The sequence below is a fragment of the Streptomyces sp. NPDC003697 genome (assembly GCF_053587115.1).
The window spans coordinates 56,421-144,132 of sequence record NZ_JBSFNN010000005.1; the positions used below are offsets into that span (position 1 = coordinate 56,421).

Genomic DNA, 87,712 nt, shown 5'->3' on the forward strand with positions numbered 1-87,712 from the left:
GTGAGGACCTGCTGGAGCTGATCCGCGACGCCGGCTTCCGCCCGGTGGAGCGCAACACCCGCTACGAGGTCATCCGGGAGTACGACGGCCCGGACCCGCTGCGCCGCGAGTCGCCGCAGCCGATGCGGGTCTGACACCGGCGGTGGTGGCCGTGCCGGACGGGTGCCCGCCCGGCACGGCCACCGCCGCCGGCGCCCGAGGACGCCTGCACCGCCGCCCCCTTCGTCCCCGACGGGGCGGACCTGGCCGCGCTGCGCGAGGCCGCCGCCGGATGCCGCGGCTGCCCGCTGCACCGGGACGCCAGGCAGACCGTGTCCGGGGCGGGCGCGGACGGGGGTACGCCCCTCGGGGGTAGTGCGTGATCATCGAAGCGCGTCCCGTGACACGGAGCAGTTTCGTCTCAAGCAACGGGTCCGGCCACGCACCGGCCACTCCGTCCAGGAGGTGGGACCAAAGGGCCGGCGGACAGGACAACGGCAGCTCCACAGCCATCCCCACGCCTCATGGCGTGACAGGCCTCGCTCCCTGCCCCGGCATACACGGCTTAAATGAGCCGCAACGACCTGGGCCACGATCTAAAATGCGAACACGATGACGATCAAGGGAATCTGATCGACGACGGGGGCGCAGGGGATGGGTTACACGATCCCGGGTTGGCTGGACGAGATACTCGACTGCATCGGCGTCAACTTTCCGAATGTGGACGAGGACGACTACCGCGAGATGGCGACGTCCATGCGGGAGTTCGCCGAGAACTTCGAGGGCAAGAGCGGGGACGCCCACCAAGCGGTGACCCGAATTCTGTCCTCCTCGCAGGGCTGGGCCGTCGACGCGATGGAGAAGCACTGGTCGCACGTGAAGGCAGGGCACCTCGACAAGATCCCAGAGCTGGCCCGGCTGTTCGCGGAGGCGTGCGACGTGGTCGCGGACATCATTTACGGGATGAAGGTCAAGGCCGAGGTCGAACTCGCCGCCATGGCTGCTTCGGTGGGCATCTCCCTTGGCCTGGCTGCCTTCACCGGGGGCCTGTCCGCCCTGCTCGGCGCGGCCGAAATCACTGCGATGCGGCAAGCGGTGAAGCGCATTGTCGACGAGGCCGCGGACCGGGTCGTGGACGAGCTCATCAGTCGGGTGACCGAGCCGGTCAACGCCAAGTTGGAGAAGATGGTCGAGGACGCCGTTCTCGATCTGGCCGACGGTGCGTTCTCCCTGCCCCCGGAGCCGAACGCAGGCGGCGACGGCGGCGGCTCGGGTAAGCACGCCCACGGCGGCGGCATGCAGCTGGCCTCGGCCGACGGCGGGAGCCTGCTGCTCGCCTCCGCCGGGGGCAGCCGGGGCGGGGGCGGCGCCGACCTGCACATCGACCATGTGGAGTTCGAAGCCGGCGCCGGGAAGGTCGCCCGGCACGGCAGCGACCTGCACACCGCCGTCACCGACCCGCTGGAGCGGGCCAAGGGCCACTTCGGCCGCACCAAGGGCAAGGATGCCTTCACCCGGCCTTTCGAGTCCATGCTGGAGGGTGCTCTCAGGGGCTCGGAAAAAGCCGTCAACAAGGTCGTCAAGCACCTTTCGGAGACCGTCCCGGAGCGCGTGAAGGCCACCTCCCGCCTGCACAGGGGAAACGACATCGACGCCGGTCGACGGGCCAACAGCGTGCGGGTCGCATCCAGCAAGCCAGGAGGCGGGACGGGTCACCACGGCGCCCCCGCGTCCGGCCGCAATCCGGACACCGGCCTGAAGATCGACTCGTCAAAACTGTCCCAGCAGGCCAGGGAGCTGAACAACAGGCCGCTGTGCGGTGACCCGATCGACATGTCCAGCGGGCAGATGGTCCTTGCCCAGACCGATGCCGACTTGCCGGGCATCCTGCCCCTGATCCTGCGCCGTACCCATCTCTCCGGTTACGACGCGGGCCGCTTCTTCGGCCCGTCCTGGGCCTCGACCCTTGATGAACGCCTGGAGGAGAACCACGAACTGGGCGGCATCTGGTGGTACCGCGAGGACGGCTCCGTCCTCGTCTACCCACGCCGTCCCGACCTTCCCGGCGACCGCGTGGAACCCGCCGAGGGCATCCCCCTCCCCCTCACTTACGTCACCTGCGGGACGACGTACGTCCTGACCGTCCAGGACCACTACACCGGTCTGACCCGGCACTTCGAGCCTTCTTTCACCGGCGATGGGCTGTGGTGGCTGTCGAGCGTCGAGGATCGCCACGGCAACACGATCACTGTCGAACGCACCGGGAACGACACGCCCACCGCGGTCACGCACAGCGGTGGTTACCGCCTCCGCATCGACTCCGACACCGAGCAAGGCCGTGTGTCCGCCCTGCATCTCCTCACCGACGACGGCCCCGTCCGCCTGCGCACCTACCGCTACGACGGCGTCGGCGACCTCACCGAAACCCGCAACGCCGTCGACGCGCCCCTGCACCTCACCTATGACACGGCCCACCGCATCACACGCTGGCGCGACTCCAACGAGACGGCCTTCACCTACGTCTACGACGGCCAGAACCGTGTGACGGCCACCTACGGCAGCAGCGGTTTCCTCAACTCCCGCATCACGTACGCGGGGCCCGACCAGGACGGCACCACCACCGCGACGTACACAGACTCCGTCGGCCATGCGACCACCTACCGGTCCAACCGGCGCGGCCAGGTGGTTTCCGTCACCGACCCGCTCGGTCACACCACACTCCAACAGTGGGACAGATTCGACAGACTGCTGTCCCGCACCGACCCCCTCGGCCGCGCCACGCGACGGGAGTGGGACGAACACGGTGACTTGGTCGAGGTCACCGGGCCGGACGGATCCCGCACAGTCGTCCGCTACAACGCGATGCACCTGCCGGTGGAACTGACAGGGCCGGATGGTGGGGTTTTCCGCCAGGAGTTCGACCACCGTGGGAATCGCACCGCCGTGACCACTCCGGACGGAGGGGTCATTCGGTACACCTATCACCCCACGGGGGCAGTCGCCACCGTCACCGACCCGTTGAACGCCACCACCACGGTGGAGACCGACCCTGCCGGACTTCCGACGGCGATCAGCGACCCGCTGGGCGCGAGGAGCAGTTGCCGCCGGGACGCCTTCGGCCGCCCGGTCACCCTGACGAACCCGCTCGGAGCGACGACCTCGCAGGTGTGGGATCCGGAGGGCAACCTCCTCAGCCGAACCGGCCCCGACGGCAGCATGGAGTCGTGGGCGTGGGACGGTGAGGGGAACTGCGTCAGCCACACCGACGCCAACCACGGCACCACGACGCTCGAGTACGGTCCCTTCAGCCTACTGACCGCGCGTACGACCCCCGACGGCGTCACCTATCGCTTCGCTCACGATACGGAGCTGCGCCTCAGCCAGGTCACTGATCCGCAGGGGCTGAACTGGACCTATGTGTATGACGCAGCCGGTCGTCTGGTGTCGGAGACCGACTTCGACGGACGCACCACCGCGCACGCCTACGACGCAGCCGGACAGCCGGCCACCCGCACGACTCCCTCCGGCGACGTGATCAGCTACGTCTTTGACGAGGCCGGTCGTCTGGCGGGCAAGACAGCAGGAGTCGACCGGTTCCAGTACCGCTACGACCCAACGGGTCGTCTCACCTTCGCGACCGGTCCCGGCGGGCAGTTGGAGCTGCGATACGACGACGCGGGGCGTCTGCTGACGCAGAACGTCGACGGCCACATCCTGCGGTTCGACTACGACGCCGCCGGACGGCGGATCTCACGGACCACGCCGGACAACGTCGTCACCTCCCTGGAGTGGGACCCGGTGGGTAACCGCCGCGGGCTGACCATCAACGGAACCCACACGATCGCCTTCACCCACGACCGGTTGGGCCGCGAGAACGAACGGCGCATCGGTGAGCACGTCCGGCTGGCTTCGGCCTGGGACCCCGCGGGACGGCTGCAGCAACTGACGCTCACCGCTCAGGCAGGCCCCACCGCAGGCCGCGAACTGCGGTCGCGTGCCTACAGCTATCGCGGCGACGGCTTCCTGACCACCGTCCACGAGCAGATCAGCAACCACACGACCCACTACACGCTCGACCCTCTCGGACGTCCGCTTGCCGCTACCGGCCCCGCCGGACGAGAGCAGTACGGCTACGACCGGGCCGGCAACCAGACATCCGCCGCGTGGCCGGACCGAGCCGGTGACCCGGACGCTCGCGGGGAGCGCCGGTACTCCGGCACACGCCTGGTGAGGGCAGGAAACACGAGCTACCGCTACGACGCCGCCGGACGACTGATCGAACGTACGAAGAAGCGGTTGTCCCGGAAGGCCGACGTCTGGCGCTACACCTGGGATGCCGAAGGACGTCTGACCTCGTGCACGACGCCCGACGGCGCTGTCTGGCGCTATCGGTACGACCCCCTCGGTCGACGCAACGCCAAGTACCGCCTGGGCGAGGACGGAACGAGCGTCACTGAGGAAGCGCGCTTCACCTGGGACGGGACCCGTCTCGCCGAGCAGACGGACACCCGCTCCGGCGTCACGCTCACCTGGGAATACGAGGGGCACCGCCCGTTGGCGCAGTACGAGCGCAAGCCGGTCTCCCAGGAGGAGTGCGACTCCCGCTTCTTCGCCATTGTCACCGACCTGATCGGCACACCCACCGAACTGGTGAGCGAAGACGGTGACATCGTCTGGCACACCCGGACCTCCGCATGGGGCACCACGGCAGTCAACGCTGACGCCACCACTTACACACCGCTGCGCTACCCGGGCCAGTACGCCGATCCGGAGACAGGTCTCCACTCCAGCTATTTCCGCCACTACGACCCCGAGACAGCACGCTTCATCAGTCCGGACCCGCTTGGCCTGGCGCCCGCCCCCAATCCGGTGGCGTACGTGCCCAACGCGCAGACGTGGCTGGACCCTCTGGGACTTACGGCGGAAGAGAACCTGGAATGGCTCGACCCCGCGGACGTCAACTTCTCGCAGCGGACGGTCTCACCGAACGACTACGTCGAGAAGATGCGCAACGGCGAATGGGACTGGACCCGACCGGGGACGGCGCTGAGGGTGATGGAGGTGGACGGGCAGTTGGTGACGTACGACAACCGCCGCCTGGACGCGGCCCGGGAGGTCGGTACTCCTGTCGCCGTGGTCAGAGTCAATCCCGATGACCCGCACCCGGACTCGACGACCGGCATGACGTGGCGGGAGAAGTTCGAACAACGCATGACCGACAGGCGCAACAGAAACGAGCGCGGAGAGCGCGTGCCTCCCACTGGCTTGACGGAACGGCCCCAACACGTGAGAAATCCCCGCAGAAGAAAGTGCAAGAAATCATGACGGTGATCGAGCGACTCTGGCAGGAATACGAACTGCCTGCCGTGGACGGGCTGTATTTCGCAGATGGCAGGGCGTATGAGGTGTCGGTCTCCCCGGCGGAGCCCGCACTGCGCATCGAGAAGCCCATGGACGTCGGTCAGCTGCTGTCGGAAGAGCCGGAGCTCGTCGCTCGGGTCGACGGATTGAGCACCCATGAACTGGCCGACGGCGACGTCCTGTGGGCGGGGGAAGGCTCTTACGGCTCGGACGGATTCTTCGGCCGCGTTCATTCCGACCGGAGCCTCGTGTGGGCGGTCTTCCTGGAGGAGGTGGATCCGTTCACCACCATCGAAGTGTCAGGTCGGAAAGCGACCTTCACGTCGACGTCCGGGGTGACCGTGGCCGTCGACATCGACGATCCGTCGGGAACCAGGGCCGCGTAGATCGTGGCGACTGGTGGCGGTGCCGGCGTCGGCAGAGGAGGACACGACCGATCGTGTAATGGATACGATGGCTTCATGCCCCTTACCTTCACGCTTGACCCCGCCGTGGACCCCGCCCTGCGCGACGGACTGCTCGACCTGTGGACCGACGCCTCCAACGCCGGTGGGGCCGTGGGCTTCGTGCCGCCGGTGGCGCGGGACACCGTCCGCCCCGAACTGGTGCGCCACTTCGCGGCGATGGCCGAGGGGCGCGCGCGGTTGCTCGTCGGCCGTGACGAGGAGGGGCGCGTCGCCGCGGCGGCCTTCCTCACCTTGAACAGCCACCGGCTGATGACCCACTGGCTGTGGCTGTACACGGTGATGGTGCACCCGCGGTACCAGGGCAAGGGGCACGGCCGCGACCTGCTGGCCGCCGCGGCGGACGCGGCCCGCGGCTTCGACGGCATAGAGGCGATACGGCTCACCTGCCGCGGGGGCCTCGGTCTGGAGCGGTTCTACGGCTCCTGCGGCTACAAGGAGGTCGGTCGCGTGCCCGGTGCGATCCGGGTCGCCCCGGGCGACGACCGGGACGACGTGATCATGCTGCTGCCGCTGACCTGAGGGTTTGCTCCCATTTGGCACCCCCCTGCGGGCACCGTCGACGGGCGTGCTTCACTGGACGGTGACCTTCGCATTCCCCCGGTGTTCCCGGCGCCGCCCGGACCGGGGAACCCCATGGACCGGAAGAGTGGATTGAGATGCTCCGCTACACACTGATGCGCCTCGGGATCTTCGCGGGCTGCCTCGTGGTCGTCTGGGGCCTCGTCCACTCCGGCCTCGCCCCGCGCGGGCTCGGCGCCTCCAACGGCCTGTGGGTCGTGCTGCTCGCCCTGGTCGTGTCCGCGCCGATCAGCTTCGTCGTGCTGCGCAAGGAGCGGGACCGGGCGTCGGTGCAGGTCGCCCGGCGAGTGGACCGGATGAAGGCCAACATCGAGGCCAACCGCTCCCAGGAGGACGGCGCGGACGAGACGCGGGTGCAGGGCCAGGCCTCGTAACGGGCCGCCGCGCAGGCGTCCCAGGCATCACAGGCGTGTGGCGCCCCGGTATCCGAGATCCTCGGATACCGGGGCGCTCTTTGTTGTGGGGGCAAAAGGCGTGTCCATGCCTGCCAAAGAAAGGCTTTGAGGTTCTCAAAGCTCAGGTGTTAAGGTCTCCCTCATGAAGCTGGCAGCCGCGTCCCCCACGCCCCGGAGCGTGATGCTCGTGGCGCGCCTGCATGTGGACCTCTGCCGGTGCGTGTCCGCGAGCTGTCGTCCCTGACGTTCGCCCCCCGTCGTCCACCTCAGCCCCCGCACGCGTTTCCAACGGAGCATGTCCGTGTCCACGAACACGAAGTCCTTCAAGGTGCCCTTCTGGGCCCAGATACTCGCCGGTCTCGTCCTGGGCGTCCTGCTCGGCTGGCTGGCCCGCAGCCAGGACCTGCCCTGGCTGGTCACCACGCTGGAGAAGATCGGCGGCACCTTCGTCGGGCTGCTGAAGCTCGCCGTCGCCCCGCTCGTCTTCTTCGCCATCCTGGTCTCGATCACCAACCTGCGGAAGGTCAACAACGCGGCCCGCCTGGCCTCCCGGACCCTCCTCTGGTTCATGATCACGTCGCTGATCGCGGTCACCATCGGCCTCGCCATCGGCCTGGTCACCAACCCCGGCGCCGGCACCGGCCTGACCCCGAAGGACGGCGCGAAGCCCGAACACACGGGTTCCTGGCTCGACTTCCTCACCGGCATCGTGCCCACCGACGTCATCACGCCGTTCACCGAACTGAACGTCCTGCAGATCGTCTTCATGGCCGCCGTCGCCGGCATCGCCGCCCTCCAGCTCGGCGAGAAGGCCCAGCCCGTCCTCACCCTCAGCGAGTCCGTCCTCGAACTCCTCCAGAAGGCGCTGTGGTGGGTCATCCGCCTCGCCCCGCTGGGTACCGTCGGCCTCATCGGCAACGCCATCGCCACCTACGGCTGGAACCTGATCGGCAAGTACGCGACCTTCACCGCCGACATCTACGTCGGCTGCCTGATCGTCCTGTTCGGCGTCTACCCGACGCTGCTCGCCACCGTCGCCAGGCTGAACCCGCTGCGCTTCTTCCGGGGCGCCTGGCCCGCCATCCAGCTGGCGTTCGTCTCCCGCTCCTCCGTCGGCACCATGCCGCTGACCCAGAAGGTCACCGAGCGCCTCGGCGTCCCGCGGGAGTACGCGTCGTTCGCCGTGCCGTTCGGCGCGACCACCAAGATGGACGGCTGCGCCGCCATCTACCCGGCGATCGCCGCGATCTTCGTCGCCCAGATCTTCGACATCCAGCTGAGCGTCGGCGACTACCTGCTGATCGCGTTCGTGTCGGTGGTCGGTTCCGCCGCCACGGCCGGCCTCACCGGCGCGACGGTCATGCTGACCCTCACCCTGTCCACCCTGGGCCTGCCCATGGAGGGCGTCGGCCTGCTCCTGGCCATCGACCCGATCCTGGACATGATGCGCACGGCGACGAACGTCGCGGGGCAAGTCGTAAGCCCGTTGATCGTGGCGTCGCGGGAGAAGATCCTCGACCGCGAGAAGTACGACAGCGTCGAGTCGGCGCCCATCACCGCGGACGAACCCCGGGCAGTGGCTGCCGCCGCCTGATCGCCGGCCCGACAGGCCGGGTGACGCCCCGCGCCGCCGCGAGCCCGGGGCGGGCAGCCAGCCGGTGACGGCCGCGCGGCCTCAGGGAGCGCGCCGCGGACCGTACGCTGATCCGCATGGGTGCCGTGAAGACCAAGCGGATGCCGCGTGCGGTCCGCGAACAGCAGATGCTGGACGCAGCCGTGCGGACCTTCGGGCAGCGGGGCTACCGGGCCGCTTCGATGGACGAGATCGCCGAGCTGGCCGGCGTGTCCAAGCCGCTGGTCTACCTCTACCTCAACAGCAAGGAAGACCTCTTCACGGCCTGCATCCGGCGCGAGGCCGCCGCGCTCACCGCGGCGGTCCGCGCTGGGGTGCGTCCGGAACTGCCCGCCGACCGGCGGCTCTGGGACGGACTGTGCGCGTTCTTCGCGCACACCGCCCGGCACCCGGACGGCTGGACGATCCTGCACCTGCAGGCCCGCACCCACGGCGAGCCCTTCGCGGCCGAGGTCGGCGCGATGCGCGAGGAGATCGTCACGTTCGTCACCCGGCTGATCGCCGTCGCCGCGGGGGACGGGCGTGCCCGCTGCTCGGAGGGTCACCGGGATGCGGAGCTGCCCGAGCGGGACGCGGCCGGGCTCGCCGAGGCGCTCGTCGGCGCCGCGGAGTCCCTCGCCGCCTGGGCCAACGCCACGCCGGGCGTCACGGCCCGTCAGGCGGCCGCGACCCTGATGAACTTCGCCTGGGCGGGCCTGGGCAACCTCATGGAGGGCCGCCCCTGGACCCCTCCGGCGGGGTCCGGGGCGGAGGGCTGATCGCTGCCCGCGGTGGCGGGGAAGTGGGCCGTCACGACGTGCGGGACGTGCCGCCGGAGCGCCGCCGTGCCGCCGGAGCGCCGCAGTGCCGCCGTGCACCGTTCCGCGCGCACCAGGCACGTGTCCGTTGCGCGCCCACCCGGCGTGAGTCCGGGTCAGCCCCGCAGTGGGCGTACCCCGCCGGTCAGGTGAACGCGTTCGCCCCTGCCGTCGCGCAGGGCGAAGCGGCCGGTGGCGTCCGCCGCGTAGGTCACCGTGCCCGGAAGCAGGACGGGTGCCCTGAACTCCGCGCGGACCCGGGCGGCGGGCGGAGTGCCGTACGCGGCCAGGCAGCGGGCCACGGTCCACATGCCGTGGGCGACGGCCCGCGGGAAGCCGAACAGGCGGGCGGTGAGCGGGGAGAGGTGGATCGGGTTGCGGTCCCCTGACGCGGCACCGTAGCGCCGCCCGACGTCTCCGGCGAGCCGCCACTCGGCGACGGCGGGCAGCGGCGGCTCCCCACTGTCCCGGTGCTCCTCGCGGCCCGGGCGGTCCGCGCCGTCCCGGTGCTCCGCGGGGTTCCGGCGGTCTGTGCCTCCCCGGTGCCCGTCGCTCTCCGGGCGGTCCCTCCGCTCCCGGCCCTCCCCGTCGGCGCCGTGCGCGGAGTCGTCCGTGCGGTGGCGGGCGAGGTACGTGCTCGTCGACTCCCAGACGACCTCCCCGCCGTCCCGTACCTCCGTCACGACGGTCGCCTCGGTGCCGCGCCGGTGGGGTGCCAGTCCGGCGACGTGCACGGCCAGTTCGTAGGCGCCCGCCGCGGCCAGGGGTGTGTGGCGGGTGATGTCGATCGACGTGTGGACCAGGCCCAGCAGCGGCAGTGGAAAGTCGCCGCCGCTCATCAGGCGCATGGCCGCCGGGAAGCCCAGCACGTGCGGGTACGTGATCGGCAGGGTCTCCTCCCCGGTCGCGAAACCGCAGGTCCGCTCGTACGCGGCCAGCCGCGCGAGGTCCACTCGGGCGGCGGGCAGGACGAGCCGGGTGCGCGGGAAGGGCGCGTCGGGTCGGGGCCGCTTGAAGGGGGAGCGCAGGGCGCCCCGGGCCAGGAGGGGCGCCAGGGCGGGCGAGCGGGTCAGGACGACGGTGGGGGAATCGTTCGACACGGTCATGGCTGGGTCCTGTCGTTCGGATCAGGCCGGCTGTCGGGTGCCTTTCGGCCGGCCCGAGCGGGGACTGGTGCGTGCGGCTGCGAGGCGGAGCAGGGCGCCGGCGCGACGCGTCGGCGGCCGAGGACGACGCGGCGGGTGTGCGTGCCGGACCCCGCGCCGCCGGAGTGGTGCGGGCGACCCGGCCTCTGGGCCTTGTCGCCGAACTCCCGTCTGCCCTGCGACGACGCGAGTTCGACGACAGGGCCCAGGGTCTTTCGTTCGGATCGGGCCGGATCAGGGAGCGTGCCAGGGCCCGCGAGCCCGGCGTGATCCAACCGAGAGGCTCCTAAGCCCCGAGCAGGCTCTGGCCGCAGACGCGCACGACCTGCCCGTTGACCGCGCCGGAGGCCGGGTGGGCGAGCCAGGCGGTGGTCTCGGCGACGTCGACGGGCAGGCCGCCCTGGGCGAGGGAGTTCATCCGGCGGCCCGCCTCGCGGATGAACAGCGGGACGGCGGCGGTCATCCTGGTCTCGACGAACCCCGGCGCGACCGCGTTGACGGTCACCCCGTGCTCGGCCAGCGCGCGCGGCGCGAGGGAGCGCACCAGGCCGACGACGCCCGCCTTGCTCGCGCCGTAGTTGGTCTGCCCGGCGTTGCCCGCGATGCCGGCGATGGACGCGGTGGCCACGATCCGGCCGCCGGGGCGCAGCGTGCCCGTGCCCAGCAGTGCGTCGGTGGTGCGCAGCACGCTCGCCAGGTTGACCTCCAGCACCGGACTCCAGCGCTCGGCGGGCATGTTGACCAGCCGGCGGTCCCGGGTGACGCCGGCGTTGTGGATGAGGACGTCGAGGCCGTCCGGCAGGGCGGCGGCGATCCGCGCGCCCGCGTCGGCGGCCGTGATGTCGAGGGTGAGGGCGGTGCCCCCGAGCCGCTCGGCGACCTTGCGGGCGTCCGCTTCGGCCGCCGGGACGTCCAGCACGACGACCCGCGCGCCGTCCCGTGCCAGGGTCTCGGCGACCGCCTCCCCGATGCCGCGCGCGGCGCCGGTGACCAGGGCGGTGCGTCCGGCCAGCGGGCGGTCCCAGTCGCCGGGGGCGGTGACCTCGTGGGCGCCGACGTGGACGACCTGCCCGCTGACGTAGGCGGACCTGGGGGAGAGCAGGAAGCGGAGGGTGGACTCGGCGGCGGAGGCGTCGGTGAGCCGGACGAGGTTCACGGTCCTGCCCCGTCCGATCTCCTTGCCGAGCGAGCGGACGAAGCCCTCCAGGGCCTGCTGGGCCGCCGACTGGTGGTGGTCGTCGGGGTCGAGCGGGGCGCCCAGCACGACCACGCGGCCGCTCGCCGCCACGGACCGCACGACGGGGTGCAGTGCGGCGTGCACCCCGGCGAGTGCGGCGACGTCCCGGACGCCGGTGGCGTCGAGGACCACGGCGGCGGTCCCGCCGCCCGCCGTGCCCGCGCCCTTCGCGCCGTCCGTCGTGCCCGCGCCGTCCGTCGTGCCCGCGCCGCCCGTTGTGCCCGCGCCGCCCGTTGTGCCCGCGCCGCCCGTCGCTTCCGCGCCGTCCGAATCGCTCGCGGTGAGGCCCGTGCGGGCCAGGACGGAGGCGAGGTCCAGGCCGGACGTGCCGGCCGTCAGGTGCAGCAGCCCGCCGTCGAGGCGGGGGTGCGCGGGTGACCAGCGCCTGAGCGGCGCGGGCTGCGGCAGCCCCAGACGGCGGGTCAGGAAGCGGCCGGGCGCGGTGCCGGCGAAGCGGAGATAGCGGTCGGCCATGTCCCATCTCTCCTGGGGTGCACAATGGTTACTCTAGAGTAAGGTTACCGGAGGTAATCCTATGTCACGGGTGAGGAGCAGGTCGAGATGAGTCCTCTTGAGCCCCCGCGGGCCCGCCGGGTCGCGGTCGTCGGCGGTGCGCGCGTCCCGTTCGCCCGCTCCGACGGCCCCTACGCGACCGCGTCCAACCAGGAGATGCTCACCGCGGCCCTGAACGGACTCGTCGAGCGGTACGGCCTCCAGGAGCCGGGCGCGGTGGGCGAGTTCGTCGCCGGCGCCGTCCTCAAGCACAGCCGCGACTTCAACCTCGCGCGCGAGACGGTGCTCGGCTCCGAACTGGACCCGCGCACGCCCGCCTACGACATCCAGCAGGCCTGCGGCACCGGCCTGCAGGCCGTCGTCACCGCCGCCAACAAGATCGCCCTCGGCCAGACCGAGTCCGCGGTCGCCGGTGGCGCGGACACCGCGAGCGACGCGCCGCTGGGCGTGAACGACGCCCTGCGCCGCATCCTGCTCGACGCCCGGCGGGCCAGGTCGCTCGGCGGCCGCCTGCGGGCGCTGGCGAAGGTCCGTCCGGCCCACCTCGTACCCGACATCCCGCGCAACGCCGAGCCGCGCACGGGGCTGTCGATGGGCGAGCACGCCGCCGTCACCGCCCGCGCCTGGGGCATCACCCGCGAGGCGCAGGACGAACTGGCCGCCGCCAGCCACCAGCGGCTCGCGGCGGCGTACGAACGGGGCTTCTTCCAGGACCTGGTGGTGCCGTTCCGGGGTCTGGCCCGCGACCAGAACCTGCGTCCGGGGTCGACCGTGGAGAAACTGGCCGCGCTGAAGCCGGTGTTCGGCCTCGACGGGCCCGAGCCGACGATGACGGCGGGCAACTCGACGCCCCTGACGGACGGCGCGGCGACCGTCCTGCTGGCGTCCGAGGAGTGGGCGGCCGAGCGCGGTCTGCAGCCGCTCGCGTACCTGACGGCGTGTGAGACGGCGGCCGTGGACTTCGTGCACGGCGACGTGGCCGGCGGCGAGGACGGGCTGCTGATGGCACCGGCGTACGCCGTTCCGCGCATGCTGGAGCGCGCCGGACTGGGCCTGGACGAATTCGACCTCGTCGAGGTCCACGAGGCGTTCGCCTCCCAGGTGCTGGCGACGCTGGCGGCGTGGGAGAAGCGGGGTCTGGCCCCCGTGGACCGCGCCCGGCTGAACGTCGCGGGGTCCTCGCTGGCGACCGGCCACCCCTTCGCCGCGACCGGCGCCCGGATCGTGGCGACCCTGGCCAAGCTGCTGGCCGAGCGCGAGGGCCCGGGGCGCGGACTGATCTCCGTGTGCGCGGCGGGCGGACAGGGAGTGACGGCGATCCTCGAACGGGCCTGAGGGTTGACGAGGCGGCAGGGCAGCCCGGCGGCACCGCCGACACCCGGGAATCCACCCCGCCCGGCCGCGCCGGCCGGGCGCTCGCCCCGCCCGGTCGTGCGCCCGGACGTCCGCCCCGTGCCCCTGCCGGCGCCCGTCCCGCCCGTTGCCCGGCGTCGATCCGCCCCGCTGCCCGCCCCGTCCCGCGCCGGCCGGCGTCCGAAGACTGCACAGGCCCGGCGCCGGACCATCCCGGTACCCTCCCCGAACCCGCACGACCTCCCCACGGACGCGTCGTACCATCGCGGTTCTGACCGGCGGTAACACCCCGAGGCGCGCGATCGCCGGTGAACGTCCCGGCATGCCCGGCACGTATCCCTTGCAGCAGAGCAGCGCGTAGCTGCGGTCCTCAGGAGCTGCCATGCCCATCTCGTACTCGTCCATGCCCTCGTCGGCCTCCGTGCCCGAGTCCGCGGCGGAGCTCGACTACGACCCCGACGTCCGGCCGGCGCTCGTCCAGCCGCAGACGCAGCGGCTGGACGGCGAGGTGCGGGAGGCGTACGTGCCGGCGCTGGTGCCGCCGGTCACGCACGGCTCGCTCGCCGACCTGCCGTTCGAGAACGCGGGCGCTGAGCCCGACCGCCCGGTCTTCAGCCGCCGGGACGGGGAGGGCGGCTGGACGGACGTGACGGCGGCTCAGTTCGCCCACCAGGTGCTCTCCGTGGCCAAGGGCCTGATCTCCGAGGGCCTGATGCCGGGCGACCGGATCGCCGTGATGGCCCGCACCATGTACGAGTGGACGCTCCTCGACTTCGCCGCGTGGGCCGCCGGCCTGGTCACCGTCCCCGTCTATCCGACCTCCTCCGTCTTCCAGACCCGCACGATCCTCCAGGACTGCGGCGCCGTGCTCCTGGTGACGGAGACGACCGCGCAGGCGGCGGCGCTGGACCCCGAGCGCAACCGCCTGCTGGACCTGCGTCACGTCTGGGTGATCGAACAGGGCCACGTCGACCGCCTCGCGGAGATCGGCGAGACGCTTCCCGACCAGGAGGTCAGCGTGCGCCGGGGCGTCCTCGGCCCCGACAGCCTCGCCACGCTGATCTACACCTCGGGCACGACCGGCCGTCCGAAGGGCTGCGCCCTGACGCACGGCAACTTCCTCGCCGAGGTCGACAACGCGGTCGAGCTCCTGCACCCGGTCTTCCGGTCCCGCGCGAAGGACGAGGCGGCCACGCTGCTCTTCCTCCCCCTCTCGCACGTCTTCGGCCGCATGGTGGCCGTCGCGTGCGTCCGCGCGGGAGTGCGGCTGGGCCACGCGCCGAGCCTGCGGCCGGAGGACCTGCTCGCGGACCTGGCGAGCTTCCGGCCGACATTCCTGCTGGCCATCCCGTACATGCTGGAGAAGATCTACAACAACGCGCGCGCCGCGGCCGAGCGCAACGGCCGGGCGGCGGCCTTCGACCGCGCGGCCGGGGTCGCCCGCCGCTACGGCGAGGCGCTCGAAGCCCGCCAACTGGGCACGGGGCCGGGCCCGGGGGCCACCCTGAAGGCGGCGCGCGCCCTGTACGACCCGCTGCTCTACCGCCGGATCCGCAACGCGCTCGGCGGCCACCTGCGCCACGTCATCTGCGGCGGCTCACCGCTGGGCCGCAGCCTCGCCGCGTTCTACGCGGGCACGGGCATCGACATCTACGAGGGCTACGGCCTGACGGAGACCACGGGCGCGGCGACGGTGACCCCGCCGGCCAGGCCCCGCCTGGGCACGGTGGGCTGGCCGCTGCCCGGCACACGGGTGCGCATCGCCGCGGACGGCGAGGTCCTGCTCGCCGGCGGGCAGGTCTTCCGCGGCTACTGGGACCCGAACGCCGGCGGGGTGCTCCCGGCCACCTACGACGGCTGGTTCCCCACGGGCGACATCGGCCGGCTGGACGACCAGGGCTATCTGACGATCACCGGGCGCAAGAAGGAGATCATCATCACCGCGGGCGGCAAGAACGTGGCGCCGGCCCCGCTGGAGGACCACCTGCGCTCCCACCCCCTGATCTCGCAGTGCCTGGTCCTGGGCGACGGCCGCCCCTACATCTCCGCGCTGATCACCCTCGACCCCGACGGCCTCACCCACTGGCGCCAGATGAACGGCAAGCACCCGGTGCCGCCGGAGCTCGTCGCGGACGACCCCGAGCTGAGGGCGGTCCTGCAGCGCGCGATCGACGAGGCCAACACGATGGTCTCCCGTCCCGAGTCCATCCGCCGCTTCACCGTCCTGCCCGTGGACTTCACGGAGGAGGCGGGCCACCTGACCCCGTCGATGAAACTCCGGCGCAGCGTGATCATGCGGGACTTCGCGCGGCAGGTGGAGGAGCTGTACATGCGGTAGGGAGACTCCGTTGGTCCGCCTGGCGGCACCTGCGGCGCAGATCACGAGCGCGCGTGCCGTCCCGTGCTTCCATCGCGCCAGGAGGCATATCAGATGGCTGACGACCAACAGCAGGATCCCCCTTCCCCGCCGGCCGCGTCGCGACGTCGTGTGCTGGCCACGGCCGCCCTGGCACCCGTGCTCGCCGGGGCGTCGGCCGGCACCGCCCGCGCCGTGCCGGCCGGACCGCGCCGCCGCGCCCCCGTCCCGCCGGTGCGGACCGGGCCGGCGGACTGGACCGACGTCGGCCGGGCCCTAGGCGCGCCGGGCGGCATGGTGCGGTTCATGTACCACACGGGCCTTCCGCGCCGCGACCTCACGGTGCACTCGCGCGGCGTCCGGATCCACCCCGCGCTCGCGCTGGGCACGCACGTGTCCTTCGTGCGCTACGCCGACCACAGCACGCTCATGATGGGCGACGCCGTGGTCACCGAGCACGAACTGCAGCGCTTCGTCGACGCACTGCAGGAGCACGGGATCGAGCAGACCGCGCTGCACAAGCACCTGCTTCACCACGAGCCGGACCTCTGGTGGGTGCACCTGCACGCCCACAGCCACGACCCGGTCATCGTCGCCCGCGGGCTGCGCGCGGCGTTCGGGCGCACCGGCACCCCGCTGACCGGGCCCCCCGCTCGCGCGTTCCGCACCGACCTGGACACGGCGGCGATCGACGCCGCGCTGGGTGCCCGGGGCACCGCCGACGAGGACGTCCACAAGGTCACCTTCGTGCGCCGGGAGACGATCGTCGACGGCCGGCTGGCCCTGCCGCCGGGGCTGGGCTCCACCACGGCGCTGAACTTCCAGCCGCTCGGCGCCGGCCGGGCTGCGGTCAGCGGCGACCTGGTGCTGATCGCGTCGGAGACCCAGCCCGCGCTGCGGGCCCTGCGGCGCGGCGGGATCGAACTCGTCGAACTGCACCACCACAACCTGACCGACGAACCACGCCTGTTCTTCGTCCACCTGTGGGCCGTCGGTGACGCCGTGAAGATCGCCCGGCGCCTGCGGGGCGCGGTGGAGACCACCAACGTCGTACCCATCCTGGGAGGAGCAGGCTGATGACCGGTGACAGGGAGACACTCACCTGCCCGTTCGACCACAGCGAGGCCCTGGACTTTGATCCCGCGCTCGCGGACCTGATGGACCGCGGCTCCGTCAGCCGGATCCGGCTTCCCTACGGGGCGGCCGACGCCTGGCTGGTCACCGGCTTCGACTCGGTCAAGCGCGTGACCACCGACCAGCGGCTGAGCCGGGCGGGCATCATCGGCCGGGACTACCCGCGGATGACACCGGAGCCGATCGTCTCGCCCGAGTCGATCAACGTGATGGACCCACCGCACAGCAGCCGTGTCCGCCACCTGGCCTCACAGGCCTTCACCCAGCAGCAGGCCGACCGCATGCGGCACCGGATCGTCCGGCTCGCGGACTCCTTGCTGGACGGGATGGAGCAGGCGGGCCCGCCGGCGGACCTGGTCCAGCACCTGTCCAACCCGCTTCCCCAGCACACGATCCTGGACCTCCTCGGCATCGAGCGGGAGGAGTGGCCCCGGATGCAGGAGTCCGTGCACCAGTTGCTCGTCGTCGGCCCGGACAGCAAGGAGGCCGCCGCGAACGCCAAGGCCGACCTGACGGCCTACTTCGCCAAACTCGTCGGACAGCGCCGCGACTCACCCGGCGAGGACCTGATCAGCGCGATGGCCGCGGCGCGGGACGGCGAGGACCAGCTCGACGACAGGGAACTGGCCGTCATGGCGCTGACGCTGGCCCTCAGCGGCCAGGACACGGCCACCTGCGAGATCAGCGACATCGTGTATCTGCTCCTGACGCGCCCCGAGTTGGCGGACCACCTCAGGAGCCGGCCCGGGACCCTGACCGACGTCCTGCACGAGATGCTCCGCTACATCCCGTTCCGCAAGGGCGTCGGCATCCCCCGGGTGGCGTTGGAGGACCTGGAGCTGGACGGTGTGCGGATCCGGGCGGGCGACTTCGTCCACGTCTCCTACCTCACGGCCAACCGTGATCCGGAGCGCTACCCGGACCCGCACGTCATCGACCCCGGCCGGCCCAACCGCCCGCACATGACGTTCGGCTGGGGCGGACACCGGTGCATCGCGGTCGCCCTGGCCATGGCGGAGCTCGAAGTGGCCGTCGGGCGGCTCCTGGAGCGGTTCCCCGGGCTGCGGCTCGCGGTTCCGCCGGAGGAGGTGCGGTGGGACACGGAGACGATCCGCCGGTTCCCGCTGGAGCTGCCGGTGACCTGGTAGGAAGGCCTGCCCCGGTGAGCCGGGTCATGCCGGCGGGGTGGGGGCGGCGGCCGGGGGCCTGCGGGCGGTCAGGAACGCCTGCGGGGCCGACTCCCCGGCCGCCGGGTCCCGCTCGCGGACCGTCCGCGACAGCAGGCCGAATCCGGCCGCTTCGAGCAGCCCGGCCATCTCGTCCGGGCGGCGGCGGTGGAAGTCCAGGGACACCGGGTGGCCGAACGGGCGGTCCAGGTGGAGGGGGGCGTCACCGGCCTGGAAGGCGACGAGGAGGTGGCCGCCGGGGGCCAGGACGCGGAAGAGCTCCGCGAAGAGACCGGGCAGCCGCTCCAGGGGCGTGTGGATGACCGAGTACCAGGCGACCGCGCCCGCCAGAGCGCCGTCCGGCATGTCCAGCATGGGCATCGCGCCCTGCTGGAAGCGGATGCCGGGGTGCAGCCGGCGGGCCAGCTCCACCATCCGCTCCGACAGGTCGACGCCGAAGACGGGCAGGCCGAGCCCGTCCAGGTGGGCCGTGATCCGCCCGGGGCCGCAGCCGAGGTCGGCCACCGGACCGTCGGGCGCCCCGCGTGCGACGAGTTCCGCGAACGCCGTCAGCAGCGCCCGGTCCAGTGGCCGCGCGGCCAGATGGTCACCGAAGTGGTCGTCGTAGTCCTCGGCCACGGTGTCGTAGAACAGCCGGGTCCGGGTCAGGAAGTCGTCGCCGTCGGTCACGGTGTCGTTCATGGTCGCGGACCTTATCGGCGATCACCGACAACGGGGCCGCACGCGGTGCGCCGGGGGGACTGTTCCCGCCACTTGGGCCGTTCGGGACGCCGCGTCCCCCGTTCGGCCCCATCGGTCACCGGGCGCGCGGAGGCGCCGCCCGGGGAGGATCGGCCGGGAATTCACCGGAAGGCGGCGCGATCGGGTGAGGCGGCGCGATCGGGTGAGCCGGCGCGAAGTCGGCGGGCGGTGGAAAGGCACCGGGCGGCACCGGGAAAGGCAGGAGCCCCGCCGCCGGAAGGCGCGGGGCTCCTTGGGTACTGCAATCAGATTCGGTTACTGCGCGCGAACGCTCAGACCGGGGTGACGTTCTCCGCCTGCGGGCCCTTGGGGCCCTGGGTGACGTCGAAGGACACCTGCTGGTTCTCTTCGAGAGAGCGGAAACCGCTGGCGTTGATCGCGGAGTAGTGAACGAAGACGTCGGGGCCGCCGCCTTCCTGGGCGATGAAACCAAAGCCCTTTTCGGCGTTGAACCACTTCACGGTTCCGGTAGCCATAAGCCCTCCTTGGGCTCAAAGGGTCGCCCTGCTCCAGAGCCCTGCAAGTGTGAAAACGATATCGCCGCACAACTGCATACGTCTGAAAACGACCAGAGCCCGCGGTTACATGCTCCGCAGGCTCTGTACTGCAAGGGAAACCAAAACTGCAACTTGCGGCGAGCCTAGCATGAGCGCAGCCAAAAGCAAGAGAGGTCAAGATCACGTCACTCGGATGTTTGAAACCGTCGGCCAGGGGGTGGCGCTCGGTGGCCGGGTGCGGGGCCGGTGCGTGGGGCAGGGGCCCGAGGGGGCGGAGACGGGGGCACGTTGGGCAGGGTCTAGCCTCACGCCGTGGACAATTCTCGCATCCGGCCGCGCGTCGGCCACATCCAGTTCCTGAACTGCCTGCCCCTGTACTGGGGGCTCGCGAGAACCGGCACGCTCCTCGACTTCGAGCTCACGAAGGACACCCCGGAGAAGCTCAGCGAGAAGCTGGTGCAGGGAGATCTCGACATCGGGCCGATCACCCTCGTCGAGTTCCTCAAGCACACGGACGAGCTGGTCGCCTTCCCCGACATCGCCGTCGGCTGCGACGGGCCGGTCATGTCCTGTGTGATCGTCTCGCAGGTGCCGCTCGACCGGCTGGACGGCGCCCGCGTCGCCCTCGGGTCGACCTCCCGCACGTCCGTGCGCCTGGCCCAGCTGCTGCTGGCCGAGCGGTACGGCGTGGCGCCCGACTACTACACCTGCCCGCCCGACCTGAGCCTGATGATGCAGGAGGCGGAGGCCGCGGTGCTCATCGGCGACGCCGCCCTGCGCGCGAACCTGCTCGACGGGCCGCGCTACGGCCTGGAGGTCCACGACCTGGGTGAGCTGTGGAAGGAGTGGACGGGGCTGCCGTTCGTCTTCGCGGTCTGGGCGGCGCGCCGCGACTACCTCGAGCGGGAGCCGGCCATCACCCGCACCGTGCACGAGGCGTTCCTGGCCTCCCGCAACCTCTCCCTGGAGGAGGTCTCCAAGGTCGCCGAGCAGGCGGCCCGTTGGGAGGCCTTCGACGAGCAGGTGCTGGAACGGTACTTCACCACCCTCGACTTCCGGTTCGGCGAGCCGCAGTTGCGGGCCGTCGCCGAGTTCGCCCGACGGGTCGGACCGACGACCGGCTTCCCGGCGGACGTGAAGGTGGACCTGCTCCAGCCCTGAGCGCACCACGGACCACGGTGGAGGGGCTGCCCGGGGCACGCTTCGCCGAGCGGCTCGCGCGGCCTGGCGTCTGCCCCTCCGAGCCGCTGGCGTAGGCTGGTTCGGTCCGTCCACAACCCTTGACGAAAGGGACGCCGGTGACCGAGAAGGCCGACCTCCAGTCCGTCCTCGACCGTGCCGCCGCGGGCGGGCGGATCACCCCGGAGGAGGCGCTCGGCCTGTACCGGGACGCCCCGCTGCACGCCCTGGGCGCCGCCGCCGACGCGGTGCGCCGCCGCCGGTACGCGGGCACCGAGCACATCGCCACGTACATCATCGAGCGCAACATCAACTACACGAACGTGTGCGTCACGGCGTGCAGGTTCTGCGCCTTCTACGCGGCCCCGAAGGACACGGAGAAGGGCTGGACGCGCGACCTGGACGACATCCTGCGCCGCTGCGCCGAGACCGTCGAGCTCGGCGGGACGCAGATCATGTTCCAGGGCGGCCACCACCCCGACTACGGCGTCGAGTACTACGAGAAGCACTTCCGCGCGATCAAGGAGGCGTTCCCGGAGCTGGTCATCCACAGCCTGGGGGCGTCCGAGGTCGAGCACATGGCGCGGATCTCCGGCGTGAGCGTGGAGGAGGCCATCACCCGGATCCACGAGGCCGGCCTCGACTCCTTCGCCGGCGCCGGCGCCGAACTGCTGCCCGAGCGGCCGCGCAAGGCCATCGCCCCGCTGAAGGAGTCCGGCGAGCGCTGGCTGGAGATCATGGAGACCGCGCACCGGCTGGGCGTGGAGTCCACCTCCACCATGCTGATGGGCACCGGCGAGACCAACGCCGAGCGCATCGAGCACCTGCGGATGATCCGGGACGTGCAGGACCGCACGGGCGGCTTCCGCGCCTTCATCCCCTACACCTACCAGCCGGAGAACAACCACCTGAAGGGCCGCACGCAGGCCACCCTCTTCGAGTACCTGCGGATGATCGCCATCGCGCGGCTGTTCCTCGACAACGTGGCGCACATCCAGGGCTCGTGGCTGACCACCGGCAAGGACGTCGGCCAGCTGACCCTGCACTACGGCGCCGACGACCTCGGCTCGATCATGCTCGAGGAGAACGTCGTCTCCTCCGCCGGCGCCCGGCACCGCTCCAACCGCATGGAGATCATCGACCTGATCCGCACGGCGGGCCGGGTCCCGGCGCAGCGTTCCACGACGTACGAGCACCTCGTCGTGCACGACGACCCGGCGAACGACCCGGTCGACGACCGCGTGATGTCGCACATCTCCTCCACGGCGATCACCGGCGGGACGGCGCACCCGGAGCTGAAGCTCCTCACCTCCAACTGACCGGCCCGTGCTGACGATCCACACGGCGGAGGCGGTCCGGCGCGCCTGGGACGCGGCCGAACTGCCGGGCGGGGCCGTCGCCGTCGAGGGGTCCCGGGTGGCCGCCGTGGGCAGCCTCGACGAGCTGGAACGGCGGTTCCCGGACGCCCGCGTACGGCGCTGGCCCGGCGTCCTCGGGCCCGGCCGCGTCCACGAGGGACCCCTGCCGGACGCGCCCAGTCCGCGTGAGCGGGTGCACGCGGTGCTGAAGCTCGGTGCCACGGCCGTCCTTGCGGAGCACCTGAGCGGGCCGGGGCTGCGGGCCGCGGCCGAACGCAACGACGTCGCCGTCCTGCCGGGTCCGCGCCCGGCGGCCGTGGTCGAGGGCGGGCGCGCCGACCTGGCCGTCCTGGACGGCACCGGCGCCTGCGTGGCCACCGTCTGCGCGGGGCGCCTGGTGCACCGGCGGCGCTGAGCCCGGTCGGGCCGGGCCCGCCCGGCGCCTCCCGCCGGGCGTCGCGGACCCGGCGGGAACGGCGAGGCAGGCATCGCGGGCCCGGCGGGGAAGGGCGAGGCAGGCATCGCGGGCCGGCGGGAGCGGCCGGGCGGCGCCGCGTGCGCTCAGCCCGCGAACGCCTGGCCGAAGGCGCCCGCGGCCTGGTCCACGCCGCTGCAGTCCGTCGCCGCGTCGTCCCGCGCGGCATCGCCCCGCTCGCACCGCTGGTCCCGGAACGTGGACCACATCGACACCCAGGCGATGTCCTTCCGTTCGGCGAAGGAGCGCACCTCGGCCGCGTCGGCGGGCGTGAAGGTCTCGCCCGGGACGTCGTTGACGCCGATCATCGAGGTGAGCGCCATGCCCCGCCAGGCGTCCGCGTCCGACAGCCCGAAGACCCGCTTCAGTTGGGTGTGCGCGGCGCCGGCGGCGGTGATCGCGTACTCGCCCATGTCGCCGTTGTAGGACTCGCCGTAGTTCATGGTCATGAGGTTCACGGTGGAGACCCGGACGGCGTGGGTGTTCGCGGACTCCAGCAGGGCCAGGCCGGAGGGCATCACCGGGAGGGTGAAGGTGACCTGGAGACCGGGGCGTTCCCGCTGCAGCGCGGCGATCGCCCGCGAGCGCAGGGCGACTGAGGCGGCGTCGGTCAGCTCCTCGCCCTCGATGTCGAAGTCCGCCTGGTCCGAGCCCGCCGCGTCCAGTGCCGCGCCGTAAGCCTCCGCCAGTTCGGCGACGCTGCCGCAGGCCGCCGCGAGCTCCGTGCCCGAGGCCCCGCCGAAGGAGACCCGCACGGTGGCGCCCGCCTGCTTCAGCCGCGCGATCCTTGCCCTCACCGCCGGGTCGCCGATCGCCTGGGTGCCTTCCCACGTCGGGGCGCAGCCGCCGCCCGCGATCACGAAGGCGAGGTTGTACGTGGCAGGGGAGCCCGCGGTGTCGTGGGCGGACGCGGTCATGGCGCTGACGTAGGGGGCGTAGGCGGTGCCCGACGCCGTCGGCGACGGCGAGGACGGCGCCGAGGGGCCGGCCCGTCCCGGCGCGCGGGCCGCGTCCGAGGTGCCGCCGGAGTTCGCGGAGCACCCCGTCACGCCCAGGGCGATCAGGCAGACGAGCCCGGCCGCCGGCTTCGGGAAACCCCTCATCGCGCACGCACCCGCTTTCGTGAGACCCGTCTCGGACCGGGACCAGGACCGCACCCGGGAACGGGAGGGACCTTCGGAGTGGGAATCTCCCACACGGGGCCCGGTCCGCGACCGGACAGCCGGCACACGGGCAGTACGTGGGCGACAAGGGGGCGGGTTCGGTCAAAAGGCTGCACGGGACGGGGGTTCGGCGCTCCCGTCCGGACCCTTTGCGCGTCGGGGGCGTGCTGGGCCCCTTCGGCGGGGGGACGGATTTCCGGGTTCCGCAACGGCCGGTCGCGGCTCGGGCCGGCGTTCCGGTGCGCCCCGTCCGCGCCGCCGTGTCCGCCCCTGACACAATGGGCCGGTGACCCGCGCATCCCTGGAGAAGCAGCCGCACGAAGTCGCCTCGATGTTCGACGGCGTGGCGGAACGGTACGACCTGACCAACGACGTGCTGTCCCTGGGGCAGGACCGGCGCTGGCGCAAGGAGGTCGCGAGGGCCGTCGACGCCCGGCCCGCGCAGAAGGTCCTCGACCTCGCCGCCGGAACGGCCACCTCCTCGCTGCCCTTCACCCGCGCCGGCGCGTACGTCGTCCCCTGCGACTTCTCGCTCGGCATGCTCCAGGTCGGCAAGCGCCGCAACGCCTGGCTGCCCTTCACGGCGGGCGACGCGACCAGGCTGCCGTTCAAGGACGACACCTTCGACGCCGTCACCATCTCCTTCGGGCTGCGCAACGTGCAGGCCACGGACACGGCCCTGCGGGAGATGCACCGGGTGACCAAGCCGGGCGGCCGGGTGGTCATCTGCGAGTTCTCGCACCCGACATGGACGCCGTTCCGCACCGTCTACACCGAGTACCTGATGCGCGCGCTGCCGCCGGTGGCGCGGACGGTGTCGTCCAACCCCGACGCCTACGTCTACCTCGCGGAGTCCATCCGCGCCTGGCCCGACCAGCCGGCGCTGGCCGAGCGCCTGCGCGGGGCAGGCTGGTCGAAGGTGGCCTGGCGGAACCTGTCCGGCGGCATCGTGGCCCTGCACCGGGGCTTCAAGGAGAGCTGAGCCGCCCCCGCAACCGCCTGCCGGCCGTGCGGTGCACCGCCGTCCCGGCCCACGGCTGAGTCGGCGCACCCCCGTCCCACGCGCCCAAGAGGTCCTCGCGGCCGCCCTCCGGGCCGGCCCCGGCGTCCTCGGGGCCGGGACGGCTCAGCGGACGACGGCCAGTGGATCGTCCGGCTCGCCGGCCTCGCGGCGGATCCCGCCGTGAGGCGGACGCGGTACACGCGGCTCGCGCACACCCGCGCCACCGCCGCCCTCGCCCTCGCCGTGGTCGAACCAGACCGTGACCACGGCACCGCGCGGCACCTCCGCGCCCGGCAGCGGGTACTGCCGTACGACGTGGTCCACGACGGTGTGCGGGAAGTCGGGCCGGTCGGGCGCGGCCAGCAGTACGCCGCGCGCCGCGGCCGTCTCGCGCGCGTCCACGGCCATCAGGCCGACCAGACGCGGCACGCGGACGTCAGGAGTCCTGGGTGCCATGTACACAGACGTCACCCCCCAGCGGTACCGACAGGGTAACTCCGGCCGCGTACGGGCCGGAAGCATTCTGTGTCTTTCTGTGACAGTCGGCTACCCGCCGTCACAGGTCGAGCCGGTAGCAGTGCCCCTTCCGCTGCGAGGTGGGCGTCACGAACGTCTCGGCGAGTCGCATGCCCAGGCGCTCGGTGACGGCGATCGACCTGGCGTTGCGGGAGTCGACCATCGCCACCACGTGCGGTACGCCCGCCGCCCGCAGCCGTTCGAGCGTCATGTGCGCGGCCGCGGTGACGTAGCCCCGGCCCCAGTACGACCGGCCGAGCCGCCAGCCGATCTCCGTCTCGCCCCGGGGACCCCACTCGTGCGGCCACGGCTGGGCGCCGGTGAACCCGATGACCCGGTCCGCCTCGTCGAGCACCGTCCACAGGCAGAAGCCGCGCTCGGCGTCGTGCCGGCGCTGGCGGGCGGTGAGCTCCTCGTAGACGGACAGTTCCGCGGACCGGCCGCCCTGGAACTCCATGACCTCCGGGTCGTCGAAGGTGCGGTGCCAGGCGACGGCGTCCTCGTCGGTGGGGACGCGGAGCCGTACGACGGGGAGAGCTCGGTTCACGGGGGCAGCCCTTCAGCCGGGTGATCAATTGTGCTGCATAGACTGCCCATGTCCAGTGCCCGTCGGCACGCAGATTTCGAACCTGGGGAGATCCCGCCGTGACCGAGCCCCTCTCCGACAACAGCGCCGATGTGATCGTCGTGGGCGCGGGGCCAGCCGGCTCCACCACCGCGTACCACCTGGCCCGGGCCGGACTCGACGTACTCCTGCTGGAGAAGACCGAGTTCCCGCGGGAAAAGGTCTGCGGGGACGGACTCACCCCGCGCGCCGTCAAGCAGCTCGTGGCCATGGGCATCGACGTCTCGGAGGAGGCCGGCTGGCTGCGCAACAAGGGGCTGCGCATCATCGGCGGCGGCGTCCGCCTGCAGCTGGACTGGCCGGATCTGGCCTCCTTCCCCGACTACGGACTCGTGCGCAAGCGCGACGACTTCGACGAGCAGCTCGCCCGGCAGGCGCAGAAGGCCGGCGCGCGCCTGTACGAGCGCTGCAACGTCTCCGGCCCGATCGTCGACGACCGCACCGGCCGCATCACCGGTGTCACCGCCCGGCTCGGCGAGGAGAAGCGGGAGGTCGCCTTCCATGCGCCGCTCGTCGTCGCCGCCGACGGCAACTCCACCCGGCTCTCGCTGGCGATGGGCCTGCACCGCCGGGAGGACCGCCCGATGGGCGTCGCCGTGCGGACGTACTTCACCAGCCCGCGGCACGACGACGACTACCTGGAGTCCTGGCTGGAGTTGTGGGACCGGCGCGGCCCGCAGGACCGGCTGCTGCCCGGCTACGGCTGGATCTTCGGCATGGGCGACGGCACCTCCAACGTCGGCCTCGGCGTGCTCAACACCTCCGACTCCTTCAAGGAGTTGGACTGGCGCGAGGTCCTGAAGGCCTGGTGCGCGTCGATGCCGGAGGACTGGGGCTACACCCCGGAGAACATGACCGGCCCGATCCGCGGCGCCGCGCTGCCCATGGCCTTCAACCGCCAGCCGCACTACACGAAGGGCCTGCTGCTCGTCGGCGACGCGGGCGGCCTGGTGAACCCCTTCAACGGCGAGGGCATCGCCTACGCCATGGAGTCCGGCCAGATCGCCGCGGACGTCATCGTCCAGGCGCATGCCCGTTCGACGCCGGGCCAGCGCGAACTCGCCCTGCAGCGCTACCCGCGGGTCCTGAAGGACACCTACGGCGGCTACTACACGCTGGGCCGCGCCTTCGTGAAGCTCATCGGCAACCCGAAGGTCATGCAGATCGCCGCCCAGCGCGGTCTGACCCACCCGCTGCTGATGAAGTTCACCCTCAAGCTCCTCGCGAACCTCACCGACCCGACCGGCGGTGACGCGATGGACCGCATCATCAACGGACTGAGCAGGGTGGCGCCGAAGGCGTGAGCGAGCGGGCCCGCCGGGACGCGAAGGCGTGATCGGCGGGCCCGCCGGGACGTGCGAAGGGGCGCCCGCCTGCCGGGCGCCCCTTCACCGTTCCGCAGGCCCGCCGCCGGCGCCCGCGCCTTCTGCTCCCATGTCCGGTCCTACGGCGACGTGAGCCTCGCCGGGGACACCGCCCGGTCGGCCGTGGAGAACGCGCGCGTCGCCGGTGCGGCCGATCCGTACGACCACCAGCGCGGCACCCGCGGGCCGGATCAGCCCGCGCCCGTGGATCCTGCCGGGCGCACCTCGGCGGTCCCCGCTCCGGGGCGAGGAGGAGGAGCCGCGGCCCCTGGGCATGCCGGAGGGGCCGCAGTCCCCGAGCGACTGCGGCCCCTCACCCCGTACGGCTGACGCGTGGACGTCCTCAGAGCACCCGCACCGCGCCGGTGGGCGGGTCGTACGACAGCGGCCTCTCCACGACACCGGTGGAGGAGTTCTGCGCGCCGACGAACATGCCGTCACCCACGTACACCGCGACGTGGTAGGCGCTGCCCGCGCCGCCCCAGTAGAGGATGTCGCCCGGCTGCAGGTTGGACAGCGACACCTGGGTGCCGGCCGTCGACTGGTCCTGCGACACGCGCGGCAGGTTGACGCCGATCTGCTTGAACGCGGTCTGCACCAGGCCCGAGCAGTCGTAGGCGGACGGGCCGGTGGCGCCGGAGACATAGGCCTTGCCGACCTGCGCCTTGACGAAGCTGACGATCGAGGCGGCCGAGCCGGTCGCCGCGGAGGTGGTGGTGGAGCCGGAGGAGGCGCTCACCGCGGCGGCCAGCGTGGTCCGCTCGGTGCTGCGCGAGGCGCGCTCGGCGGCGGCCTTGCGGGCGGCGGCCTCGGCGGCCTTCCGCTTCGCCTCGGCCTTCTTCTTCGCCTCGGCGAGGTCCGCCTTGGCCTGCTTCGCGGCCTGCGCGGCGGCCGCGTCGCGCTCGGCCCGCAGCTCGTAGTTGGCGGCGGTCTGCTGGGTGGCGTCCGCCGACTCGGCGACCTGAGCGGCCAGGTCGGTCGTCAGGACGGGCATTTCGATGGTCTGCGTCACCGGCTCGGCGGCACTCGCCGACGAGGCCGACGCGCCGGCGACTGCCATGGTGCTGAGAACACCACTGGCAACTCCGGCCCGCATCGCGATCTTCGACGCGTTACGGCGGGGCTTCCGGTGGCTGCGTATGTGAGCGGTGTGGGACATGGGAACAACCGGTACCAGGGGCTCCTTCATATCTACAAGGAACGTGGAGTGCGCCACATTTACTCAATCGGCAGCGCGAAACCCGGTGCCGTTGTTCTTTATTGACGCCTTAACGGACATTGCGGACGTCGATGATCATGCCTTTGATCATGGTGTTTCGCTGTTACGCCCGAATTGCCCCGCGCCTACCACTGGTTGGGGTCGTTGGCCAAGCCCGGTTCTCAGACAGCTCTCATCAGTGTGACGGATGTCACGCAAAGGCGGCCAGGGGAAGGCGTCTGCGTGCGGTCGGACAGGAGTGGTGTGCCGTCGGGTCCGGCGAGTCGTCGGGCTCGCAGGGATCCTGACGGAGAATCAGCGGTTTGGGCGGCCTTCTGGCTCTCTGTGATCTTTTGTGTCGAACGAGGCGGATGTGACCGATGTGGCCACCGTGAGCTCATGTGGCCGATGGGGCGCATGGAAGTCCCGTGGTTCGCCAGGTGGCGTCGACGACCTCTTCGGGCTCTGTCCGCTCCCCCGTCGTCTTTCTTCTCTTTGCCGCCCTCGCCCTCCCTACTCCCGAACCTTCGCGGCCCCTGCCCCGCCTCGGTGCCCTCCGTGGCCGCCGGCCCGCGGTGACCGGAGGCGGCCGGGAGGGCGCATCCGGGCGCTGACCCCGGCTTGTGAAAGGGGGAGCGTGTCCACTTCGCGGGTCGCTGGTCCCCCTGATGTGTGAAAAGTGGTCCCATACCAAGGGGTTGACTCTGTCCGCCACTTTGCGCCGAGCTGCGGGGGTCTGATAAAGCGCACCCCCTCCGACCAGGCACGACGAGAGCGAATGTGACCGCTGGTGACCGCTCGGGTGCTTCGCGTACGAAGATCACTGCTCATCCGACTTCATGATCGTTCGTCAGGTGGTGGAGATCACAAAGATCGTGGAATACCCCGTGTCGCAGATCACAGACCCGCAGGCATAAGATGCGTGTCAGTTGGGCTTGTGACCTGCTTCACATGTTCCCGATCTTCGCGGGATCAGCGGGGCTCTGGGACGGGGGAGGAGGGGGCTGGCCCGGCGGACCTCCCCCAAGGTCTTGGCTCCGTTCGACCAGGGGGACCCCAAGCAGTCAGTGCCGACTGAGAGGAGCGAGGAGCGGTGAACGCGTATGCGCCCATCCTCGTACTGGGAGCCCTCGGGGCAGGCTTTGCGATCTTCTCCGTGGTCATGGCCACGCTGATCGGTCCGAAGCGGTACAACCGCGCCAAGCTCGAGGCCTACGAGTGCGGCATCGAGCCGACCCCCACACCGGCCGGTGGCGGGCGTTTCCCCATCAAGTACTACCTGACGGCGATGCTCTTCATCGTCTTCGACATCGAGATCGTCTTCCTCTACCCCTGGGCCGTCACCTTCGACGCCCTGGGTGTCTTCGGGCTCGTGGAGATGCTGCTCTTCGTGCTCACCGTCTTCGTCGCGTACGCGTACGTATGGCGGCGCGGCGGCCTGGAATGGGACTGAGGGGCTTGTAAACGACATGGGACTCGAAGAAAAGCTGCCGAGCGGTTTCCTGCTGACCACCGTCGAGCAGGCCGCGGGCTGGGTGCGCAAGGCGTCCGTCTTCCCGGCCACGTTCGGCCTCGCCTGCTGTGCCATCGAGATGATGACCACCGGGGCCGGCCGCTACGACCTGGCGCGCTTCGGCATGGAGGTGTTCCGCGGCTCGCCGCGCCAGGCGGACCTGATGATCGTCGCCGGCCGGGTCAGCCAGAAGATGGCGCCCGTCCTGCGCCAGGTCTACGACCAGATGCCCAACCCGAAATGGGTGATCTCCATGGGCGTCTGCGCCTCCTCGGGCGGCATGTTCAACAACTACGCGATCGTCCAGGGCGTCGACCACATCGTCCCGGTCGACATCTACCTGCCCGGCTGCCCGCCCCGCCCGGAGATGCTGATGGACGCGATCCTCAAGCTCCATCAGAAGATCCAGAGCTCCAAGCTCGGCGTGAACGCTCGGGAGGCGGCCCGCGAGGCGGAGGAGGCGGCGCTCAAGGCCCTGCCCACGATCGAGATGAAGGGGCTGCTGCGGTGAGCGACGCGCACGGCGACGGCACGAACGGTGCGAACGGGCCCGCGAACGGGGTGAACCCCGAGAAGGACCTCTCCGCCGAGAACCTCCCCGGCCGGCGCGGCCGGGGAGGCGAGGAGATCCGCGTCCAGCGCGGCATGTTCGGCGCCAACAACGGCGGGGACACCTCCGGCTACGGGGGCCTGGTCCGCTCGGTCCGGCTCCCGGGACCGGCGAGCCGCCCCTACGGCGGCTGGTTCGACGAGGTCGCCGACGAGCTCGAGGGCGCCCTGGAGGAACAGGGCCTGCTGCCCGGCAACGCGATCGAGAAGACGGTCGTCGACCGCGGCGAACTCACCTTCCACGTCGAACGCGAGCACCTGGTCCGCGTCGCCCGTACCCTGCGCGACGACCCTGCCCTGCGCTTCGAGCTGTGCACCGGCGTCAGCGGCGTCCACTACCCGCACGACAAGGGCCGCGAGCTGCACGCCGTGTACCACCTGCGCTCGATCACCCACAACCGGCTGGTCCGCCTCGAAGTCAGCGCCCCCGACAGCGAGCCGCACATCCCGTCGCTGGTCTCCGTCTATCCGACGAACGACTGGCACGAGCGGGAGACCTACGACTTCTTCGGGATCGTCTTCGACGGTCACCCGGCCCTGACGCGGATCATGATGCCGGACGACTGGCAGGGCCATCCGCAGCGCAAGGACTACCCCCTCGGCGGCATCCCCGTCGAGTACAAGGGCGCCCAGATCCCGGCTCCGGACCAGCGGAGGTCGTACTCGTGAGCACTCCCAACCCGTCGCCCGGCCACCACCCCTCAACGAGTCCCTCCGGGACCACCTCCTCGATGGCATCCGCCCGCCCCTCGCCCGACCCCCACTCCCCGACGGGTGCCCCCGGGGCGCAGAGTTCCGCCCGGGAGACGACGGAGGGCACCGTCTACACCGTCACCGGCGGCGACTGGGACGAGGTCGTCCAGTCCGCGGCCCGCGCCGACGACGAGCGCATCGTCGTCAACATGGGCCCGCAGCACCCGTCCACGCACGGGGTGCTCCGCCTGATCCTGGAGATCGAGGGCGAGACCGTCACCGAGGCCCGCTGCGGCATCGGATACCTGCACACCGGCATCGAGAAGAACCTCGAGTTCCGCACGTGGACGCAGGGCACCACCTTCGTGACGCGCATGGACTACCTGACGTCCTTCTTCAACGAGACCGCCTACTGCCTCGCCGTCGAGAGGCTCCTCGGCATCGACGACCAGATCACCGAGCGGGCCAAGATCATCCGGGTGCTCCTGATGGAGCTGAACCGGCTGTCGTCCCACCTGGTCTGCATCGCCACCGGCGGCATGGAGCTGGGCGCCACCACGATCATGATCTACGGCTTCCGCGATCGTGAAATGATTCTCGACCTCTACGAACTGATCACGGGCCTGCGGATGAACCACGCGTACATCCGGCCCGGCGGACTCGCGCAGGACCTGCCGCCCGGCGCGGTGGACCAGATCCGCGAGTTCGTGAAGAAGATGAAGAAGAACCTCCCGGAGTACGACAAGCTCGCCACCGGGAACCCCGTCTTCAAGGCCCGTATGCAGGACATCGGCTACCTCGACCTGGCCGGCTGCATGGCCCTCGGCGCCACCGGCCCCATCCTGCGCGCCACCGGCCTGCCGCACGACCTGCGCAAGACCCAGCCGTACTGCGACTACGAGACGTACGACTTCGACGTCCCGACCGCCGACAGCTGCGACGCCTACGGCCGCTTCCTGATCCGCCTGGAGGAGATGCGCCAGTCGCTCGGGATCGTCGAGCAGTGCCTGGACCGGCTCCAGCCCGGCCCGGTCATGGTCGCCGACAAGAAGATCGCCTGGCCCGCCCAGCTCGCCCTGGGACCCGACGGCCTCGGCAACTCCCTCGACCACATCAAGAAGATCATGGGCACCTCCATGGAGGCCCTGATCCACCACTTCAAGCTGGTCACCGAGGGCTTCCGTGTCCCGCCGGGACAGGCCTACGCGGCGGTCGAGTCGCCCAAGGGCGAACTCGGCGTGCACGCCGTGTCCGACGGCGGCACCCGCCCCTACCGGGTCCACTTCCGCGACCCGTCCTTCACCAACCTGCAGGCCATGGCGGCGATGTGCGAGGGCGGCCAGGTCGCCGACGTGATCGTCGCCGTGGCGTCCATCGACCCCGTGATGGGAGGCGTCGACCGGTGACCACCAGTTCCTCGGAGCGGGGCGTCAGCCTGGGCATGCCCGAACTGCCCGCGCCCGACTACCCGGACGACGTCCGGACCCGGCTGGAGGCCGACGCGCGGGAGATCATCGCCCGCTACCCGGACTCACGGTCCGCGCTGCTGCCCCTGCTGCACCTGGTGCAGTCGGAGGAGGGGCACGTCACGCGCACCGGCATGCGGTTCTGCGCGGAGGTGCTCGGCCTGACCACGGCCGAGGTCACCGCCGTCGCCACCTTCTACACCATGTACCGGCGCCGGCCCTCCGGCGACTACCAGGTGGGCGTGTGCACCAACACCCTGTGCGCGGTGATGGGCGGCGACGCGATCTTCGAGAGCCTCCAGGAGCACCTCGGCGTAGGCAACGGCGGGACCACCGACGACGGCAAGGTCACCCTGGAGCACATCGAGTGCAACGCGGCCTGCGACTACGCGCCGGTCGTGATGGTCAACTGGGAGTTCTTCGACAACCAGACCCCGGCGAGCGCCAAGCGCCTCGTCGACGACCTCCGGGCGGGACGGCCCGTGTCGCCCACGCGCGGCGCGCCCCTGTGCACCTTCAAGGAGACCGCCCGGATCCTGGCCGGCTTCCCCGACGAGCGTGAGGGGGCGACGGAGGCCGGCGGCAGCGCCGGACCCGCCTCGCTGGTGGGCCTGCGGCTGGCCAGGGGAGAGGCCGCGCCCGCGCGCGTGGTCCACCCGCGCGACGGCGGACCGCACGACGAGCCCCACGGCGCCGTGCACCAGCCGTCGCCCGCCGAACACCTGAGCTCGCACGACGCGCCGCAGGACACGTCGGCCTCCGACCCCGCCCACCCGTCGCCCACGACCCGTGACGGAGGGACCCCGCCCGGCCCCTCCGGCGCCGAGGCGCCTACCGCAGAGGAGGGGGAGTGATGACGTTGGCGACCGAGGACGGAGGCACCACCCGCCCCGGCAAGTTCGAGGGCGGCGCGGAGAACAGCCCGGAGAAGCTGCTCGCACCCGTGCTGTCCGCCTTCTGGGACGAGGACGGGTCCTGGACGCTGGACGTGTACCGACGGCACGAGGGCTACGAGGGGCTGCGCAAGGCGCTCACGATGTCCCCGGACGAGGTCATCGCGTACGTCAAGGAATCCGGGCTGCGCGGACGCGGCGGCGCCGGCTTCCCCACCGGCATGAAGTGGCAGTTCATCCCCCAGGGGGACGGCAAGCCGCACTACCTCGTCGTCAACGCCGACGAGTCGGAGCCGGGGACCTGCAAGGACATCCCGCTGCTGTTCGCGAACCCGCACAGCCTCATCGAGGGCATCGTCATCGCCTGCTACGCCATCAGGTCGTCGCACGCCTTCATCTATCTGCGCGGTGAGGTCGTGCCCGTGCTGCGGCGGCTGCACTCGGCCGTCAGCGAGGCCTACGCGGCGGGCTACCTCGGCAAGAACGTCCTCGGCAGCGGACTCGACCTCGACCTGACCGTGCACGCGGGCGCCGGAGCGTACATCTGCGGCGAGGAGACCGCGCTGCTCGACTCGCTCGAGGGCCGCCGCGGCCAGCCGCGGCTGCGTCCCCCCTTCCCCGCCGTCGCGGGCCTGTACGCGTGCCCGACCGTGGTGAACAACGTCGAGTCGATCGCGTCGGTCCCCGCCATCCTGCACCACGGCAAGGACTGGTTCAGGTCCATGGGCAGCGAGAAGTCCCCGGGCTTCACGCTGTACTCGCTCAGCGGCCACGTCGCCAACCCCGGCCAGTACGAGGCCCCGCTCGGCATCACGCTGCGCCAGCTGCTCGACATGAGCGGCGGCATGCGCCCGGGCCATAGGCTGAAGTTCTGGACCCCGGGCGGCTCCTCGACGCCGATGTTCACCGAGGAGCACCTCGACGTCCCGCTCGACTACGAAGGGGTCGGGGCCGCCGGCTCGATGCTCGGCACCAAGGCCCTGCAGTGCTTCGACGAGACGACCTGCGTGGTGCGGGCGGTGACCCGCTGGACCGAGTTCTACGCCCACGAGTCCTGCGGCAAGTGCACCCCGTGCCGCGAGGGGACGTACTGGCTGGTGCAGCTGCTGCGGGACATCGAGGCCGGCAAGGGCGACCTGTCCGACCTCGACAAGCTGGGCGACATCGCCGACAACATCAACGGCAAGTCCTTCTGCGCCCTCGGCGACGGCGCCGCCTCGCCGATCTTCTCCTCGCTGAAGTACTTCCGCGAGGAGTACGAGCAGCACATCACGGGCCGGGGCTGCCCCTTCGACCCGGCCAGGTCGACGGCCTGGGCAGACCGCACGGAGGTGAACGCATGACCGTGACCACCAGCGCCCCCTCCGGAGGGGGCGGGGCGGCCGTCCCGCCGGAGGACCTCGTCACGCTGACGATCGACGGCGCCGAGATCAGCGTGCCCAAGGGCACCCTGGTCATCCGCGCCGCCGAGCAACTCGGCATCGAGATCCCCCGGTTCTGCGACCACCCCCTGCTCGACCCGGCCGGCGCGTGCCGCCAGTGCATCGTCGAGGTGGAGGGCCAGCGCAAGCCCATGGCGTCCTGCACCATCACGTGCACGGACGGGATGGTCGTGAAGACCCAGCTCACCTCCGCGGTCGCCGAGAAGGCGCAGCACGGCGTGATGGAGCTGCTGCTCATCAACCACCCGCTGGACTGCCCGGTCTGCGACAAGGGCGGCGAGTGCCCGCTGCAGAACCAGGCCATGTCGCACGGCAACGCCGAGTCCCGCTTCGAGGGCCGCAAGCGGACCTACGAGAAGCCCGTCCCGATCTCCACACAGGTGCTGCTCGACCGCGAGCGGTGCGTGCTGTGCGCCCGCTGCACCCGGTTCTCCAACCAGGTCGCGGGCGACCCGATGATCGAGCTGATCGAGCGCGGCGCGCTCCAGCAGGTCGGCACCGGTGAGGGCGACCCGTTCGAGTCGTACTTCTCCGGCAACACCATCCAGATCTGCCCGGTCGGCGCCCTCACCTCGGCGGCGTACCGGTTCCGCTCCCGCCCCTTCGACCTGGTCTCCTCGCCGTCGGTGTGCGAGCACTGCTCCGGCGGCTGCGCCACCCGCACCGACCACCGGCGCGGGAAGGTCATGCGGCGGCTCGCCGCGAACGACCCCGAGGTCAACGAGGAGTGGATCTGCGACAAGGGACGCTTCGCGTTCCGGTACGCGCAGACCAGGGACCGGCTCAGGACGCCCCTGCTGCGCAACCCCGAGGGGGAGCTGGTGCCGGCCTCCTGGCCCGAGGCGCTGCAGATCGCCGCCCAGGGCCTGCTGGCGTCGCGGGGCCGCACCGGCGTCCTCACCGGCGGCCGTCTGACCGTCGAGGACGCCTACGCCTACAGCAAGTTCGCGCGCGTGGCGCTCGACACCAACGACATCGACTTCCGCGCCCGCGTGCACTCCACCGAGGAGGCCGACTTCCTGGCCGCCATGGTCGCCGGCCGCGGACGCGACGTCGACGGCACGGGCGTGACCTACACCTCGCTGGAGAAGGCACCGGCCGTCCTGCTCGTCGGATTCGAGTCCGAGGAGGAGGCCCCCGGCGTCTTCCTGCGCCTGCGCAAGGCCTGGCGCAAGCACGGACAGCAGGTCTTCGCACTGGCCACGCACGCCACGCGCGGCCTCGGCAAGGCGGGCGGCACGCTGCTGCCGGCCGCGCCGGGCACCGAGACCGAGTGGCTCGACGCGCTCGCCGGCGGGGCAGGCCTGGCCGAGGACGGCGCGAAGGCCGCCGGGGCGCTGCGCGCCGAGGGCGCCGTCATCGTCGTCGGGGAGCGGCTGGCCGGCGTGGCCGGCGGCCTCACCGCCGCCGTGCGGGCCGCCGCCGCGACCGGCGCCCGCCTGGTGTGGATCCCGCGCCGGGCCGGTGAGCGCGGCGCCGTCGAGGCGGGCGCGCTGCCGTCGCTGCTGCCCGGCGGCCGTCCGGCCACCGACCCGCGGGCGCGGGAGGAGGTCGCCGCCCTGTGGGGCGTCGCCACGCTGCCGCACCGCTACGGCCGGGACACCGGCCGGATCGTCGAGGCCGCCGCGCAGGGCGACCTCCAGGCACTGCTCGTCGCGGGCGTGGAGATCGCCGACCTGCCCGACCCGGCCCGGGCGCGGGCCGCGCTCGCCGAGGTCGGCTTCCTGGTGTCGCTGGAGCTGCGGCCCAGCGAGGTCACCGAGCACGCCGACGTGGTGCTGCCGGTGGCCGCCGTCGCCGAGAAGGCCGGCGCCTTCCTCAACTGGGAGGGCCGGGTCCGCTTCTTCGAGGCGGCGCTCAAGCCCGACCAGATGACCCACCGCCCGGCCCCGTCCGACGCCCGCGTGCTGCAGATGCTCGCCGACGCGATGGACGTCCACCTGGGACTGCCGGACCTGCGCACCGCCCACGCCGAGCTGGACCGGCTCGGCACCTGGACCGGGCCGCGCGCCTCCGACCCGGTCGAGACGGGGCGTCCGCTGCCCCGGCCCGCCGCGGGTGAGGCGGTGCTCGCGGGGCACCGGCTGCTGCTCGACCTCGGCGTCCTGCAGCAGGGCGACGAGGCGCTCGCCGGGACCCGGCACGCCGCCCGTGCCCGCGTCTCGGCCGCCACGGCCGCCGAGGCGGGCGTCAAGGACGGCGACATCCTCGCCGTGACCGGCCCCGCCGGAGCCGCCGAACTCCCGCTGGAGATCACCGACATGCCCGACCGGGTGGTCTGGCTGCCGCTGAACTCCACCGGCACCGGCGTCGCCTCCGACACCGGGGCGCAGCCCGGCTCCCTCGTCCGCATCGGCCCGGCGACGCTCGCCGGCGAGGCCCCCAAGGAGGTGGAGGCATGAGCCCGTACCTCGCCGCTGAAGACCTCTCGATGTTCGGCACCGATCCCTGGTGGCTGGTCGTCGTCAAGGCGGTCTTCTGCTTCGCGTTCCTGATGGTGACCGTACTGTTCTCCATCGTCTGGGAGCGCAAGGTCGTCGCCTGGATGCAGCTGCGCATCGGCCCGAACCGGCACGGCCCCTGGGGCATGCTCCAGTCGCTCGCCGACGGCGTGAAGCTGATGCTCAAGGAAGACCTCGTCGTCAAGCGCGCCGACAAGGTGGTGTACGTCCTCGCGCCGATCGTCGCGGCCATCCCCGCCTTCATGGCGATCGCGGTGATCCCGTTCGGTCCCGCGGACAACGAGGTGTCGATCTTCGGCCACCGCACCGCGATGCAGCTGACCGACCTGCCGATCGCGATGCTCTACATCCTCGCGGTCGCCTCGGTCGGCATCTACGGCATCGTCCTCGCGGGCTGGAGCTCCGGCTCCACCTACCCGCTGCTGGGCGGCCTGCGCTCGTGCGCGCAGATGATCTCCTACGAGATCGCGATGGGCGCCGCGTTCGCCTCCGTGTTCCTCTACTCGGGGTCGATGTCGACGTCGACGATCGTCGAACAGCAGCATGACCGCTGGTTCATCCTGCTGCTGCCGGTCTCCTTCATCCTCTACGTCGTGACCATGGTCGGCGAGACCAACCGCGCCCCGTTCGACATGCCGGAGTCCGAGGGCGACCTGGTCGGCGGCTTCAACACCGAGTACTCGTCGATCAAGTTCGCGATGTTCATGCTCGCCGAGTACGTGAACATGGTGACGGTCTCGGCCGTGTCGACCACGCTCTTCCTGGGCGGCTGGCGGGCCCCGTGGCCGGTCAGCACTTTCTGGGAGGGCGCGAACCACGGCTGGTGGCCGCTGCTCTGGTTCGTCGTCAAGGTCCAGCTGCTGCTGTTCTTCTTCATCTGGCTGCGCGGCACGCTCCCGCGGGTCCGCTACGACCAGTTGATGAAGCTCGGCTGGAAGGTCCTCATCCCGGTCTCCGTGACCTGGCTGATGCTCGTCGCCACCGTGCGCACCCTCAGGAACGAGCGCTACGACTTCGCCGACATCGCGCTCTACGTCGGCGGCGGTGTCCTGGCCCTCCTGCTGCTGTCCTTCGTCGCCGACCTGTTCCGCGAGAAGGCGAAGGCGGCCGAGGGGCCTGCCGCCGAACCGGCCGCCTTCGACCCGATGGCCGGCGGCTTCCCCGTGCCGCCGCTGCCGGGGCAGGAACTGCCGCCGGTACCGCGGCGCCGCGCGCGGTGGGGAGAACGCGAGCTGATTTCCAGTGGCGGACCGGACACTGACAGTGACGGATCTCTGGAGGGAAAGGAGGCGTCCGATGGCTGAGGAGCCCCAGGAGGCCGGGCGGACGAAGCCCGGCTTCCAGAACCCCGTGGCCGGCTTCGGCGTGACCTTCAAGGCCATGTTCAGGAAGCGGCTGACCGAGCAGTACCCGGAGCAGAAGAAGACCACCGCTCCGCGCTTCCACGGACGGCATCAGCTCAACCGCCATCCGGACGGCCTGGAGAAGTGCGTCGGCTGCGAGCTGTGCGCCTGGGCCTGCCCCGCCGACGCCATCTACGTGGAGGGCGCGGACAACACCGACGAGGAGCGCTACTCGCCCGGTGAGCGGTACGGCCGCGTCTACCAGATCAACTACGCCCGCTGCATCCTGTGCGGCCTGTGCATCGAGGCGTGCCCCACGCGCGCGCTGACGATGACCAACGAGTTCGAGCTGGCCGACTCCAGCCGCGCCGACCTGATCTACACCAAGGAGCAGCTGCTCGCCGGTCTCGACGAGGCCATGGTGGACACGCCGCACGCCCTCTACCCGGGCATGGACGAGCAGGACTACTACCGGGGCCTGGTGACGGAGGCCGCGCCCGGCACGGTGCGCCAGGTCGCCGTCTCCAAGGGCGAGGTGCCGCAGGAGGCGTCGTCCACCTTCGGCACGGACGAGCCGGCCTCCGAGAAGGTGATCGGCCGATGACCGCGCAGCTCGCCGCCTACTCCACCTCCACCGGAGAGGCCTTCCAGTTCTGGGTGCTCGGCACGATCGCGGTGATCGGCGCCCTGTGCACCGTGTTCATGAAGAGGGCCGTGCACAGCGCGCTGTGCCTGGCCGGCACCATGATCGTCCTGGCGGTGTTCTACCTCGCCAACGGAGCCTACTTCCTGGGCGTCGTGCAGATCGTCGTCTACACCGGCGCGATCATGATGCTGTTCCTGTTCGTGGTGATGCTCGTGGGCGTCACCGCCGCGGACTCCCTGAAGGAGACCATCAAGGGCCAGCGCTGGCTCGCCCTGCTGTGCGGGACCGGCTTCGGCGTCCTGCTGATCGCGGGCATCGTCAACGCCTCCCTGAAGGACTTCAACGGCATCGGCCGGGCCAACGCGAATGGCAACGTGGAGGGCCTGGCGTCCCTCCTCTTCACCAAGTACGTCTTCGCCTTCGAGATCACCGGCGCCCTGCTGATCACAGCCGCCGTCGGCGCCATGGTGCTCACGCACCGCGAGCGCACCGAGCGGGCCATGACCCAGCGGGAACTGTCCGAACGACGCGTGCGCGAGGGGACGTACGTGCCCCCGCTGCCGGCGCCCGGTGTCTACGCCCGGCACAACGCGGTGGACATCGCCGGCCTGCTGCCCGACGGCACCCCGTCCGAGCTCACGGTCAGCAAGACCCTGCGCGAGCGGGGCCAGGTCCGTGACGTCTCCACGGAGGCCCTGAACGACCTGCGGGCCATGGAGCAGCGGGCCGAGGACCGGCTGGAGCGGAAGGCGATCGACCCTCCGCACTTCAAGCGGGCCGAGGAGGCGTCGAAGTGAACCCCGTCAACTACCTGTATCTCGCCGCCCTGTTGTTCACGATCGGCGCCACCGGCGTGCTGATCCGGCGCAACGCCATCGTGATCTTCATGTGCATCGAGCTGATGCTGAACGCCTGCAACCTCGCGTTCGTCGCCTTCTCCCGGATGCACGGCAACCTCGACGGCCAGATCATCGCCTTCTTCACGATGGTCGTCGCCGCCGCGGAGGTCGTGGTGGGCCTCGCGATCATCGTGTCGCTGTTCCGTTCCCGCCACTCGGCCTCGGTCGACGACGCCAGCCTGATGAAGCTGTAAGGGGTCGGAAGAATCGTGGAGAACCTGATCGCGCTGCTCATCGCGGCGCCCCTGCTCGGAGCGGCCGTCCTCCTGGTCGGCGGCCGGCGCCTGGACGCCGTCGGCCACTGGCTCGGCACCCTGCTGTCGGCCGCCTCGTTCGTCATCGGCCTGGTGCTCTTCGCGGACCTGCTCGGCAGGAACGCCGAGGACCGCACGCTGATCCAGCACCTGTACACCTGGATCCCGGTCGAGAGCTTCCAGGCGGACGTCGCCTTCCGGCTCGACCAGCTGTCGATGACGTTCGTGCTGCTGATCACCGGCGTCGGCTCCCTGATCCACCTGTACTCGGTCGGGTACATGGAGCACGACGAGCGGCGCCGCCGCTTCTTCGGCTATCTGAACCTGTTCCTCGCGGCGATGCTGCTGCTCGTCCTCGCCGACAACTACCTGCTGCTGTACGTCGGCTGGGAGGGCGTCGGCCTCGCCTCCTACCTGCTGATCGGCTTCTGGCAGCACAAGCCCAGCGCGGCGACCGCGGCGAAGAAGGCCTTCCTGGTCAACCGGGTCGGCGACATGGGCCTGTCGATCGCCATCATGCTGATGTTCACCACGTTCGGGACGTTCGCCTTCGGGCCGGTCCTCGACGGTGCCGCCGACACCTCGGAGGGCCGGCTCACCGCGATCGGCCTGATGCTGCTGCTCGCCGCGTGCGGCAAGTCCGCCCAGGTGCCCCTGCAGTCCTGGCTCGGGGACGCGATGGAGGGCCCGACCCCGGTCTCCGCCCTCATCCACGCCGCGACCATGGTGACCGCGGGCGTCTACCTGATCGTCCGCTCCGCGGCCGTCTTCAACGGTGCCCCCGATGCGCAACTCGTCGTCACCGTCGTCGGCGCCGTCACGCTCCTGTTCGGTGCGATCGTCGGTTGCGCGAAGGACGACATCAAGAAGGCGCTGGCCGGCTCGACCATGTCGCAGATCGGCTACATGGTGCTGGCCGCCGGCCTCGGCCCCATCGGCTACGTCTTCGCCATCATGCACCTGGTCACGCACGGCTTCTTCAAGGCCGGGCTGTTCCTCGGCGCCGGTTCGGTCATGCACGGCATGAACGACGAGGTCGACATGCGCCGCTACGGCGGCCTGCGCAAGTACATGCCGCTGACGTTCGTCACGTTCGGCCTCGGCTACCTCGCCATCATCGGCTTCCCCGGCCTGTCCGGCTTCTTCTCCAAGGACCGGATCATCGAGGCCGCCTTCGCCAAGGGCGGCACCGAGGGCTGGATCCTCGGCGGCGCGGCCCTGCTGGGCGCGGCCATCACCGCGTACTACATGACGCGCGTGATGCTGATGACGTTCTTCGGCGAGGAGCGCTGGCGCGACCGGCCGACCCCGTCCCCGGCCGAGCCGGACGCGGAACCGGCGGCCGAGGAGCGCGGCGCCCACGCGGAGCCGCACCCGCACGAGTCGCCCCGGGTCATGACGATCCCGATGATCGTGCTGGCCGTCGGATCGGTCTTCGGCGGCGCGTTCTTCTCCCTCGGCGACCGCTTCCTGCACTGGCTGGAGCCGGTCACCGGGCACGAGGAGGGCCACCCGCCCGTCAGCGCGCTGACGGTGACCCTGGCCACCATGGTGTGCCTGGTCGTCGGCGTCGCCGTCGCCTACGCCCAGTACGGCCGCAAGCCGGTTCCGGCGGTCGCGCCGCGCGGGTCCCTGCTCACCCGGGCCGCCCGGCGCGACCTGCTCCAGGACGACTTCAACCACGTCGTCCTGGTCCGCGGCGGCGAGCACCTGACGCGCTCGCTGGTGTACCTCGACCACAGCCTGGTCGACGGCGTGGTCAACGGCACGGCGGCCTCGTTCGGCGGGCTGTCCGGGCGGATGCGCCGGCTGCAGAACGGCTTCGTGCGCTCCTACGCGGTCTCGATGTTCGGCGGCGCGGCACTCCTGGCGGCCGCGACCCTGCTGATGAGGGCGGTCTGATACCGATGTCCTTTCCTCTGCTGACAGCGACGGCGGTGCTCCCGGCCGTGGGAGCGATCGCCACGGCCGCCGTGCCGGCCGCGCGCCGCACCGCCGCCAAGTGGCTGGCGCTGCTCTTCTCGCTCGGCACGCTGGCGCTGGCCGCCACCGTCCTGGTCCGCTTCGACCCGGGCGGCGCCCGGTACCAGCTCACCGAGTCGCACTCCTGGATCCCGTCCTTCGGGGTCCGCTACGAGCTGGGCGTGGACGGCATCGCGGTGGCGCTGATCGCGCTGACCGCCCTGCTGATCCCGTTCGTGATCCTCGCCGGCTGGCACGACGCCGACCCCCTGGAGACGGGGAGCCGCCGCTGGCGGCCCACGCAGGGCTTCTTCGCCCTGATCCTCGCCGTCGAGGCGATGGTGGTCATCTCCTTCGAGGCCACCGACGTCTTCCTCTTCTACATCTTCTTCGAAGCCATGCTGATCCCGATGTACTTCCTCATCGGCGGCTTCGGCGACCGTGCCCACCCGCACGGCGAGGAGGCGGCGTCGGCGCAGCGCAGTTACGCGGCGGTGAAGTTCCTCCTCTACAACCTGGTCGGCGGCCTGATCATGCTGGCCGCGGTGATCGGCCTGTACGTGGTCGCCGGGAGCTTCTCGCTCCAGGAGATCGCCCAGGCCCGCGCGAGCGGCTCGCTGGACATGGCGACGAGCACCGAACGCTGGCTGTTCCTCGGCTTCTTCTTCGCCTTCGCGGTGAAGGCGCCGCTGTGGCCGCTGCACACCTGGCTGCCCAACGCCATGCAGGAGTCCACCGCACCGGTCGCCGTCCTCATCACGGCGGTCGTCGACAAGGTGGGCACCTTCGCGATGCTCCGCTTCTGCCTCCAGCTGTTCCCGGGGGCGAGCAGGTGGGCGACGCCCGTCATCCTCGTCCTGGCGCTGATCAGCATCATCTACGGCGCCCTGCTCGCGGTGGGCCAGCGGGACATCAAGCGGCTGGTGGCGTACGCGTCGATCTCGCACTTCGGTTTCATCATCATGGGCATCTTCGCGATGACCAGCCAGGGCCAGTCCGGGGCGACGCTCTACATGGTCAACCACGGCATCTCGACGGCCGCGCTGATGCTGGTCGCCGGATTCCTGATCTCCCGGCGCGGCTCCCGGCTCATCGCCGACTACGGGGGTGTGCAGAAGGTCGCCCCGGTGCTCGCCGGCACCTTCCTGATCGGCGGCCTGGCGACGCTGTCCCTGCCGGGACTGGCGCCGTTCGTCAGTGAGTTCCTGGTCCTGGTCGGCACGTTCACGCGCTACCCGGTCATCGGAGTGATCGCCACCTTCGGCATCGTCCTCGCCGCGCTGTACACCCTCGTCCTCTACCAGCGGACGATGACCGGCCCGGTGAAGGCGGAGGTCTCCGCGATGCCGGACCTGCGAGCGCGGGAGCTGGTGGTCGTCGCCCCGCTGATCGTGCTGCTGATCTTCCTGGGCGTCTACCCGAAGCCCGTCACGGACATCGTCAACCCCGCGGTCAGGCAGACCATGTCCGACGTACACCAGACCGACCCCAAGCCCGAGGTGGAGGCGGCCAAGTGAGCGCAGCAGCCGTCCACAGCCTGTGGACAACCGCGGCCGACCCGATCTCGAAGATCGACGCGCCGAAGATCGAATACGGGCAGCTCTCGCCCACCCTGATCGTCGTGGGCGCGGCGATCGTCGGGGTGCTGGTCGAGGCGTTCGTCCCGCGCAAATCCCGCTACTACGCCCAGATGTTCGTGTCCGTCGTCGCGCTCGTCGCCGCGTTCGCCGCGGTGATCGCGCTCGCGGCCGACGGATACGGCACGACCAGGGCGCACATCGCGGCCATGGGCGCGATCGCGGTCGACGGACCGGCCCTGTTCCTGCAGGGCACGATCCTGCTGGCCGCGCTGGCCGGCCTGTTCACCTTCGCCGAGCGGCGCCTGGACCCCGCCGCGCACGGCAGCCGCGCCGACTCGTTCGCGGCGCAGGCCGCCTCCGTACCGGGCAGCGACAGCGAGAAGGCCGCGGTGAAGGCCGGGTTCACCACCACCGAGGTGTTCCCGCTCCTGCTGTTCGCCGTCTCCGGCATGCTGGTCTTCCCCTCGGCCGACGACCTGCTGACGCTGTTCGTGGCGCTGGAGGTCTTCTCGCTGCCGCTGTACCTGCTGTGCGCCCTGGCCCGCCGCAAGCGGCTCATGTCGCAGGAGGCCGCGGTCAAGTACTTCCTGCTCGGCGCCTTCGCCTCCGCCTTCACCCTGTTCGGCATCGCGCTGCTGTACGGCTACGCCGGCTCGGTGTCGTACGCGACGATCGCCCAGGTCGTCGACGGCAACGTCCCGAGCGTCGACCCGGCGCTGGCGAACACCATGGGCAACGACGCGCTGCTGCTCATCGGCGCCGCCCTGATCGTGATGGGCCTGCTGTTCAAGGTGGGCGCCGTGCCGTTCCACATGTGGACGCCGGACGTCTACCAGGGCGCGCCGACGCCGGTCACCGGGTTCATGGCGGCGGCGACCAAGGTGGCGGCCTTCGGCGCGCTGCTGCGGCTGCTGTACGTCGTGCTGCCGGGGATGCGCTGGGACTGGCGGCCGGTCATGTGGGGCGTCGCCATCGTCACCATGCTGGTCGGTGCGATCGTCGCGATCACGCAGACCGACATCAAGCGTCTGCTGGCCTACTCCTCGATCGCGCACGCGGGCTTCATCCTCGCGGGCGTCATCGCGACCTCGCGGGACGGCGTCTCCTCCGTCCTGTTCTACCTGGCCGCGTACTCCTTCGTGACCATCGGCGCCTTCGCCGTGGTGACCCTGGTGCGCGACGCGGGCGGCGAGGCCACGCACCTGTCCAAGTGGGCCGGCCTGGGTCGCCGATCGCCGCTGGTCGCGGCCGTGTTCGCGGTGTTCCTGCTGGCCTTCGCGGGCATTCCGCTGACCTCCGGCTTCGCCGGGAAGTTCGCCGTGTTCAAGGCGGCGGCGGAGGGCGGCGCGGTCCCGCTGGTCGTGATCGGTGTGATCTCGTCGGCGATCGCGGCGTTCTTCTACATCCGGGTGATCGTGCTGATGTTCTTCAGCGAGCCTCGGCCGGAGGGCCCGACGGTGGCCGTGCCGTCGCCGCTGACGATGACCGCGATCGGCCTCGGCGTCGTGGTCACGCTGGTGCTCGGTGTGGCACCGCAGTACTTCCTGGACCTGGCGAATCAGGCGGGCGTCTTCGTCCGCTGAGGCACGCCGTCCCGTCCGCTGCCGCTGCCCGGCACCTCCGTCAGGGGTGCCGGGCAGCGGCGTGTGTGCGGCAGGTCCGTCGGGGGTGCCGGGCAGCGGCGTGTGCATGGCGGCCTCGGCCCGGGCCGCGGGTGGCGGCGCGTGCGGGCGTACCGGCCGCCTGTGGACAACGGCGGACCCTGTCGGTCCGGACCCCTATCGTGGAGGCAATGGTCGAGGGTCGACGTACGGGGGACGAGACGATGGGCGGGACAGAGGGTGTCACCGACATGCCAGTGACGGAGAGCGAGGCGCTGGCCACGCTGCACCGGGTCTTCGGCTACGAGAGCTTCCGAAGTGAGCAGGAAGCGGTCATCGAGCATGTGGTCACGGGCGGCGACGCCGTCGTCCTCATGCCCACCGGCGGCGGCAAGTCGCTGTGCTACCAGATCCCGGCCCTGGTCAGACCCGGCACGGGCGTGGTCGTCTCGCCGCTCATCGCGCTCATGCAGGACCAGGTGGACGCGCTGCGGGCGCTCGGCGTGCGCGCCGGCTTCGTCAACTCCACCCAGGACTTCGACGAGCGGCGTGTGATGGAGGCGGAGTTCCTGGCCGGCGAGCTGGACCTGCTCTACCTGGCTCCCGAGCGGCTGCGCCTGGACGCCACGCTCGACCTGCTCTCGCGCGGCAAGATCTCCGTCTTCGCGATCGACGAGGCGCACTGCGTGTCGCAGTGGGGCCACGACTTCCGTCCCGACTACCTGGCACTGTCGCTGCTCGGCGAGCGCTGGCCGGACGTGCCCCGGATCGCGCTCACCGCGACCGCCACCCGCGCGACGCACCAGGAGATCACCCAGCGGCTGGGCATGCCGGGGGCCCGGCACTTCGTGTCCAGCTTCGACCGGCCCAACATCCAGTACCGGATCGTGCCGAAGACCGACCCGAAGAAGCAGTTGCTGGGTTTCCTGCGCGAGGAGCATCCGGGCGACGCGGGCATCGTGTACTGCCTGTCGCGCAACTCGGTGGACCGGACGGCGGAGTTCCTCACCCGCAACGGCGTCGAGGCCGTGCCCTACCACGCCGGACTCGACGCGGGCACCCGCGCGGCACACCAGGCCCGCTTCCTGCGCGAGGACGGCCTGGTGGTGGTCGCCACCATCGCCTTCGGCATGGGCATCGACAAGCCCGACGTCCGGTTCGTGGCCCATCTGGACCTGCCCAAGTCCGTGGAGGGCTACTACCAGGAGACCGGGCGCGCCGGCCGGGACGGGCTGCCGTCCACCGCCTGGATGGCGTACGGGCTGAACGACGTCGTCCAGCAGCGCAAGCTGATCCAGTCCGGCGAGGGCGACGAGGCGTTCCGCCGCCGCGCCCAGTCCCACCTCGACGCCATGCTCGCGCTGTGCGAGACGGTCCAGTGCCGCCGCGGGCGGCTGCTGGCCTACTTCGGCCAGGACCCGGACCCGGCCGGCTGCGGCAACTGCGACACCTGCCTGACCCCGCCCGAGACCTGGGACGGCACGGTCGCGGCCCAGAAGGTGCTGTCGACGGTCGTGCGGCTGCAGCGGGAGCGGGGGCAGAAGTTCGGCGCGGGCCAGATCATCGACATCCTGCTCGGCAAGCGCACGGCCAAGGTCATCCAGTTCGACCACGACCAGCTGTCCGTGTTCGGCATCGGCGAGGAGCTCACCGAGGGCGCCTGGCGGGGCGTCGTACGGCAGCTGCTGGCGCAGGGGCTGCTCGCGGTCGAGGGCGAGTACGGCACGCTGGTGCTGACCGAGGCCAGCGGCTCGGTGCTGCGGCGCGAACGGGAGGTGCCGCTGCGCAAGGAGCCGGAGAAGCCGGCCCGGACGTCGGCCTCCCGCGCGGACCGCAGGGTGAGGACCGCCGCGGCCGAACTGCCGGAGGAACTGCAGCCCGCCTTCGAGGCGCTGCGCGCGTGGCGCGCCGAGCGGGCCCGTGAGCAGGGCGTCCCGGCGTACGTCATCTTCCACGACGCCACGCTCCGCGAGATCGTCACCGCCTGGCCGGCGTCGGTGGCGGAGCTGGGCACGGTCGGCGGCGTGGGCGAGAAGAAGCTGGCGACGTACGGGGAAGGGGTGATCGGGGTCCTGGAGGGCCTGCGCGGCCCGTCCGGGGAGGGAGCGGCCCGGGGGAGTGGTGACCCGGGGGGTCCGGAAGAGAGCGCGGGGGAGCCCTGGCCGGAGCAGGACGGGGAGCCGGAGCCGGAGGACGACTGGATGTGACCGGCGGGGCACCGGGGCGTCCCGGTGGGCGTCCGAGTCTGCGCCGGGCGGGGCGCGGGACGCGGTGGCGCGCGGGGGTCGGTCGTCGCCGGGGGCCGGTGGTCCTCCCGGCCGGTGCCGGGCGGTCCCGGGGCGGCTGTGGGGACGGGAGCCGGCCGTCGGCCCGGCCGGCCGGTGGTGTGGTCAGCCGAGGGCCGTCAGGCCCGGGGCGAAGGTGATCAGCAGTGGGACCAGGGGGACGAGCGCCGCCACCGTCGTCGTCAGGGCCCGGTGCCGGCGGCCCAGGCGGGGCGGCGGCTCCAGGAGCCGGTCCACCCGCTCGCCGAGCAGCCGGTGACTGGAGGCGCAGGACAGCACTCCGCGGTGCTGGTTCAGCTCGATCAGGGCGAGGGCCGTGGTGAGGTGGCCGTGCCGGCGGGAAGCCGTGTCGTCGGCGGCCAGCTCCACCAGGCGGTGTGTCTGGTCGCAGAAGTGGGTGAACAGCGGCACGCGCGGGAAGCCCGTCGCCAGCGCGGTCGACAGGTGCAGCAGCCAGTCGTGGTGGGCACGGGCGTGTCCGCGCTCGTGGGCGAGGACGGCGTCGAGCTGGTGCCCGGTGAGGCGGTGCAGGGCGCCCGTGGTGACGACGAGCTGGGGCGGGTGGCCGGGCAGCCACCAGGCGTCGGGGTACTCGTCCTCCAGCACGAGCAGCGGACCGCGGGCGGCGGGCAGTCCCGCCGGCAGGTCGGGGGCGCGCTCGCGCAGGTGCGCGCGGGCCTGACCGCGGCGACGGCGTGCCTCGGCGAGCTCGCGGCCGAGCATCGCCGTGGTCCAGGCGGCACCGCAGGCCAGCAGCAGGGTGAGGGCCGCGGCCCAGGGCGGAGCGGTGGCGAGGTCGTAGGCGGCGGTCACGGAGGGCGGCGCCGGGGCGAACACCTGGCCCCGGACGGTGTGGAAGACGGCCGCCGCGCCCAGGACGAGGGCGGCGAGGCAGCACAGCAGCACGGTGGCGACCAGGCACTGCCACACCCACAGCGCGACCACCGGTTCCCGCTCGGGCCACTTGGCCCGGGTCAGGGCGCGGGGCACCGGCACGGCGGCCGTCAGGGCGACGGCACTGAGCAGCAGCAGGCAGACGGTCATGCCACGGGCTCCGGATCCGGATCGGACGAGGCGGGTGTCGGGTCGTGCTGTCGGGCCGGCGTCGCGTCGCGCGCCGGGCCCGCCGCCAGTATGACGGCGCCGGGGCGCGGGAGTCAGGGTCCGCCGGCAACGAAATCACCCGTCACGGCCGCCACATGACCGATCCGCCCCCACGCCGGAGGCCCACGGGCCGGCTCCGGCGCCACTCACGGCACGCGCACCCGGGGCGCGCCCGCGGCGCCCGCGGCGCCGGCGCGCCCCCGCACCCGCGTACCCGCGTCACCCCGGCACGACGCGCCCCGTCACCTCCCCGAGGGCCACGCGGACTCCGTTCGCGCCGGGGGCCCACGCGGACAGGGTCACCACGTCGCCGTCCTCCAGGAACGCCCGCTTGCCGTCGGGGAGTTCGAGGGGCTCCCGGCCGTTCCAGGTCAGCTCGAGCAGCGAGCCGCGCTGGTCCGGCCGCGGGCCGCTCACCGTGCCGGAGCCGTACAGGTCGCCGGTGCGCAGCGAGGCGCCGTTGACGGTCATGTGCGCGAGCTGCTGGGCAGCCGTCCAGTACATGGTGGAGAAGGGCGGCTCGGACACCGTGTGTCCGTTGATCGCGACGGAGATCCGCAGGTCGTAACCGCCCGGCTCCTCGTCGGTGTCGTCCAGGTAGGGCAGCAGCGGATGCGTCCGCTCCGGTGGAGCCACCCGGGCCTCCTCCAGGGCGTCCAGCGGGGTGATCCACGCCGACACCGACGTGGCGAAGGACTTGCCGAGGAACGGGCCGAGGGGAACGTACTCCCAGGCCTGGATGTCCCGCGCGGACCAGTCGTTGAGCAGGCACAGCCCGAAGACGTGCTCCCGGAAGTCGCCGAGCGCCACCGGCCGGCCCAGCGGCGAGGGCGCACCCACCACGAAGCCGACCTCGGCCTCGATGTCCAGGCGGACGGACGGCCCGAGGACGGGGGCGGGATCCGTGGGCGCCTTCCGCTGGCCCGACGGCCGTACGACGTCCGTCCCCGACACCACCACCGTGCCCGAGCGGCCGTGGTAACCGATCGGCAGGTGCTTCCAGTTGGGGGTCAGTGAGTCCTCGGCGTCCGGGCGGAAGATACGCCCGACGTTACGGGCGTGGTTCTCGGAGGCGTAGAAGTCGACGTAGTCCGCGACCTCGAAGGGCAGGTGCAGGGTCACGGCGGACAGGGGGTGCAGGAACGGCGCGACCGCCTCCTGGTGGGACGGCACCGTCACCCACGCCGTCAGCGCGCGCCGGACGTCGGACCACGCCGTGCGGCCCGCGGCCAGCAGCGGGTTCAGGGTCGGCCGGGCGAGCAGGGAGGCGTACGGCGAGCCCAGTGCGACGGCCGCCGCGCCCGCGTCGAGGACGTGGTCGCCGAGCCGGACGCCGACGGTGCGTTCCGTGCAACCGGCGCGGGAGAAGACGCCGTAGGGCAGGTTGTGCGGGCCGAAGGGGTCGCCCTCGGGGACCTCGAAGGGGGGCATGGGGTGGCTGCCTCTCTTTCGTGCTGTCTGTCGCGCACGTCGTCGTGCACGCCCTCGTCCGGCTCCGTGCCGCTCTCGCGCACGCCGGGGCCGGACACCTGCCGTGCGCGCGCCGGGCTGGGTGTGTGGTAGCGCCACACGTTACGGGGGCGTTGCCCGTCTTGGGCAGTGTCAAAAGGGTGCGTACGCGATCACCCTGGGGTGTGCCCGAGAAGGTCGTGCCCGAGAGAGGGCGTGCCCTAGGGGGTCGTGCCCGAGGGGCGGCCGGAATCCGGACGGCGGCGGCCGCGGCCGTCCGGATTCCGTTGAGTCGGAGGGGCCGCCGGTCCGTATTCTCTGATCATGGCCGCCTCCCTCGCATACGCACTCGTCGCCACCGACCTGGACGGAACGCTGCTGCGCGGCGACGACACCGTGTCCGGGCGGTCGCTCGCCGCACTCGCGCGGGTGGCGGACGCCGGTGCCCGGCACCTGGTCGTGACCGGGCGCCCGGCGCCGAGGGTGCGCTCGCTGTGCGGCGCCCTGGGCAGCACGGGACTGGCGGTGTGCGGTCAGGGCGCGCAGGTGTACGACGCCGGGGCGAACCGGCTGCTGTGGTCGGTCACCCTCGACCGGGAACTCGCCGAGACCGCGCTCGGCAAGATCGAGGCCGAGGTGGGGGAGGTGCACGCGGCGGTGGACCAGGACGGGGTCGACGGGCTCACGCTGGTCGAGCCCGGATACGTCATGCCGCACCCCACACTGCCCGCCGTACGGGTCGAACGGCGCGACGAGCTGTGGTCCCTGCCCGTGGCCAAGGTGCTGCTGCGTCACCCCGCGCTGTCGGACGACGAGTTGGCGGCGGTGGCGCGGGGCGTGGTCGGTTCCCTGGCGACGGTCACCATGTCGGGCCCCGGGACCGTCGAACTCCAGCCGTGCGGCATCACCAAGGCCACCGGGCTGGCGCTGGCCGCCGAGCACCTCGGGCTGAGCCGTGACCACGCCCTCGCCTTCGGCGACATGCCCAACGACGTCCCGATGTTCCAGTGGGCCGCCCGCGGCGTCGCGATGGCCAACGCCCACCCCGAACTGAAGGCGGTGGCCGACGAGGTCACGCTGTCGAACGAGGACGACGGCATCGCCGTCGTCCTCGAGCGGTTGTTCCCGGGCCGGTAGGCGGAGCGCCTCCGGCCGGTGTGTTGTGTGGAGCGCCTCCGGTCCGGTGTGATGCCGGACAGCCGGCGCGGGGGCGGGCGCCGCCGGACGCCCGCCCCCGGACCGCCTGCCGGTGTCCGTCCGTCAGTAGGCGCCGTTGACGTTGTCGATCGAGCCGTACCGCTTGGCCGCGTAGTTGCAGGCGGCGGTGATGTTCGCGACCGGGTCGTAGATGTCGAAGGATGTGCCGGGCACGTGGTAGGCCTTGAACGTCGGGTCGATGACCTGGAGCAGGCCCTTGGACGGGATGCCCTTGGCCGCGTTGGAGTCCCAGTTGTTGATGGCCAGCGGGTTGCCCGAGGACTCGCGCATGATGTTGCGGCGGATGCCGTCGTACGAGCCCGGGATGCCCTGCTTGGCCATGATCGACAGGGAGGCCCGGATCCAGCCGTCGAGGTTGTTCGCGTAGCCGAGGGAGCTCGCGGTGGCCGGGGCCGGCTTCGCCTCGGCGGCGGATGCGCCGGTGGCGCCGAGAAGCGGCAGGGCGAGGACGGCCGCACCGGTGCCGGCGACGGCGAGGGTGCGGGTGAGGCGGGCGAAACGGGTGGTGCGGTGCTGCTGAGCCTGAGCAGGCATGGGCCGATTCCTCTCCGTCGCCTGCGAGGTGAGCTGTCGGGTTCGGGCTGGAGATGCCCGGCCGCGCTCCGGGGAGCGCGACTTCACCCCGAGCCGGTCCGGTAGTGGCGCGCGACGCATCTGACGTGTCGTGCGGCTCCGGCCCGGCGACTTACCTGGGTCCCCCGCTCCTGCCGTGGACGGTTCGGTCGATGGGTTCTCGGGCGGTGGCAGGATTCGGCGTCCGCCCGACGGCCGGGAACGTATGCGAGAGCACATGTCCGGAACAAGTGCCGGAATCACACAACGCCCTGATTGACCTTGAAGTGGGGGTTATGAGGCGCTTGATCCTTTGCGGTCGCCAAGGGGTAACTTCCTTGCCCTGCAAGGAAAACGGGGTAGAGCGGGCGTTCGGTGCGCGCCAGCCCCCGAGTGGCTCAAATCACTGTTTGCGTCGACGAGGGCATTCGGGGCTAACGGGATAACACGCTCAATACGGTCAAAAGGCCACGCGATCGGCGGCTCGAGCGGATGATGTGGTGGTGACCCCCGCGCGCCGGAGTGGGGAGTTCCGAGTCGCGAAGCCCGGACCCCTGAGTCGGTGCCGCTCTCGCACCGTCGCCCCCCGGCCGGGGATCGGCGGCACGCCAGGGGGCATGCGCATGACCGGAATGGAGGGTGGGTCCGGTGAGGGGTACGGCGGAGCGGGGTAGGAGAAAGGGGTCGGCCAAAATACATACTTATCGGCCGATGGAGCGCATACCGGGCGTGATCCGATACCGCCTGGCCTGTATCGGTGGGCGCTATCGGTGATCGAAACGTGACCGGATACGCTGACTTGAGTGATGGCAGCGACCTATCGACAAGCCGTGTAAGCGCCAGCAGACACCAGCAGACAGGAGATCCCTCGTGACCGTCGTCGGGCCGTTCGGGCTGAGCGTGCGGGACCAGGCTCTCGAAGCCGATGTCCAGGCCGGAATGGCGGCTGTCGAGGAAGGGCTGCTCGAAGCCACGAAGAGCGAGGTCCCCTTCATCACGGAGGCCGCGCAGCACCTCGTCAAGGCGGGTGGCAAGCGTTTCCGGCCACTGCTCGTGATGCTGGCGGCGCAGTTCGGGGACCCGTACGCGCCGGGGATCGTGCCGTCCGCGGTGGTCGTGGAGCTCACCCATCTGGCGACGCTGTACCACGACGACGTGATGGACGAGGCCGGGGTGCGGCGGGGGGTGCCCAGCGCGAACGCCCGCTGGGGCAACTCCGTCGCGGTCCTGACCGGCGACTTCCTGTTCGCCCGGGCCTCCCAGATCCTCGCCGACCTCGGCCCGGAGGCGGTCCGGGTGCAGGCCGTGGCGTTCGAGCGGCTCGTCACCGGGCAGATCCTGGAGACGGCGGGGCCGCAGGACGGACGCGACCCGGTCGACCACTACCTGGACGTGCTCGGCGGCAAGACGGGATCCCTGGTGGCGGTGTCGTGCCGTTTCGGGGCCATGATGTCCGGCGCCGACGAGACGGTCGTCGACGTGCTGACGCAGTACGGGGAGCGGCTGGGGGTCGCCTTCCAGCTCGCGGACGACGTGCTCGACATCGCGAGCGACTCGCGCGAGTCCGGAAAGACGCCGGGCACCGATCTGCGGGAGGGCATCGCGACGCTGCCGGTGCTGCGGCTGCGGGAGCGTGCGGCACGGCAGGGGCTGGCCGAGGACATCGCGCTGTGCGAGCTGCTGGACTCCGACCTGAGCGACGACGCACGGCACGCGGAGGCGCTCGCGGCGCTGCGCGCGCACCCGGCGCTGGAGCAGGCGCGGCGGGACACCGTCCGCTACGCCGAGGAGGCGCGGGCCGCGCTGGCCCCGCTGCGGGACTGCGAGGCGAAGGCGGCGCTGCTGGAGCTGTGCGACGCGGTGGTGCACCGGGCGGGCTGAGCGCCCGGCGCGGAAGTCACCGCCGACACGCGATCCGCACCCGCGCACCCCGCGCCGCCGGGCAGCCACTTCCTGCGGGTCCGGGACAGGCGCGCCTCGCCCTCCGTTCTCCGTGACCCGGGTCACGTCCCCGGTGCGGCCTCGGCGTGCAGGTCCCACGCCGACCCCTACGGGGCGGGGGAGACGCCGGCCCCTCGTGTCATACCGCAGTCGTACGTGGAGTTGGCTCCGCGGTCTGACGCTTCGTCGCGGCCGATTTGGTCAGATGGAGAGACGGACTACACCACTTCTCACCCGATCAGGTGAGAATGGCGGCTTGGGGTGACGGGGGCCTCCCCCGCTCCCGCGACAGCGACAACGCGGTGGCGAGAGCGCGGAGGAGAGTGCACATGAGACGAGAAGCCGCCGCCGACGACGGAGGTAAGGCACACATGGCACCGTACGAATCCGACGGCAGCGCGAGCGCCGAGGAACTGCACGACCTGCCCGCCAGGCGGCGCAGGGCCGCGCGGTACGCCGTCCCGGTCGCGGTGGTGGGGGTGGCGGCGGCGACCATCGGGCTCGTCCCGGCGCTCGCCGACTCCGGCGATCCCGACCTGCCCAGGATCACCGCGCAGCAACTCATCCAGAAGATGGCCACGTCGGACGTCCAGCAGCTGTCCGGCACGGTGAAGGTCAGCACGGACCTCGGACTGCCCGACCTCGGCGGCCTGGAGAGCGGCCTCGCCTCCGGCGCGGTCGGGGGAGCTGACGGTTCGTCGGCCGACCCCAAGGCCAAGCTGACCGAGCTGGTCTCCGGCACGCACACCCTGCGCGTCGCCGCAGACGGCCCAGACCGGCAGAAGCTCTCGCTCGTCGAGAACGCCGCCGAGTACAGCCTCATCCACAACGGCACGGACGTGTGGGGCTACGACAGCAAGTCGAACGAGGTCTTCCACGGCACCGCCGCCCAGAACGGCGAGCGGCACCGCCACGAGGCCCCCACCACACCCAAGGACTTCGCCGACGAGGCCCTGAAGTCGGTCGACGACACCACGTCGGTCACCGTCGACGGCACGGCGCACATCGCCGGCCGGGACGCCTACCGGCTGGTGCTGAAGCCGAAGCAGTCCGGCACCACGGTCGGCGCGATCAGCGTCGCGGTGGACGCGAGGACCGGGCTGCCGCTGAAGTTCACGCTCACTCCCGCGAGCGGTGGAGCCGCCGTCCTGGACGTGGGCTTCACACAGGTCAGCTTCGCCCGGCCGGCCGCCTCCACCTTCGACTTCACCCCGCCCAAGGGTGCGAAGGTCACCGAGGAGGAGGACCACGGCAGCGCCGGCCCGCGGCACCGCGAGGGCAGGCCCGAGGCGGACGCGGACGGCCTCGCCCAGGGGCTCGGCGGACTCCGGGTCCTCGGCGAGGGCTGGAACTCCGTGGCCACCTTCGGCACCGGCGGCGAGGGCGGCGCGCCGTCCGCCTCCGGCGGCGCGGGCGGCTTCCTCGGCTCGCTCGGCGACCCGGTGTCGGGGAAGTTCGGCAAGGGCACGGTGTTCTCCACCCGCCTGGTCAACGCGCTGGTCACGGACGACGGCAAGGTCTACGTCGGCACCGTCACCAAGGGCGCGCTGGTGAAGGCGGCCGACGCCGGGCGGTAACCACGGACCGGGTGCCGTGCGGGGCGGGTGCCCCGCACGGTCCGGTGTCACGGCCCGGTGCCGTGCGGGTACGACGAAGCGAGGGGGGCCGATGGACGAGGCGTCCGCCACGGAGCCGGACGTGCGGGGCACGGAGGACGGTGTCATCCACGCCCGCGCGCTCACCAAGCGCTACCGCGGCGGGCAGCTCGCCGTCGACGAACTGGATCTGACCGTCCCGGCGGGCAGCGTCTTCGGCTTCCTCGGCCCGAACGGCTCGGGCAAGACCACCACCATCCGCATGCTGATGGGCCTGATCGAGCCCACCTCGGGCTCGGTCCGGGTGCTGGGGCGGCCGATGCCGCACGCAGCGCACGCCGTGCTGCCGCACGTCGGCGCACTCATCGAGGGGCCCGCCCTGTACGGCTTCCTCTCCGGCCGGGACAACCTCCTGCGCCACGACGCCGCCGACCCCACCGCCGACCCGCGCACCCGGCGAGCACGGGTCGCGACCGCGCTGGACCGGGTGGGCCTGACGGCCGCCGCGGGCAGGAAGGCGAAGGCGTACTCCCTGGGCATGAAGCAGCGCCTCGGCCTCGCGGCCGCGTTGCTCCGGCCGCGGAAGCTGCTCGTCCTCGACGAGCCGACCAACGGCCTCGACCCGCAGGGCATGCGGGAGATCCGTGCCCTGGTGCGGGAGGTGGCCTCCGACGGCACCACGGTCTTCCTCTCCTCCCACCTGCTCGACGAGATCGAGCAGGTCTGCAGCCACGCGGCGGTCATGGCCCGGGGCCGGCTGATCACCCAGGGCCCGGTGGCCGACCTGGCCGCCGGGGCGCGCGGCCGGCTGCTGGTCACCACACCCGACCCGGGCGAAGCGGCCCGGGTGCTGAAGGAGCGGGGCGTCACGGACGTCGTCGTCAGCGGCGACCGGGTGACCGGCGAACCCCCGGACGGCGACCTCGCCGACGTGAACGCCGCCCTGGTGACGGCGGGCGTCCGCGTCCGCGGCTTCGGGGTCGAACGGGCCTCGCTGGAGGACGCGTTCGTGGCGCTGACGGGGGAGGGGTTCGATGTCGCGCGCTGAGACACCGGCGACGGGGACGTCCGCCGGGAGCCCGGCGCGGCGGGCCGGGGGCACCGGCCGGCTGTGGACCCTCGGGCTGCTGCGCAACGAACTGGTGACCACCTTCCGGCGCTGGCGCACCCTCGCCCTGCTGGGCGTGCTGGCGGCCGTACCGGTCCTCGTCGGCGTGGCCGTCAGGATCGAGACGAGCGACGGCTCGTCCGCCGGCAGCGGCGGCGAGGGACCGGCGTTCATCACCCAGATCACCAACAACGGCCTGTTCCTCGTGTTCACCGCGCTGGCGGCGACGCTGCCGTTCTTGCTGCCGACGGCCATCGGCGTGGTCGCGGGCGATGCCGTCGCCGGCGAGGCGGCCGCGGGCACACTCCGCTACCTGCTGGTCGCACCCGCCGGCCGCACCCGCCTGCTCCTCGTCAAGTACGCCACCGTGCTGGCCTTCTGCCTGGTCGCCACCCTCGTCGTCGCCGTCTCGGCGCTCGTCGTCGGCGCGCTGCTGTTCCCCCTGGGCGACCTGACGACCATCTCGGGCACCCGGATCGGCTTCGGCGAGGGGCTGGGCCGTGCCCTGCTGATCGCCCTCCTCGTCGCCGCCTCCCTGGTCGGCGTCGCCGCGCTCGGCCTGTTCGTCTCGACGCTGACCGACAGCGGCATCGCGGCGATGGCGACGACGGTGGGTCTGCTGATCACCGTCCAGATCCTCGACCAGATTCCCCAGCTCCACGCGATCCAGCCGTACCTGTTCTCCCACTACTGGCTGTCGTTCGCCGACCTCATGCGCGAACCGGTCCACTGGGGTGGGCTGGTGAGGAACCTGGAGCTGCAGGCGCTGTACGCGGCGGTGTTCGGCTCGGCGGCCTGGGCCAGGTTCACGGTGAAGGACATCACCGCGTAGCCGGAGCCGGCACACGTTCCCCTCGGCCGGGCGGGTCCCAGGTGGCGTTTTCCAGGACAGGACGAGCGACTCTTCGCCGTCCCCCGCAACCATCGACCCGCGCCGGAGGTTCCTGGTGCGAGTCTGTGACGCCGCGGTGACGTGAGAACCACCGACGGGCGGAGAGACTCGAACGTACGTGTACGACCGCATGGTGCCGCCGGACCGGAGAACCGGTGGCGGGCGGAGCGTCCGACCCGGGCCGCCGACCGCTCCACGCACCCGAGTGAGGAAGCCGATGTCTGGAGCCAGCCGCGAGAACCAGCGGGATCAGCGGGGTGCCGCGCACGCGGCGGCACCCTCGGCAGCGCCGGTCGCCGTCCATGTGCCGGCGCACGGCGGGTGCGCGTCGGTCGACGGTGTCCCGGTCCGTACGGCACCCGGCGAGGAGATCCAGCAGGCCGTGCTGAACCACCTGCGGCGCCTCGCCCTGGCGGCCGGCCGTCCCGTCCTCGCCACGATCACCGACGAACGCAGCGGTTACGCCGTACCGCTTCGCGTCCACGGCGACGGATCCAGCTCCCTGACGTCGGAACCCTCGGCCGTGCCGCCGGCGCGGCAGGCGGTGCCGCAGGCGCGGCCGCCGGCCCCCGGGGCGGTCCGGGGTGTGCCCTACGGGACGGCCGCGGCGCCCACGGGGGAGTTCGGCCCGCCCCCGGTGATGCACCCCGGACCCGTGCCCACGGCGCATCCGGCCGAACCGGCGTCCACCCCCGCCGCCTACCGCTCCCCGTCCGCCCTGCCCGCGCCCCCGGCCGAGCAGCCCCCCTCCCCGAGCCGTCCCGCACCCGCCGCCATGGCGCCCGCGCCCGTCACGCGGTCCGCGCCCGCGCCCGTCGCGCCCCCCGCGGCCGCGCCCGGCACGCACCTGGCCTCCGCGCCCGCCGCCGTGCCGGGCACGCAGCCCACCCCCTCGCCTGGGCCCGGACCCGCACCCGCACCCGCCGCCATGGCGCCCGCGCCCGGCACGCGGTCCGTGCCCGCCTCCCCGGCGCCCCGCCGGGCGTCCGTGCCCGGTTCCGTGCCCGGGCGTACCGCCGAGCCCGAACCGGTGTCCGCGCCCACCCCGGCCCGCGGGTTCGACGCCGTCGCCGAGGCGGTGCTCGGGGACGATCCGCGGACCCTCGTCGGGGAAGGGGGCCGTGCGCTGCTCGCCGAGCCGACGGCGCGGATCAGCGAGGCGGTGAAAGAGGGGCGGATCGAGACGGCGGCGGCGCTCGCCGAGCGGGCCGTCACGGAGGCGTCCGCCGCGCTCGGCCCCGAGCACCCCGAGGTGCTGGCCCTGCGCGAACTCGGCGCGTACATCGCCTACCTGGGCGGCGACCCGGTCCGGGCGTGCCGGCTCTCGCTCGGCCTCGCCCGCGTCCGCCGCCGGCTCCGGGACGCGGAGGGCTCCTACGGCAACGTCCAGAGCGCGGCCACCGCCTGGCGCGCCGTCCGTGATCCGGAGGAGGGCCTGCTGCTCGGCTGCGACCTGATCGGCCTGTGGTCCGACCTCACCGCAGAGGACGGCCCCGCGGCCGAGGACGTGGAACGGCTGGAGTCCGCCCGAGCCCGTATGGGCCGCCTCACGGAGCGGGCCGCCCGCACGGCGGCGGGCTGAGCCCGGGTGTCGCAGCCTGTCCGGCCCTGCCGGGGGATGCGACGCCGCGGAGACAGGCCCTAGGCCACGCAGAACTCGTTGCCCTCCGGGTCGGCCATGACCACCCACTCCCCGGCGGGTTCCCGCACGTGGCGCAGCACGCTCGCGCCGAGCGCCGTCAGCCGCTCCACCTCCTGCGCGCGCCGGTCCTCGCCGGGATGCAGGTCGAGGTGGAGCCGGTTCTTGCCGGACTTCGGCTCCGGCACCCGCTGGAACAGCAGCCGCCGCCCCAGCCCGGTACCGCGCTCGGTGTCGTAGGGGTCGTCGGGATGCCGTACGCCCACCAGGTCCCGGAAGGCCGGGCGGCCGTGGAACTCGACGGTGGCCTCGCCCGGCAGCGCGCCGATCTCCAGCAGTCGCTCGATGAGGGCGCTGTTGTCCTCGATCTCGTAGCGCAGCGCGCCGGCCCAGAAGTCGGCCTGCGTGTGCGGGTCGGCGGCGTCGACGACGAGCTTCCAGTGCAGCGGCGCGGCCGCGGACGTCTGTGTCATGGAGCCACTTCTAGTGGGTGCACGGACGCGCGGGCAACGGAAACGCCGGGCCCCGGGAGCGCGCCCCCGCGCCGTGCGGGACGCGGTCCGGGCCGCGGGCCTGGGCCCGCCGTCAGACGTCCACCGGGTCGGGGGTGGCCACGGGCGCCGTCCGGGGGGCGCCGATCCGCGCGCGCAGGACGGCAGCCCTGCGCGCCGCGCGCAGCCCGTCCCAGGTCAGCAGCGACAGCGCCAGCCACACCAGCGCGAATCCGGCCCAGCGCTCGAGGGGCATCGACTCGTGGAAGTAGAGGATGCCGAGCAGGAACTGGAAGACCGGGGCGAGGTACTGGAGCAGGCCCAGCGTCGACAGGGGCACCCGGATCGCGGCCGCGCCGAAGCAGACCAGCGGCAGCGCGGTGACGACACCGGTGGAGGCCAGCAGGACGGCGTGTCCGGCGCCCTCGGTGGCGAAGGTGGAGCGGCCCTGCGCGGACAGCCACAGCAGATAGCCGAGCGCGGGCAGGAACTGGACCGCGGTCTCGGCGGCCAGCGACTCGACGCCACCGAGGTTGACCTTCTTCTTGACCAGGCCGTAGGTGGCGAAGGAGAAGGCCAGGCACAGGGAGATCCACGGCGGGCGGCCGTAGCCGACGGCCAGCACGACCACGGCGGCGAGACCGACGCCGACCGCTACCCACTGCACGGGCCGCAGCCGCTCCTTCAGCAGCAGCACGCCCATCGCGATGGTGACCAGCGGGTTGATGAAGTAGCCGAGGGACGCCTCGACGACGTGCCCGCTGTTGACGGCCCAGATGTACACGCCCCAGTTCACGGTGATCACCGCGGCCGCGACGACTATGAGGCCGAGCCGACGCGGCTGCCGCAGCAGCTCGCCCGCCCAGGCCCAGCGCCGTACGAAGAGCAGGGCGACGGCGACGAAGCCGAGGGACCACACCATCCGGTGGGCCAGGATCTCCGCCGCTCCGGCGGGCTTCAGGAGAGGCCAGAACAGGGGCACCAGGCCCCACATCCCGTAGGCCGCGATCCCGTTCAGCAGTCCTGTGCGCCGCTCGCCCGGCGACTTCTCGGTCACGGGTCCCTCCTTCATGCCCGGCTGCGTGCGTGCAGCATGCACGAAGGTAACGCCGGGCGCCCCCGCCTGTCATGTCCGTATCGCCATACGGTCATGACAGGCGGGCGTCGTACGCCCATGACGGGCGAGCCTCGTACGGTCACGGCGGGCGCGGACGGCTGTCTCCCCCGTCCCGGGCCCGGTGGCCGCGATCAGCCCTTGAGGGCGACGGCGATCGCCTCGGCGAGCGGCGTGGCCGGGCGGCCGGCCAGGCGGGACAGGTCGCCGCTGGTGACGACCAGCTCGCCCCTCTCGATGGACGCGTCCACGCCCGCCAGGACCGCGGCGAGCGGCCCCGGCAGCCCGGCGCCGGTCAGGACGCCCTGGTACTCCTCGACGGAGACCGGTCGGTAGGCGATCTCCCTGCCGGTCTGCCGGCTCAGCTCGGCGGCGAACTCGGCGAAGCTCCACGCCTCGTCCCCGCCCAGCTCGTAGGTGGCGTTCTCGTGGCCCTCGCCGGTCAGCACCGCCACCGCGGCGGCCGCGTAGTCGGCGCGGGCGGCGGAGGAGATCCGGCCCTCGCCCGCCGCCTGCACGACGGCGCCGTGCGCCAGCACGGGGGCGAGCTGCTCGGTGTAGTTCTCGTGGTACCAGCCGTTGCGCAGCAGCGTGTACGGCAGGCCGGAGGCCAGCAGAGCCTGTTCGGTGCCGCGGTGGTCGTCGGCGAGGGCGGCCTGCAGGGTGCCGGGCGCGCTGGTGTAGGCGAGCAGGGCGACACCGGCCGCCCTGGCGGCGTCGATGACGACCTTGTGCTGCCGGACACGGTCCCCGCCCACCTCGCTGCCGGAGATGAGCAGGACCTTGTCACCTGCCGAGAACAGGCCGTCGAAGGTCTCGGGGGCGTTGTAGTCGGCGACCGCGAGGCGTACACCGCGCTCGGCCAGGTCGGCGGCCTTCTCCGGGGTGCGGACCACGGCCGTGACGTGGTCGGCCGGGACCTTCTCCAGCAGCTGTTCCACGACGAGGCGGCCGAGGCGGCCGGTGGCGCCGGTGACGACGATGCTCATGACGGACCTCCTGAGGGGATGACTGACACTAACCATAGAGGAGGCGCTAACTTTTAGAAAGTTGACCTGGCCCGCCCCGGCACACGACGAGGCCCGGGCGCGCACCGCCCGGGCCTCGTGAGTCGTGAGTCGTGAGTCGTGAGTCGTGAATCGTGAGGAGAGCCCGTATCGCTCAGCCGACGACTGTCCAGGTGTCGCCGCCGGCCAGGAGTGCGGCGAGGTCGCCCTTGCCGTGGTGTTCTACGGCGGTGTCGAGTTGGTCGGCCATCTGGGTGTCGTAGACGGGACGGTCGATGGAGCGGAACACGCCGATGGGGGTGTGGTGGAGGGTGTCGGGGTCGGCGAGGCGGGAGAGGGCGAAGGCGGTGGTCGGGGAGGCGGCGTGGGCGTCGTGGACGAGGATGTCGGTCTCGGTTCCGGGCGTGACGGTGACGACTTCGAGGTCGCCGGTCCGCTGGTCGCGGACCACGCCGCGGGAGCCGTCCGGGCCGAACCGGATCGGCTTGCCGTGTTCGAGCCGGATGAGTGCTTCCTGGGCGCGCTGGGTGTCCTTGAGGGCGTCGAAGGCGCCGTCGTTGAAGATGTTGCAGTTCTGGTAGATCTCGATCAGCGCGGTGCCGGGGTGGGCGGCGGCGGCGCGCAGCACGTCGGTGAGGTGGCGGCGGTCGGAGTCGATCGTGCGGGCGACGAAGGACGCCTCGGCTCCCAGGGCGAGCGAGACGGGATTGAAGGGGGCGTCCAGGGAGCCCATCGGCGTGGACTTGGTGATCTTCCCGATCTCGGAGGTGGGGGAGTACTGGCCCTTGGTCAGGCCGTAGATGCGGTTGTTGAACAGCAGGATCTTGAGGTTGACGTTGCGGCGCAGGGCGTGGATGAGGTGGTTGCCGCCGATGGACAGCGCGTCGCCGTCTCCGGTGACCACCCACACGCTCAGGTCGCGCCGTGAGGTGGCCAGGCCGGTGGCGATGGCGGGGGCGCGGCCGTGGATGGAGTGCATCCCGTAGGTGTTCATGTAGTACGGGAAGCGGGAGGAGCAGCCGATGCCGGAGACGAAGACGATGTTCTCCCTGGCCACCCCGAGCTCGGGCATGAAGCCCTGGACGGCGGCGAGGATGGCGTAGTCGCCGCAGCCCGGGCACCAGCGCACTTCCTGGTCGGACTTGAAGTCCTTCATGGACTGCTTCGCCTCGGCCTTCGGCACCAGCGACAGTGCCTGGGCCGGTGCCCTGTTCTCGGTGGAGGTGTCAGTCATCGATGGCCTCCTTCAGAGCCGTCGCGAGCTGTTCGGCCTTGAACGGCATGCCGTTGACCTGGTTGAAGCTGCGGGCGTCGACCAGGTATCTGGCGCGGATGAGGGTGGCGAGCTGGCCGAGGTTCATCTCGGGGATCACCACCTTGTCGTATTGGGAAAGGACCGCGCCGAGGTTGGGCGGGAAGGGGTTGAGGTGGCGCAGGTGCGCCTGCGCGATCGCCCGCCCCTCGCCTCGCAGCCTGCGGACCGCCGCCGTGATCGGCCCGTACGTCGAGCCCCAGCCCAGCACCAGGGTGGCGGCTTGGTCGGGATCGTCCACGCTCACCTCGGGCACCTGAATGCCGTCGATCTTGGCCTGGCGGGTGCGGACCATGAAGTCGTGGTTGGCCGGGTCGTAGGAGATGTTGCCGGTGCCGTCCTGCTTCTCGATCCCGCCGATGCGGTGCTCCAGCCCCGGCGTGCCCGGCACCGCCCAGGCCCGGGCCAGCGTGTGCGGATCACGCTTGTAGGGCCAGAACACCTCCCGCCCGTCGGCCAGGGTGTGGTTGGGACCGCTCGCGAAGCGCACGCTCAGATCCGGCAGCTCCTCCAGCTCCGGGATCCGCCACGGCTCGGAGCCGTTGGCCAGGTAGCCGTCCGACAAGAGCATCACCGGCGTGCGGTAGGTCAGCGCGATCCGCGCCGCGTCCAGGGCTGCGTCGAAGCAGTCCGCCGGCGTGCTCGGCGCGATCACCGGCACCGGTGCCTCACCGTTGCGGCCGTACATCGCCTGCAGCAGATCCGCCTGCTCCGTCTTCGTCGGCAGCCCCGTCGACGGCCCACCGCGCTGGATGTCGACGACCAGCAGCGGCAGCTCCAGCGACACCGCCAGTCCGATCGTCTCCGACTTCAGCGCCACTCCGGGGCCGGAGGTGGTGGTCACCGCCAGCGACCCGCCGAACGCCGCGCCCAGCGCCGCCCCGATCCCGGCGATCTCGTCCTCCGCCTGGAAGGTGCGCACCCCGAAATTCTTGTGCCGGCTCAGCTCGTGCAGGATGTCGGATGCCGGGGTGATCGGGTACGAGCCCAGGAAGAGCGGCAGATCCGCCTGGCGGGAGGCCGCGATCAACCCGTACGCCAACGCCAGATTCCCGGAGATGTTGCGGTAGGTGCCCACCGGGAACGCCGCAGCCGCCGGCGCCACCTCGTAGGAGACCGCGAAATCCTCCGTCGTCTCGCCGAAGTTCCAGCCCGCCCGGAAGGCGGCGATGTTCGCCGCCGCGATGGCCGGCTTCTTCGCGAACTTCCTGGTCAGGAACTCCTCGGTGCCCTCCGTCGGCCGGTGGTACATCCACGACAGCAGACCCAGCGCGAACATGTTCTTGCTGCGCTCGGCCTCCTTGCGGCTGAGGTCGAACTCCTTCAGCGCCTCCACCGTCAGGGTCGTGAGCGGCACCGGGTGGAGGCTGTAGCCGTCCAGCGAGCCGTCCTCCAGCGGGGAGGTGGAGTAGCCGACCTTCTGCATGGCGCGCTTGGTGAACTCGTCGGTGTTGACGATGATCTCCGCACCGCGCGGCAGGTCGCCGATGTTGGCCTTCAGCGCCGCCGGGTTCATCGCCACCAGCACGTTCGGCGCGTCGCCCGGAGTGAGGATGTCGTGGTCGGCGAAGTGGAGCTGGAAGGACGACACACCCGGCAGGGTGCCGGCGGGCGCCCGGATCTCGGCCGGGAAGTTCGGCAGTGTGGACAGGTCGTTCCCGAAGGACGCCGTCTCCGAGGTGAACCGGTCCCCGGTGAGCTGCATACCGTCACCCGAGTCACCCGCGAACCGGATGATCACCCGATTCAGACGACGGACGTCCTTCGTCCCGGCTGCCCTGCGCTGCTCTCCCACGACGGCTCCGTCGGCCTGCTCCGCTGGACTGCTGACCTGGCTGGTCACTGAACTGGACCTCCTTAGAGGCGGCTGTGTGGGAGCGGCCTTCCCGAAGACCTTCCCAGGATCAACCCTACGACCGTCAGGGTCGCCTTCCTTGTGCCTTTCGCATCATGGACGCAGCACGAAACGCCGTGTCGCTCCCCCTCGCGCAGCTCCGTTCGCCGCCGGAACCTTCCTCGAGGGCACTGCGCGCCCGCTCGCCGGTTCCGGCGTCCCGCCCATGCCTACCCGCCCGCGCTCGCGCACCGATCGATCGCGTCGTCCGTGACCCAGTGTCGGCCCGTCAGGAGTTCAGATAGGTGAGAACCGCGAGAACACGCCGATGATCCCCGTCGCTCGGGGACAGGCCCAGCTTCAGGAAGATGTTGCTGACGTGCTTTTCGACGGCTCCGTCGCTCACCACGAGCTGCCGCGCGACCGCGGAGTTGGTCCTTCCCTCGGCCATGAGGCCGAGGACCTCGCGCTCCCGGGGCGTGAGTCCCGCGAGCACGTCCTGCTTGCGGCTGCGCCCGAGGAGCTGTGCCACCACTTCGGGGTCGAGGGCCGTGCCTCCCCGTGCCACCCGCACCACCGCGTCCACGAACTCCCGCACCTCGGCCACGCGGTCCTTGAGCAGGTACCCGACGCCGCGACTGGAACCGGCCAGCAGCTCGGTGGCGTACCGCTCCTCCACGTACTGCGACAGCACCAGCACGCCGAGACCGGGATGCGCCCTGCGCAACTGCACCGCCGCCCGCACCCCCTCGTCGGTGTGCGTCGGCGGCATCCGGACGTCCGCCACGACCACGTCCGGCAGCTCCTGCTCGGCGTGCAGCTCGGCGATGGTCCTGAGCAGCGCCTCGGCGTCGCCGACACCCGCCACGACCTCGTGCCCGCGGTCGCTCAGCAGCCGGGTCAGCCCCTCCCTGAGCAGCACCGAGTCCTCGGCGATGACCACCCGCACCCTGTCCTCCATGATCTTCGGTCCCCCCGCAACCTCGCCCACGCGCCGTCCGTACGACGGGGTCCAGCATTCCAGCATCCGGACCGTTCCGCGCCCGGCCCGGGGGAAGAGCGGAACGAGATCGACACACGGCCGGTGCCCGGCAGGGGGCGCGCCGGTGCCGGGCACCCGCCCGGGCGCCCGGCACTGTTCGCGGGTGCGGTCAGCCGCGCCAGGGCAGCTCCGCGGTCACCCGGGTCGGACCGCCCGCCGGCGAGTCGACCAGCAGGATCCCGTCCACCGCCTCCAGCCGCTCGGCGAGGCCCGCCAGCCCCGAACCCTTCGACGCGTCGGCCCCGCCGGCCCCGTCGTCCCCGACCTGGAGCATCAGCCGGTCGTCGGACCGCCACACGTCGACGGTGGCGGACGTGGCACCGCTGTGCTTGCTGATGTTCTGCAGCAGTTCGGAGACCGTGAAGTAGGCGATGCCCTCGATCGCGGGTGCCGGCCGCTCCGCCAGGTCCACCTCCACCCGCACCGGTACGGCGCAGCGGGAGGCGACCGCGGACAGCGCGGCGTCCAGGCCGCGGTCCGTCAGCACCGCCGGGTGGATGCCCCGCGCCAGGTCCCGCAGCTCCCGCAGCGCCGTCTTCACCTCGCCGTGCGCCTCGTCCACCATCCGCGCCGCCGTCTGCGGATCCTCCGCGAGCTTCTCCTTGGCCAGGCCGAGGTCCATGGCCAGGTTGACCAGGCGGGCCTGGGCACCGTCGTGCAGGTCCCGCTCGATGCGCCGCAGGTCGGCGGCGGCCGTGTCGACCACGACCCCGCGGTCCGACTCCAGCTCGACCACGCGCGCCGACAGCCGGGACGGCCCGAGCAGCCCGTGCACCAGCAGCCGGTCCACCGTCGTCAGCGCCCGCACGATCCACGGACCAGCCAGCGTGAACAGCAGCCCGACCAGCGCCGTCGTCGTGATCTCGAACGGGTTGTCGAGGTAGATGCCGTGGTGCCCGTCGCCGTAGAGCTGGATGCCGTCCGCGCCGGCGTACGCCGGGAAGACCCAGAACCACAGCGGATACGTCAGCAGCCCCCAGCCGAGGGTCCACACGGTCACCGCGACCGTGAAGGAGAACACCGCCCACGGGAACTGCACCAGCGCGTACAGCAGGGCCCGCCACGAGGTGCCGCTCTTCAGGACCGCACCCGTCCAAGCCATCGGGCCCGGCTTCCGCGGCCGCAGCGGCTGCGGTTCGGCCACCCGCAGGCCCAGCAGCCCGCGCGCCCGCGCCCGCTCCAGCGCACCCAGCCCGCGGCAGCCCGTCAGCGCCGCCGCCAGCACCGGCACGCCCAGGAACGTCACCAGCAGGCCGGCACCCAGCGACACCGTCGTGACGGCGTACGTGAACAGCGCGATGCCGACCGGCAGACTCAGCAGCACATAACCGAACTCGCGCCAACTGCGTGCCTCGAACGGCGCCCGCAGCCCGGCGGGCAGCCGGTGCCGTCCTTCCGCGGAGCCCTCGTCCCGGCCCGTGCCGCGGTGTCCGGTCCCGCTGCGGGACCCGTACCCCTGTCCGTACTCGGTGGCCATCGGCGTCGTCCCGTCCCTCGTCTGCGTTCTGCGTCTTGCGGTCTGTCTGCGGTCTGCGGCGGAACGTCCGGTCGGCCCGCCGCCGTACCTCCAGACTGCTCGGCCGCAGGTCACCGGACCATGGAGGCCGTCGGCGTCTCGGGCGGGGGGTTTTCCCCACCCCCGGGGCGGGTCATCCCGTCCGGGCGCCGTCCGCGCGGTCCCGCCAGGGCAGCTCGGCCGTGACGGTGGTCGGGCCGCCGGCCGGCGACTCGACGACGAACACGCCGTCCACGGCGTCCAGCCGTTCGGCCAGGCCGCGCAGGCCCGAGCCGCCGTCGAGGGCCGCGCCGCCACGCCCGTCGTCCCAGACCTGCAGGAGCAGCCGGCCCTCGGACCGCCACACGTCGACGGCGGCGGACGTCGCGCCGCTGTGCTTGCTGACGTTCTGCAGCAGCTCGGAGACGGTGAAGTAGGCGATGCCCTCGATGGCCGCCGCGGGGCGCGTGGCCAGGTCGGCCGTCACCTTCACCGGCACGGTGCAGCGGGAGGCCACGGCCGACAGCGCGGCGTCCAGGCCGCGGTCCGTCAGGACGGCCGGGTGGATGCCCCGGGCCAGGTCGCGCAGCTCCTGCAGCGCGAGCTTCACCTCGCCGTGCGCCTCCTCGACCATCGCCGCCACGTGCTCGTCCACCTGGCCCTCCAGCAGCTTCTCCTTGGCCAGGCCCAGCCCCATGGCCAGGTTGACCAGCCGTGCCTGGGCGCCGTCGTGCAGGTCCCGCTCGATGCGCCGCAGGTCGGCGGCGGCCGTGTCGACCACGGTCCCGCGGTCCGACTCCAGCTCCGCGATCCGCCGCTCCAGCTCGTCGGAGGGCGACAGCAGCGCCCGCGCCATCGCCCGGTCCACGTTCGTCAGGGCCCGCGCCAGGTACGGCAGCACCGGCCACAGCACGAACAGTGAGACCAGCGTGACGGTGAAGGTGAGAACACCCCAGGGCAGCCGGACGAGGTCGTACAGGACCGTGCGCCAGGCCACCGGATCCTTCAGGATCAGCCACAGCCGGTCGAACAGGCCCTTCGTCCGGCCGAGCGGCAGCGGGCTCGGCTCGTCGATCCGCAGCCCGAGCAGCGCCCTGGCCCGGGCGCGCTCCAGCCTGCCGAGTTGCCGGGAACCCGTCAGCCCGAGCGCGAGCAGCGGGAAACCGATCACGGTGAGCGTCAGCGCGGCGCCGGTGAACAGCACCGTCATCACGTAGACGAAGCCGAGCAGGGCCATGGGCAGGTTCGTCAGGAGATGCGTGATCTCCTTCCAGGTGGGCAGTTCGTAGGCGGGACGAGCCGCGGGCAGGCGGTCCTCGGATCCGGCCGCCGCCCGGCCGGCGGAGGAGACGAATACGGTTTCAGGGGCGGTCATAGAGGTCAGCGTGCCGCGCCGCGTGCTGCGGCGCCATGAGGTCGTCCGCCCTGGGTCACGGGGGAAAACCCCACCACCGCGTCCCAAGGCGCGACGGGCTGCTTACCGTTTCTTTAGCAGGGCCTAGACTCCCGTGCGTACAGAGCGTCGAACACAGGATTCACGCAGGGCACGGGTGACCCGGCACCGCGGTCCGGGGGACGGGCACCCGGTCCGCGCGCCCCGGCGGAACCAGGGCCCGTGAACCGCAGGCCGAGGGAGAGGAACGGACGGTGCGGGAGACGTTGCCGGAGTCGACCGCCGTCGTCGCGGCGGACTACTTCCAGTCCTATTCGGTCGTCGGACTGCTCGCCTTCGTGGGCGTGCTCTTCGTCGCCGTGGCCTTCGGCGCGGGCCGCCTGCTGCGCCCCGTCGTCCCCACGCCCGAGAAACTCATGACGTACGAGTGCGGCGTCGACCCGGTCGGCGAGGGCTGGGCGCACACCCAGGTCCGCTACTACGTCTACGCGTTCCTGTACGTGATCTTCGCCGTCGACTCGATCTTCCTGTTCCCCTGGGCGACGGTCTTCGCCGCCCCCGGCTACGGCGCGGCGACGCTCGTGGAGATGTTCGTCTTCCTCGGCTTCCTGGCCGTGGGCCTGCTGTACGCATACAAGAAGGGCGTCCTGGCATGGACGTGAACCCCTCGACCCCCGAGACCGTCCAGGGCGCGGTGCCGGTTCCGGCCCCGGTGCCGCTGCCGGAGCCGAAGCGGCTCGGCGCGCTCGCGCGCCTGGCCCCCGAGCCGATGAAGGTCGTCCTGAACTGGGGCCGCCGCTACTCGCTCTGGGTCTTCAACTTCGGTCTCGCCTGCTGCGCCATCGAGTTCATCGCCGCGTCGATGGCCCGCCACGACTTCATCCGCCTCGGCGTGATCCCGTTCGCGCCGGGCCCGCGCCAGGCCGACCTGATGGTCGTCTCCGGCACGGTGACGGACAAGATGGCACCGGCGGTGAAGCGCCTGTACGAGCAGATGCCCGAGCCGAAGTACGTCATCTCCTTCGGCGCCTGCGCCAACTGCGGCGGCCCGTACTGGGACTCCTACGCCGTCACCAAGGGCGTCGACCAGGTCATCCCGGTGGACGTCTACGTCCCCGGCTGCCCGCCCCGGCCCGAGGCGCTGCTCCAGGGCATCCTCAAGCTCCAGGAGAAGATCGCGCGGGAGTCGCTGGGGGAGCGGTACGGGACCGGCACCGCGCGCCCCTCGGCCGCCGCGCTGCAGAGCGGGCTGGTGAAGCCGCCGGAGGCGGAGTCGGCGGAGGCGGGTTCGGCTCCGGGTCCGGCGGCGCAGGCGGGTCCGGGTTCCGCCGACCGGGCGGACGCGGCGGAGGAGGGGCGATGACCGCGGTCGGCTGGCTGCCCGCGCCCGCCGAGGAACTCTTCGGCGCCGAGGCCACGGCGCAGGAGTCGTACGAGCTCCTGACGGTGGACGTACCGGCCGCGGCCTGGGTCCCCGCCCTGCGGACCGCCCGCGACGAGCTGGGCTGCACCTACTTCGACTGGCTGAGCGCGGTCGACGAACCGGGCACGGGCTTCCGCGTCTCGGCGCACGTCGTCGCCCTGGCCCCGGTCCGGCGGCTGCTCGTGCGGACGACCGTCCCGCACGAGAGCCCGGTCCTGCCCAGCGCCGTGGACGTCTACGCGGGCGCCGCCTGGCACGAACGCGAGACGCACGAGATGTTCGGCGTGGTCTTCGAGGGCCACCCGGCCCTGGACCACCTCCTCCTGCCGGAGACGTTCGAGGGCCATCCGCTGCGCAAGGACTTCGTCCTGGCGGCCCGCGTCGCCAAGGCCTGGCCCGGCGCCAAGGAGCCGGGCGAGTCCGAGCACGGTGGCCCCAAGCGGCGCCAGATGCTGCCCCCGGGCGTGCCCGACCCCAACGAGTGGGGCCCGCTGAAGGGCCAGCTGCCGCCTGCCCCGGCCCGCCCCGCGCGGGCGGCCGGGCGCGCGGCGGCGGGAGGGGCGGCGGGCGAGCGTCCGGTTCGCCGTACGCGCACGGCGGCGGAGGGGTCCGCCGGCCAGGCCGCGCCCTCGGCGGCGGCCTCCGCGGCCGAGGGGAGCGAGACAACGTCGTCCGGTCCGGCGGCCGCGCCGGCGGTCGGCCCGGGCACGGGCCCGGCGGCGCGGCCACGCCGGATGCGCAGCGCGGGCGAGGGCTCGGTGAGCCAGACCGAGGCCCGCCGCGAGGACACGGCGAACGCATCTCCGGCCGCACCGACCGCTCCGGATACCGCGGACGGCACGGCGGCTACTGCGAGCGCCGCCGAAGGCACGGCTGCTGCGCCCGAGCGGCCGTCGGTGGCCGGGGGAACGGCGCCTGAGGCACCGGCGGCGGGCGAGGGCGCGGCTACGGAGAAGCAGGTGGCGTCCGAGGGCGCCACCACCCGGATACCACCGGTGGACGGCCCGGCCGGCGAGGCGTCGGTGGCCCACGAGCCGGTCCGCCCGCCCGAGGGAACCGGCGGGACGACCGCCCAGCCGTCGACGTCCGGGGAACCGACGGCGACGGACCCGACGGACCCCACGGGTGCGGGCGCGGCGGCCGGCCCGGCGAGTCCGACCGGCCCGCGCCGTGCCCGCAGCGCTTCCGAGGGCTCCGCCTCCCAGCGGCAGGAACGGCGGAGCGAACGGCCGGAAACGGCCGCATCCACGACTCCGCCCGCCGGGCCGCGCCGCGCGCGCAGCGCGAGCGAGGGTTCGGCCTCCCAGCGAGCCCGGGCGGCGGCGGCCCGCTCCACGAAGCCGCCCACGGCCCCGCGCAGCTCGGACGCTCCCTGGCACCACGCCCGGCCGGCGTTCGAGGAACCTGAAGCAGAGCCGAGGCCAGGTGAGCCGGACGAGCAGCCGTCCGGACCCGCCCCCTCCTCGACGGCCGCCCCGGAACACGGCACCCGCCCGAACCCTCCGGAGCCCCCGACGGCCGAGCCCCCCGCCACCCCGGCCACCAGGCCGACCAACGGCGACCAGGCAACCGACCCGACCGTCACCCCGGCCGATGGCCCGGGCGGTGCCAGGGCGGAGGAACCGCCGAGCGCCCCGGCCGACCGGCCGAGGGGTGACCGGTCGGCCGACCCGGCCGTGGCCCCCGCCGACGAGCGCAGCCGCGACCGCGCCGAGGCGCCGGACCACGACCGCGCCGAGGCGCCTGACCACGACCGCGCCGAGGCGCCGGGCGGGGACGGTGCCGAGGCGCCTGGCCGCGACCGCGCCGAGGACGCGTCCGGCCGTGACGGAGCCGACGCGTCCGGCCGTGACGGAGCCGACGCGTCCGGCCGTGACGGAGCCGACGCGGCGCCCGGTCGCAGCCGTCCCGCAGCTGCTCGCGACACCACCTCACCCCCGACCCAGGACGACGACCCCGAAGGAGGCCCGCGGTGAACGACGTGGCAGACGTCGCTCTGCGACTCCTGGTCGTCTTCGTCGTCTTCCTGACCTTCCCGCTGATCGTCGGTCAGACGGAGCACAAGGTGATGGCGCACATGCAGGGCCGTCTCGGCCCGATGTACGCCGGCGGCTTCCACGGCTGGGCCCAGCTCATCGCGGACGGCGTGAAGTTCGCGCAGAAGGAGGACGTGGTCCCCGCCGGTGCGGACCGCCGCATCTTCCAGCTCGCGCCCGCCGTCGCCCTGCTGCCCTACCTCCTGGTGCTGCTCGTCGTCCCGATCGGCCCCAGCGAGGGCGCGGTCGGCCAGGTCGTGGACGCGGGTGTGTTCTTCGTCCTCGCCGTCATGGGCGTCGGCGTCCTCGGCTCCCTCATGGCCGGCTGGGCCTCCGCGAACAAGTTCTCCCTCCTCGGCGGCCTGCGCACCGCCGCCCAGCTCCTCGCCTACGAACTGCCGATGCTGCTCGCCGCCGCCTCCGTGGCGATGGCGGCCGGCACCGTCTCGATCCCCGGCATCCTCGACGCCTTCCACTGGTGGTGGCTGCCCTGGCAGGTCGTCGGTGCGATCGTCTTCTTCGTCGCCGGACTCGCCGAGCTGCAGCGCCCGCCGTTCGACATGCCCGTCGCCGACTCGGAGATCATCTTCGGCGCCTACACCGAGTACACCGGTCTGCGCTTCGCCCTGTTCCTGCTGGCCGAGTACGCCGGGATCATCGTCCTGTGCGGACTGACCACCGTCCTCTTCCTCGGCGGCTGGCACGGCCCGTGGGGCGCCGACGGCCTCGGCTGGGTATGGACCCTGCTGAAGACCGCGATCCTCGCGTTCGTCGTGATCTGGCTGCGCGCCACCTATCCCAGGCTGCGCGAGGACCAGCTCCAGAAGCTCTCCTGGACCCTTCTCGTCCCTCTCTCCCTCGCCCAGATCGCCCTCACCGGCATCGTCAAGGTGGTGATCCGGTAGCCATGTCCGGCCCCTCCCACGACCACGGCACCCCGGCGGCGCCCTCCGGGCGGCCCCGCCGGTCCCTTCCCGGCAGCGGCCTCGCCAAGGGGCTGGCCGTCACCCTGCGCACGATGACCAGGAAGGCCGTCACCGAGCAGTACCCGGACGTCCAGCCCGAGCTCGCGCCCCGCACCCGCGGCGTCATCGGTCTGTTCGAGGAGAACTGCACGGTCTGCATGCTCTGCGCCCGGGAGTGCCCGGACTGGTGCATCTACATCGACTCCCACAAGGAGACGATCCCGGCGGCGACCCCCGCCGGCCGTGAGCGCAGCCGCAACGTCCTCGACCGCTTCGCCATCGACTTCTCGCTGTGCATGTACTGCGGCATCTGTATCGAGGTCTGCCCGTTCGACGCGCTGTTCTGGTCCCCGGAGTTCGAGTACGCCGAGACCGACATCCGCGATCTCACCCACGAGCGGGACAAGCTCCGCGAGTGGATGTGGACGGTGCCGGCCCCGCCGCCCCTCGACCCCGGTGCGGAGGAGCCGAAGGAGGTCGCCGCCGCCCGCAGGACCGCCGACAAGCTCGCGGCCGCACAGGCCGCGGAGATCGCGGAGCCCACGGACACCACGGCGGCCGCGCAGGCCCCGCGGCCGGAGACGCGAGAGCAGGAGGGGGACGCGTGAGCCTCGCCGCCTCCGCAGCGCACACCACGACCGCCGCCGGAACCCCCGGCTTCCTCTCCCCGACGGGGGTGGAGGTCGCCTTCCTCCTCGTCGGCCTGGTCACCTTCGGTGCCGCGCTCGTCACCGTCACCACCCGGCAGCTGGTGCACGCCGCCCTGTGGCTGGTGGTGGCCCTCGGCGGTCTCGCCGTCGAGTACCTCCTGCTCACCGCCGAGTTCATCGCGTGGGTGCAGGTCCTCATCTACGTCGGGTCCGTCGTCGTCCTCCTCCTGTTCGGTCTGATGCTCACCAGGGCGCCCATCGGCCGCTCCCCGAACGCCGACTCCGGCAACCGCTGGGCCGCCCTGACCGTCGCCGTGGCCGCGGCGGCCGCCCTCGTCTGGGTCGTCGCCGATGCCTTCCGCACGACCTGGATCGACCTCGACGGAGCCGCGGCCGGCTCGACGCGGGTCACCGGCGAAAGCCTGTTCCAGAACTGGGTCCTCCCCTTCGAGGCCCTCTCCGTCCTCCTCCTGGCCGCCCTGGTCGGCGCGATCGTCCTGTCCCGCAAGGCCAATGCGGACGCCGGCGCCCCGGCCGCCGCAAGCGCACAGGCCACGCGGACCGGACAGGCCACCCCGGGCGGACAGGCCACCCCGGGCGGACAGGCCACCCAGGGCGACCAGGCCGCCGAGGAAGGGGTCCGCTGATGCACCTCGTCTATCCCGCCGTGCTCTCCGCCCTCCTCTTCTGCACGGGCCTGTACGGCGTCCTCGCCCGGCGCAACGCGATCCTGGTCCTGATGTCGGTCGAGCTGATGCTCAACGCCGTCAACCTGAACCTGGTCGCCTTCGACGTCTGGCTGAGCAAGGCCGCGCAGGAGACCCTGCACTCCGGCCAGGCCCTGACCCTGTTCACCATCGCCATCGCCGCCGCCGAGATCGGCATCGGTCTGGCGATCGTCCTCGCCGTCCACCGCAACCGCGGCACCTCGGACATCGACCGCCTCCGCGACGCCGCCGAGGGCCCCGGCGACGGCCCCGGCAGCGACGCCCCCGCGACCGCGACGGCCGCTGAGAAGGCTGAGGCCACCGCGTGACCACGACCACCCTCGCCGTCCTCGTCCCCCTCCTGCCGTTCCTGGGCGCCGCGGCCGGCCTGCTGCTCGGCCGCACGGCCCCCGGCTTCGTCCGCCCGCTCGCCGTTGTGCCGACCCTCGCCTCCTTCCTGGTCGCCGTGCTCGTCGCCGCACGCCAGGGCGGCGGCCGGCCGATCGACGCGGCCACCGAGCTCGCGCCCACCGGCTCGGTCCCCGTCGACCTCGCCCTGCACATCGACGGCTACGCCGCCCTGGTCGCCGTACTGGTCACCGTCGTCGCGACCTGCGTGCAGCTGTACTCGACGGGCTACCTGCGCGACGACCCGCGCTACCCCTCGTACGCCGCTCTCGTCTCCCTGTTCACCTCCGCGATGCTGCTCGTGGTCTACTCGGGCGACCTGATGGTGCTGCTGGTCGGCTGGGAGGTCATGGGCATCTGCTCGTACTTCCTCGTCGGCCACTACTGGCAGACCCCGGAGGCCCGCGCCGCCTCCCTGAAGGCCTTCCTGGTCACCAAGCTCGGCGACGTGCCCTTCCTGATCGGGCTGTTCGCCCTGGCCGCCGGCACCGGGTCCTTCCGCATCACGAGGATCCTCGGCGCGGTCGCGAGCGGCGGCCTGGACCACCCGACGGTGATCGCCCTGCTGCTGCTCGCCGGCGTCGCGGGCAAGAGCGCGCAGTTCCCGCTGCACACCTGGCTCCCCGACGCGATGGCGGGCCCCACGCCCGTCTCCGCGCTCATCCACGCCGCGACGATGGTCGCCGCCGGTGTCTACTTCGTCGCCCGGCTCCTTCCCCTCTTCCAGGCCTCCTCGGCCGCGATGGTCGTCCTCGCCGTCATGGCCGCCGTGACGATGACCGGCTCCGCCGTCGCCGCGCTCGCCCAGGACGACATCAAACGTGTCCTCGCCTACTCGACGATCGGGCAGCTCGGCTACATGACCGGCGCCCTCGCCGTCGGCGACCGCGGCGCCGCCGTCTTCCACCTCCTGTCCCACGGCGCCTTCAAGGCGCTGCTGTTCCTCGCGGCCGGCGTGGTCATCCACGCGGCCGGCACCAACTCGCTCGCCGCCATGTCCCGCATGAACCACCTGCGCGACCGCGTCCCCGACGCCTACTGGACGATGACCGTGGCGCTCCTCGCGCTCGCCGCGATCCCGCCGTTCAGCGGGTTCTTCTCCAAGGAGTCCATCCTCGGCGCCGCCGAGCACGTCGCGACCGGCCACACACAGCACGCACCCGGCGCGGCGGGCTGGCTCGTCCTCGTCGCCGGCCTGCTCACGGCCCTGTTCACCGCCGCGTACGCCACGCGCCTGTGGCTGCTGGCCTTCTGCGGCCGGGGCACCGAGGCCCCCGACCACGGCAGGCAGCCCGCGGTGATGAACGCCGTGCTGTGGGTGCTCGCCGTGCCCTCCCTGGCGTTCGGCGCCTTCACCTTCCGGCTGCTGCCCGACTGGTTCGACGGCCGCAGCCTCACCCCGGCCCTGACCACCTCCGTGCTCGGCACGGGCGTGGCCCTGGTCGGCGGCATCGTCACCTACGCCGCCTGGCGGCACACCACCGCGCTCGCCGCCGCTGTCCCCCTGGGCGCGGTCGCCGCCCACCCGGAGGCGGACGCCGGACTCGTCGAGGCCGAGGCCATCGCCACCCACAGGCCCGCCTACGGCGACATCGCCTACGCGTCCGACCCGGCCGACCCGGGACGGCTGCTCCTCGGCCCGCTGCACCGGCACGCGGCCGCCGGGTTCCACCTCGACGCCGTGTACGAGACCCTCTTCGTCCGCCCGGTGCTGGCCGCAGCGAGCCTCGTCCGGTTCCTCGACCGAGAGGTCGTGGAGACCTACGTACGCGGCGCCGGCGCCCTACCCCGCTGGGCCGGTGCCGCCGTACGGCGCGCCCAGACCGGCAATGTGCAGACCTATGTGAGCGCTCTGCTCGCCGGCACCGTCGTCCTGACGGTCGTCGTCGTCCTCGTCGCCACGGGAGCGTGAGCAGGCGTGATCGGTATCAACGAGTCCGTGATGCAGTTCCTTCTGGCATTCGTCGTCGTCGGCCCGCTCATCGGCGCGCTCGCCGCCCTGCTGCCCGCCCCGCCGGGACTGAAGGGGAAGTCACCCGAGCAGGCCGTGCTGCGGCACGGCGTCACCGTGACCGGCGCCGTCCTCGTCGCCGCGATCGCCCTCGCGCTCGGCTTCGACCACGACCACCCGTCGAGGATGCAGGCCACGACGGACATCAGCTGGATCCCCGCACTCCACGTGCGCATCCACCTCGGCATCGACGGCATCTCCCTCCCCCTCGTCGTCCTGACCGCGCTGCTGACCTTCCTCTGCGCGCTGTACAGCTACTTCAGGCAGCAGCACGAGCAGCCGGCGCCGCAGGCCGCGGGCCCCGGCCCGAAGGCGTTCGTCGCGCTGCTGCTCGTCCTCGAGTCCGGCACGCTCGCGTCCTTCGCCGTCCTCGACCTGCTGCTGTTCTTCCTCGCGTTCGAGACGGTGCTCGTCCCGATGTACTTCCTCATCGCCCGCTGGGGCGGCGAGAACCGCCGGGCCGCCGCCTGGCGCTTCATCCTCTACACGCTGCTCGGTTCGGTCGTCATGCTGCTCGGCCTGCTCCTGATCGGGATCAAGGCGGGCACGTTCGACATGGTGGCACTCGCCACTGACAACGGCCGGTCGCTGACCGCGTCCGTGCAGGTCGTCGCGGTACTGGCGGTCGGGATCGGACTCGCGGTCAAGACCCCGATGTGGCCCCTGCACAGCTGGCTGCCGGACGCCCACACCGCCGCGCCGACCGTCGGCTCCGTCCTGCTGGCCGGCGTGCTGCTGAAGATGGGCACGTACGGGTTCGTCCGCATCCTCCTGCCGGTCGCTCCCGACGGCTTCCGCACCTTCGCGCCCTACCTCGCCGCGTTCGCCGTCGTCGGGATCATCTACGGGTCCCTGGCCTGCCTCGCCCTGGCCAAACGGGGTGCCAAGGGCGACCTCAAGCGGCTCATCGCCTACTCCTCCGTCGGTCACATGGGCTTCGTCCTGCTCGGCATCGCCACCATGACCCCCACCGGCGTCAACGGCGCGCTGTTCGCCAACATCGCCCACGGCCTCATCACCGGCCTGCTGTTCTTCCTGGTCGGCGCGCTGAAGGACCGCACCGGCACCACCGACCTCGACACCCTGTCCGAGAAGACGGGGGCCGCCCTGTACGGCAGGGCACCCCGCCTCGGCGGTCTGCTCGCCTTCGGCGCGGTCGCCTCTCTCGGCCTGCCCGGCCTGGCCGGTTTCTGGGGCGAGATGCTGGCCCTGTTCGGCGCGTTCCGGCCCGCCGTCGGTCTCGCCCGCCCCGCGTTCCTCACCTTCACGGCGATCGGAGCGTTCGGCACCCTGCTGACCGCCGCGTACCTGCTCGTCGTGGTCCGCCGCGTCTGCATGGGCGCCGAACCGCAGGACGCGCCGCACCTGCCCGACGTGCGCGGCTACGAGTTCGCGGCCTGGACCCCGCTCGTCGCCCTCATCGTCGTCGCCGGACTGTGGCCCAAGACCCTGCTCGGGCTGACCGACCCGGCCGTGCAGCAGCTCCTCGCAGGAGGCACCCGATGAGCTCCCCGGCCCAGCCCCTGGCCGCCTCGGTGATCCAGTCCGTCGACTGGGTCGCCGTTGCGCCGCCCCTGATCACGGCCGTGGCCGCCCTCGCCGTGCTCGTCGCCGACCTCTTCCTGCCCGAGCCGCGCAAACCCCTGCTCGGCTGGGTCTCGATCGCGGGGCTCGCCGCGTCCGCGCTGGCCCTGCTGCCGCTGCTGGACGGTGACCGCGCCACGTTCTGCCTCACCGGCCGGGCCGGCGTCTGCAGCTACACGGCCGACCGCTTCACCCTCGTCATCCAGTTCCTCGTCCTCGGCGGTGCCCTGCTGGCCGCCCTGCTGTCCGTCACGGCCCTGAAGGACGAGCGCCGGGCACTCGCCCAGGGCGAATACTGGTTCCTGGTGCTGTCCTCCGCCGCGGGCGCGGCGCTGCTGCCGGCCTCCCGCGACCTGGCGACCCTGATCGTCGCCCTGGAGGTGGCCTCCCTGCCCGCCTTCGCGCTCGTCGGCATCCGGCACGGCGACCGCCGCTCGTCCGACGCGGCCCTGAAGTTCTTCCTGTCCTCGGTCACCGCGACGGCCGTCAGCCTGCTGGGCATCAGCTTCGTCTACGCGTCCACCGGCACCCTGTACCTGAGCCAGGTGGCCGACCGCCTCCAGCACGTCGACGGGCAGCTGAACACGCTCGCCCAGACCGGCGTCGTCCTCACCCTCGTCGGCTTCGCCTTCAAGACGGCCGCCGTCCCGTTCCACTTCTGGGTGCCCGACACCTACGTGGGCGCGCCGCTGCCGATCGCCGCCTACCTGTCGGTCGTCGGCAAGGCGGTCGGCTTCACCGGCCTCATCCTCGTCACCGTCGTCGCCTTCCCCTCGTACGCCGATGTCTGGGGTCCGGCGCTCGCGGCGCTGGCCGCGCTCACCATGACGGTCGGCAACGTCGGAGCCCTGCGCCAGCAGGCCACGCGCGCGTTCAGCGCGGTCCGGCTGCTGGCCTGGTCGTCCGTGGGCCAGGCCGGCTACCTGCTCGTGCCGATCGCCGCGGCGGGCTACTCGAAGGACGCCGGCAAGTCGATCGGCTCCACGGTCGCGTACGCGCTCATGTACGCCGCCGTCAACCTCGGCGCCTTCGCGGTCGCCGCGCTGGTCGGCCGTACGCGGCCCGGCAACCGGATCAGCGACTACCGGGGCCTGTACGCCACGAACCCGCTGACCGCCCTGCTGTTCGCCTTCTTCCTGCTGTGCCTCGCCGGGCTGCCGCCAGGTGTCATCGGCCTGTTCGCCAAGGTCACCGTGTTCTCGGCGGCGGTGGAGGCCGGACTTGGCTGGCTCGCCGTCGTCATGGCCGTCAACGTCGTGATCGCGCTCTTCTACTACCTGCAGTGGACGGCCCTGCTCTTCCGGGCCCCCGAGGGCGAGCCGGCCGGGCACCGCATCCCGGCCCCGCTCACCGCCGCGCTCGCCCTGACGGCCGTCCTCGGCATCGCCCTCTCGGGCGCGCCGCAGCTGGTCCTGCGGTTCGCGGGCACGGGTCTGTTCTGACGGGCCGCGCCCGTCCAACGGCGGTGCCGCGCCCGTCTCACGACGGGACCGCACCCATGCCCGGGCGCGGCCGCGCCCGTATCAAGATGCCCGGCGCGACCGCCGGCTCCCGGCGCCCGGCCCCCGTTTCCGTGCGCAGGCATCGCCCCGCGGGCGAGGGGCACTCGGCCTTCTGCGCGCGAGCCGACCGGCGTACCGCTCACCCGGACGGCCCGCGCGCCGCCGCAACACCAGGGAACCAGGGGTCCCCGCCCGGCGTTGACCAGTACGAAAGGGTCCACTGGACGTGACACCACGGCCCAGTGGCGTGACTGCAGCAAGCCAAGGGTTCCCCTGCCGCACCACTTGGAGGGCGTACCGTGCACCGCCGGCACAACGGGCTCAGGACCGCAGTACTCCTCGGGGGACTGTCCGCCCTCATCATCGTCATCGGCAGTTTCTTCGGCCGCACAGGGCTCGTCGTCGCGGTCCTCGTCGCCCTCGGCACCAACGCGTACGCGTACTGGAACAGCGACAAACTGGCCCTGAGGGCGATGCGTGCCCGGCCCGTCAGCGAGTTCGAGGCCCCGGGCCTGTACCGCATGGTCCGCGAGCTCTCCAGCCAGGTCCGCCAGCCCATGCCGCGCCTGTACATCTCCCCGACGGAGGCGCCGAACGCCTTCGCCACCGGCCGCAACCCGCGCAACGCCGCCGTGTGCTGCACGGACGGCATCCTGCGCCTCCTCGACGAGCGCGAGCTGCGCGGCGTCATCGGCCACGAGCTCAGCCACGTCTACAACCGCGACATCCTCATCTCGTCCGTGGCCGGCGCCCTCGCCTCAGTGATCATGTTCCTGGTGAACTTCGCCTGGCTGATCCCCGTCGGCCGTTCCGACGACGACGAGGGGCCCGGCCTCTTCGGCATGCTGCTGATCCTGATACTGGGCCCGCTCGCGGCCAGCCTGATCCGGCTCGCCATCAGCCGCTCCAGGGAGTACGAGGCGGACGCGTCCGGCGCCCAGCTCACCGGCGACCCCCTCGCCCTCGCGGGCGCCCTGCGCAAGCTGGAGGTCGGCACCAAGCAGCTCCCGCTGCCGCCGGAGCCGCGCATCGAGACGGTGAGTCACATGATGATCGCGAACCCGTTCCGCCCCGGCCAGGGGCTGGCGAAGATGTTCTCCACGCACCCGCCGATGGCGGAGCGCATCGCCCGACTCGAACAGATGGCGGGCCGACGGCGGTGACGACGGCCCTCAGCGCCGTGCGGTGTCCCTGAGCGGCCCTGCCCGTTCCCCCCGTCCGCCGTCACCACGCCGTCCGCCGGCCGAAGCCCTTGTCGGTGGACACCACCTCGCGCCCCAGGGGCATGAGCGAGATCGGGATGAGCTTCAGGTTCGCCCATCCGAACGGGATGCCGATGATCGACAGGAACAGCGGGATGCTCGTGAGCAGGTGCCCCAGCGCCAGCCACCACCCGGCGAGAACGACCCAGATCACGTTCCCGAGGAAGGACGGCGCACCGGCGTCGGGCCGGTCCACCGTGGTCCTGCCGAACGGCCACAGCACGAACCCCGCGATGCGCAGCGCCGCGATGCCGAACGGGATGGTGACGATCAGGAGGAAGCACACCAGCGCCGCGACAAGGTACCCGAGCGCCATCCAGATGCCGCAGAGGACCAGCCACAGAACATTGAGCACCAGGTTGAACACCTTCATGATCGGCACCTCTCCGGGTCGCTCCGCCGGCACCGCCTGCTGGTCCAAGTATCAGCGGGTGACGCCCCGGCGTCACCGCGGCGCCCGCCGGGGCGCGATCGGGGGAGGGCCCTGCGAGGGCGACGGCCGTGACACCGGGCGCCGGACCGGCGTCCCCCTCAGCCGGTGACACGGACGGCGAGAATGGCCACGTCGTCGTCGAAGGCACCGGCGCGATGGGCGAGAAGCGCATCGCACAACTGGTCGAGTGGAGCCGTGGCAAGGGCAGCGGCCAGGCGTCCGGCCTCGTCCATGCCCTCGTCGAGCGAGTGGCCGCGGCACTCGACCAGCCCGTCGGTGTGCAGGACCATGGTCGCGCCCGGTGGGAGGAGCAGCTCGTGCTCGGGGCGCATCAGGCCGGGGTCGACGCCGAGGGGATGGCCGACGGACTCGGTGCGCACGTACCGGGCCCGGTGGTCGGGGGTGGCCAGCAGAGGGGGCAGATGCCCGGCACTGGCCCAGCGCAGCAGCCGGCTGCCGTCGCGGTCGGGAGACTCCAGACGGGCGACGAGGACCGTGGCCATGGGACCGCCGTACAGGCCGTGCAGGACCTCGTCGAGACGGTGGAGGATCCGGCTCGGCGGCTCCCGCTCGTCGAAGGCGATGACGCGCAGGGCGTTGCTGATCTGGCTCATGAGGGTGGCGGCCTCCAGGCCGTGGCCCATCACGTCGCCGACCATCAGACAGGGGGCATGCCCGGGCAGGCGGAAGAGGTCGTACCAGTCCCCGCCGATGCGCGGCGTCCGCGTGGAGGGCTGGTAGCGGGCCCGCAGTTCCAGACCGGGTATGCCGGGCAGGTCGGGCAGGAGGCGGAGCTGGAACTCCTCGGTGGCGCGGCGGACCCGCTCGTAGAGACGGGCGTTCTCGATGGCGACACCGGCCGCGCCGGCCAGGGCCGTGACGATCTCCTCGTCCTCGTCGGTGAAGGGGCCGTCCTGCTTGTCGGCGAGGTACAGGTTGCCGTAGACGGTGCCGCGGACCCGGATCGGCACCCCGAGCAGGGTGGTCATGACCGGGTGCCCCTTGGGGAAGCCCACCGCCCGCGGGTGCCCGGCGAGGTCGGCCACGCGCAGCGGACTGGGGTTGCGGACCAGCTCGCCGAGCAGTCCGGTGCCGTGGGGCAGCTCGTCCCCGGACCCGCGCCGGAACTGGTCCGCGCCGAATCCGGACGGGATCAGCTCGGTGAAGTGCCCGGCCTGGTCCAGTACGCCGATCGCCGCGTACCGGGCGTCGACGAGTCTCCGGGACGACTCCACGATGGAGTGCAGCACGACGTCCAGCTCCAGGGCGCTGCCTATGCTCATCACGGCGTCCAGCAGCGCGCGCAGACGCCCGTGGACGTGCGCCAGGTGCCGCAGCCCGGCCTGCAGGCGGTCCAGGTCCTCGCCGCCCGAAGGCGGCGGGATCCGCCTTGCGTCCGACCCGTGCGTACCGGTGTTCGAGGGCTGACTCACGAGCTCCTCACCTCCGCACGCGTGCCGACCGCGCCCCGGTCCCGCACGGGTACCCGCGCAGCCCAGTACCGACATGCCCTTTTCGGTTCGCGGAGTTTCGGTTCGCGGAGCGAAGCCCCGGCCTGCCTCGTCCCGCCCGCGAGGTGCCGGCACCCGCGGACGCCCCGCACCCCGGGCGGCCCGCCCCGTATCCCAGGGCGGCGCCCCGCCCCGCAACCCGGGGCCCGTCGGTCCCCTGGGCGGAGCCCGTCATGGTGCGTACCGCAGTGATCAGTGCAACCGTCGGATGTGGTCGCGGCGTCTTCAGCGGCAACACGGCACGAGAACCCCGTGGGGCGAGCACCACGACGAGGACGGGAGAGCGGCGTCCCGTACGAGGAGCGGGACGCGCGGCCTGCGGACACGACCCCGGAGCCGCAGCGCGGGGACAGTGCAGGCACAGGGTGGAAGGGCAGGATCAGGACATGGGCATCGTCAGCTGGATCATCCTGGGGCTGTTGGCCGGTGCCATCGCCAAGTTCCTGCTGCCCGGCCGTGACCCGGGCGGCCTCCTCGGCACCACCCTCATCGGCATCGCGGGCGCGTTCATCGGCGGCTGGATCTCGGCCCACTGGCTGGACCACCCCATCAGCAAGGAGTTCTACGACGGCGCCACCTGGGCGGCGGCGATCGGCGGCTCACTCGTGCTGCTGATCGCCTACCGCATCCTGTTCGGCAACTCACGCGACTGAGCGCGCCGCCGCGGCGCCGGCGTCCCGCAGACGGCGAAGGGTGGGCACCGAACGGGTGCCCACCCTTCGCCGTACGCCCGGCCCGCGACGCCCGGCCGCCCGGCCTGCCGAACACGACGGCCGGATGCCCCGCCTGGGGCGCGGTGACCGGACGTCCGGCCGCCGAAGGCTATGGCCGGATGCCGGATGCCCGCCCCGGGCGCGATGCCGGATGCCCGCCCAGGGCGCGGAGGCCGGTCGTCCGGCGGACTAGCGGTAGTTCACGAACTGCAGCGCGAAGTCGAAGTCCTTGCCCTTCAGAAGGGCGATGACGGCCTGCAGGTCGTCGCGGCTCTTGGAGCTGACGCGCAGCTCATCGCCCTGGACCTGCGCCTTGACGCCCTTGGGGCCCTCGTCACGGATGATCTTCGCCACCTTCTTGGCGTTCTCCTGGGAGATGCCCTCCTCGATGGAGGCGAAGATCTTGTACTCCTTGCCGGACAGCTGCGGCTCGCCCGCGTCCAGGGCCTTCAGCGAGATGCCGCGCTTGATCAGCTTGGACTGGAAGACGTCGAGGACCGCCTTCACCCGGTCCTCGGAGTTGGCCTCCATGAGGATCTTCTCGCCGGACCATGAGATCGAGGCACCCACGCCCTTGAAGTCATAGCGCTGCGAGATCTCCTTGGCGGCCTGGTTGAGGGCGTTGTCGACCTCCTGCCGCTCGACCTTCGAGACGATGTCGAAACTGGAGTCGGCCATGTCCTGTGGCTCCTTGTATCAGGGTGCTTGTCGGGTGCGTGTCGGCGGGCGTGGGGTTCCGCCGAGCCCGGCAGGGAGTCCCGGGCCGCATCCGCACCAGCCTAGTCACCCGTCGTCCGCGGTGACGCCGATCAATCGGGTGGCGAAGCACCCCTGCGCATCAGGTATCGTTTACGTCGTTGCCACGGAGCACCGCCGAAAGGCGGACGACGGGCAGCATCCCCGGCGGTGTGCCCGAGCGGCCAAAGGGAGCAGACTGTAAATCTGCCGGCTCAGCCTTCCCAGGTTCGAATCCTGGCGCCGCCACGCTGAGGGAAACCCCCTCTGATCAGCTTACTTGCCTGGTCAGAGGGGGTTTCTTGTTGCTTCTCCTCGCTCGACTCGTCGTGGACGTGTCTCACCTCGTCCCACCCGTATCCCACCGTTGACCAGTGCGTGTCCCCCAGGCGTCCCCCAGGAGGGCATGATCACTCCGGCTCGTTCCACGAGGCGCGGGCGAGGGGCCTACCGTGGGAGATGGTCCCGGCGACGGCCCCGCCGACCGGCAGGTCGTGCACGCCGGGGGCGGAAGGAGGCGCGAGATGTCCGATGCGATACGGGACACCACGGCCCGGCGCGTACGACATTTCGTCGACGCCGGATATCCCGACGCCCAGCCCGTCGAGGCGGCGGTGGAGGGAGCCGTCTACCGACTCGGGGACGGAACGGTGGCCAAGGTGTGGGAGCGCCGACGGGGATCCGAACTGCGGCGGATGCAGCGTTTCTACGCCGATGCCGCGGCGCACCTGCCGTTCGGCGCCCCGGAGATCCTCGCCGTCGAGGACATCGACGGTGTCCCGATGACCGTGGAGCGGGAGCTGACCGGCGAGCCCTTGGCGGGCCGGATCCGCACCGACGACCCGGACGAGGTGCTGCCCGAAGCGGTCGACTGCCTGGTCGGCGTGCTGCGTGCCCTGGCGGACGCCCATGACGTCGGCGAGGTCAAGCACCTTCCTGTGCTGGACGAGGAACGCCCGCTGTGGGAAGGCCACACCACTTTCGGATCCGCCCTGGCGGACCTGGTGGACCGGCGGGTCAGCCGGTGCGCGGACCGGCTCTCCACGGATGTCCGCGACTTCGACGACACGCGCGCCCGGCTGCTTCGGAAGCTGCGCTCGCTGCCCCGTACCGACGAGGCGGTCGTCCACGGTGACGTCTTCCCGGAGACCGTGCTGGTGGACGACGACCTGCGGCCGCTCGCCCTGGTCGACTACGGCTTCCTGTCCACGGGCGGGGACCCCCGGTTCGACGCCGCCGTGGCCGCGGCCGTCTTCCCGACGGGCACCGAGCACGCCCCGGAGATCACCCAGCAGCTCACCACGCGGTTCGCCGACGAGTTCGGCTACGCGGTCGACGACCTCCTGCTGTACCGGGCCGCCTATGCGATGGCCACGAGCGACGCCTTCGCGCCGGGCGGCGGTGACGAGCACTTCGCCTGGTGCGTCACCGTGCTCGAGGACCCGGCCGTCGCCGAGTCCCTGCACCGGTGACGCACCCCGAGCAGCCGGGAAGTTCCGGTGGCGGTGTGTGCGGTGCCCTGACGATCCCGAGCGGATCCAGGGGCACATGGCCTGGGGGGCGAGCGGCCGTTCTCTGCCGACGACGCCCGAGGAGGCCACGAAGACAGCGAGTGGATGGTCGAGCGGAAGGTCGGGGTTCCAAGCCGGCCACTCGCCCGGGTGCGAGGTGAGGCGAGACCTTCCCCCAGGTTCGAATCCTGGCGCCGCCACGCATGGGGAATCGTCCCCCGACCAGCAAGCCTGGTTGGGGGACGTTCTCGTTTTCCCGCGGCTTCCCTGCCGGGGCGCTTGCTCCGGCACGTCTGTGGCGCGTCGCACCGGCCTTGATCACTCGGCGGCCGGTCCCCGCGTCGGAGGGCCCTCCTCGGTGATCTCGGTTGGTCAGCCTGCCGCCGGGCTCTGCGGATCCTCCGCTCGCACGAACCCGTGGCTCCGCTCCACCTTCGCCACGTGCAGCGTGTAGCTCTCGTACCACTCGTCCCGCCCGCGCTTCTGCGCCGCGCGGTGCTCGGCGTTGCGCCGCCACTCCGTGAGACCGTCGGCGTCGCGGAAGTACCCGACGGTGATGCCCAGCCCGCCGGGGGTCTGTGCGTGGTCCATCCCCAGGAACCCGGGGATGTCCTTCACCAGGTCCTCCATGCGCGCGTTGGTCTCGCGGTAGCCGCTCTGGTTCCCGGTTCGCACCGAGGTGAAGACAGCCGCGTAGTAGGGGGGTTCATGGGCCTCGACGGGTGCGACAGGCGCTTCCCACTGATCGCTCATGCCGCCACCGTAGGGCGGGACGCGCCAACGGGCCAGGGCGCGTCGTGGCCGTACGGGCCCTGTCAGTGCCCGGGGGCACACTGGCTCCATGTCCTCGTCGTCCTCGTCCCCGCGCCGCAGATCGTGCCCCGTGTGCCGTCGTGAGATCGCCGTCGTCGCCGGGCGGTTCGCGCGGCACGACCCGCCCGGTGCGCGGGACAGCGGCGAGCTGACGTCCTGTCCGGGATCGCGCCGGGCGGCGCAACTCGGCGCCGTGCAGCCGTCGCTGGACGGATACGTGGTTCCCGAGTTCCCGGGGCAGCTCCCGCTGTTCTAGTGCCGCGACAGGCAACGTTCGCCCCGTCGCGGCGCCCGGCACGCTCCCCCAAGCTCTCGGCTCCGCTCGAGCAGGGGGTACCCCCACTCGCCGCACCGGCCGG

At 72.1% G+C, this 87,712-nt stretch carries 74 protein-coding genes, 1 tRNA gene, 1 pseudogene and 1 riboswitch (1 of these 77 running past the window's edge); of the genes and pseudogenes, 53 read left to right on the plus strand and 23 right to left on the minus strand.

Annotated features, from left to right (window positions below; all coding sequences use genetic code 11):
- From mqnE to ACWDNY_RS03355, 8 genes and pseudogenes are all read left to right on the plus strand, one after another.
- A protein-coding gene (mqnE, locus tag ACWDNY_RS03320; RefSeq protein WP_451643996.1) for an aminofutalosine synthase MqnE crosses the window boundary here: on the plus strand, positions 1-134 show its 3' portion. 1,030 nt of this gene lie to the left of the window's left edge; only the last 134 of its 1,164 coding nucleotides appear in the window; the start codon falls outside the window, past its left edge; the stop codon is at positions 132-134.
- Between the two features lie 57 nt (positions 135-191).
- Positions 192-326: pseudogene (locus ACWDNY_RS03325) on the plus strand (UdgX family uracil-DNA binding protein); the annotation flags it as partial.
- A 307-nt stretch (positions 327-633) separates the two neighbouring features.
- On the plus strand, positions 634-5,304 hold the full coding sequence (locus tag ACWDNY_RS03330; RefSeq protein ID WP_451643997.1) for an RHS repeat-associated core domain-containing protein: 4,671 nt from the start codon (positions 634-636) through the stop codon (positions 5,302-5,304).
- Positions 5,301-5,726 (plus strand): hypothetical protein, encoded by a 426-nt coding sequence (locus ACWDNY_RS03335; RefSeq protein WP_451643998.1) that lies wholly within the window; start codon positions 5,301-5,303, stop codon positions 5,724-5,726. Before ACWDNY_RS03330 ends, ACWDNY_RS03335 begins: the two co-directional genes overlap by 4 nt.
- Before the next feature lie 75 nt (positions 5,727-5,801).
- A complete protein-coding gene (locus ACWDNY_RS03340) occupies positions 5,802-6,326 on the plus strand; it encodes an N-acetyltransferase family protein (RefSeq protein WP_451643999.1) in 525 nt (174 codons plus the stop codon).
- 137 nt (positions 6,327-6,463) lie between these two features.
- The gene (locus ACWDNY_RS03345; RefSeq protein ID WP_451644000.1) at positions 6,464-6,760 is read left to right on the plus strand and encodes a DUF4229 domain-containing protein; all 297 of its coding nucleotides are present in this window, start codon (positions 6,464-6,466) and stop codon (positions 6,758-6,760) included.
- 316 nt (positions 6,761-7,076) lie between these two features.
- Positions 7,077-8,375, plus strand: coding sequence for a dicarboxylate/amino acid:cation symporter (locus tag ACWDNY_RS03350; protein WP_451644001.1), 1,299 nt, complete (start codon positions 7,077-7,079; stop codon positions 8,373-8,375).
- Between the two features lie 116 nt (positions 8,376-8,491).
- Positions 8,492-9,172, plus strand: a complete 681-nt coding sequence (locus tag ACWDNY_RS03355; protein ID WP_451644002.1) for a TetR/AcrR family transcriptional regulator — start codon at positions 8,492-8,494, stop codon at positions 9,170-9,172.
- Positions 9,173-9,327: 155 nt separating this feature from the next.
- Here ACWDNY_RS03355 and ACWDNY_RS03360 read toward each other — a convergent pair whose 3' ends face one another.
- Together ACWDNY_RS03360 and ACWDNY_RS03365 are read right to left on the minus strand one after the other, a co-directional pair.
- Positions 9,328-10,317 carry a MaoC/PaaZ C-terminal domain-containing protein gene (locus tag ACWDNY_RS03360; protein WP_451644003.1) on the minus strand — a complete coding sequence of 330 codons (990 nt, stop codon included), beginning with the start codon at positions 10,315-10,317 and terminating at the stop codon, positions 9,328-9,330.
- A 325-nt stretch (positions 10,318-10,642) separates the two neighbouring features.
- Complete coding sequence (locus ACWDNY_RS03365; protein ID WP_451644004.1) at positions 10,643-12,067, minus strand: 3-oxoacyl-ACP reductase; 1,425 nt, start codon at positions 12,065-12,067, stop codon at positions 10,643-10,645.
- Between the two features lie 87 nt (positions 12,068-12,154).
- On the opposite strand from ACWDNY_RS03365, the gene ACWDNY_RS03370 reads away from it, so the two are divergent.
- The 4 genes from ACWDNY_RS03370 to ACWDNY_RS03385 all read left to right on the plus strand — a co-directional run bounded on the left by ACWDNY_RS03370 (position 12,155) and on the right by ACWDNY_RS03385 (position 18,097).
- Positions 12,155-13,441: an acetyl-CoA C-acetyltransferase gene (locus ACWDNY_RS03370; protein WP_451644005.1), complete on the plus strand. Its 1,287-nt coding sequence runs from the start codon at positions 12,155-12,157 to the stop codon at positions 13,439-13,441.
- A gap of 421 nt (positions 13,442-13,862) precedes the next feature.
- Positions 13,863-15,797: an AMP-dependent synthetase/ligase gene (locus tag ACWDNY_RS03375; protein WP_451644065.1), complete on the plus strand. Its 1,935-nt coding sequence runs from the start codon at positions 13,863-13,865 to the stop codon at positions 15,795-15,797.
- A 93-nt stretch (positions 15,798-15,890) separates the two neighbouring features.
- Complete coding sequence (locus ACWDNY_RS03380) at positions 15,891-16,892, plus strand: DUF1259 domain-containing protein (RefSeq protein ID WP_451644006.1); 1,002 nt, start codon at positions 15,891-15,893, stop codon at positions 16,890-16,892.
- On the plus strand, positions 16,892-18,097 hold the full coding sequence (locus ACWDNY_RS03385) for a cytochrome P450 (protein WP_451644007.1): 1,206 nt from the start codon (positions 16,892-16,894) through the stop codon (positions 18,095-18,097). Before ACWDNY_RS03380 ends, ACWDNY_RS03385 begins: the two co-directional genes overlap by 1 nt.
- A gap of 24 nt (positions 18,098-18,121) precedes the next feature.
- Here ACWDNY_RS03385 and ACWDNY_RS03390 read toward each other — a convergent pair whose 3' ends face one another.
- Both ACWDNY_RS03390 and ACWDNY_RS03395 read right to left on the minus strand, forming a co-directional pair.
- Positions 18,122-18,817, minus strand: a complete 696-nt coding sequence (locus tag ACWDNY_RS03390) for a class I SAM-dependent DNA methyltransferase (RefSeq protein WP_451644008.1) — start codon at positions 18,815-18,817, stop codon at positions 18,122-18,124.
- Positions 18,818-19,149: 332 nt separating this feature from the next.
- The gene (locus ACWDNY_RS03395; RefSeq protein ID WP_003992177.1) at positions 19,150-19,353 is read right to left on the minus strand and encodes a cold-shock protein; all 204 of its coding nucleotides are present in this window, start codon (positions 19,351-19,353) and stop codon (positions 19,150-19,152) included.
- A gap of 333 nt (positions 19,354-19,686) precedes the next feature.
- Between ACWDNY_RS03395 and ACWDNY_RS03400 the strand changes: the two genes are divergently transcribed.
- The 3 genes from ACWDNY_RS03400 (at position 19,687) to ACWDNY_RS03410 (ending at position 22,326) form a co-directional block, all read left to right on the plus strand.
- Positions 19,687-20,535 (plus strand): menaquinone biosynthetic enzyme MqnA/MqnD family protein, encoded by an 849-nt coding sequence (locus ACWDNY_RS03400; RefSeq protein ID WP_451644009.1) that lies wholly within the window; start codon positions 19,687-19,689, stop codon positions 20,533-20,535.
- A gap of 137 nt (positions 20,536-20,672) precedes the next feature.
- Positions 20,673-21,872 (plus strand): cyclic dehypoxanthinyl futalosine synthase, encoded by a 1,200-nt coding sequence (gene mqnC, locus ACWDNY_RS03405; RefSeq protein WP_451644010.1) that lies wholly within the window; start codon positions 20,673-20,675, stop codon positions 21,870-21,872.
- Between the two features lie 7 nt (positions 21,873-21,879).
- Positions 21,880-22,326, plus strand: coding sequence for an imidazolonepropionase-like domain-containing protein (locus tag ACWDNY_RS03410; protein WP_451644011.1), 447 nt, complete (start codon positions 21,880-21,882; stop codon positions 22,324-22,326).
- 146 nt (positions 22,327-22,472) lie between these two features.
- Here ACWDNY_RS03410 and ACWDNY_RS03415 read toward each other — a convergent pair whose 3' ends face one another.
- A complete protein-coding gene (locus tag ACWDNY_RS03415; protein ID WP_451644012.1) occupies positions 22,473-23,489 on the minus strand; it encodes a chitinase in 1,017 nt (338 codons plus the stop codon).
- 346 nt (positions 23,490-23,835) lie between these two features.
- Between ACWDNY_RS03415 and ACWDNY_RS03420 the strand changes: the two genes are divergently transcribed.
- On the plus strand, positions 23,836-24,531 hold the full coding sequence (locus ACWDNY_RS03420; RefSeq protein ID WP_451644013.1) for a demethylmenaquinone methyltransferase: 696 nt from the start codon (positions 23,836-23,838) through the stop codon (positions 24,529-24,531).
- 144 nt (positions 24,532-24,675) lie between these two features.
- Here the strand turns inward: ACWDNY_RS03420 and ACWDNY_RS03425 are convergent, their stop codons facing one another.
- Both ACWDNY_RS03425 and ACWDNY_RS03430 read right to left on the minus strand, forming a co-directional pair.
- Positions 24,676-25,008, minus strand: a complete 333-nt coding sequence (locus tag ACWDNY_RS03425; RefSeq protein WP_451644066.1) for a PASTA domain-containing protein — start codon at positions 25,006-25,008, stop codon at positions 24,676-24,678.
- A 100-nt stretch (positions 25,009-25,108) separates the two neighbouring features.
- Positions 25,109-25,615, minus strand: coding sequence for a GNAT family N-acetyltransferase (locus ACWDNY_RS03430; protein ID WP_451644014.1), 507 nt, complete (start codon positions 25,613-25,615; stop codon positions 25,109-25,111).
- Between the two features lie 98 nt (positions 25,616-25,713).
- On the opposite strand from ACWDNY_RS03430, the gene ACWDNY_RS03435 reads away from it, so the two are divergent.
- Positions 25,714-26,997 (plus strand): geranylgeranyl reductase family protein, encoded by a 1,284-nt coding sequence (locus ACWDNY_RS03435; protein ID WP_451644015.1) that lies wholly within the window; start codon positions 25,714-25,716, stop codon positions 26,995-26,997.
- 403 nt (positions 26,998-27,400) lie between these two features.
- Here the strand turns inward: ACWDNY_RS03435 and ACWDNY_RS03440 are convergent, their stop codons facing one another.
- Positions 27,401-28,216, minus strand: a complete 816-nt coding sequence (locus ACWDNY_RS03440) for a C40 family peptidase (RefSeq protein WP_451644016.1) — start codon at positions 28,214-28,216, stop codon at positions 27,401-27,403.
- A 1,132-nt stretch (positions 28,217-29,348) separates the two neighbouring features.
- Between ACWDNY_RS03440 and ACWDNY_RS03445 the strand changes: the two genes are divergently transcribed.
- The 15 genes from ACWDNY_RS03445 (at position 29,349) to recQ (ending at position 47,825) form a co-directional block, all read left to right on the plus strand.
- On the plus strand, positions 29,349-29,708 hold the full coding sequence (locus tag ACWDNY_RS03445; RefSeq protein ID WP_007383963.1) for an NADH-quinone oxidoreductase subunit A: 360 nt from the start codon (positions 29,349-29,351) through the stop codon (positions 29,706-29,708).
- 16 nt (positions 29,709-29,724) lie between these two features.
- The gene (locus tag ACWDNY_RS03450) at positions 29,725-30,279 is read left to right on the plus strand and encodes a NuoB/complex I 20 kDa subunit family protein (protein WP_126885586.1); all 555 of its coding nucleotides are present in this window, start codon (positions 29,725-29,727) and stop codon (positions 30,277-30,279) included.
- Positions 30,276-31,046 carry an NADH-quinone oxidoreductase subunit C gene (locus ACWDNY_RS03455; RefSeq protein WP_451644018.1) on the plus strand — a complete coding sequence of 257 codons (771 nt, stop codon included), beginning with the start codon at positions 30,276-30,278 and terminating at the stop codon, positions 31,044-31,046. Before ACWDNY_RS03450 ends, ACWDNY_RS03455 begins: the two co-directional genes overlap by 4 nt.
- Positions 31,047-31,108: 62 nt before the next feature.
- Positions 31,109-32,476, plus strand: coding sequence for an NADH-quinone oxidoreductase subunit D (locus ACWDNY_RS03460; RefSeq protein WP_451644067.1), 1,368 nt, complete (start codon positions 31,109-31,111; stop codon positions 32,474-32,476).
- Positions 32,473-33,390 (plus strand): NADH-quinone oxidoreductase subunit NuoE, encoded by a 918-nt coding sequence (gene nuoE / locus ACWDNY_RS03465; RefSeq protein WP_451644019.1) that lies wholly within the window; start codon positions 32,473-32,475, stop codon positions 33,388-33,390. Before ACWDNY_RS03460 ends, nuoE begins: the two co-directional genes overlap by 4 nt.
- Complete coding sequence (gene nuoF, locus ACWDNY_RS03470; RefSeq protein ID WP_451644020.1) at positions 33,387-34,772, plus strand: NADH-quinone oxidoreductase subunit NuoF; 1,386 nt, start codon at positions 33,387-33,389, stop codon at positions 34,770-34,772. Before nuoE ends, nuoF begins: the two co-directional genes overlap by 4 nt.
- Complete coding sequence (locus tag ACWDNY_RS03475; protein ID WP_451644021.1) at positions 34,769-37,273, plus strand: NADH-quinone oxidoreductase subunit G; 2,505 nt, start codon at positions 34,769-34,771, stop codon at positions 37,271-37,273. Before nuoF ends, ACWDNY_RS03475 begins: the two co-directional genes overlap by 4 nt.
- Positions 37,270-38,637 carry an NADH-quinone oxidoreductase subunit NuoH gene (gene nuoH / locus ACWDNY_RS03480; RefSeq protein ID WP_451644022.1) on the plus strand — a complete coding sequence of 456 codons (1,368 nt, stop codon included), beginning with the start codon at positions 37,270-37,272 and terminating at the stop codon, positions 38,635-38,637. Before ACWDNY_RS03475 ends, nuoH begins: the two co-directional genes overlap by 4 nt.
- On the plus strand, positions 38,630-39,280 hold the full coding sequence (gene nuoI, locus ACWDNY_RS03485) for an NADH-quinone oxidoreductase subunit NuoI (RefSeq protein ID WP_451644023.1): 651 nt from the start codon (positions 38,630-38,632) through the stop codon (positions 39,278-39,280). Before nuoH ends, nuoI begins: the two co-directional genes overlap by 8 nt.
- Positions 39,277-40,119, plus strand: coding sequence for an NADH-quinone oxidoreductase subunit J (locus ACWDNY_RS03490; RefSeq protein WP_451644024.1), 843 nt, complete (start codon positions 39,277-39,279; stop codon positions 40,117-40,119). Before nuoI ends, ACWDNY_RS03490 begins: the two co-directional genes overlap by 4 nt.
- On the plus strand, positions 40,116-40,415 hold the full coding sequence (gene nuoK / locus ACWDNY_RS03495) for an NADH-quinone oxidoreductase subunit NuoK (RefSeq protein ID WP_451644025.1): 300 nt from the start codon (positions 40,116-40,118) through the stop codon (positions 40,413-40,415). The genes ACWDNY_RS03490 and nuoK (ACWDNY_RS03495) overlap by 4 nt, the downstream gene beginning before the upstream one ends.
- A 15-nt stretch (positions 40,416-40,430) precedes the next feature.
- Positions 40,431-42,377, plus strand: coding sequence for an NADH-quinone oxidoreductase subunit L (gene nuoL, locus ACWDNY_RS03500; protein WP_451644026.1), 1,947 nt, complete (start codon positions 40,431-40,433; stop codon positions 42,375-42,377).
- Between the two features lie 5 nt (positions 42,378-42,382).
- A complete protein-coding gene (locus ACWDNY_RS03505; RefSeq protein ID WP_451644027.1) occupies positions 42,383-43,954 on the plus strand; it encodes an NADH-quinone oxidoreductase subunit M in 1,572 nt (523 codons plus the stop codon).
- A complete protein-coding gene (gene nuoN, locus ACWDNY_RS03510; protein ID WP_451644028.1) occupies positions 43,951-45,600 on the plus strand; it encodes an NADH-quinone oxidoreductase subunit NuoN in 1,650 nt (549 codons plus the stop codon). The genes ACWDNY_RS03505 and nuoN overlap by 4 nt, the downstream gene beginning before the upstream one ends.
- Before the next feature lie 269 nt (positions 45,601-45,869).
- Entirely contained in the window at positions 45,870-47,825 is a 1,956-nt protein-coding gene (gene recQ / locus ACWDNY_RS03515) for a DNA helicase RecQ (protein ID WP_451644029.1), read from the plus strand.
- A gap of 183 nt (positions 47,826-48,008) precedes the next feature.
- Here recQ and ACWDNY_RS03520 read toward each other — a convergent pair whose 3' ends face one another.
- Positions 48,009-48,947, minus strand: a complete 939-nt coding sequence (locus ACWDNY_RS03520) for a M56 family metallopeptidase (RefSeq protein ID WP_451644030.1) — start codon at positions 48,945-48,947, stop codon at positions 48,009-48,011.
- 279 nt (positions 48,948-49,226) lie between these two features.
- Positions 49,227-50,438, minus strand: coding sequence for a fumarylacetoacetase (gene fahA / locus ACWDNY_RS03525; protein WP_451644031.1), 1,212 nt, complete (start codon positions 50,436-50,438; stop codon positions 49,227-49,229).
- Positions 50,439-50,780: 342 nt separating this feature from the next.
- Between fahA and ACWDNY_RS03530 the strand changes: the two genes are divergently transcribed.
- On the plus strand, positions 50,781-51,593 hold the full coding sequence (locus ACWDNY_RS03530) for an HAD family hydrolase (protein ID WP_451644032.1): 813 nt from the start codon (positions 50,781-50,783) through the stop codon (positions 51,591-51,593).
- Positions 51,594-51,716: 123 nt separating this feature from the next.
- Here the strand turns inward: ACWDNY_RS03530 and ACWDNY_RS03535 are convergent, their stop codons facing one another.
- Complete coding sequence (locus ACWDNY_RS03535; protein WP_451644033.1) at positions 51,717-52,208, minus strand: transglycosylase SLT domain-containing protein; 492 nt, start codon at positions 52,206-52,208, stop codon at positions 51,717-51,719.
- 5 nt (positions 52,209-52,213) lie between these two features.
- Positions 52,214-52,408: riboswitch (cyclic di-AMP (ydaO/yuaA leader) on the minus strand.
- Between the two features lie 688 nt (positions 52,409-53,096).
- Between ACWDNY_RS03535 and ACWDNY_RS03540 the strand changes: the two genes are divergently transcribed.
- From ACWDNY_RS03540 to ACWDNY_RS03560, 5 genes are all read left to right on the plus strand, one after another.
- Entirely contained in the window at positions 53,097-54,107 is a 1,011-nt protein-coding gene (locus ACWDNY_RS03540) for a polyprenyl synthetase family protein (protein ID WP_451644034.1), read from the plus strand.
- A gap of 431 nt (positions 54,108-54,538) precedes the next feature.
- Positions 54,539-55,744: a LolA family protein gene (locus ACWDNY_RS03545; protein WP_451644035.1), complete on the plus strand. Its 1,206-nt coding sequence runs from the start codon at positions 54,539-54,541 to the stop codon at positions 55,742-55,744.
- Between the two features lie 91 nt (positions 55,745-55,835).
- Complete coding sequence (locus ACWDNY_RS03550) at positions 55,836-56,810, plus strand: ABC transporter ATP-binding protein (protein WP_451644036.1); 975 nt, start codon at positions 55,836-55,838, stop codon at positions 56,808-56,810.
- A complete protein-coding gene (locus ACWDNY_RS03555) occupies positions 56,797-57,702 on the plus strand; it encodes an ABC transporter permease (RefSeq protein WP_451644037.1) in 906 nt (301 codons plus the stop codon). The genes ACWDNY_RS03550 and ACWDNY_RS03555 overlap by 14 nt, the downstream gene beginning before the upstream one ends.
- 277 nt (positions 57,703-57,979) lie before the next feature.
- Positions 57,980-59,344 (plus strand): tetratricopeptide repeat protein, encoded by a 1,365-nt coding sequence (locus ACWDNY_RS03560; protein WP_451644038.1) that lies wholly within the window; start codon positions 57,980-57,982, stop codon positions 59,342-59,344.
- Positions 59,345-59,403: 59 nt separating this feature from the next.
- On the opposite strand, the gene ACWDNY_RS03565 is transcribed toward ACWDNY_RS03560, so the two are convergent.
- From ACWDNY_RS03565 to ACWDNY_RS03600, 8 genes are all read right to left on the minus strand, one after another.
- Positions 59,404-59,874, minus strand: coding sequence for a VOC family protein (locus ACWDNY_RS03565; protein ID WP_451644039.1), 471 nt, complete (start codon positions 59,872-59,874; stop codon positions 59,404-59,406).
- Between the two features lie 112 nt (positions 59,875-59,986).
- On the minus strand, positions 59,987-60,886 hold the full coding sequence (gene rarD, locus ACWDNY_RS03570) for an EamA family transporter RarD (protein WP_451644068.1): 900 nt from the start codon (positions 60,884-60,886) through the stop codon (positions 59,987-59,989).
- 254 nt (positions 60,887-61,140) lie between these two features.
- Positions 61,141-61,995: an SDR family oxidoreductase gene (locus tag ACWDNY_RS03575; RefSeq protein WP_451644040.1), complete on the minus strand. Its 855-nt coding sequence runs from the start codon at positions 61,993-61,995 to the stop codon at positions 61,141-61,143.
- A gap of 172 nt (positions 61,996-62,167) precedes the next feature.
- Positions 62,168-63,247 (minus strand): 2-oxoacid:ferredoxin oxidoreductase subunit beta, encoded by a 1,080-nt coding sequence (locus ACWDNY_RS03580; RefSeq protein ID WP_451644041.1) that lies wholly within the window; start codon positions 63,245-63,247, stop codon positions 62,168-62,170.
- Complete coding sequence (locus ACWDNY_RS03585) at positions 63,240-65,168, minus strand: 2-oxoacid:acceptor oxidoreductase subunit alpha (RefSeq protein ID WP_451644042.1); 1,929 nt, start codon at positions 65,166-65,168, stop codon at positions 63,240-63,242. Before ACWDNY_RS03585 ends, ACWDNY_RS03580 begins: the two co-directional genes overlap by 8 nt.
- 280 nt (positions 65,169-65,448) lie before the next feature.
- Positions 65,449-66,120, minus strand: a complete 672-nt coding sequence (locus tag ACWDNY_RS03590) for a response regulator (protein WP_451644069.1) — start codon at positions 66,118-66,120, stop codon at positions 65,449-65,451.
- A gap of 190 nt (positions 66,121-66,310) precedes the next feature.
- A complete protein-coding gene (locus ACWDNY_RS03595) occupies positions 66,311-67,678 on the minus strand; it encodes a sensor histidine kinase (protein WP_451644043.1) in 1,368 nt (455 codons plus the stop codon).
- A 172-nt stretch (positions 67,679-67,850) separates the two neighbouring features.
- A complete protein-coding gene (locus ACWDNY_RS03600) occupies positions 67,851-69,071 on the minus strand; it encodes a sensor histidine kinase (protein WP_451644044.1) in 1,221 nt (406 codons plus the stop codon).
- 272 nt (positions 69,072-69,343) lie between these two features.
- On the opposite strand from ACWDNY_RS03600, the gene ACWDNY_RS03605 reads away from it, so the two are divergent.
- The 11 genes from ACWDNY_RS03605 (at position 69,344) to htpX (ending at position 81,538) form a co-directional block, all read left to right on the plus strand.
- Entirely contained in the window at positions 69,344-69,751 is a 408-nt protein-coding gene (locus ACWDNY_RS03605; RefSeq protein WP_451644045.1) for an NADH-quinone oxidoreductase subunit A, read from the plus strand.
- Positions 69,742-70,452 carry an NADH-quinone oxidoreductase subunit B gene (locus ACWDNY_RS03610; protein ID WP_451644046.1) on the plus strand — a complete coding sequence of 237 codons (711 nt, stop codon included), beginning with the start codon at positions 69,742-69,744 and terminating at the stop codon, positions 70,450-70,452. The genes ACWDNY_RS03605 and ACWDNY_RS03610 overlap by 10 nt, the downstream gene beginning before the upstream one ends.
- Complete coding sequence (locus ACWDNY_RS03615) at positions 70,449-72,488, plus strand: NADH-quinone oxidoreductase subunit C (protein WP_451644047.1); 2,040 nt, start codon at positions 70,449-70,451, stop codon at positions 72,486-72,488. The genes ACWDNY_RS03610 and ACWDNY_RS03615 overlap by 4 nt, the downstream gene beginning before the upstream one ends.
- Positions 72,485-73,453 (plus strand): complex I subunit 1/NuoH family protein, encoded by a 969-nt coding sequence (locus ACWDNY_RS03620; RefSeq protein ID WP_451644048.1) that lies wholly within the window; start codon positions 72,485-72,487, stop codon positions 73,451-73,453. Before ACWDNY_RS03615 ends, ACWDNY_RS03620 begins: the two co-directional genes overlap by 4 nt.
- 113 nt (positions 73,454-73,566) lie before the next feature.
- Complete coding sequence (locus ACWDNY_RS03625) at positions 73,567-74,121, plus strand: 4Fe-4S binding protein (protein WP_451644070.1); 555 nt, start codon at positions 73,567-73,569, stop codon at positions 74,119-74,121.
- Positions 74,118-74,810: an NADH-quinone oxidoreductase subunit J family protein gene (locus tag ACWDNY_RS03630; protein ID WP_451644049.1), complete on the plus strand. Its 693-nt coding sequence runs from the start codon at positions 74,118-74,120 to the stop codon at positions 74,808-74,810. Before ACWDNY_RS03625 ends, ACWDNY_RS03630 begins: the two co-directional genes overlap by 4 nt.
- Positions 74,810-75,199: an NADH-quinone oxidoreductase subunit NuoK gene (gene nuoK, locus ACWDNY_RS03635; RefSeq protein WP_451644050.1), complete on the plus strand. Its 390-nt coding sequence runs from the start codon at positions 74,810-74,812 to the stop codon at positions 75,197-75,199. Before ACWDNY_RS03630 ends, nuoK (ACWDNY_RS03635) begins: the two co-directional genes overlap by 1 nt.
- Positions 75,196-77,190, plus strand: coding sequence for an NADH-quinone oxidoreductase subunit 5 family protein (locus ACWDNY_RS03640; protein WP_451644051.1), 1,995 nt, complete (start codon positions 75,196-75,198; stop codon positions 77,188-77,190). Before nuoK (ACWDNY_RS03635) ends, ACWDNY_RS03640 begins: the two co-directional genes overlap by 4 nt.
- Positions 77,191-77,196: 6 nt before the next feature.
- The gene (locus ACWDNY_RS03645) at positions 77,197-78,795 is read left to right on the plus strand and encodes a complex I subunit 4 family protein (protein ID WP_451644052.1); all 1,599 of its coding nucleotides are present in this window, start codon (positions 77,197-77,199) and stop codon (positions 78,793-78,795) included.
- Positions 78,792-80,315 carry an NADH-quinone oxidoreductase subunit N gene (locus ACWDNY_RS03650; protein ID WP_451644053.1) on the plus strand — a complete coding sequence of 508 codons (1,524 nt, stop codon included), beginning with the start codon at positions 78,792-78,794 and terminating at the stop codon, positions 80,313-80,315. Before ACWDNY_RS03645 ends, ACWDNY_RS03650 begins: the two co-directional genes overlap by 4 nt.
- Positions 80,316-80,674: 359 nt before the next feature.
- Entirely contained in the window at positions 80,675-81,538 is an 864-nt protein-coding gene (gene htpX / locus ACWDNY_RS03655) for a zinc metalloprotease HtpX (protein WP_451644054.1), read from the plus strand.
- A 61-nt stretch (positions 81,539-81,599) separates the two neighbouring features.
- On the opposite strand, the gene ACWDNY_RS03660 is transcribed toward htpX, so the two are convergent.
- Both ACWDNY_RS03660 and ACWDNY_RS03665 read right to left on the minus strand, forming a co-directional pair.
- On the minus strand, positions 81,600-82,010 hold the full coding sequence (locus ACWDNY_RS03660; RefSeq protein ID WP_451644055.1) for a YccF domain-containing protein: 411 nt from the start codon (positions 82,008-82,010) through the stop codon (positions 81,600-81,602).
- 158 nt (positions 82,011-82,168) lie between these two features.
- Positions 82,169-83,503 (minus strand): PP2C family protein-serine/threonine phosphatase, encoded by a 1,335-nt coding sequence (locus tag ACWDNY_RS03665; RefSeq protein WP_451644056.1) that lies wholly within the window; start codon positions 83,501-83,503, stop codon positions 82,169-82,171.
- A gap of 464 nt (positions 83,504-83,967) precedes the next feature.
- On the opposite strand from ACWDNY_RS03665, the gene ACWDNY_RS03670 reads away from it, so the two are divergent.
- A complete protein-coding gene (locus tag ACWDNY_RS03670; protein ID WP_451644058.1) occupies positions 83,968-84,234 on the plus strand; it encodes a GlsB/YeaQ/YmgE family stress response membrane protein in 267 nt (88 codons plus the stop codon).
- 249 nt (positions 84,235-84,483) lie between these two features.
- On the opposite strand, the gene ACWDNY_RS03675 is transcribed toward ACWDNY_RS03670, so the two are convergent.
- Positions 84,484-84,972 carry a YajQ family cyclic di-GMP-binding protein gene (locus ACWDNY_RS03675; protein WP_030174428.1) on the minus strand — a complete coding sequence of 163 codons (489 nt, stop codon included), beginning with the start codon at positions 84,970-84,972 and terminating at the stop codon, positions 84,484-84,486.
- 224 nt (positions 84,973-85,196) lie between these two features.
- On the opposite strand from ACWDNY_RS03675, the gene ACWDNY_RS03680 reads away from it, so the two are divergent.
- Positions 85,197-85,278: transfer RNA gene (locus ACWDNY_RS03680), tRNA-Tyr, on the plus strand.
- A 275-nt stretch (positions 85,279-85,553) separates the two neighbouring features.
- Positions 85,554-86,501: a phosphotransferase family protein gene (locus ACWDNY_RS03685; RefSeq protein WP_451644059.1), complete on the plus strand. Its 948-nt coding sequence runs from the start codon at positions 85,554-85,556 to the stop codon at positions 86,499-86,501.
- A gap of 411 nt (positions 86,502-86,912) precedes the next feature.
- Here the strand turns inward: ACWDNY_RS03685 and ACWDNY_RS03690 are convergent, their stop codons facing one another.
- Complete coding sequence (locus ACWDNY_RS03690; RefSeq protein WP_451644060.1) at positions 86,913-87,293, minus strand: antibiotic biosynthesis monooxygenase family protein; 381 nt, start codon at positions 87,291-87,293, stop codon at positions 86,913-86,915.
- An 88-nt stretch (positions 87,294-87,381) separates the two neighbouring features.
- Here ACWDNY_RS03690 and ACWDNY_RS03695 point away from each other — a divergent pair, with 88 nt between their 5' ends.
- Positions 87,382-87,609: a hypothetical protein gene (locus tag ACWDNY_RS03695; RefSeq protein WP_451644061.1), complete on the plus strand. Its 228-nt coding sequence runs from the start codon at positions 87,382-87,384 to the stop codon at positions 87,607-87,609.
- Positions 87,610-87,712: the final 103 nt, after the last annotated feature.

Excerpts from the sequence above, each read along its gene's own strand:
- ACWDNY_RS03330 (WP_451643997.1), top strand. The coding sequence starts at position 634 with ATGGGTTACACGATCCCGGGTTGGCTGGACGAGATACTCGACTGCATC.
- ACWDNY_RS03335 (WP_451643998.1), top strand. The coding sequence starts at position 5,301 with ATGACGGTGATCGAGCGACTCTGGCAGGAATACGAACTGCCTGCCGTG.
- ACWDNY_RS03340 (WP_451643999.1), top strand. The coding sequence starts at position 5,802 with ATGCCCCTTACCTTCACGCTTGACCCCGCCGTGGACCCCGCCCTGCGC.
- ACWDNY_RS03345 (WP_451644000.1), top strand. The coding sequence starts at position 6,464 with ATGCTCCGCTACACACTGATGCGCCTCGGGATCTTCGCGGGCTGCCTC.
- ACWDNY_RS03350 (WP_451644001.1), top strand. The coding sequence starts at position 7,077 with ATGTCCGTGTCCACGAACACGAAGTCCTTCAAGGTGCCCTTCTGGGCC.
- ACWDNY_RS03355 (WP_451644002.1), top strand. The coding sequence starts at position 8,492 with ATGGGTGCCGTGAAGACCAAGCGGATGCCGCGTGCGGTCCGCGAACAG.
- ACWDNY_RS03360 (WP_451644003.1), bottom strand. The coding sequence starts at position 10,317 with ATGACCGTGTCGAACGATTCCCCCACCGTCGTCCTGACCCGCTCGCCC.
- ACWDNY_RS03365 (WP_451644004.1), bottom strand. The coding sequence starts at position 12,067 with ATGGCCGACCGCTATCTCCGCTTCGCCGGCACCGCGCCCGGCCGCTTC.
- ACWDNY_RS03370 (WP_451644005.1), top strand. The coding sequence starts at position 12,155 with ATGAGTCCTCTTGAGCCCCCGCGGGCCCGCCGGGTCGCGGTCGTCGGC.
- ACWDNY_RS03375 (WP_451644065.1), top strand. The coding sequence starts at position 13,863 with ATGCCCTCGTCGGCCTCCGTGCCCGAGTCCGCGGCGGAGCTCGACTAC.
- ACWDNY_RS03380 (WP_451644006.1), top strand. The coding sequence starts at position 15,891 with ATGGCTGACGACCAACAGCAGGATCCCCCTTCCCCGCCGGCCGCGTCG.
- ACWDNY_RS03385 (WP_451644007.1), top strand. The coding sequence starts at position 16,892 with ATGACCGGTGACAGGGAGACACTCACCTGCCCGTTCGACCACAGCGAG.
- ACWDNY_RS03390 (WP_451644008.1), bottom strand. The coding sequence starts at position 18,817 with ATGAACGACACCGTGACCGACGGCGACGACTTCCTGACCCGGACCCGG.
- ACWDNY_RS03395 (WP_003992177.1), bottom strand. The coding sequence starts at position 19,353 with ATGGCTACCGGAACCGTGAAGTGGTTCAACGCCGAAAAGGGCTTTGGT.
- ACWDNY_RS03415 (WP_451644012.1), bottom strand. The coding sequence starts at position 23,489 with ATGAGGGGTTTCCCGAAGCCGGCGGCCGGGCTCGTCTGCCTGATCGCC.
- ACWDNY_RS03425 (WP_451644066.1), bottom strand. The coding sequence starts at position 25,008 with ATGGCACCCAGGACTCCTGACGTCCGCGTGCCGCGTCTGGTCGGCCTG.
- ACWDNY_RS03440 (WP_451644016.1), bottom strand. The coding sequence starts at position 28,216 with ATGTCCCACACCGCTCACATACGCAGCCACCGGAAGCCCCGCCGTAAC.
- ACWDNY_RS03450 (WP_126885586.1), top strand. The coding sequence starts at position 29,725 with ATGGGACTCGAAGAAAAGCTGCCGAGCGGTTTCCTGCTGACCACCGTC.
- ACWDNY_RS03460 (WP_451644067.1), top strand. The coding sequence starts at position 31,109 with ATGGCATCCGCCCGCCCCTCGCCCGACCCCCACTCCCCGACGGGTGCC.
- ACWDNY_RS03475 (WP_451644021.1), top strand. The coding sequence starts at position 34,769 with ATGACCGTGACCACCAGCGCCCCCTCCGGAGGGGGCGGGGCGGCCGTC.
- nuoH (WP_451644022.1), top strand. The coding sequence starts at position 37,270 with ATGAGCCCGTACCTCGCCGCTGAAGACCTCTCGATGTTCGGCACCGAT.
- nuoI (WP_451644023.1), top strand. The coding sequence starts at position 38,630 with ATGGCTGAGGAGCCCCAGGAGGCCGGGCGGACGAAGCCCGGCTTCCAG.
- ACWDNY_RS03490 (WP_451644024.1), top strand. The coding sequence starts at position 39,277 with ATGACCGCGCAGCTCGCCGCCTACTCCACCTCCACCGGAGAGGCCTTC.
- ACWDNY_RS03505 (WP_451644027.1), top strand. The coding sequence starts at position 42,383 with ATGTCCTTTCCTCTGCTGACAGCGACGGCGGTGCTCCCGGCCGTGGGA.
- recQ (WP_451644029.1), top strand. The coding sequence starts at position 45,870 with ATGCCAGTGACGGAGAGCGAGGCGCTGGCCACGCTGCACCGGGTCTTC.
- ACWDNY_RS03520 (WP_451644030.1), bottom strand. The coding sequence starts at position 48,947 with ATGACCGTCTGCCTGCTGCTGCTCAGTGCCGTCGCCCTGACGGCCGCC.
- fahA (WP_451644031.1), bottom strand. The coding sequence starts at position 50,438 with ATGCCCCCCTTCGAGGTCCCCGAGGGCGACCCCTTCGGCCCGCACAAC.
- ACWDNY_RS03530 (WP_451644032.1), top strand. The coding sequence starts at position 50,781 with ATGGCCGCCTCCCTCGCATACGCACTCGTCGCCACCGACCTGGACGGA.
- ACWDNY_RS03535 (WP_451644033.1), bottom strand. The coding sequence starts at position 52,208 with ATGCCTGCTCAGGCTCAGCAGCACCGCACCACCCGTTTCGCCCGCCTC.
- ACWDNY_RS03545 (WP_451644035.1), top strand. The coding sequence starts at position 54,539 with ATGGCACCGTACGAATCCGACGGCAGCGCGAGCGCCGAGGAACTGCAC.
- ACWDNY_RS03550 (WP_451644036.1), top strand. The coding sequence starts at position 55,836 with ATGGACGAGGCGTCCGCCACGGAGCCGGACGTGCGGGGCACGGAGGAC.
- ACWDNY_RS03555 (WP_451644037.1), top strand. The coding sequence starts at position 56,797 with ATGTCGCGCGCTGAGACACCGGCGACGGGGACGTCCGCCGGGAGCCCG.
- ACWDNY_RS03560 (WP_451644038.1), top strand. The coding sequence starts at position 57,980 with ATGTCTGGAGCCAGCCGCGAGAACCAGCGGGATCAGCGGGGTGCCGCG.
- ACWDNY_RS03565 (WP_451644039.1), bottom strand. The coding sequence starts at position 59,874 with ATGACACAGACGTCCGCGGCCGCGCCGCTGCACTGGAAGCTCGTCGTC.
- rarD (WP_451644068.1), bottom strand. The coding sequence starts at position 60,886 with ATGTGGGGCCTGGTGCCCCTGTTCTGGCCTCTCCTGAAGCCCGCCGGA.
- ACWDNY_RS03575 (WP_451644040.1), bottom strand. The coding sequence starts at position 61,995 with ATGAGCATCGTCGTCACCGGCGCCACCGGCCGCCTCGGCCGCCTCGTC.
- ACWDNY_RS03580 (WP_451644041.1), bottom strand. The coding sequence starts at position 63,247 with ATGACTGACACCTCCACCGAGAACAGGGCACCGGCCCAGGCACTGTCG.
- ACWDNY_RS03590 (WP_451644069.1), bottom strand. The coding sequence starts at position 66,120 with ATGGAGGACAGGGTGCGGGTGGTCATCGCCGAGGACTCGGTGCTGCTC.
- ACWDNY_RS03595 (WP_451644043.1), bottom strand. The coding sequence starts at position 67,678 with ATGGCCACCGAGTACGGACAGGGGTACGGGTCCCGCAGCGGGACCGGA.
- ACWDNY_RS03600 (WP_451644044.1), bottom strand. The coding sequence starts at position 69,071 with ATGACCGCCCCTGAAACCGTATTCGTCTCCTCCGCCGGCCGGGCGGCG.
- ACWDNY_RS03610 (WP_451644046.1), top strand. The coding sequence starts at position 69,742 with ATGGACGTGAACCCCTCGACCCCCGAGACCGTCCAGGGCGCGGTGCCG.
- ACWDNY_RS03615 (WP_451644047.1), top strand. The coding sequence starts at position 70,449 with ATGACCGCGGTCGGCTGGCTGCCCGCGCCCGCCGAGGAACTCTTCGGC.
- ACWDNY_RS03625 (WP_451644070.1), top strand. The coding sequence starts at position 73,567 with ATGACCAGGAAGGCCGTCACCGAGCAGTACCCGGACGTCCAGCCCGAG.
- nuoK (WP_451644050.1), top strand. The coding sequence starts at position 74,810 with ATGCACCTCGTCTATCCCGCCGTGCTCTCCGCCCTCCTCTTCTGCACG.
- ACWDNY_RS03650 (WP_451644053.1), top strand. The coding sequence starts at position 78,792 with ATGAGCTCCCCGGCCCAGCCCCTGGCCGCCTCGGTGATCCAGTCCGTC.
- ACWDNY_RS03660 (WP_451644055.1), bottom strand. The coding sequence starts at position 82,010 with ATGAAGGTGTTCAACCTGGTGCTCAATGTTCTGTGGCTGGTCCTCTGC.
- ACWDNY_RS03670 (WP_451644058.1), top strand. The coding sequence starts at position 83,968 with ATGGGCATCGTCAGCTGGATCATCCTGGGGCTGTTGGCCGGTGCCATC.
- ACWDNY_RS03675 (WP_030174428.1), bottom strand. The coding sequence starts at position 84,972 with ATGGCCGACTCCAGTTTCGACATCGTCTCGAAGGTCGAGCGGCAGGAG.
- ACWDNY_RS03685 (WP_451644059.1), top strand. The coding sequence starts at position 85,554 with ATGTCCGATGCGATACGGGACACCACGGCCCGGCGCGTACGACATTTC.
- ACWDNY_RS03690 (WP_451644060.1), bottom strand. The coding sequence starts at position 87,293 with ATGAGCGATCAGTGGGAAGCGCCTGTCGCACCCGTCGAGGCCCATGAA.
- ACWDNY_RS03695 (WP_451644061.1), top strand. The coding sequence starts at position 87,382 with ATGTCCTCGTCGTCCTCGTCCCCGCGCCGCAGATCGTGCCCCGTGTGC.